Source organism: Pseudomonas sp. AN3A02, assembly GCF_011765255.1.
Taxonomy (GTDB): Bacteria; Pseudomonadota; Gammaproteobacteria; order Pseudomonadales; family Pseudomonadaceae; genus Aquipseudomonas.
Window position 1 is genome coordinate 1 of the sequence record NZ_JAARNI010000016.1, and the last position, 109,345, is coordinate 109,345.

At 58.5% G+C, this 109,345-nt stretch carries 114 protein-coding genes, 4 tRNA genes and 1 rRNA gene; 74 read left to right on the forward strand and 45 right to left on the reverse strand.

The window, feature by feature from the left end:
* The 50 genes from rrf to bfr form a co-directional block, all read left to right on the forward strand.
* Positions 1-108 (forward strand): 5S ribosomal RNA (gene rrf, locus HBJ59_RS30125); the annotation flags it as partial.
* Between the two features lie 168 nt (positions 109-276).
* On the forward strand, positions 277-1,236 hold the full coding sequence (gene birA, locus HBJ59_RS30130; protein ID WP_167665677.1) for a bifunctional biotin--[acetyl-CoA-carboxylase] ligase/biotin operon repressor BirA: 960 nt from the start codon (positions 277-279) through the stop codon (positions 1,234-1,236).
* Positions 1,226-1,975, forward strand: coding sequence for a pantothenate kinase (locus HBJ59_RS30135; RefSeq protein ID WP_076016473.1), 750 nt, complete (start codon positions 1,226-1,228; stop codon positions 1,973-1,975). The genes birA and HBJ59_RS30135 overlap by 11 nt, the downstream gene beginning before the upstream one ends.
* 7 nt (positions 1,976-1,982) lie before the next feature.
* On the forward strand, positions 1,983-2,429 hold the full coding sequence (locus HBJ59_RS30140; protein WP_076016472.1) for a hypothetical protein: 447 nt from the start codon (positions 1,983-1,985) through the stop codon (positions 2,427-2,429).
* A 143-nt stretch (positions 2,430-2,572) separates the two neighbouring features.
* Positions 2,573-2,657: transfer RNA gene (locus tag HBJ59_RS30145), tRNA-Tyr, on the forward strand.
* 23 nt (positions 2,658-2,680) lie between these two features.
* Positions 2,681-2,754: transfer RNA gene (locus tag HBJ59_RS30150), tRNA-Gly, on the forward strand.
* Positions 2,755-2,780: 26 nt separating this feature from the next.
* Positions 2,781-2,856 (forward strand) — tRNA-Thr (locus HBJ59_RS30155).
* A 163-nt stretch (positions 2,857-3,019) separates the two neighbouring features.
* Positions 3,020-3,095: transfer RNA gene (locus HBJ59_RS30160), tRNA-Trp, on the forward strand.
* Between the two features lie 45 nt (positions 3,096-3,140).
* Positions 3,141-3,509, forward strand: coding sequence for a preprotein translocase subunit SecE (secE, locus tag HBJ59_RS30165; RefSeq protein WP_076016471.1), 369 nt, complete (start codon positions 3,141-3,143; stop codon positions 3,507-3,509).
* 9 nt (positions 3,510-3,518) lie between these two features.
* Positions 3,519-4,052, forward strand: coding sequence for a transcription termination/antitermination protein NusG (gene nusG / locus HBJ59_RS30170; RefSeq protein WP_003176436.1), 534 nt, complete (start codon positions 3,519-3,521; stop codon positions 4,050-4,052).
* Between the two features lie 117 nt (positions 4,053-4,169).
* Positions 4,170-4,601 carry a 50S ribosomal protein L11 gene (gene rplK / locus HBJ59_RS30175; RefSeq protein ID WP_003210097.1) on the forward strand — a complete coding sequence of 144 codons (432 nt, stop codon included), beginning with the start codon at positions 4,170-4,172 and terminating at the stop codon, positions 4,599-4,601.
* The gene (rplA, locus tag HBJ59_RS30180; protein ID WP_003176434.1) at positions 4,601-5,296 is read left to right on the forward strand and encodes a 50S ribosomal protein L1; all 696 of its coding nucleotides are present in this window, start codon (positions 4,601-4,603) and stop codon (positions 5,294-5,296) included. The genes rplK and rplA overlap by 1 nt, the downstream gene beginning before the upstream one ends.
* Positions 5,297-5,494: 198 nt before the next feature.
* Positions 5,495-5,995 carry a 50S ribosomal protein L10 gene (gene rplJ, locus HBJ59_RS30185; protein ID WP_076016470.1) on the forward strand — a complete coding sequence of 167 codons (501 nt, stop codon included), beginning with the start codon at positions 5,495-5,497 and terminating at the stop codon, positions 5,993-5,995.
* A 78-nt stretch (positions 5,996-6,073) separates the two neighbouring features.
* A complete protein-coding gene (gene rplL / locus HBJ59_RS30190) occupies positions 6,074-6,439 on the forward strand; it encodes a 50S ribosomal protein L7/L12 (RefSeq protein ID WP_076016469.1) in 366 nt (121 codons plus the stop codon).
* A 220-nt stretch (positions 6,440-6,659) separates the two neighbouring features.
* Positions 6,660-10,733 (forward strand): DNA-directed RNA polymerase subunit beta, encoded by a 4,074-nt coding sequence (gene rpoB / locus HBJ59_RS30195; protein WP_076016468.1) that lies wholly within the window; start codon positions 6,660-6,662, stop codon positions 10,731-10,733.
* A 64-nt stretch (positions 10,734-10,797) separates the two neighbouring features.
* On the forward strand, positions 10,798-14,997 hold the full coding sequence (gene rpoC / locus HBJ59_RS30200; protein WP_076016467.1) for a DNA-directed RNA polymerase subunit beta': 4,200 nt from the start codon (positions 10,798-10,800) through the stop codon (positions 14,995-14,997).
* Positions 14,998-15,213: 216 nt separating this feature from the next.
* Positions 15,214-15,585, forward strand: a complete 372-nt coding sequence (gene rpsL / locus HBJ59_RS30205; RefSeq protein WP_002555494.1) for a 30S ribosomal protein S12 — start codon at positions 15,214-15,216, stop codon at positions 15,583-15,585.
* Between the two features lie 118 nt (positions 15,586-15,703).
* Entirely contained in the window at positions 15,704-16,174 is a 471-nt protein-coding gene (rpsG, locus tag HBJ59_RS30210) for a 30S ribosomal protein S7 (protein WP_002555493.1), read from the forward strand.
* Between the two features lie 30 nt (positions 16,175-16,204).
* On the forward strand, positions 16,205-18,310 hold the full coding sequence (gene fusA, locus HBJ59_RS30215) for an elongation factor G (protein WP_076016466.1): 2,106 nt from the start codon (positions 16,205-16,207) through the stop codon (positions 18,308-18,310).
* Positions 18,311-18,340: 30 nt separating this feature from the next.
* Positions 18,341-19,534: an elongation factor Tu gene (gene tuf / locus HBJ59_RS30220; RefSeq protein ID WP_048724879.1), complete on the forward strand. Its 1,194-nt coding sequence runs from the start codon at positions 18,341-18,343 to the stop codon at positions 19,532-19,534.
* A 141-nt stretch (positions 19,535-19,675) separates the two neighbouring features.
* A complete protein-coding gene (rpsJ, locus tag HBJ59_RS30225; protein ID WP_003210084.1) occupies positions 19,676-19,987 on the forward strand; it encodes a 30S ribosomal protein S10 in 312 nt (103 codons plus the stop codon).
* Between the two features lie 81 nt (positions 19,988-20,068).
* Positions 20,069-20,704 carry a 50S ribosomal protein L3 gene (gene rplC / locus HBJ59_RS30230; RefSeq protein WP_003194649.1) on the forward strand — a complete coding sequence of 212 codons (636 nt, stop codon included), beginning with the start codon at positions 20,069-20,071 and terminating at the stop codon, positions 20,702-20,704.
* 12 nt (positions 20,705-20,716) lie between these two features.
* Positions 20,717-21,319 carry a 50S ribosomal protein L4 gene (gene rplD / locus HBJ59_RS30235; RefSeq protein WP_003210082.1) on the forward strand — a complete coding sequence of 201 codons (603 nt, stop codon included), beginning with the start codon at positions 20,717-20,719 and terminating at the stop codon, positions 21,317-21,319.
* A complete protein-coding gene (rplW, locus tag HBJ59_RS30240; RefSeq protein ID WP_002555488.1) occupies positions 21,316-21,615 on the forward strand; it encodes a 50S ribosomal protein L23 in 300 nt (99 codons plus the stop codon). The genes rplD and rplW overlap by 4 nt, the downstream gene beginning before the upstream one ends.
* A gap of 14 nt (positions 21,616-21,629) precedes the next feature.
* Positions 21,630-22,454, forward strand: coding sequence for a 50S ribosomal protein L2 (gene rplB, locus HBJ59_RS30245; protein WP_032884535.1), 825 nt, complete (start codon positions 21,630-21,632; stop codon positions 22,452-22,454).
* A 16-nt stretch (positions 22,455-22,470) separates the two neighbouring features.
* Complete coding sequence (gene rpsS / locus HBJ59_RS30250) at positions 22,471-22,746, forward strand: 30S ribosomal protein S19 (protein WP_003232420.1); 276 nt, start codon at positions 22,471-22,473, stop codon at positions 22,744-22,746.
* 13 nt (positions 22,747-22,759) lie between these two features.
* Positions 22,760-23,092, forward strand: a complete 333-nt coding sequence (gene rplV, locus HBJ59_RS30255) for a 50S ribosomal protein L22 (RefSeq protein ID WP_003210077.1) — start codon at positions 22,760-22,762, stop codon at positions 23,090-23,092.
* Between the two features lie 13 nt (positions 23,093-23,105).
* Positions 23,106-23,792 carry a 30S ribosomal protein S3 gene (rpsC, locus tag HBJ59_RS30260; protein ID WP_003176422.1) on the forward strand — a complete coding sequence of 229 codons (687 nt, stop codon included), beginning with the start codon at positions 23,106-23,108 and terminating at the stop codon, positions 23,790-23,792.
* Positions 23,793-23,804: 12 nt separating this feature from the next.
* Positions 23,805-24,218, forward strand: a complete 414-nt coding sequence (gene rplP / locus HBJ59_RS30265; RefSeq protein ID WP_045057467.1) for a 50S ribosomal protein L16 — start codon at positions 23,805-23,807, stop codon at positions 24,216-24,218.
* Positions 24,218-24,409: a 50S ribosomal protein L29 gene (rpmC, locus tag HBJ59_RS30270; RefSeq protein WP_008030901.1), complete on the forward strand. Its 192-nt coding sequence runs from the start codon at positions 24,218-24,220 to the stop codon at positions 24,407-24,409. The genes rplP and rpmC overlap by 1 nt, the downstream gene beginning before the upstream one ends.
* Positions 24,410-24,411: 2 nt before the next feature.
* The gene (gene rpsQ / locus HBJ59_RS30275; protein WP_003176419.1) at positions 24,412-24,678 is read left to right on the forward strand and encodes a 30S ribosomal protein S17; all 267 of its coding nucleotides are present in this window, start codon (positions 24,412-24,414) and stop codon (positions 24,676-24,678) included.
* Between the two features lie 23 nt (positions 24,679-24,701).
* Positions 24,702-25,070, forward strand: coding sequence for a 50S ribosomal protein L14 (rplN, locus tag HBJ59_RS30280; protein ID WP_002555479.1), 369 nt, complete (start codon positions 24,702-24,704; stop codon positions 25,068-25,070).
* Positions 25,071-25,081: 11 nt separating this feature from the next.
* Positions 25,082-25,396: a 50S ribosomal protein L24 gene (gene rplX / locus HBJ59_RS30285; protein ID WP_003176416.1), complete on the forward strand. Its 315-nt coding sequence runs from the start codon at positions 25,082-25,084 to the stop codon at positions 25,394-25,396.
* Positions 25,397-25,416: 20 nt separating this feature from the next.
* Positions 25,417-25,956: a 50S ribosomal protein L5 gene (gene rplE, locus HBJ59_RS30290; protein ID WP_003176415.1), complete on the forward strand. Its 540-nt coding sequence runs from the start codon at positions 25,417-25,419 to the stop codon at positions 25,954-25,956.
* A 13-nt stretch (positions 25,957-25,969) separates the two neighbouring features.
* Positions 25,970-26,275 carry a 30S ribosomal protein S14 gene (gene rpsN, locus HBJ59_RS30295; RefSeq protein ID WP_003176414.1) on the forward strand — a complete coding sequence of 102 codons (306 nt, stop codon included), beginning with the start codon at positions 25,970-25,972 and terminating at the stop codon, positions 26,273-26,275.
* A gap of 208 nt (positions 26,276-26,483) precedes the next feature.
* Positions 26,484-26,876 carry a 30S ribosomal protein S8 gene (gene rpsH / locus HBJ59_RS30300; protein ID WP_003186040.1) on the forward strand — a complete coding sequence of 131 codons (393 nt, stop codon included), beginning with the start codon at positions 26,484-26,486 and terminating at the stop codon, positions 26,874-26,876.
* Positions 26,877-26,888: 12 nt separating this feature from the next.
* Positions 26,889-27,422 (forward strand): 50S ribosomal protein L6, encoded by a 534-nt coding sequence (gene rplF, locus HBJ59_RS30305; RefSeq protein ID WP_003176412.1) that lies wholly within the window; start codon positions 26,889-26,891, stop codon positions 27,420-27,422.
* 10 nt (positions 27,423-27,432) lie between these two features.
* On the forward strand, positions 27,433-27,783 hold the full coding sequence (gene rplR, locus HBJ59_RS30310; protein ID WP_003186037.1) for a 50S ribosomal protein L18: 351 nt from the start codon (positions 27,433-27,435) through the stop codon (positions 27,781-27,783).
* A gap of 3 nt (positions 27,784-27,786) precedes the next feature.
* Positions 27,787-28,287, forward strand: a complete 501-nt coding sequence (gene rpsE / locus HBJ59_RS30315; RefSeq protein ID WP_003186035.1) for a 30S ribosomal protein S5 — start codon at positions 27,787-27,789, stop codon at positions 28,285-28,287.
* A gap of 2 nt (positions 28,288-28,289) precedes the next feature.
* Positions 28,290-28,466, forward strand: coding sequence for a 50S ribosomal protein L30 (gene rpmD, locus HBJ59_RS30320; protein ID WP_003186033.1), 177 nt, complete (start codon positions 28,290-28,292; stop codon positions 28,464-28,466).
* Positions 28,467-28,470: 4 nt separating this feature from the next.
* Positions 28,471-28,908 carry a 50S ribosomal protein L15 gene (gene rplO, locus HBJ59_RS30325; protein WP_003210066.1) on the forward strand — a complete coding sequence of 146 codons (438 nt, stop codon included), beginning with the start codon at positions 28,471-28,473 and terminating at the stop codon, positions 28,906-28,908.
* Positions 28,909-30,237, forward strand: a complete 1,329-nt coding sequence (gene secY / locus HBJ59_RS30330; RefSeq protein WP_167665678.1) for a preprotein translocase subunit SecY — start codon at positions 28,909-28,911, stop codon at positions 30,235-30,237.
* A gap of 27 nt (positions 30,238-30,264) precedes the next feature.
* Complete coding sequence (gene rpmJ / locus HBJ59_RS30335; protein ID WP_002555468.1) at positions 30,265-30,381, forward strand: 50S ribosomal protein L36; 117 nt, start codon at positions 30,265-30,267, stop codon at positions 30,379-30,381.
* Between the two features lie 129 nt (positions 30,382-30,510).
* The gene (gene rpsM / locus HBJ59_RS30340) at positions 30,511-30,867 is read left to right on the forward strand and encodes a 30S ribosomal protein S13 (RefSeq protein WP_003210063.1); all 357 of its coding nucleotides are present in this window, start codon (positions 30,511-30,513) and stop codon (positions 30,865-30,867) included.
* A 30-nt stretch (positions 30,868-30,897) separates the two neighbouring features.
* The gene (gene rpsK, locus HBJ59_RS30345) at positions 30,898-31,287 is read left to right on the forward strand and encodes a 30S ribosomal protein S11 (protein WP_002555466.1); all 390 of its coding nucleotides are present in this window, start codon (positions 30,898-30,900) and stop codon (positions 31,285-31,287) included.
* An 18-nt stretch (positions 31,288-31,305) separates the two neighbouring features.
* Positions 31,306-31,926, forward strand: coding sequence for a 30S ribosomal protein S4 (rpsD, locus tag HBJ59_RS30350; protein WP_003210056.1), 621 nt, complete (start codon positions 31,306-31,308; stop codon positions 31,924-31,926).
* Positions 31,927-31,948: 22 nt separating this feature from the next.
* A complete protein-coding gene (gene rpoA, locus HBJ59_RS30355) occupies positions 31,949-32,950 on the forward strand; it encodes a DNA-directed RNA polymerase subunit alpha (protein WP_003176403.1) in 1,002 nt (333 codons plus the stop codon).
* A 41-nt stretch (positions 32,951-32,991) separates the two neighbouring features.
* Entirely contained in the window at positions 32,992-33,378 is a 387-nt protein-coding gene (rplQ, locus tag HBJ59_RS30360) for a 50S ribosomal protein L17 (RefSeq protein ID WP_003210053.1), read from the forward strand.
* 249 nt (positions 33,379-33,627) lie between these two features.
* Positions 33,628-35,076: a catalase gene (locus HBJ59_RS30365; protein WP_167665679.1), complete on the forward strand. Its 1,449-nt coding sequence runs from the start codon at positions 33,628-33,630 to the stop codon at positions 35,074-35,076.
* A 155-nt stretch (positions 35,077-35,231) separates the two neighbouring features.
* Complete coding sequence (bfr, locus tag HBJ59_RS30370; RefSeq protein WP_003210048.1) at positions 35,232-35,696, forward strand: bacterioferritin; 465 nt, start codon at positions 35,232-35,234, stop codon at positions 35,694-35,696.
* 68 nt (positions 35,697-35,764) lie between these two features.
* On the opposite strand, the gene uvrA is transcribed toward bfr, so the two are convergent.
* Positions 35,765-38,599, reverse strand: coding sequence for an excinuclease ABC subunit UvrA (uvrA, locus tag HBJ59_RS30375; RefSeq protein ID WP_010174605.1), 2,835 nt, complete (start codon positions 38,597-38,599; stop codon positions 35,765-35,767).
* A gap of 178 nt (positions 38,600-38,777) precedes the next feature.
* Here uvrA and HBJ59_RS30380 point away from each other — a divergent pair, with 178 nt between their 5' ends.
* Both HBJ59_RS30380 and HBJ59_RS30385 read left to right on the forward strand, forming a co-directional pair.
* A complete protein-coding gene (locus HBJ59_RS30380) occupies positions 38,778-40,172 on the forward strand; it encodes an MFS transporter (RefSeq protein ID WP_003210044.1) in 1,395 nt (464 codons plus the stop codon).
* A 9-nt stretch (positions 40,173-40,181) separates the two neighbouring features.
* Positions 40,182-40,700, forward strand: coding sequence for a single-stranded DNA-binding protein (locus tag HBJ59_RS30385; RefSeq protein ID WP_003210042.1), 519 nt, complete (start codon positions 40,182-40,184; stop codon positions 40,698-40,700).
* A 90-nt stretch (positions 40,701-40,790) separates the two neighbouring features.
* On the opposite strand, the gene HBJ59_RS30390 is transcribed toward HBJ59_RS30385, so the two are convergent.
* Positions 40,791-41,699 carry a LysR family transcriptional regulator gene (locus tag HBJ59_RS30390; RefSeq protein ID WP_173860399.1) on the reverse strand — a complete coding sequence of 303 codons (909 nt, stop codon included), beginning with the start codon at positions 41,697-41,699 and terminating at the stop codon, positions 40,791-40,793.
* A gap of 103 nt (positions 41,700-41,802) precedes the next feature.
* On the opposite strand from HBJ59_RS30390, the gene tam reads away from it, so the two are divergent.
* Positions 41,803-42,564, forward strand: a complete 762-nt coding sequence (gene tam, locus HBJ59_RS30395; protein ID WP_167665680.1) for a trans-aconitate 2-methyltransferase — start codon at positions 41,803-41,805, stop codon at positions 42,562-42,564.
* Between the two features lie 12 nt (positions 42,565-42,576).
* On the opposite strand, the gene HBJ59_RS30400 is transcribed toward tam, so the two are convergent.
* Positions 42,577-43,128, reverse strand: a complete 552-nt coding sequence (locus HBJ59_RS30400) for a cysteine hydrolase family protein (RefSeq protein WP_076016462.1) — start codon at positions 43,126-43,128, stop codon at positions 42,577-42,579.
* Between the two features lie 95 nt (positions 43,129-43,223).
* Here HBJ59_RS30400 and HBJ59_RS30405 point away from each other — a divergent pair, with 95 nt between their 5' ends.
* The 3 genes from HBJ59_RS30405 to HBJ59_RS30415 all read left to right on the forward strand — a co-directional run bounded on the left by HBJ59_RS30405 (position 43,224) and on the right by HBJ59_RS30415 (position 46,228).
* Entirely contained in the window at positions 43,224-44,204 is a 981-nt protein-coding gene (locus HBJ59_RS30405) for a GlxA family transcriptional regulator (RefSeq protein ID WP_167665681.1), read from the forward strand.
* Positions 44,205-44,376: 172 nt separating this feature from the next.
* A complete protein-coding gene (locus tag HBJ59_RS30410) occupies positions 44,377-45,486 on the forward strand; it encodes a DUF3182 family protein (RefSeq protein WP_167665682.1) in 1,110 nt (369 codons plus the stop codon).
* Complete coding sequence (locus tag HBJ59_RS30415) at positions 45,476-46,228, forward strand: S9 family peptidase (RefSeq protein ID WP_003210032.1); 753 nt, start codon at positions 45,476-45,478, stop codon at positions 46,226-46,228. Before HBJ59_RS30410 ends, HBJ59_RS30415 begins: the two co-directional genes overlap by 11 nt.
* On the opposite strand, the gene HBJ59_RS30420 is transcribed toward HBJ59_RS30415, so the two are convergent.
* From HBJ59_RS30420 to HBJ59_RS30440, 5 genes are all read right to left on the reverse strand, one after another.
* The gene (locus HBJ59_RS30420; RefSeq protein ID WP_167665683.1) at positions 46,215-47,195 is read right to left on the reverse strand and encodes a lysylphosphatidylglycerol synthase domain-containing protein; all 981 of its coding nucleotides are present in this window, start codon (positions 47,193-47,195) and stop codon (positions 46,215-46,217) included. The genes HBJ59_RS30415 and HBJ59_RS30420 overlap by 14 nt on opposite strands.
* Positions 47,173-48,471, reverse strand: a complete 1,299-nt coding sequence (gene clsB, locus HBJ59_RS30425; protein ID WP_167665684.1) for a cardiolipin synthase ClsB — start codon at positions 48,469-48,471, stop codon at positions 47,173-47,175. The genes HBJ59_RS30420 and clsB overlap by 23 nt, the downstream gene beginning before the upstream one ends.
* A complete protein-coding gene (locus HBJ59_RS30430; protein ID WP_167665685.1) occupies positions 48,468-49,244 on the reverse strand; it encodes an endonuclease/exonuclease/phosphatase family protein in 777 nt (258 codons plus the stop codon). Before HBJ59_RS30430 ends, clsB begins: the two co-directional genes overlap by 4 nt.
* A complete protein-coding gene (locus HBJ59_RS30435) occupies positions 49,241-50,167 on the reverse strand; it encodes a DUF72 domain-containing protein (RefSeq protein ID WP_167665686.1) in 927 nt (308 codons plus the stop codon). Before HBJ59_RS30435 ends, HBJ59_RS30430 begins: the two co-directional genes overlap by 4 nt.
* 213 nt (positions 50,168-50,380) lie before the next feature.
* The gene (locus tag HBJ59_RS30440; protein WP_167665687.1) at positions 50,381-51,583 is read right to left on the reverse strand and encodes an MFS transporter; all 1,203 of its coding nucleotides are present in this window, start codon (positions 51,581-51,583) and stop codon (positions 50,381-50,383) included.
* A gap of 177 nt (positions 51,584-51,760) precedes the next feature.
* Between HBJ59_RS30440 and HBJ59_RS30445 the strand changes: the two genes are divergently transcribed.
* Positions 51,761-53,875: a mechanosensitive ion channel family protein gene (locus HBJ59_RS30445; protein WP_167665688.1), complete on the forward strand. Its 2,115-nt coding sequence runs from the start codon at positions 51,761-51,763 to the stop codon at positions 53,873-53,875.
* Between the two features lie 131 nt (positions 53,876-54,006).
* Here HBJ59_RS30445 and HBJ59_RS30450 read toward each other — a convergent pair whose 3' ends face one another.
* Positions 54,007-58,287: a DEAD/DEAH box helicase gene (locus tag HBJ59_RS30450; RefSeq protein WP_167665689.1), complete on the reverse strand. Its 4,281-nt coding sequence runs from the start codon at positions 58,285-58,287 to the stop codon at positions 54,007-54,009.
* 369 nt (positions 58,288-58,656) lie between these two features.
* Here HBJ59_RS30450 and HBJ59_RS30455 point away from each other — a divergent pair, with 369 nt between their 5' ends.
* From HBJ59_RS30455 to HBJ59_RS30470, 4 genes are all read left to right on the forward strand, one after another.
* Positions 58,657-59,547, forward strand: a complete 891-nt coding sequence (locus HBJ59_RS30455) for a sugar nucleotide-binding protein (RefSeq protein WP_008436463.1) — start codon at positions 58,657-58,659, stop codon at positions 59,545-59,547.
* Positions 59,548-59,790: 243 nt separating this feature from the next.
* Complete coding sequence (locus HBJ59_RS30460; RefSeq protein ID WP_167665690.1) at positions 59,791-60,915, forward strand: ATP-binding protein; 1,125 nt, start codon at positions 59,791-59,793, stop codon at positions 60,913-60,915.
* A gap of 90 nt (positions 60,916-61,005) precedes the next feature.
* Complete coding sequence (locus HBJ59_RS30465) at positions 61,006-62,466, forward strand: ATPase domain-containing protein (protein WP_167665691.1); 1,461 nt, start codon at positions 61,006-61,008, stop codon at positions 62,464-62,466.
* Between the two features lie 6 nt (positions 62,467-62,472).
* Positions 62,473-62,835 carry a response regulator gene (locus HBJ59_RS30470; protein ID WP_063026844.1) on the forward strand — a complete coding sequence of 121 codons (363 nt, stop codon included), beginning with the start codon at positions 62,473-62,475 and terminating at the stop codon, positions 62,833-62,835.
* A 98-nt stretch (positions 62,836-62,933) separates the two neighbouring features.
* Here HBJ59_RS30470 and HBJ59_RS30475 read toward each other — a convergent pair whose 3' ends face one another.
* The 5 genes from HBJ59_RS30475 to HBJ59_RS30495 form a co-directional block, all read right to left on the reverse strand.
* On the reverse strand, positions 62,934-63,632 hold the full coding sequence (locus HBJ59_RS30475) for an OmpW family protein (protein ID WP_167665692.1): 699 nt from the start codon (positions 63,630-63,632) through the stop codon (positions 62,934-62,936).
* Positions 63,633-63,728: 96 nt separating this feature from the next.
* Positions 63,729-64,250, reverse strand: a complete 522-nt coding sequence (locus tag HBJ59_RS30480; protein ID WP_076016449.1) for a DUF3299 domain-containing protein — start codon at positions 64,248-64,250, stop codon at positions 63,729-63,731.
* An 11-nt stretch (positions 64,251-64,261) separates the two neighbouring features.
* The gene (locus tag HBJ59_RS30485; RefSeq protein ID WP_167665693.1) at positions 64,262-65,527 is read right to left on the reverse strand and encodes an ABC transporter permease; all 1,266 of its coding nucleotides are present in this window, start codon (positions 65,525-65,527) and stop codon (positions 64,262-64,264) included.
* A gap of 1 nt (position 65,528) precedes the next feature.
* A complete protein-coding gene (locus tag HBJ59_RS30490; protein WP_167665694.1) occupies positions 65,529-66,239 on the reverse strand; it encodes an ABC transporter ATP-binding protein in 711 nt (236 codons plus the stop codon).
* 124 nt (positions 66,240-66,363) lie between these two features.
* Complete coding sequence (locus HBJ59_RS30495; protein ID WP_167665695.1) at positions 66,364-66,981, reverse strand: DUF2796 domain-containing protein; 618 nt, start codon at positions 66,979-66,981, stop codon at positions 66,364-66,366.
* Between the two features lie 136 nt (positions 66,982-67,117).
* On the opposite strand from HBJ59_RS30495, the gene HBJ59_RS30500 reads away from it, so the two are divergent.
* Positions 67,118-67,465: a hypothetical protein gene (locus HBJ59_RS30500; RefSeq protein WP_167665696.1), complete on the forward strand. Its 348-nt coding sequence runs from the start codon at positions 67,118-67,120 to the stop codon at positions 67,463-67,465.
* Positions 67,466-67,468: 3 nt separating this feature from the next.
* On the opposite strand, the gene trxA is transcribed toward HBJ59_RS30500, so the two are convergent.
* The 3 genes from trxA to HBJ59_RS30515 are packed head-to-tail and all read right to left on the reverse strand — an operon-like array spanning position 67,469 to position 69,510.
* Positions 67,469-68,341: a thioredoxin gene (gene trxA, locus HBJ59_RS30505; RefSeq protein ID WP_076016446.1), complete on the reverse strand. Its 873-nt coding sequence runs from the start codon at positions 68,339-68,341 to the stop codon at positions 67,469-67,471.
* A gap of 33 nt (positions 68,342-68,374) precedes the next feature.
* Complete coding sequence (locus HBJ59_RS30510) at positions 68,375-69,055, reverse strand: methyltransferase (RefSeq protein WP_167665697.1); 681 nt, start codon at positions 69,053-69,055, stop codon at positions 68,375-68,377.
* Entirely contained in the window at positions 69,052-69,510 is a 459-nt protein-coding gene (locus HBJ59_RS30515; protein WP_076016662.1) for a YbaY family lipoprotein, read from the reverse strand. Before HBJ59_RS30515 ends, HBJ59_RS30510 begins: the two co-directional genes overlap by 4 nt.
* 139 nt (positions 69,511-69,649) lie before the next feature.
* Between HBJ59_RS30515 and nrdR the strand changes: the two genes are divergently transcribed.
* The 10 genes from nrdR (at position 69,650) to HBJ59_RS30565 (ending at position 77,065) form a co-directional block, all read left to right on the forward strand.
* On the forward strand, positions 69,650-70,120 hold the full coding sequence (nrdR, locus tag HBJ59_RS30520) for a transcriptional regulator NrdR (RefSeq protein WP_003209990.1): 471 nt from the start codon (positions 69,650-69,652) through the stop codon (positions 70,118-70,120).
* On the forward strand, positions 70,117-71,253 hold the full coding sequence (gene ribD / locus HBJ59_RS30525; protein WP_076016663.1) for a bifunctional diaminohydroxyphosphoribosylaminopyrimidine deaminase/5-amino-6-(5-phosphoribosylamino)uracil reductase RibD: 1,137 nt from the start codon (positions 70,117-70,119) through the stop codon (positions 71,251-71,253). The genes nrdR and ribD overlap by 4 nt, the downstream gene beginning before the upstream one ends.
* A gap of 34 nt (positions 71,254-71,287) precedes the next feature.
* On the forward strand, positions 71,288-71,965 hold the full coding sequence (locus tag HBJ59_RS30530) for a riboflavin synthase (protein WP_003209988.1): 678 nt from the start codon (positions 71,288-71,290) through the stop codon (positions 71,963-71,965).
* A gap of 16 nt (positions 71,966-71,981) precedes the next feature.
* Entirely contained in the window at positions 71,982-73,073 is a 1,092-nt protein-coding gene (ribBA, locus tag HBJ59_RS30535) for a bifunctional 3,4-dihydroxy-2-butanone-4-phosphate synthase/GTP cyclohydrolase II (RefSeq protein WP_076016664.1), read from the forward strand.
* 90 nt (positions 73,074-73,163) lie between these two features.
* Positions 73,164-73,640 (forward strand): 6,7-dimethyl-8-ribityllumazine synthase, encoded by a 477-nt coding sequence (ribE, locus tag HBJ59_RS30540; RefSeq protein ID WP_003209986.1) that lies wholly within the window; start codon positions 73,164-73,166, stop codon positions 73,638-73,640.
* Entirely contained in the window at positions 73,637-74,137 is a 501-nt protein-coding gene (gene nusB / locus HBJ59_RS30545; RefSeq protein ID WP_076016665.1) for a transcription antitermination factor NusB, read from the forward strand. Before ribE ends, nusB begins: the two co-directional genes overlap by 4 nt.
* Before the next feature lie 18 nt (positions 74,138-74,155).
* Positions 74,156-75,109, forward strand: a complete 954-nt coding sequence (thiL, locus tag HBJ59_RS30550) for a thiamine-phosphate kinase (RefSeq protein WP_167665698.1) — start codon at positions 74,156-74,158, stop codon at positions 75,107-75,109.
* 128 nt (positions 75,110-75,237) lie between these two features.
* Positions 75,238-75,855 carry a GTP cyclohydrolase II gene (gene ribA, locus HBJ59_RS30555; protein WP_076016667.1) on the forward strand — a complete coding sequence of 206 codons (618 nt, stop codon included), beginning with the start codon at positions 75,238-75,240 and terminating at the stop codon, positions 75,853-75,855.
* Entirely contained in the window at positions 75,852-76,271 is a 420-nt protein-coding gene (locus tag HBJ59_RS30560) for a nuclear FMR1 interacting 1 family protein (RefSeq protein WP_076016668.1), read from the forward strand. The genes ribA and HBJ59_RS30560 overlap by 4 nt, the downstream gene beginning before the upstream one ends.
* Positions 76,271-77,065 (forward strand): cobalamin-binding protein, encoded by a 795-nt coding sequence (locus tag HBJ59_RS30565; RefSeq protein ID WP_167665699.1) that lies wholly within the window; start codon positions 76,271-76,273, stop codon positions 77,063-77,065. The genes HBJ59_RS30560 and HBJ59_RS30565 overlap by 1 nt, the downstream gene beginning before the upstream one ends.
* Here HBJ59_RS30565 and HBJ59_RS30570 read toward each other — a convergent pair.
* The 10 genes from HBJ59_RS30570 to HBJ59_RS30615 form a co-directional block, all read right to left on the reverse strand.
* On the reverse strand, positions 77,062-78,957 hold the full coding sequence (locus tag HBJ59_RS30570) for a TonB-dependent receptor domain-containing protein (protein ID WP_167665700.1): 1,896 nt from the start codon (positions 78,955-78,957) through the stop codon (positions 77,062-77,064). The genes HBJ59_RS30565 and HBJ59_RS30570 overlap by 4 nt on opposite strands.
* A 142-nt stretch (positions 78,958-79,099) precedes the next feature.
* Complete coding sequence (gene dxs, locus HBJ59_RS30575; protein WP_167665701.1) at positions 79,100-80,998, reverse strand: 1-deoxy-D-xylulose-5-phosphate synthase; 1,899 nt, start codon at positions 80,996-80,998, stop codon at positions 79,100-79,102.
* Between the two features lie 110 nt (positions 80,999-81,108).
* A complete protein-coding gene (gene ispA, locus HBJ59_RS30580) occupies positions 81,109-81,996 on the reverse strand; it encodes a (2E,6E)-farnesyl diphosphate synthase (RefSeq protein ID WP_167665702.1) in 888 nt (295 codons plus the stop codon).
* The gene (locus tag HBJ59_RS30585) at positions 81,993-82,235 is read right to left on the reverse strand and encodes an exodeoxyribonuclease VII small subunit (protein WP_003209964.1); all 243 of its coding nucleotides are present in this window, start codon (positions 82,233-82,235) and stop codon (positions 81,993-81,995) included. Before HBJ59_RS30585 ends, ispA begins: the two co-directional genes overlap by 4 nt.
* Positions 82,236-82,323: 88 nt before the next feature.
* Positions 82,324-83,463: a Fic family protein gene (locus HBJ59_RS30590; protein WP_167665703.1), complete on the reverse strand. Its 1,140-nt coding sequence runs from the start codon at positions 83,461-83,463 to the stop codon at positions 82,324-82,326.
* A gap of 103 nt (positions 83,464-83,566) precedes the next feature.
* Positions 83,567-83,734 (reverse strand): hypothetical protein, encoded by a 168-nt coding sequence (locus tag HBJ59_RS30595; protein ID WP_167665704.1) that lies wholly within the window; start codon positions 83,732-83,734, stop codon positions 83,567-83,569.
* 268 nt (positions 83,735-84,002) lie between these two features.
* On the reverse strand, positions 84,003-84,335 hold the full coding sequence (locus tag HBJ59_RS30600; protein ID WP_167665705.1) for a hypothetical protein: 333 nt from the start codon (positions 84,333-84,335) through the stop codon (positions 84,003-84,005).
* Between the two features lie 234 nt (positions 84,336-84,569).
* Complete coding sequence (locus HBJ59_RS30605) at positions 84,570-85,205, reverse strand: hypothetical protein (protein ID WP_167665706.1); 636 nt, start codon at positions 85,203-85,205, stop codon at positions 84,570-84,572.
* A gap of 3 nt (positions 85,206-85,208) precedes the next feature.
* Positions 85,209-89,801, reverse strand: a complete 4,593-nt coding sequence (locus HBJ59_RS30610; RefSeq protein ID WP_167665707.1) for an RHS repeat-associated core domain-containing protein — start codon at positions 89,799-89,801, stop codon at positions 85,209-85,211.
* A gap of 205 nt (positions 89,802-90,006) precedes the next feature.
* Positions 90,007-90,879: a WYL domain-containing protein gene (locus HBJ59_RS30615; protein ID WP_076014121.1), complete on the reverse strand. Its 873-nt coding sequence runs from the start codon at positions 90,877-90,879 to the stop codon at positions 90,007-90,009.
* Positions 90,880-91,001: 122 nt separating this feature from the next.
* On the opposite strand from HBJ59_RS30615, the gene HBJ59_RS30620 reads away from it, so the two are divergent.
* Positions 91,002-91,235 carry a hypothetical protein gene (locus HBJ59_RS30620; protein ID WP_102369980.1) on the forward strand — a complete coding sequence of 78 codons (234 nt, stop codon included), beginning with the start codon at positions 91,002-91,004 and terminating at the stop codon, positions 91,233-91,235.
* Between the two features lie 52 nt (positions 91,236-91,287).
* On the opposite strand, the gene HBJ59_RS30625 is transcribed toward HBJ59_RS30620, so the two are convergent.
* The 8 genes from HBJ59_RS30625 to HBJ59_RS30660 form a co-directional block, all read right to left on the reverse strand.
* Positions 91,288-92,184, reverse strand: a complete 897-nt coding sequence (locus HBJ59_RS30625; protein ID WP_076014119.1) for a hypothetical protein — start codon at positions 92,182-92,184, stop codon at positions 91,288-91,290.
* Positions 92,184-92,924, reverse strand: a complete 741-nt coding sequence (locus HBJ59_RS30630; protein ID WP_076014118.1) for a DUF3944 domain-containing protein — start codon at positions 92,922-92,924, stop codon at positions 92,184-92,186. The genes HBJ59_RS30625 and HBJ59_RS30630 overlap by 1 nt, the downstream gene beginning before the upstream one ends.
* A 44-nt stretch (positions 92,925-92,968) precedes the next feature.
* Positions 92,969-93,613, reverse strand: coding sequence for an OmpA family protein (locus HBJ59_RS30635; protein ID WP_167665708.1), 645 nt, complete (start codon positions 93,611-93,613; stop codon positions 92,969-92,971).
* 10 nt (positions 93,614-93,623) lie between these two features.
* Positions 93,624-95,576 carry a hypothetical protein gene (locus HBJ59_RS30640; protein ID WP_167665709.1) on the reverse strand — a complete coding sequence of 651 codons (1,953 nt, stop codon included), beginning with the start codon at positions 95,574-95,576 and terminating at the stop codon, positions 93,624-93,626.
* Entirely contained in the window at positions 95,573-96,823 is a 1,251-nt protein-coding gene (locus HBJ59_RS30645; RefSeq protein WP_167665710.1) for a hypothetical protein, read from the reverse strand. The genes HBJ59_RS30640 and HBJ59_RS30645 overlap by 4 nt, the downstream gene beginning before the upstream one ends.
* 19 nt (positions 96,824-96,842) lie before the next feature.
* Entirely contained in the window at positions 96,843-97,787 is a 945-nt protein-coding gene (locus HBJ59_RS30650) for an ATP-binding protein (RefSeq protein WP_167665711.1), read from the reverse strand.
* A 200-nt stretch (positions 97,788-97,987) separates the two neighbouring features.
* Positions 97,988-98,344 (reverse strand): MerR family transcriptional regulator, encoded by a 357-nt coding sequence (locus HBJ59_RS30655; protein ID WP_167665712.1) that lies wholly within the window; start codon positions 98,342-98,344, stop codon positions 97,988-97,990.
* Positions 98,283-98,927, reverse strand: a complete 645-nt coding sequence (locus HBJ59_RS30660; protein WP_076014112.1) for an NAD(P)H-dependent oxidoreductase — start codon at positions 98,925-98,927, stop codon at positions 98,283-98,285. Before HBJ59_RS30660 ends, HBJ59_RS30655 begins: the two co-directional genes overlap by 62 nt.
* 402 nt (positions 98,928-99,329) lie before the next feature.
* Here HBJ59_RS30660 and HBJ59_RS30665 point away from each other — a divergent pair, with 402 nt between their 5' ends.
* Positions 99,330-99,641, forward strand: a complete 312-nt coding sequence (locus HBJ59_RS30665; RefSeq protein WP_017476274.1) for a DUF6124 family protein — start codon at positions 99,330-99,332, stop codon at positions 99,639-99,641.
* 123 nt (positions 99,642-99,764) lie between these two features.
* On the opposite strand, the gene fic is transcribed toward HBJ59_RS30665, so the two are convergent.
* The 10 genes from fic to HBJ59_RS31780 form a co-directional block, all read right to left on the reverse strand.
* Positions 99,765-100,886 (reverse strand): protein adenylyltransferase Fic, encoded by a 1,122-nt coding sequence (gene fic / locus HBJ59_RS30670; protein ID WP_167665713.1) that lies wholly within the window; start codon positions 100,884-100,886, stop codon positions 99,765-99,767.
* A gap of 506 nt (positions 100,887-101,392) precedes the next feature.
* Entirely contained in the window at positions 101,393-102,169 is a 777-nt protein-coding gene (locus HBJ59_RS30675; RefSeq protein WP_076014109.1) for an XRE family transcriptional regulator, read from the reverse strand.
* A gap of 214 nt (positions 102,170-102,383) precedes the next feature.
* Positions 102,384-102,911, reverse strand: a complete 528-nt coding sequence (gene ppa, locus HBJ59_RS30680; protein WP_003176323.1) for an inorganic diphosphatase — start codon at positions 102,909-102,911, stop codon at positions 102,384-102,386.
* 93 nt (positions 102,912-103,004) lie between these two features.
* Positions 103,005-103,835: a zinc-dependent peptidase gene (locus HBJ59_RS30685; RefSeq protein ID WP_167665714.1), complete on the reverse strand. Its 831-nt coding sequence runs from the start codon at positions 103,833-103,835 to the stop codon at positions 103,005-103,007.
* A 6-nt stretch (positions 103,836-103,841) separates the two neighbouring features.
* Positions 103,842-104,498, reverse strand: a complete 657-nt coding sequence (locus tag HBJ59_RS30690; RefSeq protein WP_076014107.1) for a DedA family protein — start codon at positions 104,496-104,498, stop codon at positions 103,842-103,844.
* Between the two features lie 240 nt (positions 104,499-104,738).
* A complete protein-coding gene (locus HBJ59_RS30695) occupies positions 104,739-105,197 on the reverse strand; it encodes an N-acetyltransferase (protein ID WP_167665715.1) in 459 nt (152 codons plus the stop codon).
* A 92-nt stretch (positions 105,198-105,289) separates the two neighbouring features.
* Complete coding sequence (gene eutC / locus HBJ59_RS30700) at positions 105,290-106,138, reverse strand: ethanolamine ammonia-lyase subunit EutC (protein WP_076014105.1); 849 nt, start codon at positions 106,136-106,138, stop codon at positions 105,290-105,292.
* Positions 106,135-107,529, reverse strand: a complete 1,395-nt coding sequence (locus HBJ59_RS30705) for an ethanolamine ammonia-lyase subunit EutB (RefSeq protein WP_167665716.1) — start codon at positions 107,527-107,529, stop codon at positions 106,135-106,137. The genes eutC and HBJ59_RS30705 overlap by 4 nt, the downstream gene beginning before the upstream one ends.
* Before the next feature lie 64 nt (positions 107,530-107,593).
* On the reverse strand, positions 107,594-109,042 hold the full coding sequence (gene eat, locus HBJ59_RS30710) for an ethanolamine permease (protein ID WP_167665717.1): 1,449 nt from the start codon (positions 109,040-109,042) through the stop codon (positions 107,594-107,596).
* A 205-nt stretch (positions 109,043-109,247) separates the two neighbouring features.
* Positions 109,248-109,345 (reverse strand): hypothetical protein (locus HBJ59_RS31780; RefSeq protein WP_231492973.1); only part of this gene is annotated, 98 nt, incomplete at its 5' end.

Sequence of the window (109,345 nt, forward strand, 5' to 3'; positions counted from 1 at the left end):
CCATAGAGCATTGGAACCACCTGATCCCATCCCGAACTCAGCAGTGAAACGATGCATCGCCGATGGTAGTGTGGGGTTTCCCCATGTGAGAGTAGGTCATCGTCAAGATTAAATTCCGAAACCCCTGATTGCTAACGCAATCAGGGGTTTTGTTTTGGGCGGTCGGAAAGTATGACGAGCGCCCTTCAAGCATCATCAATGCTAAAGTCCGGCCATTTCTATGCAATGAGCCTATGCATGGCTATCATGCGTGCCTCATTGTGAGGCGGGACTTGCATGCTGACGTTGTTGAAACTTCTAAAAGATGGTCGATTCCACTCCGGAGAAGCGCTTGGTGCTGCCTTGGGCATTAGTCGCAGCGCTGTATGGAAGCAGCTTAAGCATCTCGAGGCGGAATTGAATCTACCTATCCATAAAGTTCGCGGTAGGGGATATCAATTGGCGACCCCCCTGGTTTTGCTGAGTGCTGATGAAATTGCTCGGCATGTGCCGGTTCCCGCATGGCCTGTTCATATATCAGACTCCATTGACTCTACCAATGCCGAAGCGTTGCGTCTTATCGAGGCTGGCCGCACTGCGCCGTTTCTCGTGCTTTCAGAGCAGCAAACTGCCGGCAGGGGACGGCGAGGGCGAAAATGGGTCAGTCCTTTCGCTCAAAACGTGTATTACAGCCTCGTGTTACGGATCGATGGCGGCATGCGTCAGCTGGAGGGCCTAAGCCTCGTAGTCGGGCTGGCAGTTATGCAGGCGCTGCGCGATGCGGGTGTTCGCAATGCTGGATTGAAGTGGCCAAATGACGTTTTGGTGGGGCAGAAAAAGATCGCCGGGATTCTCCTGGAACTGATTGGGGATCCCGCCGACGTTTGTCATGTCGTCCTCGGTATCGGCATTAATGTGAATATGCAGAAAGCGGATGAGGTCGATCAGCAATGGACCTCCATGCAGTTGGAGGCCGGCAGCGCTGTCGATCGTAACTACTTGGTAGCGCGTCTTGGCGTGCAACTGCAGGCTTATCTTGATCGCCACCAGGCGTCCGGCTTTTCCGCGATCCAGGGTGAGTGGGAGCAGAACCATTTATGGCAAGGTCGGCCAGTCTCGCTCATCGCGGGTGTGAATAAGATTGATGGAGTGGTATTGGGAATCGACGGGCAAGGTGCGTTACGGTTGAGCGTGGACGGTGTCGAAAAAGTATATAGCGGCGGTGAGCTAAGCCTGAGGTTGCGTGATGATTCTTGAGCTCGACTGTGGGAATAGCTTTATCAAATGGCGTGTGCTTGAGTCGGATAAGGCTCGGATCTTTGCAGAGGGCGTCGTTGGTTCAGATGCCTCGTTGATCGACAGTCTGCTCGCTCTCACGGGGCTCGCGCTAAGGGACTGTCGGCTGGTGAGTGTCCGCGCCCTGGATGAGACGAATCAGCTGGTGGCTACCTTGGTGGAGGCGTTTGGCGTGAAAGTCCTCTGTGCTGCTTCGGCAAGGCAGATGGGCGGAGTCTGGAACGGATACGAAGACTTTGAGCGCCTTGGATTGGACCGCTGGCTCGCCATGCTGGGTGGTTTTCAGCTGGCCTCGGGCGCGTGCCTGGTGCTCGATTTTGGCACCGCGGCAACAGCTGACTTCATTGCTGCGGACGGTGAGCATCTCGGAGGCTTTATTTGTCCCGGTATGCCGCTGATGCGTAACCAGTTGCGAACCCATACCCGCAAAATACGCTACGACGATATTGCCGCTGAGCGCGCCCTTGAGGCCTTGTCTCCAGGGCGTACAACCGTAGAGGCAGTAGAGCGCGGCTGTACGCTCATGCTGAGAGGTTTTGTGCTGACGCAGTTGGAATTGGCTCGAAGCTATTGGGGCGCCGATTTCACCGTCTTCCTTACCGGTGGTGATGCTGAATTGGTGGCTGACGCAGTGCCTCACGGGAGGCTTGTTCCTGATCTGGTTTTTGTTGGCTTGGCGATGGCGTGCCCTTTGTCCTGAGGTTTTTATGCGTTGGCTGTTTCTGCTTTTGCTGGTCCTCAATGTCTTCTATTACATCTGGCATCAGCAGGAAGCGCCTCTACGGGCTAAAGATGTCACGCCTTTGGCGCTCTATCGTGGCTCTCAGCAAGATATCCGGTTGTTAAGCGAGTCAGCCGATGCGATGGTGCGGCGAGACAGGGTAAAAGCGCCTGAAGCGCAGCCTGCATGCCTGTACATCGGCGGCCTGGCCGATCTGAAAGAGGCTCAGTCCGTCGAGCAGCGCCTCACAAGCCTGGATATCAAGGTCAAATTGCAATCTCTGAACTTGTCTGATGCTCCGGGGTACTGGCTGCGAGTAGCCCCTGAAAGCAGGCGCTTGGCCGATGATCTGCCCTTTGAAAACCTTGCTAATGAATTCAATGAGTTAAAACATAAAATAATGCCGTGCGAAGGCATTGCAACCTTCGAATAGTTTGCATAGAATGGCGCCCGCTTCGCAGTGAAGACCTCTTGGGTCGACAAGGTGAAGCGAAGGTCAACGCAGCTAACCTCATATTTTTTAATGAGAAAGTGGTTGACAGAAGGCTGGCATGATGTAGAATGCCGGCTCGCTTAGGAGGGGTTCCCGAGCGGCCAAAGGGATCAGACTGTAAATCTGACGTCTACGACTTCGAAGGTTCGAATCCTTCCCCCTCCACCATTTTAGCGTGAGCTGCAAGCTCCGCGGGTATAGTTTAGTGGTAGAACCTCAGCCTTCCAAGCTGATGATGCGGGTTCGATTCCCGCTACCCGCTCCAAGTTTGCAGGTTGTGCAAGTTGTTTCGCTCTTGTAGCTCAGTTGGTAGAGCACACCCTTGGTAAGGGTGAGGTCAGCGGTTCAAATCCGCTCAAGAGCTCCATATAACAAGGCAGATATGAAAATATCTGCCTTTGTTTTAACAGCTACCTCTGATTGATTCTGCGCTCTCTCGTGATTTTGTTTGGGTAGGTTCCAGGTTCGCAGGGGTTTGTTGTTGTAAAGTCTTTTTCAGATCGGCATAATTGTCGGCCTGATTTTGTTTTAGGTCAGTAGCTCAATTGGCAGAGCGACGGTCTCCAAAACCGTAGGTTGGGGGTTCGATTCCCTCCTGACCTGCCAGATTCACTTGGTGTGTCTGGCTTTCTTTTCACAGGATCTTCATAGATGACTCCTAAGGCTGAAGCTCAAGGCTCTCGCTTCGATCTGCTCAAGTGGCTTGTAGTAGTCGCTGTTGTGGTGGTAGGCGTTGTTGGCAACCAGTACTACTCTGCGTCGCCGATCCTGTACCGTGTACTCGCATTGCTCGCCCTTGCTGCTGTCGCTGCCTTTGTTGGCCTGCAGACTGCAAAAGGCAAGTCGTTTGCGGTCCTGGTAAAGGAAGCTCGTACCGAGATCCGTAAAGTCGTTTGGCCGACTCGCCAAGAAACCACGCAGACCACGTTGATTGTGGTAGCTGTTGTTCTGGTTATGGCGTTGCTGTTGTGGGGGCTTGATTCCCTGCTCGGCTGGCTTGTTTCCTTGATTGTTGGCTAAGGGTGTCCCGTGGCTAAGCGTTGGTACGTTGTGCATGCTTACTCGGGTTACGAGAAGCATGTCATGCGCTCTTTGCTAGAGCGCGTAAAGCTGGCAGGCATGGAAGATGGCTTCGGCGAAATTCTGGTTCCCACTGAAGAAGTGGTTGAAATGCGTAATGGCCAGAAACGCAAAAGCGAGCGCAAGTTCTTCCCTGGCTACGTGCTGGTTCAAATGGACATGAATGAGGGTACTTGGCACTTGGTCAAGGACACTCCTCGCGTCATGGGTTTCATCGGCGGTACTGCTGATAAGCCTGCTCCGATCACCGACAAAGAGGCGGAAGCAATTCTGCGTCGTGTTGCTGATGGTAGCGACAAGCCCAAGCCGAAGACGTTGTTCGAGCCGGGTGAGGTTGTTCGTGTCACAGATGGTCCGTTTGCAGATTTTAACGGTACTGTCGAAGAAGTTAACTACGAAAAGAGCCGGATCCAAGTGGCAGTGCTCATTTTCGGTCGCTCTACTCCGGTAGAGCTAGAGTTCAGCCAGGTCGAAAAAGTCTAGCTGAGCAAGCATCCCAACCCCGCAGCCTTAGGCTGTGGGGTTTTGTCGTCACTGGGATAAACGCGCAAGTAACCGGGGAGCCTTTCGAGGCGTTCGAACCCGTAATTGGAGTGCCTCATGGCCAAGAAGATTACCGCTTACATCAAGCTGCAAGTGAAGGCCGCTCAGGCCAACCCAAGCCCACCTGTTGGTCCAGCTTTGGGTCAGCACGGCGTGAACATCATGGAATTCTGCAAGGCCTTCAACGCCCGTACTCAGGGTATTGAGCCAGGTCTGCCGACTCCAGTGATCATCACTGTATACAGCGACCGTAGCTTCACCTTCGAAACCAAGTCGACCCCGGCTTCGGTTCTGTTGAAGAAGGCTGCTGGTCTGACTAGCGGTTCCGCTCGTCCTAACACCGTTAAGGTTGGCACCGTGACCCGTGCTCAGCTGGAAGAAATCGCGAAAACCAAAAACGCGGATCTGACTGCAGCTGATATGGATGCAGCCGTGCGTACCATCGCCGGTTCTGCTCGTAGCATGGGCCTTAACGTGGAGGGTGTGTAATGGCTAAGCTGACCAAGCGCCAAAAGGCTATCGCCGGCAAAATCGAAGCGGGCAAGTCCTACAACTTTGTAGACGCTGCTGCTCTGCTGACCGAGCTGTCGACTGTCAAGTTCAGCGAGTCTGTTGACGTTGCTGTAAACCTGGGCGTTGACCCACGTAAATCCGACCAGGTCGTTCGTAGCGCTACTGTGCTGCCACACGGTACTGGCAAGACTGTACGTGTTGCTGTCTTCACCCAAGGCCCAGCAGCTGAAGCTGCTCTGGCCGCCGGCGCCGATCGCGTTGGCATGGACGACCTGGCTGCCGAAATGAAAGGCGGCGACCTGAACTATGACGTCGTAATTGCTTCCCCGGATGCAATGCGCGTTGTAGGTCAGTTGGGTCAGATCCTCGGTCCACGTGGTCTGATGCCTAACCCTAAAGTCGGCACCGTAACTCCAGACGTAGCTACCGCGGTTAAAAACGCCAAGGCTGGTCAGGTTCGTTATCGCACCGACAAAAACGGCATCATTCACACCTCCGTTGGCAAAGTCGGCTTTGATGCCGTCAAGCTGAAGGAAAACGTTGAAGCTCTGATCGCTGATCTGAAGCGTATCAAGCCAGCTTCCTCGAAAGGTATCTACGTCAAGCGCGTTACCCTGAGCACCACTATGGGCCCAGGTCTGGTCATCGACCAAGGCTCGCTGGACGTATAAGACACAAATTGGCGCAAGTAATTGCGCCAATTGAAAGATTGGGGTCCCTGCCTGGCGGGGGCTATCCAAGACCGTAGGCGACGCAAGTCTTAAACCACAAGCCTACGCAGATGGTGCTCCCGGTTCCTTACCGAATCAGACACCAAAACGACATCCGGCCTAGGCCAGATGAAACGGTAACAAGCAGGAGTTAAACCCGTGGCAATTAATCTCGAAGACAAGAAGGCCATCGTCGCTGAAGTCAACGAGGCTGCCAAAGCTGCTCTGTCCGCTGTCGTGGCTGATGCCCGTGGTGTGACAGTAAGCGCTATGACCGGACTCCGTAAAGAGGCTCGTGAAGCTGGCGTATACGTACGTGTTGTACGTAACACCCTGCTCAAGCGCGCTGTTGCTGGCACTGAATACAGTGTCCTCAACGACGTGTTCACCGGCCCGACCCTGATTGCGTTCTCCACAGATCATCCAGGCGCTGCTGCCCGTTTGTTCAAGGAATTCGCCAAGGGTCAGGACAAGTTCGAGATCAAGGCAGCTGCGTTCGAGGGCAAGTTCCTCGCAGCTAACCAAATCGACGTACTGGCAACACTGCCGACCCGTAACGAAGCTATTTCTCAGCTGATGAGCGTGATTCAAGGCGCTACCAGCAAGTTGGCTCGTACTCTGGCCGCAGTTCGCGAGCAAAAAGAAGCTGCCGCAGCCTAAGGCTGAGCAACTCCTCTCGCGTATTTTTGTTTATTTCGATGGCCGCGTAGGCCGTCCCCCAATTCAGGAATTACAGCAATGTCTATCTCCCAAGACGATATCCTCAACGCCGTAGCTGAAATGTCGGTTCTGCAGGTTGTTGAGCTGATCAAAGCTTTCGAAGAAAAATTCGGTGTTTCCGCTGCCGCTGCTTCCGCTGGCCCAGCTGCTGCTGCAGTTGTTGCTGAAGAGCAAACCGAATTCAACGTCATGCTGCTGGAAGCTGGCGAGAAGAAAGTAAACGTGATCAAGGCAGTACGTGAACTGACCGGTCTGGGCCTGAAAGAAGCCAAGGCAGTAGTTGACGGCGCCCCTGCCCAGGTTCTGGAAGCAGTGTCGAAAGACGCAGCTGACAAAGCTAAAGCAACGCTGGAAGAAGCAGGCGCTAAAGTCGAGCTGAAGTAAGCATCGACCTTGCGTCTCCAGCCCAAGCGTTAAGCTGAAGGCTGATGGCTGGTGGCTCTTGCCACCGGCCTTTTTCCGTTATTGGCAATCGACTCGGTCGTCGCCTCTAACGCGCTGTAACCACCCGATGCGGTGGCGCAAACCATGGGGTTTGCAAGATTTTCTGGCTGCTCCCGTCGGGAGGGGCCAAACAAGCAGGTGACCAAGCTGGGGAACGCTGATGGCTTACTCATATACTGAGAAAAAACGTATCCGCAAGGACTTTAGCAAGTTGCCGGACGTCATGGATGTCCCGTACCTTCTGGCTATCCAGCTGGATTCGTATCGTGAATTCTTGCAGGCGGGAGCGACCAAAGATCAGTTCCGCGACGTGGGCCTGCATGCGGCCTTCAAATCCGTTTTCCCGATCATCAGCTACTCCGGCAATGCTGCGCTGGAGTACGTCGGTTATCGCCTGGGCGAACCGGCATTTGATGTCAAAGAATGCGTGTTGCGCGGTGTTACGTACGCCGTACCTTTGCGGGTAAAAGTCCGTCTGATCATCTTCGACAAAGAGTCGTCGAACAAAGCGATCAAGGACATCAAAGAGCAAGAAGTCTACATGGGTGAAATCCCCCTGATGACTGAGAACGGTACCTTCGTTATCAACGGTACCGAGCGTGTTATCGTTTCCCAGCTGCACCGTTCCCCGGGCGTGTTCTTCGACCACGACCGCGGCAAGACGCACAGCTCCGGCAAGCTCCTGTACTCCGCGCGGATCATTCCGTACCGTGGTTCGTGGTTGGACTTCGAGTTCGACCCGAAAGACTGCGTGTTCGTGCGTATCGACCGTCGTCGCAAGCTGCCGGCCTCGGTACTGCTGCGCGCGCTCGGCTATACCACTGAGCAAGTGCTGGATGCCTTCTATACCACTAACGTATTCCATGTGAGCGGTGAAACCCTCAGCCTGGAACTGGTGCCTCAGCGCCTGCGTGGTGAGATTGCCGTTCTGGACATCCAGGACGAAAAAGGCAAGGTCATCGTTGAAGCTGGCCGCCGTATTACCGCGCGCCACATCAACCAGATCGAAAAAGCCGGTATCAAGACGCTGGAAGTGCCTCTGGACTACGTCCTGGGTCGCACCACCGCCAAGGTCATCGTGCACCCGGCCACCGGCGAAATCCTGGCTGAATGCAACACCGAGCTGAACACCGAGATCCTGGGCAAGATCGCCAAGTCTCAGGTTGTTCGCATCGAGACCCTGTACACCAACGACATCGACTGCGGTCCGTTCGTCTCTGACACCCTGAAGATCGACTCCACCAGCAACCAATTGGAAGCGCTGGTCGAGATCTATCGCATGATGCGTCCTGGCGAGCCACCAACCAAAGACGCTGCCGAAACCCTGTTCAACAACCTGTTCTTCAGCCCTGAGCGCTATGACCTGTCTGCGGTCGGCCGGATGAAGTTCAACCGTCGTATCGGTCGTACCGAGATCGAAGGTTCGGGCGTGTTGTGCAAGGAAGACATCGTCGCGGTACTGAAGACCCTGGTCGACATCCGTAACGGTAAAGGCATCGTCGATGACATCGACCACCTGGGTAACCGTCGTGTTCGCTGCGTAGGCGAAATGGCTGAGAACCAGTTCCGCGTTGGCCTGGTACGTGTTGAGCGTGCGGTCAAAGAGCGTCTGTCGATGGCAGAAAGCGAAGGCCTGATGCCGCAAGACCTGATCAACGCCAAGCCAGTGGCTGCGGCGGTGAAAGAGTTCTTCGGTTCCAGCCAGCTCTCGCAGTTCATGGACCAGAACAACCCGCTCTCCGAGATCACCCACAAGCGCCGTGTTTCCGCACTGGGCCCGGGCGGTCTGACTCGTGAGCGTGCAGGCTTTGAAGTTCGTGACGTACACCCGACTCACTATGGTCGTGTATGCCCGATTGAAACGCCGGAAGGTCCGAACATCGGCCTGATCAACTCCCTGGCTGCTTATGCGCGCACCAACCAGTACGGCTTCCTTGAGAGCCCGTACCGTGTGGTGAAAGACGCACTGGTCACCGACGAGATCGTGTTCCTGTCCGCCATCGAAGAAGCTGATCACGTGATCGCTCAGGCTTCGGCCACGATGAACGACAAGAAAATGCTGATCGACGAGCTGGTAGCTGTTCGTCACTTGAACGAGTTCACCGTCAAGGCGCCGGAAGACGTCACCTTGATGGACGTTTCGCCGAAGCAGGTAGTTTCGGTTGCAGCGTCGCTGATCCCGTTCCTGGAACACGATGACGCCAACCGTGCGTTGATGGGTTCCAACATGCAGCGTCAAGCTGTACCCACCCTGCGTGCTGACAAGCCGCTGGTAGGTACCGGCATGGAGCGTAACGTAGCCCGTGACTCCGGAGTTTGCGTCGTGGCTCGTCGTGGCGGCGTGATCGACTCCGTTGATGCCAGCCGTATCGTGGTTCGTGTTGCCGATGACGAAGTTGAAACTGGCGAAGCCGGTGTCGACATCTACAACCTGACCAAATACACCCGCTCCAACCAGAACACCTGCATCAACCAGCGTCCGCTGGTAAGCAAGGGTGATCGGGTTCAGCGCAGCGACATCATGGCAGACGGTCCGTCCACCGATATGGGTGAGCTGGCACTGGGTCAGAACATGCGCATCGCGTTCATGGCCTGGAACGGTTACAACTTCGAAGACTCCATCTGCCTGTCCGAGCGTGTGGTTCAGGAAGATCGCTTCACCACGATCCACATTCAGGAACTGACCTGTGTGGCACGTGACACCAAGCTTGGGCCAGAGGAAATCACTGCAGACATCCCGAACGTGGGTGAAGCTGCACTGAACAAGCTGGACGAAGCCGGTATCGTTTACGTAGGTGCTGAAGTTGGCGCAGGCGACATCCTGGTAGGTAAGGTCACTCCGAAAGGCGAGACCCAACTGACTCCGGAAGAGAAACTGTTGCGTGCCATCTTCGGTGAAAAAGCCAGCGACGTTAAAGACACTTCCCTGCGCGTACCTACCGGTACCAAGGGCACTGTCATCGACGTACAGGTCTTCACCCGTGACGGCGTTGAGCGTGATGCTCGTGCACTGTCCATCGAGAAGACCCAACTCGACGAGATCCGCAAGGACCTGAACGAAGAGTTCCGTATCGTTGAAGGCGCGACTTTCGAACGTCTGCGTTCCGCCCTGGTAGGCCACAAGGCTGAAGGCGGCGCAGGTCTGAAGAAAGGTCAGGACATCACCGACGAAGTTCTCGACGGTCTTGAGCACGGCCAGTGGTTCAAACTGCGCATGGCTGAAGATGCTCTGAACGAGCAGCTCGAGAAGGCTCAGGCCTACATCGTTGATCGCCGCCGTCTGCTGGACGACAAGTTCGAAGACAAGAAGCGCAAACTGCAGCAGGGCGATGACCTGGCTCCAGGCGTGCTGAAAATCGTCAAGGTTTACCTGGCAATCCGTCGCCGCATCCAGCCGGGCGACAAGATGGCCGGTCGTCACGGTAACAAAGGTGTGGTCTCTGTGATCATGCCGGTTGAAGACATGCCGCACGATGCCAATGGCACCCCGGTCGACGTCGTCCTCAACCCGTTGGGCGTACCTTCGCGTATGAACGTTGGTCAGATCCTTGAAACCCACCTGGGCCTCGCGGCCAAAGGTCTGGGCGAGAAGATCAACCGTATGATCGAAGAGCAGCGCAAGGTTGCTGACCTGCGTAAGTTCCTGCACGAGATCTACAACGAGATCGGCGGTCGTAACGAAGAGCTGGACACCTTCACCGACCAGGAAATCCTGGATCTGGCGAAGAACCTGCGTGGTGGCGTTCCAATGGCTACTCCGGTGTTCGACGGTGCCAAGGAAAGCGAAATCAAGGCCATGCTGAAACTGGCAGACCTGCCAGAAAGCGGCCAGATGCAGCTGTTCGACGGCCGTACCGGCAACAAGTTTGAGCGCCCGGTTACTGTTGGCTACATGTACATGCTGAAGCTGAACCACTTGGTAGACGACAAGATGCACGCTCGTTCTACCGGTTCGTACAGCCTGGTTACCCAGCAGCCGCTGGGTGGTAAGGCTCAGTTCGGTGGTCAGCGTTTCGGGGAGATGGAGGTCTGGGCACTGGAAGCATACGGTGCTGCTTACACTCTGCAAGAAATGCTCACAGTGAAGTCGGACGATGTGAACGGTCGGACCAAGATGTACAAAAACATCGTGGACGGCGATCACCGTATGGAGCCGGGCATGCCCGAGTCTTTCAACGTGTTGATCAAAGAAATTCGTTCCCTCGGCATCGATATCGATCTGGAAACCGAATAACACGTGACGCGAATCGAGAGCGGGGCTGCTTAGCCCGCTCTCTGCTCCGCCAGGAGGAAAGGCCTTGAAAGACCTACTGAATTTGCTGAAAAACCAGGGTCAAGTCGAAGAGTTCGACGCCATCCGTATTGGATTGGCCTCGCCTGAGATGATCCGTTCGTGGTCGTTCGGTGAAGTTAAAAAGCCGGAAACCATTAACTACCGTACGTTCAAACCAGAACGTGACGGCCTGTTCTGCGCCAAGATCTTTGGCCCGGTAAAGGATTACGAGTGCCTGTGCGGTAAGTACAAGCGCTTGAAGCACCGTGGTGTGATCTGCGAGAAGTGCGGCGTTGAAGTTGCACTGGCCAAGGTTCGTCGTGAGCGCATGGCGCACATCGAACTGGCTTCGCCGGTTGCCCATATCTGGTTCCTGAAATCGCTGCCGTCCCGTATCGGCTTGCTGATGGACATGACCCTGCGTGATATCGAACGCGTTCTCTACTTCGAGAGCTACGTCGTTATCGATCCAGGCATGACCACCCTTGAAAAGGGTCAGCTGCTGAATGACGAGCAGTACTTCGAAGCGCTGGAAGAGTTCGGCGACGATTTCGATGCTCGCATGGGTGCCGAAGCCGTCCGCGAACTGCTGCACGCTATCGACCTGGAACACGAGATTGGCCGTCTGCGTGAAGAGATTCCGCAAACCAACTCCGAAACCAAGATCAAGAAACTGTCCAAGCGTCTGAAGTTGATGGAAGCCTTCCAGGGTTCCGGCAACTTGCCAGAGTGGATGGTGCTGACCGTTCTGCCGGTTCTGCCGCCAGACCTGCGTCCGCTGGTACCGTTGGATGGCGGTCGCTTCGCGACTTCCGACCTCAACGATCTGTACCGTCGCGTGATCAACCGTAACAACCGCTTGAAGCGTCTGCTCGATCTGTCCGCTCCGGACATCATCGTGCGCAACGAAAAGCGTATGTTGCAAGAAGCTGTCGATGCCTTGCTCGACAACGGTCGTCGTGGCCGCGCTATCACCGGTTCGAACAAGCGTCCTCTGAAATCCTTGGCTGACATGATCAAGGGTAAGCAAGGTCGTTTCCGTCAGAACTTGCTCGGTAAGCGTGTTGACTACTCCGGTCGTTCGGTAATTACCGTAGGCCCGACCCTGCGTCTGCACCAGTGCGGTCTGCCGAAGAAGATGGCTCTCGAGCTGTTCAAGCCGTTCATTTTCGGCAAGCTGGAAATGCGTGGTCTCGCGACCACCATCAAAGCCGCCAAGAAAATGGTCGAGCGCGAACTGCCAGAGGTTTGGGACGTTCTTGCTGAAGTGATCCGTGAACACCCGGTTCTCCTCAACCGTGCACCGACCCTTCACCGTCTGGGTATCCAGGCGTTTGAACCCGTACTGATCGAAGGTAAGGCTATCCAGCTGCACCCTCTGGTCTGTGCTGCGTACAACGCCGACTTCGACGGCGACCAAATGGCCGTGCACGTACCGCTGACGCTGGAAGCCCAGTTGGAAGCGCGTGCGTTGATGATGTCGACCAACAACATTCTGTCGCCAGCCAACGGTGAGCCAATCATCGTTCCGTCGCAGGACGTTGTATTGGGTCTGTACTACATGACTCGTGAAGCGATCAACGCCAAGGGCGAAGGTCGTGTGTTCGCGGATCTGCAGGAAGTTGACCGTGTGTTCCGTGCCGGCGAAGCCGCACTGCACGCCAAGGTTAAAGTCCGCATCCACGAAACCATCAACGATCGTGACGGTGGCAGCGTCAAGAACACCCGTATCGTCGACACCACTGTCGGCCGTGCGCTGTTGTTCCAGGTTGTTCCACCTGGCCTGTCGTACGACGTGGTCAACCAGCCAATGAAGAAAAAGGCGATCTCCAAGCTGATCAACCAGTGCTACCGCGTGGTTGGTTTGAAAGAGACCGTTATCTTCGCTGACCAGTTGATGTACACCGGTTTTGCTTATTCGACCATTTCCGGCGTTTCCATCGGTGTTAACGACTTCGTTATCCCGGACGAGAAAGCCGCCATCATCGGTGCTGCTACCGATGAAGTGAAAGAGATCGAAAGCCAGTACGCCTCCGGCCTGGTAACCCAAGGCGAGAAGTACAACAAAGTGATCGACCTTTGGTCCAAGGCCAACGACGAAGTGTCGAAGGCGATGATGTCGAACCTCTCGAAAGAGCGCGTTATCGACCGTCATGGCGTAGAAGTCGATCAAGAGTCGTTCAACTCGATGTACATGATGGCCGACTCGGGCGCACGGGGTTCTGCTGCGCAGATCCGTCAGCTCGCCGGTATGCGTGGCCTGATGGCCAAGCCGGACGGTTCCATCATCGAAACGCCGATTACTGCGAACTTCCGTGAAGGTTTGAGCGTACTTCAGTACTTCATCTCGACTCACGGTGCTCGTAAAGGTCTGGCGGATACCGCGTTGAAAACCGCTAACTCCGGTTACCTGACTCGTCGTCTGGTAGACGTTGCGCAAGACTTGGTTGTGACTGAAGTTGACTGCGGTACCGAACACGGTCTGCTGATGACTCCGCACATTGAAGGCGGCGACGTTGTAGAGCCGTTGGGTGAGCGCGTACTGGGTCGAGTAATCGCCCGTGACGTATTCAAGCCAGGTACCGAGGAAATCATCGTTCCTGCCGGCACTCTGGTAGATGAGAAGTGGGTCGAGTTCATCGAACTCAACAGCATCGACGAAGTGATTGTTCGCTCGCCGATCAGCTGCGAAACCCGCTACGGCATTTGCGCCAAGTGCTACGGCCGTGACTTGGCTCGTGGTCACCAGGTGAACATCGGTGAAGCGGTCGGCGTTATCGCTGCCCAGTCCATCGGTGAGCCGGGTACCCAGCTGACTATGCGTACGTTCCACATCGGTGGTGCGGCAAGCCGGACCTCCGCAGCTGATAGCGTTCAGGTGAAGAATGGCGGTACCGTCCGTCTGCACAACCTGAAGCACGTTGAGCGAGTGGATGGCCACCTGGTTGCTGTGTCCCGTTCCGGTGAGCTGGCAATCGCTGATGACTACGGTCGTGAGCGCGAGCGTTACAAGCTGCCGTACGGTGCTGTGATTTCGGTTAAAGAAGGTGACAAGGTCGACGCTGGCGCAATCGTGGCCAAGTGGGATCCGCACACTCACCCAATCGTTACCGAAATGAAAGGTACCGTGACCTACGTGGGCATGGAAGAAGGCATCACGATCAAGCGTCAGACTGACGAATTGACCGGTATGACCAACATTGAAGTACTCGACGCCAAAGACCGTCCAGCTGCAGGCAAAGATATCCGTCCTGCTGTGAAGATGGTTGATGACAACGGCAAGGATCTGTTGCTGCCAGGCACTGACGTTATCGCTCAGTACTTCCTGCCAGCCAACGCCTTGGTCGGTGTTGCGGATGGTGCGAAGATCGCGATCGGTGATGTTATCGCTCGTATCCCGCAAGAAACTTCGAAGACCCGTGACATCACCGGTGGTCTGCCGCGTGTTGCCGACTTGTTCGAAGCTCGTCGTCCGAAAGAAGCGTCGATTCTGGCTGAAGTCAGCGGCACCATCGCGTTCGGTAAAGAGACCAAGGGCAAGCGCCGTCTGGTCATTACCCCGAACGACGGTAGCGATCCGTACGAAGAGCTGATTCCGAAGTGGCGTCACCTGAACGTCTTCGAAGGCGAACAGGTAAACCGCGGCGAAGTTATCTCCGACGGCCCGAGCGATCCACACGACATCCTGCGTCTGCTGGGTGTGAGTGCGCTGGCCAAGTACATCGTTAACGAGATCCAGGACGTTTATCGTCTGCAAGGCGTGAAGATCAACGATAAGCACATCGAGACCATCCTGCGTCAGATGCTGCGTAAAGTTGAAATCGCTGAATCCGGCGATTCGAGTTTCATCAAGGGCGACCAGATGGAACTGACTCACGTACTGGTAGAGAACGAGCGTCTGGCTGGCGACGAGAAATTCGTTTCCAAGTTCACTCGTGTGTTGCTGGGTATCACCAAGGCGTCGTTGTCCACTGAGTCGTTCATCTCGGCGGCCTCCTTCCAGGAGACCACTCGTGTACTGACCGAAGCAGCGGTAACCGGCAAGCGCGACTACCTGCGCGGCCTGAAAGAAAACGTGGTTGTGGGTCGACTGATCCCGGCCGGTACCGGCTTGGCCTACCACAGCGAGCGTAAGCGCCGCCGTGAACTCGACAAGCCGCTGCGCGTAAGCGCCAGTGAAGTGGAAGCTGCACTGACCGAAGCGCTGAACTCAAGCGGTAACTGAGTTCTGCGGTAAATAAGACCGGGCCCTGGCAGCCCCGTTCGTCGGATCGAGACAGAATTGTCCCGGTTCGATGGAGGGGGAGGTCGGGGCCTTGCCTTGACTGGGGGCAAGATCCTCTTTAGACTCTTGTACCCCTAAATTTGGCGGGAATTCGTTCCTGCCATTTTGCTTTTCTTGCAAGACAATAGCGTCGCAAGACAACAGTGGAGCTAGTAGATGGCAACTATCAACCAGCTGGTACGTCAGCCGCGTAAGCGTATCGTCGAGAAATCCGACGTGCCTGCGCTGCAGAACTGCCCGCAACGTCGTGGCGTATGCACTCGCGTGTATACCACTACGCCGAAAAAACCTAACTCGGCACTGCGTAAAGTATGCCGTGTGCGTCTGACCAACGGTTTCGAGGTTTCCTCGTACATCGGTGGTGAAGGCCACAACCTGCAAGAGCACAGCGTGGTACTGATCCGCGGCGGTCGTGTAAAAGACTTGCCAGGTGTTCGTTACCACACCGTACGCGGCTCCTTGGATACTTCCGGCGTTAAAGGTCGTAACCAGGGTCGTTCGAAGTACGGTACCAAGAAGCCTAAGTAGTAGCGGCTTTTTGTAAAACTGAATCATCTTATTTTCTGAGTCGATAAGAGTAAGGTCGGAGGCGTCCCGAAAGGGCACTAATTCCGAGCGAACCTGAAGACCGTTTGAGGGCTTATCCATGCCAAGAAGACGCGTAGCAGCCAAGCGCGAAGTGCTTGACGATCCAAAATACGGAAGCCAAATTCTGGCCAAGTTCATGAACCACGTGATGGAAAGCGGCAAGAAAGCCGTTGCCGAGCGTATCGTTTATGGCGCGCTGGAGAAGGTTAAAGAACGCAAGAACAGCGACCCCCTGGAAATCTTCGAGAAAGCTCTCGACGCCATCGCTCCGCTGGTCGAAGTGAAGTCGCGCCGTGTAGGCGGTGCTACTTACCAGGTTCCGGTTGAAGTTCGCCCGTCCCGTCGTAACGCTTTGGCAATGCGCTGGTTGGTAGACTTCGCCCGTAAGCGCGGCGAGAAGTCTATGGCCCTGCGTTTGGCTGGCGAACTGTTGGACGCTGCTGAAGGTAAAGGTGCTGCTGTTAAGAAGCGTGAAGACGTGCACCGTATGGCTGAAGCCAACAAAGCTTTCTCGCACTACCGCTTCTAATTCTAGCTTCACTAATTTTGCGAGGGCTTTATGGCTCGTACTACTCCGATTAGTCGCTACCGTAACATCGGTATCGTCGCTCACGTGGATGCTGGTAAAACCACCACCACCGAGCGCGTCCTTTTTTACACCGGCAAAAGTCACAAGATGGGCGAGGTGCATGACGGCGCCGCGACCACAGACTGGATGGTTCAGGAGCAGGAGCGTGGTATTACCATTACTTCTGCTGCTATTACCGCCTTCTGGAAAGGTTCCGAGAAGCAGTACAAAGATGAGCACCGCTTCAACGTAATCGATACCCCGGGCCACGTAGACTTCACCATTGAAGTTGAGCGTTCCCTGCGCGTACTCGACGGCGCTGTCGTTGTGTTCTGCGGCACCTCGGGTGTTGAGCCTCAGTCGGAAACCGTATGGCGTCAAGCCAACAAATACGGCGTTCCACGTCTTGTTTACGTAAACAAGATGGACCGTGCTGGTGCGAACTTCCTGCGCGTGATCGGTCAGATCAAGCAGCGTCTGGGTCACACCCCGGTACCAATCCAGTTGGCTATCGGTTCCGAAGACAACTTCCAGGGCCAGATCGATCTGGTGACCATGGAAGCTGTTTACTGGAACGACGCTGACAAAGGTATGGTTCCTGTTCGCAAGCCTATCCCTGCTGAACTGCAGGAATTGGCTGACGAGTGGCGCAACAACATGGTTGAAGCTGCGGCCGAAGCCAACGAAGAACTGATGAACAAGTACCTCGAAGGTGAAGAACTCACCAACGCGGAAATCAAGGCCGCTCTGCGTCAGCGTACTATCGCTGGTGAGATCGTCTTGGCTGTTTGCGGTTCCTCGTTCAAGAACAAGGGCGTTCCCCTGGTTCTCGATGCTGTGATCGACTACCTGCCGGCCCCAGTGGATATTCCTGCCATCAAGGGTACTGACCCGGATGACGAGACTATCGAGCTGGAGCGTCATGCAGACGACGCAGAACCGTTCTCCGCTCTGGCATTTAAAATTGCCACTGACCCATTCGTGGGTACCTTGACCTTCGTCCGCGTTTACTCGGGCGTGTTGAACTCCGGCGACGGCGTGATCAACTCGGTTAAAGGCAAGAAAGAGCGCGTGGGTCGTATGGTGCAAATGCACGCAAACGCCCGCGAAGAGATCAAGGAAGTACGCGCTGGTGACATCGCGGCCTTGATCGGCATGAAGGACGTCACCACTGGTGAAACCTTGTGCAACGCTGACAAGCCAATCATCCTGGTTCGCATGGACTTCCCGGAGCCGGTTATTTCGGTTGCCGTTGAGCCTAAGACCAAGGATGACCAGGAAAAAATGGGTATCGCTCTGGGCAAGCTCGCTCAGGAAGATCCATCTTTCCGCGTCAAGACTGATGAAGAGACTGGTCAAACGATCATCTCCGGCATGGGCGAGCTTCACCTGGACATCCTGGTTGACCGGATGCGCCGTGAGTTCAACGTCGAAGCCAACATCGGTAAGCCTCAGGTTTCCTATCGTGAGCGCATCACGAAGAACTGTGAAATCGAAGGCAAATTCGTTCGTCAATCCGGCGGTCGTGGCCAGTTCGGCCATTGCTGGATCCGTTTTGCACCTGCTGATGAAGGTCAGGAAGGTCTGCAATTCGTGAACGAAGTAGTGGGCGGTGTTGTTCCTAAGGAATACATCCCGGCTATCCAGAAGGGTATCGAAGAGCAGATGAAGAACGGTGTTGTTGCCGGCTATCCGCTCATCGGCCTGAAGGCGACCGTTTTTGACGGTTCTTACCACGACGTCGACTCCAACGAGATGGCGTTTAAGGTGGCTGCTTCCATGGCTACCAAGCAACTGGCCCAGAAGGGCGGTGGTGAGTTGCTTGAGCCAATCATGGCAGTAGAAGTCGTTACGCCTGAAGACTACATGGGTGACGTGATGGGCGACCTTAACCGTCGTCGCGGCATGATCTTGGGTATGGAAGATACGGTTTCCGGCAAAGTGATTCGTGCCGAGGTTCCGTTGGGCGAGATGTTCGGTTATGCGACCGACGTTCGTTCCATGTCTCAGGGTCGCGCAAGCTACTCTATGGAATTCAAAAAATACAACACAGCTCCGGCGCACATCGCTGAAACTGTATCCAAAAAACAAGGCTGATTCAGTCCTTTAGGCAAGGAGTTAATTGTCGTGGCTAAAGAAAAATTTGATCGTTCCCTACCGCACGTCAACGTTGGCACCATCGGTCACGTTGACCACGGTAAAACTACGCTGACTGCTGCTCTGACTCGTGTTTGCTCCGAAATTTTCGGTTCGGCTATCGTTGACTTCGACAAGATCGACAGCGCGCCAGAAGAAAAAGCTCGTGGTATCACCATCAACACTGCTCACGTTGAATACAACTCGCTGATCCGTCACTACGCTCACGTTGACTGCCCAGGTCACGCTGACTATGTGAAGAACATGATCACCGGTGCTGCCCAAATGGACGGCGCGATCCTGGTTTGTTCGGCCGCTGATGGTCCGATGCCACAAACCCGTGAGCACATCCTGCTGTCCCGTCAGGTTGGCGTTCCGTACATCGTGGTTTACCTGAACAAGGCTGACCTGGTAGACGACGCTGAGCTGCTGGAACTGGTTGAGATGGAAGTGCGCGATCTGCTGAGCACTTACGACTTCCCAGGCGACGACACTCCGATCATCATCGGTTCTGCTCGTATGGCTCTGGAAGGCAAAGACGACAACGAAATGGGCACCACTTCCGTACGGAAACTGGTTGAGACTCTGGACAGCTACATCCCAGACCCAGTACGTGTTATCGACAAGCCGTTCCTGATGCCAATCGAAGACGTATTCTCGATCTCGGGTCGCGGTACTGTTGTGACTGGTCGTATCGAGCGCGGTATCGTTAAGGTTCAAGATCCACTGGAAATCGTTGGTCTGCGTGACACTACCGTCACCACCTGCACCGGTGTTGAAATGTTCCGTAAACTGCTCGACGAAGGTCGTGCAGGCGAGAACTGCGGCGTTCTGCTGCGTGGTACCAAGCGTGACGACGTTGAGCGTGGCCAGGTTCTGGTTAAGCCAGGCTCGGTTAAGCCACACACTACCTTCGAAGCTGAAGTGTACGTGTTGAGCAAAGAAGAAGGCGGTCGTCACACTCCGTTCTTCAAAGGCTACCGTCCACAGTTCTACTTCCGGACCACTGACGTGACCGGTAACTGCGAACTGCCGGAAGGCGTTGAAATGGTAATGCCAGGCGACAACATCAAAATGGTTGTCACCCTGATCAAAACCATCGCAATGGAAGATGGTCTGCGTTTCGCTATCCGTGAAGGCGGTCGTACCGTCGGCGCTGGCGTCGTAGCCAAAATCATCGCTTAATAAGTGATGACTTGAAAAAGCCCCCGCTCAGCGGGGGCTTTTTTATTGAGTTGACACCCATATGGGGCGTCTATAGAATTGCGCCTCCTTTTAACGGGCGTGTTGCGCTCGCTGGGAATAGCAGCCGGAGTCTGAAATCCAATGGCAAATCAGCAAATTCGTATCAGGTTGAAGGCTTTTGACCACAAACTGATCGACCAATCCACCCAGGAAATCGTGGAAACCGCGAAACGTACTGGTGCTCAAGTGCGTGGTCCAATTCCACTGCCTACCCGTAAAGAACGGTTCACCGTTCTGGTCTCCCCGCACGTCAACAAAGACGCGCGTGACCAGTACGAGATCCGTACTCATAAGCGCGTGCTGGACATCGTCCTGCCAACGGATAAAACCGTTGATGCACTTATGAAGCTTGATCTGGCGGCCGGTGTGGAAGTACAGATCAGCCTCGGCTAAGACTTGGGTCTTAGTCGTGTAACGCTCTGAAATGGGCGGCCATAGCGGGTGAAAGCCCCGTACACTCATGAGGTTTACAACATGACTATTGGTGTAGTCGGTCGTAAATGCGGTATGACCCGTATTTTCACCGAAGAAGGTGTCTCCATTCCGGTTACGGTCATTGAGATCGAGCCGAATCGCGTCACCCAGTTTAAAACTGAAGAAACCGATGGCTATCGTGCAGTGCAAGTCACTGTCGGCGAGCGTCGTGCTTCGCGTGTGACTGCTGCTCAAGCAGGTCACTTCGCTAAAGCAAACGTTGCAGCTGGTCGTACTGTTATGGAGTTCCGTCTTGAAGACGGCGACTACCAGGCTGGCGATCTGATCAACGCTGAAATCTTCGCCGCTGGTCAACTGGTTGATGTAACCGGTCAGTCCAAGGGTAAAGGCTTCCAGGGTACGATCAAGCGTTGGAATTTCCGTGGCCAAGACAACACTCACGGTAACTCCGTTTCCCACCGCGTCCCGGGCTCTATTGGCCAGTGCCAGACTCCTGGTCGTGTATTCAAGGGCAAAAAAATGTCCGGTCATATGGGCGCTGAGCGCGTGACCGTGCAGTCCCTCGAAGTAGTGCGCGTCGACGCTGAACGCAATCTGTTGTTGGTCAAGGGTGCTGTTCCTGGCGCTACTGGCGGCAACCTGGTTGTACGTCCAGCGGCCAAGGCTCGCGGTTAAGGGGAAGCTGACATGCAATTAAATGTAAATGACGCTCAAGCGATCGAAGTTTCCGAACTGACATTTGGCGGCGAATTCAACGAGACGCTGGTTCACCAAGCAGTCGTGGCCTACATGGCCGGCGGCCGTCAAGGTAGCAAGCAGCAAAAGACCCGTTCCGACGTTCGTGGTGGCGGTAAGCGCCCTTGGCGTCAGAAAGGTACTGGCCGCGCTCGTGCCGGTACTATCCGTAGCCCAATCTGGCGTGGCGGCGGTACCACTTTCGCAGCACGTCCACAGGATCACACCCAGAAGCTCAACAAGAAGATGTATCGCGCAGCACTGCGCTCCATCCTTGCTGAACTCGTGCGTACTGATCGTCTGGTCGTGGTTCAGGACTTCGCTGTTGAAGCGCCGAAAACCAAAGATCTGCTGAACAAGCTGAACGGCATGGGCCTGACTGACGTCCTGATCGTGTCTGAAGCTGTTGATCAGAACCTGTACCTGGCTGCTCGCAACCTGCCACACGTTGATGTACGTGACGTGCAAGGTTCCGATCCAGTTAGTCTGATCGCATACGACAAGGTGTTGATCACCGTGTCGGCCGTGAAGAAATTCGAGGAGCTGCTGGGATGAACCAGGAACGCGTATTTAAAGTTCTGCTTGGCCCGCACGTTTCCGAAAAGGCTACGGTTCTGGCTGACAAGAAAGGCCAGTTCGTTTTCAAGGTTGCAACTGACGCAACCAAGCTGGAAATCAAGAAGGCCGTCGAAAGCCTGTTCAGCGTGAAAGTAGAGCGTGTTACTACCCTGAATGTTCTGGGTAAGAGCAAGCGCACTGCTCGCGGTCTGGGCAAGCGTAATGACTGGAAGAAGGCAGTTATCTCCCTTCAGCCAGGCCAAGATCTCGATTTCAGCAGCAGTGCTGAGTAAGGAAGGGGTGCATCATGGCAATCGTTAAATGCAAACCGACTTCCCCTGGCCGCCGTTTTGTGGTCAAGGTGGTCAACCAGGAGCTGCATAAAGGCGCTCCTCACGCACCGCTGCTCGAGAAGAAATCGAAGACTGGTGGTCGTAACAACAATGGTCGCATTACCACTCGTCACATCGGTGGTGGCCATAAGCAGCATTATCGTCTGGTCGACTTCCGTCGCAACGACAAAGATGGCATCACTGCCACTGTCGAGCGTATCGAATACGATCCAAACCGTACTGCTCACATCGCTCTGCTGCTGTACGCAGATGGCGAGCGTCGCTACATCATCGCCCCTAAAGGCGTGAGTGCTGGTGACCAGCTGATCGCAGGTGCTTTGGCGCCGATCAAGCCGGGCAACGCTCTGCAACTGCGCAACATTCCAGTTGGTAGCACCGTACACGGCATCGAATTGAAGCCGGGTAAAGGCGCGCAAATCGCTCGTTCCGCTGGTGCTTCGGCTCAGCTGATCGCTCGTGAAGGTGTCTACGTGACCCTGCGTCTGCGCTCTGGTGAAATGCGTAAAGTACTGGCTGAGTGCCGTGCGACCCTGGGCGAAGTCTCGAACTCCGAGCACAGCCTGCGTTCGTTGGGTAAAGCTGGTGCCAAACGCTGGCGTGGCGTTCGCCCAACCGTTCGTGGTGTTGCCATGAACCCGGTTGACCACCCACACGGTGGTGGTGAAGGTCGTACCTCTGGTGGTCGTCATCCGGTATCGCCATGGGGCTTCCCGACTAAGGGCGCGAAGACTCGTGGTAATAAGCGTACCGACAAAATGATCGTCCGTCGTCGCAAGTAAATAGAGGGATACGACAGTGCCACGTTCTCTGAAAAAAGGTCCTTTTATTGATCTTCACCTACTGAAGAAGATCGAAGTGGCGGCGGAAAAGAACGATCGCAAACCGGTGAAAACCTGGTCGCGTCGTTCGATGATCCTGCCACAAATGGTCGGTTTGACCATTGCAGTGCATAACGGTCGCCTACATGTTCCAGTTCTCGTGAACGAAGACATGGTCGGCCACAAACTAGGCGAGTTTGCCGGTACCCGCACATATCGTGGGCACGTGGCAGACAAGAAAGCCAAGCGTTAAGGGGTAAGGAATGATGGAAGTAGCCGCTAAGTTGTCGGGCGCTCGAATCTCCGCCCAGAAAGCCCGCTTGGTCGCCGACCAGATCCGCGGGAAGAAGGTGGGCGAAGCGCTCAACCTGTTGGCTTTCAGCAGTAAGAAAGCCGCCGAGATCATCAAGAAAGTGCTGGAGTCGGCCGTAGCCAACGCCGAGCACAACGAAGGCGCAGACGTTGATGACCTTAAGGTCAGCACCGTTTTCGTCAACGAAGGGCGTTCGCTGAAGCGCATCATGCCTCGTGCCAAAGGCCGAGCTGATCGCATCGTCAAGCGGTCTTGCCATATCACTGTCAAGGTTGCTGACAAGTAACGGAGTCGAAGAGATGGGTCAGAAAGTACATCCCATTGGCATTCGCCTGGGAATCGTCAAGGAGCACACCTCCGTCTGGTACGCAGACGGTCGGACTTATGCGGACTATTTGTTCGCTGATCTGAAGGTGCGTGAGTATCTCCAAGACAAACTAAAAAGCGCGTCCGTGAGCCGTATCGATATCCATCGTCCTGCTCAAACTGCACGTATCACCATCCACACCGCTCGTCCAGGTATCGTTATCGGGAAGAAAGGTGAAGATGTTGAGAAACTGCGTCAGGACCTGACCAAGCAAATGGGTGTGCCTGTGCACATCAATATCGAAGAGATCCGCAAGCCGGAGCTCGACGGTATGCTGGTTGCGCAGAGCGTAGCTCAGCAGCTGGAGCGTCGCGTAATGTTCCGTCGCGCTATGAAGCGCGCTGTACAGAACGCCATGCGCATTGGTGCCAAAGGCATCAAAATCCAAGTGAGCGGTCGTCTCGGCGGTGCTGAAATCGCACGTACTGAATGGTATCGCGAAGGTCGTGTGCCACTGCACACCCTGCGTGCCGACATCGACTATGCCAACTACGAAGCTCACACCACTTACGGTGTGATCGGTGTAAAGGTTTGGATCTTCAAAGGCGAAGTAATTGGTGGTCGCCAAGAAGAACTGAAACCACAAGCACCAGCGCCTCGTAAAAAAGCTGCTAAGTAAGGGGTACGCCAAATGTTGCAACCAAAGCGTACGAAGTTCCGCAAGCAGATGACAGGCCACAACCGTGGTCTGGCTCAGCGCGGTAGCAAAGTCAGCTTCGGCGAATATGCGCTGAAGTCTGTAGCTCGTGGTCGTCTCACCGCTCGTCAGATCGAGTCAGCGCGTCGTGCACTGACCCGTCACGTTAAACGTGGCGGCAAGATCTGGATCCGTGTATTCCCGGACAAGCCTATTTCCAAAAAGCCCCTCGAAGTTCGTATGGGTAAAGGTAAGGGTAGTGTGGAGTACTGGGTTGCCCAGATTCAGCCAGGTAAAGTCCTGTATGAAATCGAGGGTGTAACTGAAGAGCTGGCGCGTGAGGCTTTTGCCCTGGCTGCTGCAAAGCTGCCGCTCGCCACCGCCTTTGTTAAACGGACGGTGATGTGATGAAAGCGAATGAACTTCGTGAAAAAGACGCGCCGCAGCTTAACGAGCAACTGCTCGGCCTGCTGCGCGACCAGTTCAATCTGCGTATGCAGAAAGCAACTGGCCAGTTGGGGCAGTCTCACCTGCTCCGGCAAGTTAAGCGTGACATCGCTCGCGTGAAGACTGTGCTCAAACAGCAGGCAGGTAAGTAATCATGGCTGAAGCCGAAAAAACCGTCCGTACGCTGACTGGCCGTGTTGTCAGCGACAAAATGGACAAGACCATCACCGTTCTGATCGAGCGTCGCGTAAAGCACCCGATCTACGGTAAATACGTTAAGCGTTCGACTAAGCTGCACGCGCACGACGAAACCAATCAGTGCCACATCGGCGACAAAGTCACTATTCGTGAAACTCGTCCGCTGGCCAAGACTAAGTCTTGGGCACTGGTTGATGTTCTCGAACGCGCTGTGGAAGTCTAAGGACTAGGGGTCGGAGAAATTATATGATTCAGACTCAATCCATGCTCGATGTGGCCGATAACAGCGGCGCACGCCGCGTTATGTGCATCAAGGTGCTGGGTGGCTCCCATCGTCGTTACGCTGGTATCGGTGACATCATCAAAGTTACCGTGAAGGAAGCAATTCCTCGCGGTAAAGTGAAAAAAGGCCAAGTGATGACTGCTGTTGTAGTCCGCACTCGTCACGGCGTACGTCGTGCTGATGGCTCTATTATCCGCTTTGATGGCAACGCTGCTGTTCTTCTGAACAACAAGCAAGAGCCGATCGGCACCCGTATCTTTGGGCCAGTGACCCGTGAACTTCGTACTGAGAAGTTCATGAAGATCGTCTCGCTCGCCCCAGAAGTGCTGTAAGGAGATCCGACATGCAAAAGATTCGTCGTGACGACGAGATCATCGTGATCGCCGGCAAAGACAAAGGTAAGCGCGGTAAGGTGCTTAAGGTTCTCGCCAATAACCGTCTGGTTATCGGTGGTCTGAACCTGGTCAAGCGTCATACCAAGCCTAACCCGATGTCGGGCGTACAAGGCGGTATCGTCGAAAAAGAAGCTCCACTGGACGCTTCTAACGTCGCCATTTTCAACGGCGAAACCAACAAGGCTGATCGCGTTGGTTTCAAAGTAGAAGACGGCAAGAAAATTCGTGTCTTCAAGTCGACCCAAAAAGCGGTTGATGCTTGAACACTGCTAGGTAGAAGACCATGGCACGACTAAAAGAGATTTACTGGAAGGAAATCGCACCGAAGCTTAAGGAAGAACTTAAGCTTTCGAACGTGATGGAAGTTCCACGCGTTACAAAAATTACCCTGAACATGGGTCTGGGCGAAGCGGTCGGTGACAAAAAAGTCATCGAACATGCTGTTGCCGACCTGGAAAAGATCACCGGTCAGAAAGTCGTTGTGACTTACGCTCGGAAATCCATCGCTGGCTTTAAAGTCCGTGAAGGTTGGCCGATCGGCGTCAAAGTGACTCTGCGCCGTGAGCGTATGTACGAATTCCTGGATCGTCTGCTGTCGATCTCCCTGCCTCGGGTCCGCGACTTCCGCGGCCTGAATGCCAAGTCCTTCGATGGTCGTGGTAACTACAGCATGGGCGTTAAAGAGCAGATCATCTTCCCGGAAATCGACTACGACAAGATCGATGCTCTCCGCGGTCTGGACATCACCCTGACCACCACTGCCAAGAACGATGATGAAGGCCGCGCTCTACTGCGTGCGTTCAAATTCCCGTTCCGCAACTGATTGGAGTAGGACCATGGCCAAGATGAGCATGAAAAACCGCGAGCTGAAACGTCAGCTCACGGTTGCCAAGTACGCCAAGAAGCGTGCAGCACTGAAAGCAATCATCGTTGATCTGAACGCAAGTCCAGAAGCACGTTGGGAAGCTACAGTTGCTCTGCAGAAGCAGCCACGTGACGCAAGCGCTTCGCGCATGCGTAACCGCTGCCGCCTGACCGGTCGTCCACACGGCGTTTACCGCAAGTTCGGCCTCGGCCGTAACAAACTGCGTGAAGCGGCAATGCGTGGTGACGTACCAGGTCTGGTTAAAGCCAGCTGGTAAGTACTTTCGAAGTCTCGGCGGTCAGGATCGCAAGATACTGACCGCCGGTGGCCTAGAATCTGGAACAAGCCCCTTTTGGGGCTTGTTTCATTTCCGGAGTGTGTCTAAAATACGCGGCTCGCCTGAGCCCGTGTGTTTTGTGCTCGGAGATTCTCGGCGACACGTAATGGCCGCAAGGCTAATTTTTTTGTATTAGGAGCGTCTAGCCATGAGTATGCAGGACCCGTTAGCGGACATGCTAACTCGTATCCGTAATGCCCAGATGGCTGAAAAGTCCGTCGTAAGCATGCCATCTTCCACGTTGAAGGTTGCTGTTGCCAAAGTCCTGAAAGACGAAGGCTACATTGCGGGTTATCAGATCAGCAGCGAAATCAAACCACTGCTGTCCATCGAGCTGAAGTACTTCGAAGGCCGTCCGGTCATCGAAGAAGTGAAGCGCGTTAGCCGTCCAGGCCTGCGTCAGTACAAGTCCGTCGATGATCTGCCAAAAGTTCGTGGCGGTCTCGGTGTGTCTATCGTCTCCACCAACAAAGGTGTGATGACGGATCGTGCTGCGCGCGCTGCCGGTGTCGGCGGCGAAGTTCTTTGCACTGTGTTCTAAGGGGGGATAAGCATGTCACGCGTCGCTAAGAACCCCGTTAAGCTGCCAGCCGGTGTCGAAGTAAAATTCGCAGGCCAACAGCTTTCGGTGAAGGGTGCCAAGGGCACTCTGGAACTGAACATCCATTCGTCCGTTGAGATCGTTGAAGAAGCTGGTGAGCTGCGTTTCGCTGCTCGCAATGGCGATCAACAAACTCGCGCAATGGCCGGTACCACTCGTGCGTTGGTAAACAACATGGTCCAAGGCGTAAGCCAAGGCTTCGAGCGTAAGCTCCAGCTGGTCGGTGTTGGTTACAAAGCGCAAGCAAAAGGCACGGTTTTGAACCTGGCCCTTGGCTTCTCGCACCCAGTGGATTACGAACTGCCGGAAGGCATCACCGCTGAGACCCCAAGCCAAACCGATATCCTGATCAAGGGTATTGATAAGCAGCTGGTAGGTCAGGTGGCCGCTGAGATCCGCGACTTCCGTCCACCAGAGCCGTACAAAGGCAAAGGTGTGCGCTACGCGGACGAAGTCGTCCGTCGTAAAGAAGCCAAGAAGAAGTAGGGCATAGCAAATGACCGACAAAAAAGTTACTCGACTGCGTCGCGCTCGCAAAGCACGCCTGAAAATGCACGAACTCGAAGTCGTGCGTCTCTGCGTGTTCCGCTCGTCGCAGCACATCTACGCCCAGGTCATCTCGGCCGACGGCAACAAAGTCCTGGCAAGCGCCTCGACTTTGGATAAAGAACTGCGTGATGGTGCCACTGGCAACATCGACGCGGCCACTAAGGTTGGCCAGCTGGTCGCTACGCGTGCTAAGGCCGCTGGCGTCTCGCAAGTGGCTTTCGACCGCTCTGGCTTCAAGTACCACGGCCGCGTGAAAGCGCTGGCTGATGCTGCTCGTGAAGCTGGGCTGGAGTTCTAAGTTATGTCAAATAACGACCAAAAGCGCGACGAAGGCTACATTGAGAAGCTGGTTCAAGTTAACCGCGTAGCCAAAACCGTTAAAGGCGGCCGTATCTTCACTTTCACGGCGTTGACCGTGGTTGGTGATGGTAAAGGGCGCGTTGGCTTCGGCCGTGGCAAGTCACGTGAAGTGCCTGCTGCGATCCAGAAGGCAATGGAAGCTGCTCGTCGCAACATGATCCAAGTTGATCTGAACGGCACCACGCTGCAGTACGCAATGAAGTCCGCTCACGGCGCTTCGAAGGTGTACATGCAGCCTGCTTCTGAAGGTACCGGTATCATCGCTGGCGGCGCTATGCGTGCTGTCCTCGAAGTTGCTGGCGTTCAGAACGTTCTGGCCAAGTGCTACGGCTCGACTAACCCGGTAAACGTGGTTCACGCCACTTTCAAAGGTTTGAAGGCTATGCAGTCTCCTGAATCCATTGCCGCCAAGCGTGGCAAAAGCGTCAAGGAGATCTTCTGATCATGGCTACCGTTAAAGTAACGCTGATCAAAAGCATGACCGGCCGCATCCCTAACCACAAATTGTGCGTTAAGGGTTTGGGTCTGCGTCGCATCGGTCACACTGTAGAAGTACTTGATACTCCCGAGAATCGCGGGATGATCAACAAGGCTTACTACATGCTGCGTGTCGAGGGTTAATTCGATGAAACTCAATGATCTGAGTCCAGCGCCGGGTTCCCGTCGCGAAAAGCATCGTCCGGGCCGTGGTATCGGTAGTGGTTTGGGCAAGACCGGTGGCCGTGGCCACAAAGGTCAGTCCTCCCGCTCCGGTGGCACCATCGCTCCAGGCTTTGAAGGCGGTCAACAGCCGCTGCATCGTCGCCTGCCGAAGTTCGGTTTCGTTTCCCTGAAAGCCATGGATCGCGCAGAAGTGCGTTTGTCCGAGTTGGCCAAAGTGGAAGGCGATATCGTTACCGTGCAGACCCTGAAAGATGCCAACGTGATCAACGTCAACGTACAGCGTGTGAAAATCATGCTGTCCGGTGAAGTGACTCGCGCTGTCACTATCGGCAAGGGAATCGGCGCCACCAAAGGTGCGCGTTCGGCTATCGAAGCAGCTGGCGGCAAGTTCGAGGAATAAATGGCTAAGCAAGGTGCTCTCTCAGCGCTCGGCAAAGGCGGTATGTCTGAACTTTGGGCTCGTCTGCGTTTTCTGTTCCTGGCGATTATCGTCTACCGAATAGGCGCACACATCCCGGTTCCAGGTATCAACCCGGACCGACTCGCAGACCTGTTTCGACAGAATGAGGGGACCATTCTTAGCTTGTTCAACATGTTTTCCGGCGGCGCGCTGGAACGGATGAGCATATTTGCACTGGGGATCATGCCGTACATCTCGGCATCGATCATCATGCAGCTGATGACCGCCGTTAGCCCGCAGCTGGAGCAGTTGAAGAAGGAAGGTGAAGCTGGCCGTCGCAAGATAAGCCAGTACACCCGCTACGGCACTGTGCTCCTCGCCCTGGTCCAAGCTATCGGCATGTCCGTTGGCTTGGCCGGGCAGGGTGTTGCGTTCACTGGTGACTTTGGCTTCCATTTCGTCGCGGTATCCACTTTTGTGGCTGGTGCGATGTTCATGATGTGGCTGGGTGAGCAGATTACTGAGCGTGGTGTTGGTAACGGTATCTCGATGTTGATTTTCGCAGGTATCGTTGCCGGTCTTCCGAGAGCGATTGGGCAGTCTTTCGAGTCTGCACGTCAGGGTGATATCAATATCTTCGCCCTGGTTGCCATCGGTTTGTTGGCAGTAGCGATTATCGGTTTTGTGGTGTTCATTGAGCGTGGCCAGCGTCGTATTGCTGTTCACTACGCCAAGCGTCAGCAGGGCCGCAAGGTCTTTGCCGCGCAGACCAGCCACTTGCCGCTGAAAGTGAACATGGCCGGGGTTATTCCCGCCATTTTCGCGAGCAGCATTTTGCTGTTTCCGGCTTCGTTGGGTGCCTGGTTCGGTCAGTCTGAAGGTATGGGCTGGTTGCAGGACATCTCGCAGTCGATCGCTCCTGGTCAGCCGTTGAATATTCTGCTGTTTAGTGCAGGGATTATTTTCTTCTGCTTCTTCTATACGGCGTTGATGTTCAATCCGAAAGACGTAGCGGAAAACCTGAAGAAGTCCGGTGCCTTTATTCCGGGTATTCGTCCAGGTGAGCAGTCTGCGCGCTACATTGATGGCGTTCTGACTCGCTTGACCATGTTCGGTGCTCTATATATGACGGCCGTGTGCTTGTTGCCCCAGTTCCTGGTGGTTGCAGCAAACGTTCCGTTCTACCTTGGCGGGACCTCGTTGCTGATCGTCGTCGTGGTTGTGATGGACTTCATGTCCCAAGTACAATCGCACCTCGTTTCGCACCAGTACGAATCCCTGATGAAGAAAGCCAACCTGAAGGGTTACGGCAGCGGCATGTTGCGCTGAGTACCCATAAGGTTCGAGGAGTTGGTGATGAAAGTTCGTGCATCGGTGAAAAAGCTGTGCCGTAACTGCAAAATTATTCGCCGCGAAGGTGTTGTTCGAGTAATTTGCAGCGCGGAACCGCGTCACAAACAGCGCCAAGGCTGAGTGTGATCCGCTTGAAGCCCGGCAGCTAGTGCGCTGCCGGGTTGATTATTTGTTATTACAGCGATATTATCTCGCGCCCTATTTCTTGGCTTCCGGGGCGTAGGTAGCTGTCAATTGGAGTCCCACTGAATGGCCCGTATTGCAGGCGTTAACATTCCAGATAACAAGCACACTGTTATCTCGCTGACCTACATCTATGGTGTTGGTCGCACTACTGCGCAGAAAATTTGCGCAGACACTGGGGTAAACCCAGCCGCAAAGATCAAAGATCTGAGCGACGAGCAGATTGAGCTGTTGCGTGGCGAAGTGGCGAAGTTCACCACTGAAGGTGACCTGCGTCGCGAAATCAACATGAAAATCAAGCGTTTGATGGACCTCGGTTGCTACCGTGGTCTGCGTCATCGTCGTGGTCTTCCAGTACGCGGTCAGCGTACCAAGACTAACGCGCGTACCCGTAAAGGTCCGCGTAAGCCGATCCGCAAGTAATCGCCCACGCGAATCGACAGGAAATTAATCATGGCAAAACCTGCTGCTCGTCCTCGTAAAAAAGTTAAAAAGACAGTGGTTGATGGCATCGCCCACATCCATGCATCTTTTAACAACACAATCGTGACCATCACCGACCGTCAAGGTAACGCGCTTTCTTGGGCTACCTCCGGTGGTTCGGGTTTCCGCGGTTCCCGCAAGTCCACCCCGTTTGCTGCTCAAGTAGCTGCTGAACGTGCTGGTCAAGCTGCGCTGGAATATGGCCTGAAAAACCTCGACGTCAACGTCAAAGGTCCAGGTCCAGGTCGTGAGTCTGCTGTCCGTGCATTGAACGGCTGTGGCTATAAGATCGCCAGCATCACCGACGTGACGCCAATCCCGCACAACGGGTGCCGTCCGCCGAAGAAGCGCCGCGTGTAATCCAGGAGATTGTAAAGAATGGCTCGTTACATTGGTCCAAAATGCAAACTCGCTCGTCGTGAAGGCACCGATCTCTTTCTGAAGAGCGGCGTGCGCGCGATCGAATCGAAGTGCAACATTGAAGCAGCACCTGGTATCCACGGCCAACGCCGCGGTCGCCAGTCCGATTACGGCACCCAACTGCGTGAAAAGCAGAAGGTCCGTCGTATCTACGGCGTTCTCGAGCGTCAGTTCAGCGGCTACTACAAAGAAGCTGCTGGCAAGAAAGGTGCAACCGGTGAAAACCTGCTGCAACTGCTCGAATGCCGTCTGGACAACGTTGTATACCGTATGGGCTTTGGTTCGACTCGTGCCGAATCCCGTCAGCTGGTATCGCACAAATCCGTCAGCGTAAACGGCCAAACCGTTAACGTCCCGTCGTACCAGGTTCGTGCTGGTGACGTGGTCGCGATTCGCGAGAAAGCAAAAAATCAACTTCGCATTGTCCAAGCTCTCGATCTGTGTGCCCAACGTGGCCGCGTAGAATGGGTAGAAGTAGACACTGAGAAGAAGTCGGGCGTTTTCAAGAACGTTCCTGCTCGCAGTGATCTGTCCGCCGACATCAACGAAAGCCTGATTGTCGAGCTCTACTCCAAGTAAGGGCTAGAAAATAGGTGCATCCATGCAGATTTCGGTAAATGAGTTCCTGACACCCCGTCACATTGATGTGCAGGTTGTCAGTCCAACCCGCGCCAAGATCACTCTCGAGCCTCTCGAGCGTGGTTTTGGCCACACCCTGGGCAACGCGCTGCGCCGCATCCTGTTGTCCTCAATGCCCGGCTGTGCAGTAGTCGAGGCCGAGATTGACGGTGTGCTCCACGAGTACAGCGCCATCGAAGGTGTACAGGAAGACGTAATTGAAATCCTGTTGAACCTTAAAGGTCTGGCTATCAAGCTGCACGGCCGTGACGAAGTTACGCTGACCTTGTCGAAGAAGGGTTCGGGGGTGGTTACCGCTGCCGATATTCAGCTGGATCATGATGTCGAGATCGTTAATCCCGATCACGTAATCGCTAACCTGGCGTCTAACGGCGCCCTGAACATGAAGCTCACCGTAGCTCGTGGTCGTGGTTATGAACCGGCCGACTCGCGTCAGAGCGATGAAGACGAAAGCCGCAGCATTGGTCGCTTGCAGCTCGACTCTTCGTTCAGCCCGGTTCGCCGTATCGCATACGTGGTGGAAAACGCCCGTGTCGAGCAGCGTACTAACCTGGACAAGCTGGTTATTGATCTGGAAACCAACGGTACTCTGGATCCTGAAGAGGCTATCCGCCGCGCTGCAACCATTCTGCAACAGCAGTTGGCTGCGTTCGTCGACCTCAAAGGTGACAGCGAACCAGTGGTAATCGAGCAGGAAGACGAGATCGATCCGATCCTGCTTCGCCCGGTTGACGATCTGGAACTGACTGTACGTTCGGCTAACTGCCTTAAGGCGGAAAACATTTACTACATCGGCGATCTGATTCAGCGCACCGAAGTAGAACTGTTGAAGACTCCGAACCTGGGCAAGAAATCCTTGACTGAAATCAAGGACGTTCTGGCCTCCCGCGGTCTGTCCCTCGGCATGCGCCTCGACAACTGGCCGCCTGCAAGTCTTAAGAAGGACGACAAGGCGACTGCCTGATCGTCGTAATCACCGAACGTGAGTTTGGTAAGGAATGAACCATGCGTCATCGTAAAAGTGGTCGTCACCTGAGCCGTACCAGCTCGCACCGTAAGGCTATGTTCCAGAACATGGCGGTGTCGCTGTTCGAGCACGAGCTGATCAAAACTACACTGCCGAAAGCTAAAGAACTGCGTCGCGTTGCTGAGCCGCTGATTACTTTGGCCAAGACAGACAGCCTGGCTAACCGCCGTTTGGCTTTCGACCGTACTCGTTCGAAAGCTATCGTTGGTAAGCTCTTCAACGACCTGGGCAAGCGTTACGCTACCCGTGAGGGTGGCTACCTGCGCATCCTCAAGTGCGGTTTCCGCGCTGGTGACAACGCGCCTATGGCGTACGTTGAGCTGATCGATCGTCCAGTTGGCGGTGAAGCTGTATCCGCTGAGTAAGACGTCAGTCTGTAACGAAGAACCGGGCCTAGTGCCCGGTTTTTTGTGCGCGGTAGAAAACTGGAATTAACTCGAGCGAATAGGTATTTGGCGTATTAAACTGCTTTTTGCTATCCGTACGGATGGTTGGTTAGTTAATTTCTATCGATGCTCATGATTTAATGAATTTGATGGCGTCATCTTCCTGGTCAATACTCCTCCCAAGCCGATTAGCCGGCAGTTCCAAGACTGACCTGAGGAAGATTGAGCATGAGCCAGAATAAAACCCTTACTACCGCCAGCGGCGCCCCCGTTGCCGATAACCAGAATTCCCGTTCGGCCGGCCCACGCGGCCCATTGCTGCTCGACGATTTTCATCTGATCGAGAAGCTCGCGCACTTCAACCGTGAAAACATTCCTGAGCGCCGCGTACACGCTAAAGGCTCGGGTGCTTACGGTACCTTCACCGTCACCCAAGACATCACTCAGTACACCAGCGCCAAGCTGTTCGAGTCTGTGGGTAAGCAAACGCCGACCTTCCTGCGCTTTTCCACGGTAGGTGGCGAGCGCGGTTCGGCTGATACTGAGCGCGACCCACGTGGTTTCGCCTTGAAGTTCTACACCGAAGAAGGCAACTGGGACATCGTTGGCAACAACACCCCGGTGTTCTTCATCCGTGATCCGCTGAAATTCCCGGACTTCATTCACACCCAAAAGCGCCTACCGCAAAGCAACCTGAAAAGTGCGCAGATGATGTGGGACTTCTGGTCGCACTCCCCTGAGGCGCTGCACCAGGTCACCATCCTGTTTTCGGACCGTGGGATCCCTGATGGCTACCGTCACATGCATGGCTTCGGCAGCCACACCTACAGCCTGATCAACGCCAATGGCGAGCGTCACTGGGTGAAGTGGCACTACAAGACCAAGCAAGGTATCAAGAACCTGGCACCGGCTGAGGCTGCACGCCTGGCGGGTACCGACCCTGATTACGCCCAGCGTGATCTGTTCGGCGCTATCGAGCGCGGTGATTTCCCGAAATGGCGCGTCTGCATCCAGATCATGACGGAAGCCCAGGCGAACGCTCACTACGAGAACCCGTTCGACGTGACCAAGACCTGGTCGCAGAAAGAGTTCCCGCTGATCGAAGTCGGCGAGCTGGAGTTGAACCGTAACCCGCTGAACTACTTCGCTGAAGTTGAGCAAGCGGCTTTCGGTCCAAGCAACATGGTCCCGGGTGTTGGCTTGTCCCCAGACCGCATGCTGCAAGGCCGTGTGTTCGCTTACGCTGATGCCCACCGCTACCGTGTAGGTACCAACCACCAGCACCTGCCGGTGAACGCGCCACGTAGCCCGGTCAATAGCTACCAGCGCGACGGTTCGATGGCATTCGGCGCCAATGGCGGTGCGGCTCCTAACTACGAGCCAAACAGCTATGCCGATGCACCGAAGCAGGCCCCTCAATATGCGGAGCCGTCTTTGGCCCTGAGCGGCGCGGCTGATCGTTACGATCACCGCGAAGACACCGATTACTACAGCCACGCCGGTGCGCTGTTCCGCCTGATGAATGATGAGCAGAAAGCCCTGCTGATCAACAATATCGCCGGCGCCATGGCGGGTGTTTCCAGCGATGTGGTGCAGCGCCAGTTGCAATACTTCTTCAAGGCCGATCCGGCTTATGGAGAAGGGATCGCATCTGCACTGGGTGTATCGCTTAACTAACTCTAAACGATAAGCAGAACCGCCCTCATTTGGGCGGTTTTTGCGTTATTTCAGCTACTTTTCACCGGAAATCTTCACTTTTCTGCCGTTGGTCCCGTGACCTCCGGGTCATCATGGTTCAAACTACAGACTTTCAAGCAGGGAGATGTAGGGCGATGCAAGGTCACCCCGACGTAATCGATTACCTCAACACGTTGCTGACGGGCGAACTGGCAGCTCGTGACCAATATTTCATTCACTCGCGTATGTACGAAGACTGGGGCTTTACCGAGCTCTACGAGCGTATCAACCATGAAATGGAAGAAGAGGCGCAGCACGCCGACGCGCTGATGCGCCGTATCCTGATGCTCGAAGGCACGCCGCGTATGCGTCCCGACGACCTGGACACCGGCACCACGGTGCCAGAGATGCTCGCCAGCGACCTGCGCCTTGAGTACAAGGTCCGTGCCGCGCTCTGTAAGGGCATCGAGCTCTGCGAGCAGCACAACGACTACGTCACGCGGGAAATCCTGCGGGTGCAGTTGAACGACACCGAAGAAGATCACACCTACTGGCTGGAAAAGCAGTTGGGCCTGATCAAGTTGATTGGCCTGGAGAACTATCTGCAATCGCAGTTCTGATTTCTCCGGCTACAAAAAAGCCCCTGTCACTGTGTAAGTGACAGGGGCTTTTTCGTGGGCCTGAACAATCAGTCCTTGTCGCGGGCCAGCAGCGGCTTGAGATAGAAGCCGGTGTGAGACTGCTTCATCTCCGACACTTGCTCCGGTGTGCCGACCGCAATGATCTGCCCACCTTTGGAGCCGCCTTCCGGCCCCAGGTCCACCAGCCAGTCGGCGGTCTTGATCACATCCAGGTTGTGCTCGATCACCACCACCGTATTGCCGTGGTCACGCAAGCGATGCAGCACATCCAGCAGTTGCTGAATATCCGCGAAGTGCAAACCAGTGGTCGGCTCATCGAGGATATACAGGGTCTTGCCGGTATCACGCTTGGACAGCTCGCGGGACAGCTTGACCCGCTGCGCTTCACCACCCGACAGCGTGGTCGCCGACTGCCCGAGCTTGATGTACGACAGGCCGACATCCATCAGCGTCTGCAGCTTGCGCGCCAGAGCCGGTACCGCGTCAAAGAACACCCGGGCTTCCTCGATCGTCATCTCGAGGGTTTCGTGGATGCTCTTGCCCTTGTACTTGATCTCCAGGGTTTCGCGGTTGTAGCGCTTGCTCTTGCACACGTCGCACGGCACGTAGATGTCCGGCAGGAAGTGCATCTCAACCTTGATCAAGCCATCGCCCTGGCACGCCTCACAGCGCCCGCCCTTGACGTTGAACGAGAACCGGCCAGGCCCGTAACCGCGGGAGCGGGATTCCGGCACACCGGCGAACAGCTCGCGAATCGGTGTGAACAACCCGGTGTAGGTCGCCGGGTTGGAACGCGGTGTGCGGCCAATCGGGCTTTGGTCGATATCGACCACCTTATCCAGGTGCTCCAGACCCTTGATGCTGTCATGAGCGGCGGCTTCAAGAGTCGTCGCGCCGTTCAGTGCAGTGGCGCTCAGTGGAAACAGCGTGTTGTTGATCAGTGTCGACTTGCCTGAACCGGATACACCGGTCACGCAGGTCAGCAGTCCCAATGGGATTTCCAGATCGACATTGCGCAAGTTGTTGCCACGCGCGCCTTTGAGGTGCAGTGCCATCTTCTTGTTGCGCGGCGTACGCTTGGCCGGCACGGCGATCTTCACACGGCCCGACAAGTATTTGCCGGTCAGCGAGTCAGGATGCGCCATCACTTCTGCCGGCGTGCCCTCGGCGACAATATGCCCACCGTGCACACCCGCGCCCGGGCCGATGTCGACCACATAGTCGGCCAGGCGAATCGCATCTTCGTCGTGCTCAACCACGATCACCGTGTTGCCGATGTCCCGCAGGTGCTTCAGCGTACCCAGCAGGCGATCGTTGTCCCGTTGATGCAAACCAATCGATGGCTCATCGAGGATGTACAACACACCCACCAGACCGGCGCCAATCTGGCTGGCCAAGCGAATCCGCTGGGCTTCACCACCGGAGAGCGTATCCGCACTGCGGTCCAGCGACAGATAGTCCAGCCCAACGTTAACCAGGAACTGCAGCCGCTCACGAATCTCCTTGAGGATCTTGTCGGCAATCTCCCCGCGGCGGCCCGTCAGCTTCAGCGTGCCGAAGTATTCGCAGGCATCGCCAATCGGCAGGTTGGTCACCGCCGGCAGTGTCTTCTCGCCGACCCACACGTGCCGCGCTTCACGGCGCAGGCGCGTGCCACGGCAATCCGGGCACGGCTGGGTGCTGAGGAACTTGGCCAGTTCTTCGCGCACGCTGGCGGATTCGGTCTCGCGGTAGCGCCGCTCCAGGTTCGGCACGATGCCTTCGAACGGGTGGGAGCGTTTGACGATATCGCCACGGTCGTTCAAGTACTTGAAGTCGACGTTCTGCGAACCGCTGCCATGCAGGATGAATTTCTGATGTTCGGCCGTCAGTTCGTTGAAGGGTACTTCGAGGCTGAACTTATAGTGCGAGGCCAGCGAACCCAGCATCTGGAAGTAATAGACATTACGCCTGTCCCAGCCGCGTATCGCACCTTCCGCCAGTGTGAGGTCACCATTGACCAGGCGCTTGATGTCGAAGAATTGCTTAACCCCCAAGCCATCACAGGTCGGGCAGGCGCCAGCCGGATTGTTGAAGGAAAACAGCTTCGGCTCCAGCTCGCTGATGGCATGGCCGCAGATCGGGCAGGCGAAACGCGCGGAGAAGATGATTTCTTCCCCTGGCTCGTCGTCCATTGGCGCTACCAGGGCGATACCGTCCGCCAGCTTCAGTGCGGTCTCGAAGGATTCCGCCAGACGCTGCTGCAAATCGGCACGCACCTTGAAGCGGTCGACCACTACATCAATCGAGTGCTTCTTCTGCTTATCCAGCTTCGGCGCTTCGTCCAGCTCATAGAGCTTGCCGTTGATCCGGGCGCGGACAAAACCTTGCGCACGCAGCTCTTCGAAGACGGAAAGATGTTCACCCTTACGCTCGCGAATCACCGGCGCCAGCAGCATCAGCTTGGCGCCTTCCGGCTGGGCCAGCACCAGGTCGACCATCTGGCTGACGGTCTGGGCTTCCAGGGGAATGTCGTGGTCCGGGCAACGAGGAATACCCACGCGGGCATACAGCAGACGCAGGTAGTCGTAGATTTCGGTGATGGTGCCCACGGTGGAGCGCGGGTTATGGGACGTGGATTTCTGTTCGATGGAAATCGCGGGCGACAGGCCTTCAATGGTGTCGACGTCGGGCTTTTCCATCATCGACAGGAACTGGCGGGCATAAGCCGACAGGGATTCCACGTAGCGGCGCTGGCCTTCGGCGTACAGCGTGTCAAACGCCAGGGACGACTTGCCGGACCCGGACAAGCCGGTGATGACGATCAGTTTGTCCCGTGGCAGGGTCAGGTCGATGTTCTTCAGGTTGTGGGTTCGAGCCCCACGAATCAGGATCTTGTCCAAGATGGCCTCGCACGGCGGGCGTAAATAATGCAGGAGTATACGGCTAAAGACTGGATGAATATACACTGTCAAAGTGCCGGGTGCAGCCTTACATGAAAGCTGCGCGGCAAAGCGCCGCATATACCCTCTCAATCGATGGGACTGGTAGAATCGCCGCCGGTTCACACGAGGTTTATCCATGCACGATCCCCACAGCGAACGCATGAGTGGCAGCGAGACCCGCGCAGCAAGCGGTCTGGCCCTGGTGTTCGCATTCCGTATGCTTGGCATGTTTATGGTGTTGCCGGTGCTGGCGACCTATGGAATGGATCTCGCAGGAGCGACCCCGGCCCTGATCGGCCTGGCGATTGGCGCCTATGGCCTGACCCAGGCGCTGTTTCAGATTCCGTTTGGCGTCATTTCCGACCGCATCGGCCGCCGGCCGGTGATCTACCTGGGCTTGATCGTATTCGCCCTGGGCAGTGTGCTCGCCGCCAATGCCGACTCGATCTGGGGCGTGATCGCCGGACGCGTCCTGCAAGGCGCGGGCGCGATTTCCGCCGCCGTCATGGCGCTGCTCTCCGATCTGACCCGCGAACAACACCGCACCAAGGCCATGGCCATGATCGGCATGACCATTGGTCTTTCGTTCGCCGTGGCGATGGTGGTCGGCCCGCTGCTGACCCGCGCGTTCGGCTTGCACGGCCTGTTCCTGGCTACCGGTGGCATGGCACTGTTCGGCATCGTGATCGTCGCCTTTATGGTGCCGCATTCCACCGGCCCGCTGCAGCACCGTGAATCGGGCGTAGCGAAACAAGCGCTGTTGCCCACCCTCAAGCACCCGGACCTGCTGCGCCTGGATTTGGGTATCTTCGTATTACACGCGATGCTGATGTGCAGCTTCGTCGCCTTGCCCCTGGCCCTGGTGCAAAAAGCCGGGCTGCCCAAGGAGCAGCACTGGTGGGTCTACCTCACCGCGCTGCTGATTTCGTTCTTCGCCATGATCCCGTTCATCATCTACGGCGAGAAGAAACGCAAAATGAAACGAGTTCTGCTTGGCGCCGTCGCGACATTGATGCTCACTGAGCTATTCTTCTGGCAGTTCGGCGACAGCCTGCGGGCGCTGGTGATCGGCACGGTGGTGTTCTTCACTGCGTTCAACCTGCTGGAGGCTTCATTGCCTTCGCTGATCAGTAAGGTTTCACCGGCCGGCGGCAAAGGCACGGCGATGGGCGTGTATTCCACCAGCCAGTTCCTCGGTTCTGCACTGGGCGGGATCATGGGCGGCTGGATGTTCCAGCATGGCGGTTTGTCGGTTGTGTTCCTGGGATGCGCAGGTCTGGCTGCCCTCTGGCTAGCCTTTGCTGTTACCATGCGCGAACCTCCCTATGTGACGAGCCTGCGCTTGCCGTTATCGCCCGAAGCGATCCGCGAAGCCGGTCTGGTCGAGCGCCTTAAGGCTGTTGTTGGGGTTACGGATGCTGTGGTTGTCACTGAAGAAGCCGCCATCTACATCAAATTGGACACCGAATTATTGGATCGCGCGACGCTCGAGCAACTGGTCAACCCAGTGCCGACAGCGCGCCCAGCCTAGGAGAACGTTATGGCCCGTGGGGTTAACAAAGTCATATTGGTCGGTACATGCGGCCAGGATCCCGAAGTTCGCTACTTGCCGAACGGTAACGCCGTGACCAACCTGAGTCTGGCGACCAGCGAGCAGTGGACCGACAAGCAAACCGGCCAGAAGGTCGAGAAAACCGAATGGCACCGTGTGTCGATGTTCGGCAAGGTTGCAGAGATCGCCGGTGAATACCTGCGCAAAGGTTCGCAGGTCTACATCGAAGGCAAACTGCAAACCCGCGAGTGGGAAAAAGACGGCATCAAGCGTTACACCACTGAAATCGTGGTCGACATGCAAGGCACCATGCAACTGCTGGGCGGCCGTCCACAGGGCGACCAACAAGGCCAGGGCGGCATGTCCAACTCGGCACCGCGTCCACAGCAGCAGTCGCGTCCGCAGCCAACCCAGCAGCCACAGCGTGAGTCGCGTCCAGCGCCACAGCAGGCCGCTCCTCAGCCGGCAGCCGACTTCGACAGCTTTGATGACGATATTCCGTTCTAAGGTCGCTTGAGACCCGAACTGTCGCGTAACACCTGAAAACCCCCGATGGCCTTTGCCTCGGGGGTTTTTCATTTCGTGGCTGGCAACCGGCTACTCATCGGTAGATGCGGCGCTCACCACCAACTCCCGGAACCGCTCCAGCACCGACGACGTATCGCCCACCCGCGTAGCCAGGTGCAATGGCGCTACCAGGCTCCGACATTCCGAAAGCTCCCGATAAACAATCCCGTCACCCCGCAACCGCTGCATGGACGCGGGCACAATCGATACCCCAAGCCCCGCAGCCACCAGGCTCAACGTTGCCGTCATGCGTGGCGCCTCTTGCACAACCTGCGGGCTGAAACCCGCCTCGCGACACGCCACCAGAATCGCGTCATACAGCCCAAGCCCCACCCGGCGCCGATACAACACAAACGCCTCGGTGGCCAATGCCGCCAACGGCAGCGGCATCGACGGATCGATAGCCAGCGGATGATCAGTGGGCAGCGCCAACAACATCGGCTCCACCAGAATTGGTTCATCCTGCAACGCCTGCGTCCCGCTTAGCGGCGAGCGGATAAATGCCGCGTCGAGCTTTTCATGGAGCAGCGCGTCCAGCAGTTCACCAGTGCCAGCTTCTTCCAAAACAACAGAAACACCGACAAAGGTTTCCCGAAACAGGCGCAACACGCTGGGCACAAATGGATGCAAGGCGGCAGAGCTGGTGAAGCCAATGGCCAAGCGTCCACGTTCACCACGGGCAGCGCGGCGCACGATGTCGGCCACACCATCGACACTGGCCAAGATATGTCGCGCCTCTTCCAGCAAGGCCAAACCCGCAGTGGTCGGGCGCACGCCCCGTGGCAGGCGCTCCATCAACACCACGCCCAACTCGGCTTCCAGACTTTGCAGCAATCGCGTCAATGGTGGTTGCTGCATGCCCAGCCGTTCTGCTGCACGGGTGATATAGCCTTCTTCGGCAATCGCGACGAAGGCCTTGAGCTGCCTGAGCTCCAGCATAGGAATACTTTTCAGGTATGGGAGATGCTCAATCCTGGCATTTGTTCTCATGGATCACAAGATTTAGGCTGTCGTCACTCCTCACAGAAGAAGGAACGCCGCAATGACCTGGTCAGCCAAGCAATACTCGATGTTCGAACAGCAGCGCACCCGTCCCGTCCGGGATCTGGTAGCGGCCATCCCTGAGGGTGACGTGCGCAGCGCCGTCGACCTGGGATGCGGCCCGGGCAATTCCACTGAGGTGTTGGCCGAGCGTTTTTCACAGGCATTGGTCACCGGCATGGACAGCTCCGATGACATGCTGGTCGACGCCCGTAAGCGCCTGCCCGCGTTGAATTTCGAATTGGCTGATATCGGCGCCTGGAACCCGGCGCTGAAATTCGACGTCATCCTTGCCAATGCATCGCTGCAATGGCTGCCCGACCATGCCACGCTGTATCCGCACCTGGTAAACCAGTTGACGCCAGGCGGCACCCTGGCGGTGCAGACGCCCGACAACCTCGATGAACCGGCCCACAAGCTGGCGCGGGAAGTGGCGGCGGACGGCCCATGGGCTGAAAAGATCGGCGCGGTGAAACACAACGAGCGCCATACCGCGAGCTACTACTTTGAGCTGTTGAGCAAACACTGCTCCACGGTAGATGTATGGCGCACCACTTACCACCATCCGCTGGCCGGTTCTGCTGCGGTGGTGGAGTGGTTCAAGGGGTCGGCGTTGCGCCCATTTCTGGCGCCCCTGACTGAATCAGAAAAGAGCGCCTTCCTCGATGAATACCTGGCGCGGATCACCAAGGCTTATCCAGCGTTGGCCGATGGCACGGTGTTGCTGCCATTCCCGCGCTTGTTCATCATTGCTACCCGGTAAGAGCGGGGGCGATCAATCGGCGGACAAGAACTGTTCCGCCGACACCACGCTCGCATAAGCAAACCCTAACGACGACATAAACGCCGCATGCACCTGGGCTGCCGGAACAGTGGTGCCATTGAATTCCAGGTCCCGCGTCGCGCAGGCATCGTGGATAACGGTCACACTGTAGCCCAGGTCCGACGCGGCGCGCACCACGCCGTCGATGCACATATGGCTCATGCTGCCCACCACCACCAGTTCGGTGATGCTGCGTTGTTCCAGCAGCGCCCGCAGGTTGGTTTCGCGGAACGCATTGACGAAATGCTTGAGCACCACCGGCTCGTCGGCCTGGTTCAATACTTTGGGGTGCAGATGCGCACCTTCCGAACCCGGGGTGAAGAAGGGTGCATCGTCGGAGGTGAATTCGTGACGTACATGAATCACCGCATCGCCGGCCTGGCGAAACGCCTGGAGCACTTGTTGTGCCTTGTCCGCCGCTGCGTCCACTCCGTCAAGCGGCCACTTGCCCTGGGGGAAGTAGTCGTTCTGGATATCGATTAGGATGAGTGCTTGCTTGGCCATGTTGGTTTCCTTGTGAGGGTTGATGCGTCCAGTATCCTGGCTGGCGCGGCGCCTGGGGATTGGCCGCACCGACAATAACAGAGGGAAAACTGACAATGGCGATCGTCGAGCTCGGCGTGCTGATCTACAGCGGTGCGCAAATGGCCGCCGTGCATGGCTTGACCGACCTCTTCGCGGTCGCCAACCGGATTGCGGCCGAGCATCAGTCCGAGCAACTGCCGTCTCTGCGCATCAGTCATTGGCAGGCCGAAAAAGGCCATGCGCCGACCCGTGTATTCGACAGCCAGCCCGGCTCCGGTCAGGCACTGACAGCCTTGCTGATTCCGCCCTCCATTGCCGGCTTTTCCGAGGGCCAGGCGTCCGCCGAATTGCTGGATTGGCTGCGCCAGCAACACCGCACCGGGACCATTCTGGGCGGGGTGTGCGTGGGATCGATCCTGATGGCGGAAAGCGGCCTGTTGGACGGGCGCAGCGCCACCACGCACTGGACGTCGGCCAAATCCTTCGCCGCCCGTTATCCGGCGATTCGCCTGGAAGCCGACAAACCCATCGTCGACGACGGCGACCTGATCACCACCGCCGGCCTCATGGCCTGGTCCGAACTGGGCCTGCGCCTGGTGGACCGTTTGCTCGGCCCGAGCATCGCTGCCAGCACTGCGCGTTTCCTGGTGATCGAACACAGCGACAGCGCCAGTGAATGCGGGAGTAACTTTGCGCCGATCCTCGCTCATGGCGACAGCGCGATTCTCAAGGTGCAGCATTGGCTGCAGGCCAGCGGTGCGGTGGATGTTTCGTTGGTCACTATGGCGCAGGAGGCGGGCCTTGAGGAACGCACGTTCTTGCGACGGTTTCGCGCCGCTACCGGCTTGAAACCCACCGAATACTGCCAACACTTGCGGGTCGGCAAGGCACGGCAGATGCTCGAATTTACCAACGGCACCATTGACCACATTGCCTGGACCGTGGGTTACCAGGACCCCGGTGCCTTCCGCGCCATCTTCAAGAAAATCACCGGACTGGCGCCAAGCGACTACCGCAACCGTTTTGGCGTGACACCCACCAAGACCCCAGCCTGAAATCGTGCAGAACGCCGCGACACCTTGAGCACTTCGTGCAGAATAAAGCAGGCCAAGTGCTATCGCTTTTCCCGCAACCGTTTGATTCCCCGGGCGTTTAAACAAACGCCGCCTTGGCTTGATCCCTGCTACCGTTTCCCTACACACATGGCAGCACAGCCAAGGGGGACGCATGACCCCGACAAATCGCAAAAAAATTGTGGTGGCGCATTCAATCCGTCCGCAAGCGCCCTTGCACGAGGTGGAAACCAACCGCGCCCTGGCCCGTTGGCTGGCGCACGTCCTCGGGCTCAAATATGGCGGCAGCTATAACCCTGAGCTGCACAGTGGGCGCGACCTCTATCTATTACCTACCCAGACGCTGGTTGGCGCGGCGCAGGCGCGGCAATTGGGTGTCAAAGGACCTGAGGATTTGTGGGGCGGCTATGTCGATCACGATTTCATCTGCACCAAGGCCATCAGCCACGGCTTGTTGAACAAAAACGCGGTTGCCCCCGAAGGTTGGTCGCCACTGTTCTCCGAGCGCATCCGCAACGTCGTGCTGGATGGCTTGAGCGTGCACTCCCTGGAAGATGCACGACCGGCAGCGACCCATTTGCTCTACACCGGCCCGATCCGCCTCAAGCCCGTTCATGCCTGCGCCGGTCGCGGCCAGGAAGTGATCCGCAGTCTGGATGAATTCGACGCCATTCTCGCGCGCCCCGACGCGGCGCAATTGTTCAGCGAAGGCGTGGTGCTGGAGCAGGACCTGAGTGACGTGGTCACCCACAGTGTGGGCCAAAGCTTTATCGGCGATCACGTCATCAGCTACTGCGGTGATCAATACCTGACCCGGGACGGGCAGGGCGAAGAGGTTTATGGTGGTTCTAACCTGTTGGTGGTCCAGGGCTACTACGAAGACCTGCTCAAGCTCGACCTGCCAGATGACGTGCGCCTGGCTATCGAACAGGCACAAGTCTTCGATAACGCGGCGGATGAGGCGTATCCCGGGTTCTATGCCTCGCGGCGCAATTACGACATCGCCCAGGGCCTGGACAACGACGGCCAGCGCCGCAGTGGCGTGCTCGAGCAATCCTGGCGCATGGGCGGGGCGAGCAGCGCGGAAGTCGCGGCGCTGCAAAGCTTCGTCAACAACCCCGGGCTGCGGGCAATTTACGTCTCGTCGGTAGAAACCTACGTCGACCAGCCGCTGCCCGCTGACGCGATCGAGGTGTACCGGGGCCCGGCAGAAAACAGCGACTTTCTTCTCAAGTACGTAACGGTCAAATCTTATGACGGCTAGAAGCGAAACCATTGCCATTGATATCGACGACGAACAGATGAGCGGGACCTTCCTCAGTCCCAAATCGAAAGTCCCGGGGGTGTTGTTTGTCCACGGCTGGGGCGGCAGCCAGGAGCGTGACTTGGAGCGCGCCAAAGGCATCGCCGGACTCGGTTGTGTATGCCTCACATTCGACCTTCGCGGCCACGCCGGCAACGGCATTCCGTTATCCCGCGTTACCCGGGAAGACAACCTGCGGGACCTGCTCGCAGCCTATGACCGCCTGCTGTCACACCCGGCCATCGACACCTCGGCGGTGGCGGTGGTCGGCACCAGCTACGGCGGTTATTTGGCCGCCATCCTTACCTCGCTGCGCCCCGTGCGCTGGCTGGCGCTGCGGGTGCCGGCGTTGTACCGCGACCAGGAATGGCTCAAGCCCAAGCGCGACCTCGACAAGGCCGACTTGATGGATTATCGCGGGACCTTTGTGCACGCCGAAACCAATCGCGCGCTGCATGCCTGTGCGGCGTTCACCGGTGATGTGCTGATCGTTGAATCCGAAACGGATGACCATGTGCCCCACGCCACCATCATGAGCTACCGCGCCGCCTGCCAGCAGACGCACTCGCTGACCCACCGGATTATCGACGGTGCGGACCACTCCCTGAGCGACCCGGTGTCCCAGCAGGCCTACACCTCGATCCTGGTGGACTGGATCACCGAGATGGTGGTGGGCGAACGCTTGAGCATCATCCAGTCGTAGGCGTCTTCTTCACCCGCAGCGCCTTGGCCTTGGCTTCCACCGCCAGGTACATCACCAAGGCGACCAGCAGCGGCAGGATGAAGTAGATCGCGCGGTAGGCGATCAACCCCGCGAGCAGGCTGCCGCGGGACGCTTCGTGCTGCAGCAAGGCAATGAACACTGCCTCCAGCACACCAAGCCCCGCCGGGATGTGTGTGACCACTCCGGCAATGCTGCTGATCAGCAACACCCCAAGCACTACCGGATAATCCAGTTGCTTGGGCAGCAGCGTGAAGATCACCGCCGCCATCAGCGACCAGTTCAGCGCACCGAGTGCCAGCTGCAGCACTGCCATGCGCAGCGACGGCAGGCTGATTTCAATCCCGCGCACCGACCATGCGCGCTTTTTCGACAAGCGACAGGCCAGCAGATAACCCAGGCTCACCAGTACCAGCAACACACCGACGCCTTGCAGCGCGCCGCTGCTAAGCTTCCACCCCGGCGGCAATGTCACCAGCCCGCTGCTGAATACCGCGCCGGCAATCGCCATGTAGCCAAACCAATTGGTGGCCAGGCTCAAGCCGAGAATTTTTGCGATATTCCCGCTGCTCACCCCCAGCCGTGAATACAACCGATAGCGCATGGCGATGCCTCCGACCCAGGCGCTCAGGTTGAGGTTGAAGGCGTAGCTGATGATGCCCACCGGCAGGATCTGCTTCCAGCGCAAAGGCTGGCGGATGTAGGTGCGGCCGATCAGGTCAAAGCACGAATACACCACGAAGCTGCACGCGGTCAGCGCGCCGGCGATGAGCAAGGTGCGCAGCTTGAAATTCCCCAAGGTGTCGAACACTTCGCTCCAGTCGATACGCCGGGCGAGCAGGGTGAACAACACAATCAACACCAGGAAAAACACCACCGTCAGCGGTTTTTTCCAGCGTTTAAAAAAGCCGGGTTGAGCGCTTTCTTCAGCGGTGCGAACTTGGGTCATGATCCGGGCGCTCCTCATGGACGAAGGGTTTCAACCTCGGCTTGTGTGCCGGCAGCCAGCCGGTCCACGATGGAAAATGCCGCAGCACATGGAACACTACGAAGCCCACGGTCACTCGCCAGAACCAGCCACGAGGCGTGCGGTTTTCCGGCATGGTCTTGCAGTGGTTCTGACTCAAATATTCCAGGCGCTCGAACAGTTGCTGATTGAAGCCACGATCACGAATCAGCACATTGGCCTCAAGGTTCAGCGACAGGCTCAGCGGGTCGAGATTGCTCGAACCCACCGTGCTCCATTGCTCATCCACCAACGCCACCTTGCCGTGCAGCGGGCGCTGGCAGTACTCGTGGATCACCACGCCTTCCTTGAGCAAATAGTCATAGAGCATGCGCGCGGCCAGTTTGGCCAGCAGCACATCCGGCTGGCCCTGCATGATCAATTGCACCTGCACGCCGCGCCGCGCGGCATTACGGATTTCCCGCAGCAGGCGGTAGCCGGGGAAGAAGTAAGCGTTGGCAATCACCACGCGCCGTTCGGCCTGGCGTAGGGCGTGCAGGTAGGCTTCTTCGATGTCGGAACGGTGTTGCAGGTTGTCCCGGTAAATCAGCCGCACCAACCCATCGCCGTCACCCGCGGCCCATGGCGATGGCCGTTGCTCACGCCGCCAGCCACGGCGTTTGCGCACGCGCCGGCCACTTTGGGCGAGGGCGAAATGATGCAGGTCGGCGACTGCCGGGCCATTGACCTGCACCGCATAATCCTGCTTGGCCTCGGGGCCGAAATCCCCCAGGTGATCCGCAGAAAAATTGATCCCGCCGATAAACGCCACGCTGGCATCTACCACCACAATCTTGCGGTGCAGGCGGCGAAACCAATTGGTGCGAAAGCCCAGTGTCTTGCTCGCCGGGTCGAACATCTGCACGGTCACGCCGGCCTGGCTCAATTCGCTGAGAAACCCCGGTGTCAGCTCGCCACAACCAAAGCCATCGAGGCTGGCGACGACCTTTACGCCACGCTGCGCCGCCTCGATCAAAATGCCTTTCAGCTCGTGGCCGACCTTGTCTTCAAACAAGATAAAGGTCTCCAGCAGGATCTCCCGCTGAGCCTGGCGCATCGCCTCGAACACCTTGGGAAAGTAGGCCTCGCCGTTCTCCAGCAATTCAATCTGGTTGCCGCTCTGCCAGCCATAATCCAGGTCCCGGGCGACGGCATCGTCCGGCGGTTGGTCGGTCGCGATATGTTCTACCGCGACCTTTTCCAGCGGTGCGCTGTTCATAACTCGATCTCCACCGACAGCGGCGCATGGTCCGACAAATGCGACCACGGGCGGCTGGTCAGGACTTGTGGCTGATGCACCTTGAGGTTGCGCACATAAATGCGGTCCAGCGGCAGCAGCGGCAGGCGAGCGGGGAACGTGCGGGCCGGCTTGCCGTGGGTTTCGATAAACACTTCCCGCAGCCCGCAGTGGGCGAGATCGGCCCGCTGGCGCCAGTCATTGAAGTCACCGGCGACAATCACCGGCGCGTCGGTGGGAATCTCGGCGATCCGCTGTGCGATCAGGCTCAGTTGCTGCTGGCGATGCACTTCCCGCAGGCCCAGGTGCACGCAAATGGCATGCACCTCCTGCACGTTGCCCGGCAAACGCAGCACGCAATGCAGCAGCCCGCGGCTTTCGTGGCCGCTCTGGGAAATGTCGAGGTTGTCGTAGCGGATGATCTGGAATTTCGACAGCAACGCGTTGCCGTGGTCGCCATGGGGATACACCGCATTGCGACCGTAGGCATATTGCGGCCAGATGCTGTCGGCGAGGAACTCGTACTGCGGCATGCTCGGCCAGTTGCTGTAGCGCTGGGGATGGCGCTCGTGGGTGCCGTGGATTTCCTGGAGGAACACCACGTCGGCGGCCACACTGCGAATCGCCTCCCGCAGCTCGGGCAAGATGAAGCGCCGGTTGAGCGCGGTGAAGCCCTTGTGGGTATTGACCGTCAGCACCCTGAAGCGGGTGATGGTTTCGGTGGGCGTGGTCGGCATCAGCTCCGGATGGGTCATGGCAACACTCCCGCGTCCGGCAACGTGCCGGGTTCGGTGGCCAATGCCTGGTCCAGGCCAAAACGCTGGAGCAATTGGCGCGCGTCGAAGGGCGCGCGCACCTTGATGTCGTTATCGAAATAGCAAAACACCTCGCGTTGCTTGCGGGCGCGGGGTTTGTGTTTCGGGTCGATCAACTGTGCATCGGTGGGCTGTTTGCCGTGGCTCCAGCGTTCGATGCGATCTCCCCAGCGCTTGAGCGCTTCGGGTGTATAGCCGCTGGCATACAACTCTTTGTCCCCATGCAGGCGCAGGTAGACGAAGTTCGCCGTGACGTCCTCAAGATAGGGCCACTTGCCGGCCGTGTCCGCCACCACCAGAGCCACGCCATACTTGTCGAGCATTTCGACAAACTCCGGCACGGCAAAACTCTTATGGCGAATCTCCACTGCATGTCGCAGCGGCTTTTTACCGTGGGCCTGCATGCTCGCCTTGCCGTTCAAACGCGGCTCATGCTCGCGGGCGAGGGCGGCGGCCTGCTGGGTAGTGGCGGGTAATTCGGCGAGGAAGGCTTCAAACAATGGCGGGTCGAATTTGAAACTGGGTGGGAACTGCCAGAGGATCGGCCCGAGTTTTTCCTTGAGTTCCAGTACACCGGAGGCGAAGAAATTCGCCATCGGCTTGTGTGCCTCCCGCAACCGCAGGATATGCGTGATGTAGCGCGGCGCCTTGACGCTGAACATGAAGCCTTCAGGCGTGTCGCCATACCACTCGGCATAGCGCTTGGGGGTTTGCAGCGCGTAGAACGAGCCGTTGATCTCGATGCTGTTGACCGCCCGTGAGGCAAACTGCAGCTCGCGCTTCTGGGTCAGGCCCTCGGGGTAGAAATCCCCCCGCCAGGGCGTGTAGCGCCAGCCGGAAATGCCGATATGAATCGCGGCCATGATGACTCCCGTGGGTTAACTGTGTGGTGACCTCCGTTTTAGGGTGACTGTGATGATCGGGAGAAAGTTTCGACGGTCCTACAGACGGCACTTATCAAAATGTGGGAGCGGGCTTGCTCGCGAAGACGGTGGGTCAGTCGATATCTCTGTTGACTGACACACCGCTTTCGCGAGCAAGCCCGCTCCCACATTGGGTTCTTTATCGCTGCGGGATCAGTGCCCGCCAACCACTCGGTTTGAGCTCTCGGCATACACCGGCCCCAACCGGTCAAGGCGACCACTCCAGGCGGTCAGCGCCAAAGCCACTAACACCACCGAACCGCCAATCCACGCGGTGTGGATCAAGCCCATGTGGGCGACGATCAAACCACCGGCCCACGCACCACCGGCAATCCCCAGGTTAAACGCCGCGATGTTCAGCCCCGAGGCCACGTCCACCGCATTTGGCGTGTGATGTTCCGCCTGGCGCACCACATACACCTGCAAGCCCGGCACGTTGCCGAAAGCCACCGCGCCCCACACCAGCACAGTGGCCAGGGCCAGCCATGGGTTGCTTGCGGTCATCGTCAATACAAACAACACAGCAGCGAGCAGGGCAAAGATGATTTTCAGGGCGCTGATCGGGCCGCGTTTGTCCGCCAGTTTGCCGCCCCAGATGTTACCGACGGCCACCGAGATACCGTACACCAGCAGCACCAGGCTGACGGTACCGGCGCTGAACCCGGAGATGTCCTGAAGGATCGGCGCCAGGTAGGTGAACGCGATGAACGAGCCGCCGTAACCCACCGCCGTCATGGCGTACACCAGCAGCAGCCGTGGTTGTTTCAACACTTGCAGTTGCTGCAACAGCGACGCGGGTTTGCTGTGGGCGATGTTTTTCGGCACGTAGAGCAGGCTGCCGATAAACGCGATCAGACCCAGGGCCGAGACGGCGAGGAAGGTTTCACGCCAGCCGAAGTGCTGGCCGATAAATGTCCCCAGCGGTACACCGGTCACCAACGCGACGGTCAGGCCGGTAAACATGATGGCAATCGCACTGGCGGCTTTTTCCTTGGGCACCAGGCTGGTGGCGATGGTCGAGCCAATCGAGAAGAACACCCCGTGGGCCAGGCCGGTGACGATCCGCGCCAGTACCAGGGATTCATAGCTCGGCGCTTGCCAGGCCAGCAAGTTGCCGAGGGTGAACAGCACCATCAGCGACAACAGCAGCAATTTGCGCGGCACTTTGCCGGTCAGGGCGGTGAGCACCGGCGCGCCGATGGCCACGCCCAGGGCGTAGAGGCTGACCAGCAGGCCGGCGGACGGCAGGCTGACGCCAAGGTCGGCGCCGATGGTGGGTAACAGGCCAACGATGACGAACTCGGTCGTCCCGATGGCAAAAGCGCTGAGGGTCAGCGCGAGCAAGGCAATGGGCATGGCTGCAACTCCGGTGGGTTTCAATCAGGAGCGCAGTCTCGGGTTTTGGCTTGTGCGGAAAAAGACAGGTATTGGCATTTGATATTTGCCTGGAACGCACGGATCGACGTGCTGGGGGAACGATCCGGCCCCAAACCCGTCAGTTCCTTACAGACCCCTCTGAAGGAGCCCGGTGTTTTGTTGAATTTCAAGACTGTGCTACTGCTCGGCACGCTGCTGTTTTGCGGCAGTGGCGCGCTGCAAGCGGCCACCGCCCCCGCGGCTCCAGCGCCTGCCGCCCCGGCCACGCCAGAACTGTTGGTGGAAGGTGGCCTGCTCGGCGCCATCAGTTCCAGCATCGATAATGTGCAGGACAAACTCGACCTCAACCAGAACCTGGTCGACGCCTGGCGCCTGCGGGCCGATCGGGCGGCGGATGAAGTGGACAAGCTGGTCAACCAGCCGTCCGAGCGCTCCTCATGGAGCGTGGCCGGGGATTTCCTGTTGTTGTCCGGGGTGTGGATCGGCGCCTTCGCCGTGCTGACCCTGCTCGGGCGGGTTATCGTCAAGCGCCTGAGCCTGCAGCGACATATCGCACCGCGCCAGCGCCTTCAGGCGTTGCTCGGCTACTTGATTCCCTACACGATTCCGGCCTTGATCTGTTTGCCACTGACGCTTTACGTCAGCCATTTCCTGCCCACGTCAGTGGGCCGTGCGCTGGCACTGTGTTTTGCCTACGCCACCAGCAGCGGTATTTTTTCCACCTCGATGCTGCTGTGCGTGATCGTCATGTTCAACGTCGGCCACAAGCGCCCGGCGGTGCAGATTATTCGTGACTACTGCCCCAAGCCGCTGTTCCTGATCGGCTTCCTTGCGGCCCTTAGCGATGCGCTGACCAGCCCGCAGATCGCCCGCCAATTGGGCGGCAATATCACCGCCAGCGTGGCGATTTTCACCGGGCTGTTTGCCTCGGTGATTTTCGGCATGCTGGTGATTCGCCTGCGTCGTCCGGTGGCGCATTTGATCCGCAACCGGCCCCTGGCCCAGCGCTTGAAACACCCGGCGGTGCAGCAAACCCTGCGAGTGTTTTCCGGACTGTGGTATTGGCCGATTCTGTTGATGGTGCTGGTGTCGGCGATCAACCTGATCGGCGCCGGCGACGACAGCCAGAAAGCCCTGCGCTGTGCGCTGTTCACCACGATCCTGCTGATCGGCACGGTGTTCCTCAGCACGGTGTTGCAGCACCTGTTCCAGTCCCGCAGCACGGTGGCGGTCCAGCGCAGCAGTGCCTACAAGGAGCGTTTCCTCAGCCTGCTGCACGCGCTGTTGCGCATCGTGATGGCCATCGCCTTTATCGAAATCCTCGGTCGTATCTGGGGCGTTTCGCTGTTTGAGTTTGCCCAGCGCAATTCCGTGGGCCGGGCCATCAGTGATTCCCTGAGCAGCATCGGGTTGATCCTGCTGGTGACCTGGCTGTTCTGGGTGGTGCTCGACACCGCAATCCAAGAAGCGCTGAAACCACCGGTCAACAAACGCTCCAGCCGCCAGCCCAGCACGCGCGTGAAAACCATCCTGCCGCTGCTGCGCAACGCGGTGAAAATCATCCTGGTGGTGATCTGCGCGATCACCACCATGGCGAACCTGGGGATCAATGTCGCACCGCTGCTGGCGGGTGCCGGGGTGGTGGGTTTGGCCATTGGTTTTGGCTCCCAGCAACTGGTGCAGGATGTGATCACCGGGCTGTTCATCATCATCGAAGACACGCTGTCGATCGGCGACTGGGTGGTGCTCGACTCCGGCCACGCCGGTACCGTCGAGGGGCTGACCATCCGCACCCTGCGCCTGCGGGACGGCAAGGGGTTTGTGCATTCGGTGCCGTTCGGGCAGATCAAGGCCGTCACCAACCAGTCGCGGCAATTCGCCTACGCGTTCTTCTCGGTGCAGTTCACCTACGACACCGACGTTGACAAGGCCGTGGAGTTGATCCGCGAGGCGGGGCAGTCGATCCGCGACGACGTGTTCCTCAAATACAACCTGCAAGGGCCGCTGGAGATATTTGGCGTCGACAAGATGGACCTCAACGGCGTGGTGCTGACGGCGCAATTCCGTACGGTGTCGGGCGGGCAATATGCGGTGAGTCGCGCGTTTAACCAGCGGTTGAAAAAGCTTGTGGATAACTGCGCGTTCGTTCACTTCGCGCAAACTTATCCACAGCAGGTGATGGTGCCGCAGCGGGTCGGGCAGCAGGTGGATGAGCAGGGAGAGGAAGTGCCTTCGTCGGTGGTGCTGACGGAGCAGCCAAGAACCCAATAGGTTTGGGGTGGGGCTACAGGCCTCTTCGCGAGCAAGCCCGCTCCCACATTCGACCGCATTCCAAGGGTGGAACCGGATCGAATGTGGGAGCGGGCTTGCTCGCGAAGGCGTCATGACGGGCGCTACACCAGTCAGCGCCTGATCAGCTTCTCCCGCACCAACCCTGCCGCCTGCGCATCCAACTCCAGCAACACCTGCTGTTTGCCAGCAATCTCCACCGCCGCCGGCAATCCATCCCGATACACCAGCCGATTACCGCTCAACGCCGGCACCTTGCTACCCGGCAGCATCGTGCCCACCAGGTTCAGCGGGTCCGCGCCGCATACCGCAATCAAGCTGCCATCGTGAGGCCGCCGCCGAACTTCCCGCAGCAAGGGAATCGCTTCCGGCAACGCAAACTGTTCCCCCGCCAAACCACTCACAAACCGCCCACCACGAATCTCGCCCCGGGCTTCCAGCCGGTGGAAGGTGCGCAGCAATTCCCGCCAACTGGGCAGCCAGTCCGCCTCGCGCTCCAGCAGGCGCCAGAACACCACGCCGTATCGCCGCAGTAAGGTCATCGCCACATGCTCCAGCGTCTCGGCCGAGTGAGCCCCCGGACGTGTGCCATCCGCCACCGGCGCGCGCCGTACCAGGGCCCAACGTCCGGCATCGTCCATCCCGCCGACAAACGCGCCACGCCCGCGCCGACTGCTGCGGGCCTGGCGTTTGCTCGCGGGCGTGGTCAGGGCGCGCAGGCCGGCGAAGCTGTCGGCGTTCGCCAGCCCCGCGCCCACCAATTCCTGCAAGGCGGTTTCCAGTTCGCTGCGCAGCAGATGCGCTTCGTGGATCAATTCATCGAAAAACAGCGCGCCGTTTTCCCGCAGTGCCTGATGGACTTTCTGTGCCTTGGGCGACAGCTCGGCGCTGTCGGGCGCGTCGGTCAATCCACTCCACAAAGGCACCTGGCTGCGGGGCAACAGCACCACCGGCGTGCTACGCAAGGCCGTCGCGCCAGCCTTGTTGCTCAGGCGTGTCCACACCACCTTGCCGCTGCGGCACAAATCGTCCAGCCAGTGGGGCGCGTAATCCTTGATCCGCGCACTGAGCAAATCGCTGTCCCAAGCCGATGTTGCTGCGGCATACCCTTCGAACTGCGCGACGATCTGTGGCAACACCGCGCTGCCCTGGCCCCGGGTGCCGTCCGACAGGTGCTGCCAGTCGAACAGAAACCGCATGAAATCCTGCAACGCCACCGGCTCGATTTCCCGGCGCAGGCGCTTGACCGTGTAGCGGTGAATACGCGCCAGCAGGTGGCGTTCGCACCATTGTTCGTCGCTGGCGCCGGGGCTGAAACGGCCGCGCAGTACGTAGCCTTCGCTTTCCAGCCGTGCGAGGGCCTGCGACACGTCGGCTACCGGCAAGGCCAGGGGCGCGGCGATCTCGATCAACGTCAACGGGCCGAAGCCACTCAGGCGCGCCCGCAGCAGCTCGACCAGCGCTTCGTCGAAGGTCCAGGGTTCATCGAAACCGCGCAGCAGCGGCAGGTCATTCGGGTAAATCGCCTTTAAGCAACTCAAACGCTCCACCGCCACCCACACGGCTTGCCCGGCATGGATCTGCAAATGGTTGGCGCGCCCACTCTTGGCCAGGGCGTGCAGCCATTCGGCCCACTGCGGCGTGACCTCGGATTCGGCGATGCACGCCAAACTCATCAACGCTTCATGCATCTCATCCAGGCCATTAGGTGCCGGCCAGGCTTCCTCGCACACACCGGCAATGGCCTCGGCGTCCAGCGCGCCGAGGTCGTCGGTGCTTTGCGGGTCGCTCCAGCGGCGGTTGAGCACGGCCTGGGTGCGGCGCTCTTCAAGGGGGGCGTCATCGAGAAAGGTGTAGGGGCGCGCGCTGAGAATCTCCGCCGCCAAGGGTGACGGCGCCGGCAGGTCGCGGCTGATCAGGCGGATCTCACCGCGCTCCATCCGCCGCAGCAGGGCCAGCCAGCCTTCGCTGTCCATGGCTTCGTGCAGGCAGTCGTCGAGGGTTTGCTCCACCAGCGGATGCTCAGGCACTTCCCGCTCGCCGGCGAGGTTTTCCAGGCAGGCGATCTGGTCCGGGAACACACTGGCGATCAGGTCTTCACTCTTCATGCGCTGGATCTGCGGCGCCACCTTGCGCCCGCCGGTATAACGCGGCAATGCCAAGGCCACCCCGGCATTCCAGCGCCAGCGCACGCCGAACAGCGGTGCATCCAGCACCGCCTGAATCAGGATGTGCTCGGCGGTGTTGCTGTTCAGGTAGCGCCACACCTCATCCAGCTCAAAGCTGTGACTGGTGGACAGCGACAACACGATCGCATCCTCGCTGGCGGCGGCTTGCAGTTCGAAGTTGAAGGTGCGGCAAAACCGCTTGCGCAATGCCAGGCCCCAGGCGCGGTTGATGCGACTGCCGAACGGCGTGTGGATGATCAATTGGGTGCCGCCGGACTCGTCAAAAAACCGCTCCATGATCAACGTGTCCTGGGACGGCAGCGCGCTCAACGCCAGCCGCGCCCGCGCCAGGTAATCCACCAGTTGTTCGGCGCTGGCCAGGTTCAAACCGAGGGTGCCGGTGAGCCAGTCGAGCGCCGGTTGCAGGTTGCCCGGCATGGCGGCCAGCAATTCGTCCAGTTGCCCATGCAAGCGCGCCACGGCAAACGACAACTCGGCACTGCGCCCCGGTGCTTCGCCGAGCCAGAACGGAATGGTCGGCGGCTGGCCGTGGGCATCCTCGACCCGCACCTTGCCGGCTTCTACCCGCAGGATGCGGTAGGACGTATTGCCCAACTGGAAGATATCCCCGGCGATGCTTTCCACCGCGAAGTCTTCGTTGACGCTGCCGATGTTCAGGCTTTGCGGCTCCAGCAGCACGCTGTAGTCGGCGTTGTCGGGGATGGTGCCGCCGCTGGTCACGGCGGTGAGCTTGGCGCCACGCCGGCCGCGCAGGGTTCGGGTGATGGCGTCGCGGTGCAGGTAGGCGCTGCGGATGCCTTGGCGGCCGTTATAGCCCTCGGCGAGCATCTGCAGCAGTGCTTGATAGTGACGTTCATCCAGCTCGGCGTAGGGCGAGGCGCGGTGGATCAGCGTGAGCAGGGCCTGTTCCTGCCATTCCTGGCAGCTGACTTCGGCGATGATCTGCTGGGCCAGCACATCCAGCGGCGCGACCGGGATCAGCAAGGTGTCCAACTCGCCCCGGCGCACGCAGTCGAGGAGGGCGGCGCATTCGATCAGGTCGTCACGGGTGGTGGCGAACAACCGGCCCTTGGGCGTGCCGCCAACCTGATGCCCGGAGCGTCCGACCCGTTGCAGAAAACCGTTGATCGAGCCGGGCGAGCCGATCTGGCACACCAAATCAACATCGCCAATATCAATCCCCAGCTCCAGAGAGGCGGTGGCGATCAACACTTGCAGCTCGCCGGCCTTGAGCCGTTGTTCGGCGTCCAGGCGCAGTTCCTTGGCGAGGCTGCCGTGGTGGGCGGCGACGGCGGTTTTGCCGAGGCGCTCGCTCAAGTGCCGCGCCAGGCGTTCGGCCAAGCGCCGGGTGTTGACGAAAATCAGCGTGGTGCGGTGTTGTTTGGCCAGTTCGGCGAGGCGGTCGTAGACCAGATCCCACACGTCGTTGGCCATGACCGCCGACAGCGGCACCGGCGGTACTTCGATATCCAGGTCCCGTGGGCGCGCGTGGCCGATGTCGACGATCTCGCAGGGCCGGCCGGTGCCCACCAGAAAGCGCGATACGGCCTCGATGGGCTTTTGCGTGGCGGACAGGCCGATGCGGGTCAGCGATTCGCTGCACAAACCCTGCAGGCGCTCCAGTGTCAGGGCCAGGTGACTGCCGCGCTTGCTGGCGGCGATGGCGTGGATTTCGTCGACGATCACCGTGCGGATGCTGGCGAGCATCTGCCGGCCGGAATCCGAGCCCAGCAGCACGTAGAGCGATTCCGGGGTGGTGACCAGGATATGTGGCGGGTGCTTGCGCATCAGGGCGCGGTCTTTCTGCGGGGTGTCGCCGGTACGCACGGCGGTGCGGATCGCCAGCGGCGGCAGGCCCAGTCGTTGCAAGTGGTCGGTGATGCCGGCCAGCGGGTTTTGCAGGTTGATCTGGATATCGTTGGACAATGCCTTGAGCGGCGAGACGTAGACCACCAGCGTCTGGTCTGGCAGTTGGCCGCCATTGGCCAGGCCTTGGTGCACAAGGTCGTCCAGCACGGCGAGAAACGCGGTCAGGGTCTTGCCCGAGCCGGTGGGCGCGGCAATCAGCGTCGAGCGGCGCTGACGGATCAGCGGCCACGCCTGGGCCTGGGCGGTGGTCACCGACGGGAATGTACTGCGGAACCAGGCGCTGACGGCGGGGTGGAAACCGTTCAAGACCGTGTCCGTTGATTCAGGAAGGTTCATACCCCAATTTATGCGGCCAGCCCCGGCAACTTGCAACCCCGGCACGTATTCCTGTGGCGAGGGAGCTTGTTGTGTGAGGGAGCTTGTTGTGGCGAGGGAGCTTGCTCCCGCTGGGCTGCGTAGCGGCTTCAAAAAAGCGGGAGCGCTGCGCACTCCAGCGGGAGCAAGCTCCCTCGCCACTGCAAGCTCCCTCGCCACAAAAGGCTCTCTCTAGCTAATGCACCCAGGCGGCAATGGGCGGCGCACTTTGTAAGTGACGGTTGCGCTACAAACACGCAAAATGCAACGATTCTGGCAAATGCCAACGGCATGGCTCACAAGCCTGTCGATAATAACCATCGTTCCAAACAGACCGGGCCTGCTCAATCTATGCGAATGCGCCTTATGTTACTGGGCGGCGGGAATGCCCTCGGGCAGGCGCTGATTCGCCTCGGTGCGGAGGAAGACATCGGTTTCCTCGCCCCGCGTCCGCCCCAAGACGGCTGGGATGCCGCGAGCCTCACGCAACTGCTCGACGACACCCGTCCCGATGCCTTGATCAATCTCGCCTATTACTTCGACTGGTTTCAGGCGGAGACGGTCAGCGAAACGCGTCTGGCTGCCCAGGAATATGCGATCGAGCGCCTGGCGGAACTGTGCCAGCACCACAGCATCACTTTGCTGCAACCGTCCAGCTACCGGGTGTTCGATGGCTCCCGCGCCACCGCCTACAGTGAAAAAGACGAACCCGTGCCCTTGGGCCTGCGGGGTCAGGCGTTGTGGCGCATCGAGCAGAGCGTACGCGCCACCTGCCCACAGCACGTGCTGTTGCGTTTCGGCTGGCTGCTGGATGACAGCGTCGACGGCACACTCGGGCGCTTCCTGGCCCGGGCCGAAAAACCTGACGAACTGCTGATGGCCGACGACCGCCGGGGCAACCCGACGCCGGTAGACGATGCTGCGCGGGTGATCATTTCGGTGCTCAAGCAACTCGATTGCGCCGCGCCGTTGTGGGGCACTTATCACTACGCCGGCCACGAAGCGACCACCCCGCTGGCGCTCGGGCAGGCGATCCTGACCGAAGCGCGCAACTTCCACCCGCTGGCCGTGGAAGCCCCGACCGCCCAGGCCCACGCCGCCCGTCCGGATGCCGCCGATGAACCGCAACACGCGGTGCTGGCCTGCAAGAAAATCCTCCACACCTTCGGCATCAAGCCACGGGCATGGCGGGCCGGGTTGCCGGCGTTGCTCGACCGGTTCTACCGACACGGTCAAACATAAAAAAAGGCGCCTGTAACCGGCGCCTTTTTTGTGGCGGAGTCCGGACGGATTCAGTTGATGCATGTTGGCCAGGGGGGTGCGCCACGGCATACGAAAAATTTGAAACCTTTGGTGCGCGCGGTCATCCATCCCAATAGAGATTGATTGTGCTTACGGCTCGTTCAGCAAAAGCAAAAGTCTGGATTCAGAAGAAGACTTCGCCCATCCAGCCATGGGCAGCCTAAAAGAGGAGCCCTACCCACCATGGCAACAAATTCTCCGGTGAATGGCTCGCCGCCGCCTCATGATGATGTGTATGAGGAGGAGCACGAACTGCAGTTCGCTTTGAGTACCGCCGGGCTTGGTATATGGCGCCTGGATTTGGCGACGGGTGAGCTGAAGACCTCGGCCACTTGCCGCCTCAACTTCGGGATCGAACCACAGATACCGTTCAGTTATGAACACATGCAGCGCTCGGTGCACTCCGAAGACAGCAACCGAGTGGCTGAAGCCTGGGATCGCTCGATCGCGCAACGTTGCGATTACGACGTTCACTACCGCGTCATCACGCCACGCGGTGAAACTCGCTGGCTGCACGTGTGCGCGAGACCCCGTTATGCCGATGATGGTCTACCCGTCGCGATGGCGGGCACCGTTCGGGATGTTACCCAAGAGAAGTTACTTCAGTCGCAGAAGATGGAAGCGCTGGGGCGGATAACTGGCCGAGTGGCTCATGACTTTAACAATCTGCTGACGGTGATCCGTTCTTCAGCGGATCTTTTGAAGCGTCCTTCAGTATCAGAAGAGCGGCGGCTGCGCCTGGTGGAAGCCATTTCCGAGGTTGTGGTCCGTGGTTCTCACTTCACCAGCCAATTGCTGTCCTTCGCTCGCAGGCAAGCCCTGCATCCCGCACCGCTGGATGTCAATTCAGGCACGTTGGCCATGGCCGATACGATTGCTTTACGGGTTGGGACAGGCATCAACGTACGCATCGAACCCACAGCAGTACCCTGCGTTGTTGACGTTGACGCAGGACAGTTTGAAGCCGCCATTCTCAATATGGTCATGAACGCCCGAGACGCCATGATGGATAAGGGAGAGATGGTCATCCGTGTTGAGTCGATGGACCTTATCCCCGCGTCCAATGGTTATCCCCTTATCAAGGGGCGCTTCGTTGCCGTGTCCATCACAGACAACGGCTCGGGTATCGCTCCGGTCAGCCTCGATAGAATCTTCGAGCCATTTTTCTCTACCAAAGGCAAAGGCCAGGGAAACGGGCTGGGGCTCAGTCAGGTATTTGGTTTTGCCAAACAGTCGGGGGGAGAGATCAGGGTAGAGAGTTGTCTGGGTCTGGGAAGTACGTTCACGCTTTATTTGCCCCGCCCTTGAACTGGATGAGCGGATAGCCCGATTGCGCAAATGGAGTTAGCATCGTAAACCTTCGGCTTAAGGGCCTGTTGTTCACATCAGGGTTGCATTGTGGAAAAGCTAAATCGCCTTCAAAGCGGAATAGAAGGGCTGGATGCTCTGCTCAAGGGCGGGCTAGTCGCAGGTGCCTCCTACATTATCCAGGGGCGCCCAGGATCGGGTAAAACCATCCTCGCCAATCAACTGGGATTTAATCATGCGCGCAACGGGGGCCGTGTCCTGGTCGCCACGTTGCTGGCTGAGTCCCACGACCGTTTATTTCAATTCCTCTCGACCCTGAACTTCTTTGATGTTTCCCGGGTGGGAGCCGAAATTCAGTTCGTCAGTGCGTTTGACACCCTTGAGAACGACGGTCTCGATGAAGTGGTCAAGCTGCTTCGGCGTGAGATCAGTCGTCAGAAGGCCACCGTGTTAGTGGTCGACGGCTTGCTCAATGCACGCTCCAAGGCTGACTCGCCCATCGACACCAAGAAATTCATTTCCGAGCTGCAAGGCCACGCCGCGTTCGCCGGTTGTACGGTGCTGTTTCTCACCAGCTCCCGGTTGGACGACGGCAGTCCTGAGCACACCATGGTTGATGGTGTGATTGAAATGGGTGAGGAGCTTCACGGCAGCCGTTCGGTGCGCCGTATTCAACTACGCAAGACTCGAGGCAGTGGTGCACTGACCGGATTGCACGAGTGTGAAATTACCGACGATGGCCTGGTGGTTTATCCGCGGTTGGAAAGCCTCTACAGCCGTCCATCGTTTCCTGATAGTGCCGATCTGACGCGTATCAACAGCGGCATCGGTTCGCTGGACGCCATAATCGGCGGTGGCCTGCACAGTTCTTCCGTTACGCTCGTCATGGGGCCTTCGGGCGTCGGGAAAACCACATTGGGGCTCAAGTTCCTCGCTGAGTCGACAGTGGAAGCGCCGGGCCTGCATTTCGGTTTTTATGAAAGCCCGCAGCGGTTACGCCTCAAAGGCCTATCGCTGGGTATTGATATTAAAGGGATGGAAGAAAGTGGTGCGCTGAGTATTGCCTGGCAACCCACTACAGAAGGCCTGCTCGATGGTCTCGGCGCACGGCTGCTGAAAGTGGTTGAAGAAAAGGGCATCAAGCGCCTGTTCATCGACAGCTTGAGCGGCATGACCCGACTGTCGACGAACCCGGCACGTATCACCGATTTTTACGGTGCCCTGATGAGCGAGCTCCGTGCCCGTGGCGTAACGGTGTTTGCCTCATGGGAGATGCGTGACGTTTTTGGTTCGGCGGTCAGTTCTCCAACCCCGGACCTGTCCAGTATTGTCGATAACCTGCTGCTGATGCGTTTCTTCGAGATTCAATCTGAACTAAGAAGAATGCTTTCGATTCTTAAGGTACGAGACAGCTTCTACGATCCTTCGCTTCTTGAAGTGGTAATCCATGAAAACGGCGTTGACCTGAAGAAGGCATCAAGAAATGCGTTGGCTGTCCCTAATGATTCTTCGCTGCCGGGCTCAACGTCCAAAGTCTCTGATTCGGGTTGAACTGACATGACCACCATCCTGGTCGTCGACGACGAGTATTTGATCGCTGACATTCTCGGCTATGCGCTGGAGGATGAGGGGTACATGGTCGTAAAAGCGAGCAATGGCCAGAAAGGACTCGAGGTCCTGGAGCGCGAGCGGCCAGCGTTGATCATCACCGACTTCATGATGCCGGTCATGGATGGCCAGGAGTTTGCCGAAGCTGTCCGCGCGCTACCGGCAGTCAATCACTTGCCCATCATCCTGATCAGCGGAGCCCAGGCACATATTGGTATGGAGCGGTCGGACTTGTTCAATGCGGTGTTGAAAAAGCCGTTCAACATTGACTTGGTCATCGCTGAAGTTCGCCAACTCCTGGCTGAAGCCTGATTCGCAGCACACGGGCGTGTGCCTGGCCTCTGATTGGCGCTTGCCTCCATGGGAAGCCTCATAAAAAAGGCCCTGTATAACAGGGCCTTGGGTAGAACCTAGAACTTGTAGCCAATACCGACCATGTACACCATCGGGTCAACATCCACATTGACCTTGGCGCGAGTGCCCTGGCCCAGCGCGTTGTTATCCACAGTGGCCTTGGTGCTGATGTCGATATAGCGCGCCTGGGCGTTGATCATCCACTTGTCGTTGATCATGTAGTCCGCACCGATCTGCGCGGCCCAACCCCAGGAATTTTCCGCCTTGAAGTTGCTGAAACCGGCTTCCTGGGCGCGACCGCCGACGTGTTCGTCGTAGATCCAGGTGTAGTTGATACCGGCGCCGATGTACGGTTGGAATACCGACTTGCTGTCCAGCGGGTAGTACACGACGCTCAGGGTCGGCGGCAGGTGTTTCAGCGAGCCGAGCTTGCCGTTGGCAGCGCCCAGGGCGGTGTTCTTGATCTTCACATCGTGTTCGAACGGCGTGGCCGCCAGCAGTTCGATGCCCCAGTGGCTGGTGAACATGTAGGCGAAGTTCAAGCCCAGTTGAGTGTCGCTGCTCATGGTCGCCTTACCGCCCAGGTTGGTCCCGGCCAGCGGGCCCTGGTCAACCTTGACACTGCTGCTGTCCGCTTTCGGGTTGACGGTGATGGCACCGGCGCGAATCAGGATGTCGCCCGCTTCGTGAGCGTGGGCAACGGGGGCAGCGAGGGCGAGCGCGACAAGCGACGCGCCGAGCAGGGACTTGTTCATGGGAGCTCCAGAGGATGTATTAAAAGAGATACATCCAATGGTAAAGATCGTTCAGGCTGGGCTTTTGACTCAGCTCAATGAAACGGTGATAACGCGCTACTCCTGCAATTCGTACACGTAGATCTTGTCGGCATCCATCTGGTAGCCGGCGTCGGCCAGTTCGCTGCTCGACGGTTTGACCTGCATCTGGCCTTCGATCCAGTACGGCTGATACAACTCGTCGAGCTTCACACCGACTTCGCTTTTGACATGCACGATCTGGTTCGACGGCGGTGGCGGTACATGGATGCACGCGCCGAAATACGGCACCAGCAGGAACTCCGTAGTGCGACCTTCTTCGCTGACTTCAAGCGGCACGATATAACCCGGCAGGCGGATGTGCTTACCGTCCAGGCTTTGTACGACTGGCGCGTTGGGCAGGTCCTGCTTGGCGGCCGGCGCAGACTCCACCGACAACGCATCAGCCATGCCCGACAAGTTGTGCAGTGGTTTCATGTTGGGGATTTCCGGCGGTGCGTCCGGCGGGATCATCTCCTGCCAGGCCAGGTCCCTGGGCTGGTCTTCGGCCCAAGCGGGCAGGGCCACCAGCAGTAACAGCGCGAACACGACGCGACGCATCAACAGCTTCCTCATAAACGTATCGACAGGCCGTCGGCCAACGATTGGCGGTAGGCGCGCCAGGCCGGCACGCTGCCCATCAGCAGGGCTGCGACGAGAATACCGCCGAGCAGGGTCCATTCATATTCGCTCGGCAGCGACAGCGGCAGGTCCAGGCCGTAATTGGCCTGCAAATACCCGCGCGACGCGGCGATGCACACATACAGCAGCCCAACGCCGGCGATCACGCCGGACAACGCCAGGGCGAAAGCTTCGAATATCAGCAAGGTCGCGATATGCCAGGGCCGTGCGCCCACCGAACGCAGGATCGCCATTTCCCGGCGGCGCTCGTTGAGGCTGGTGAGGATCGCGGTGAGCATGCCGATCAAGCCAGTCAGCACCACGAACAGCGAGATCACGAACAGCGCTTTTTCAGCGGTGCCCATCATGCTCCACAGCTCTTGCAGGGCCACGCCCGGCAGGATTGCCAGCATTGGCTCGCCACGGAATTCGTTGATCTCCCGTTGCAGGGCGAAGGTGGAGATCTTGTTGTTCAAACCGAGCATGAACGCGGTGATGGCTTGGGGCGTCAGGTCCATGTTGCGGGCCTGGTCGGCGCTGATCCGGCCTTTGCCCTGGGCGGGCACGCCGTTGTGCCAGTCGATGTGAATCGCTTCCATGCCACCGAGGCTGATATGCAGCGTGCGGTCCACCGGGGTGCCGGTGCGCTTGAGGATGCCGACCACGGTGAACGGCTTGTCATCGTGCTTGACCAGGCTGACCACCGCCACGCCGTGGGCCAGCACCAGCTTGTCGCCAAGCTTGTAATGCAGGGCATCGGCCACTTCGGCGCCGAGCACCACTTCGAACGGGTCGGTGGCGAAGGCGCGACCGCTGTCGAGTTCGAGGTTCTGCCGACGGCCGTATTGATAGTGTTCGAAATAGGATTCGTTGGTGCCCATCACGCGGTAGCCGCGGTGGGAGTCGCCGAGGGAAATCGGGATTGCCCATTTCACCTGCGGGTTGGCGGCGAAGTGCTCGTAGCTGTCCCAGCGAATATTGTTGGTGGCGTTGCCGATGCGGAACACCGAATACAGCAGCAAATTCACCGAGCCGGAACGCGCGCCGACGATCAGGTCGGTGCCGCTGATGGTGCTGGCGAAGCTGGCGCGGGCTTCGGTGCGTACCCGTTCAACCGCCAGCAACAGGCACACCGAAAGGGCGATGGCGAAGGCGGTGAGGATTGCGGTAAAGCGGCGGTTAGCCAGGCTGGCCATGGCTAGTCGAAACAAATACATCTCAAACCTCTGCGGGCGTGGCGGCGCGATTGAGTTCGGCCAGCGACAGGTTGCGGTCGAACAGCGGCGCCAGGCTCTGGTCATGGCTGACGAACAACAGGCTGGCGCCTGCTTCGCGGCATTCGGCGAACAACAACTGAATGAAGGCTTCCCGGGCGTCGTAGTCCAGGGCTGAAGTCGGTTCGTCGGCGATCACCAGTTCCGGCTGGCCGATCAACGCGCGGGCGGCAGCCACCCGCTGTTGCTGGCCAATGGACAGCGAGTCGGCGCGGCGTTCCAGCAGGTTCTTGTCTTTCAGGCCCAAGTGGGCGAGCAAAGTCGCGGCGGCCTGGTCGACGCTGCCATGGCGCTGGGTTGCCCGCTGCGCCCGCAGCTTGGAGAAGTGGCAGGGCAGTTCGACGTTCTCGCGCACCGAGAGAAACGGCAGCAGGTTGAACTGCTGGAAAATGTAGCCGGTGTGGTCGACGCGGAAGCGGTCGCGGGCGCCGGCCGAGAGTTCGGTCAGCTCCTGGCCCAGCAGGCGAATGCTGCCGCGACTGGGCTTTTGCACACCGCCCAGCAGGCCCAGCAGGGTGGTCTTGCCACTGCCGCTGGGGCCCTTGAGGAACAGGGTTTCCCCCGGCTCCAGGCGAAACGTCGGGATGTCCAGCAGCTGTGGGTGACCCGGCCAGTTGAAGGCCAGGTCAGACAGTTCGATAAGTGCTTGGGTCATGGTGACAGGCTCTTCTGTGGGAGCGGGCTTGCTCGCGATGGACGTCAACGATGACGCGGGCATCAGGTTGAACGCGGCGCTCTCGAGTTTTTCGCGAGCAAGCTCGCTCCTACAGGGGTTCGTTTCAGAATTTGAGGGTGGCTGCTGTGGCCGTCGCTTCCACGCCCTGCTGGCCGCTAGGGCCAATGAGTTGTACCTGAATTTTCTGGGTGGCGGGGAAGGTCTTGAACACCTGGGTCAGGTCGAGGTTGCTCAGCGCGGTCGGCGTGGCGCAGGTGAACTGGTAGTGGGCGTGGATTTCGCTGTGGTCGTGGTGGTGCTCGTGAGCGGCGGCGCCTTTGCCATCGGTGGCGTGGTCGTCATCGTCCTCATCATGGTCGGCTTCAGGCTTGTCGCCGAACAGCGGGCTGTTCAGTTCCTGGGTGCTGATCACGCAACCGGCGGCCTTGGGCAGGCTGAACAGCACCAAAGGTTGCTCCAGTTGCTTGCGGGCGGCGGCGACCTTGGCTTTGTCGGTCGGCGTGGTAGCCAGGTGTTCAAAACCCACCAGGTTCATCGCCGGGCTGTCCAGTTCCAGCTCCAGGGCCTGGCCATCGAGCACTGCGTTGAGGCGGCCGACACCGTGTTCGTGGGCACCCAGGCTGCCGTGCTCGTGATCATGATCATGGTCCTGCTCGTCGGCAGCCTGGGCGATGGCCAGTGGCAACAGGGCAAACGGCAAAGCGAGCAGCAAACGGCGCATGGTGGAACTCCCGAACAAAGATGAAAGTTTTGTTATGTGATCTTATAACAATTTTTGCGAGGAGTTTGACCGTCTGCTTGGCGTAGCGCAAGACGCGTGGGAGCATGCTCGTCAGAAAAGTGCGGGAGTAAGTGCGATGTTGAGAATTCGTGGAATCGTCGGCGACCTGCCGGTGGACTTGACCCTGGAGCTGGACGACGGCGACTGGGCCCGGCTGGGCGCGCAGTTGCAGGCCAGCAAACCACCGAGTGCCGAGCCCGTGGTGGCGCCGGCCCCGGGTAACCTGGACGAGAGCCTGTGGCAGGCCGCCCAGGATTTGCTGCGCAAGGCTGGGCAACTCAATGGTCTGGAATTGCTTGATCAACTGGAGGGCTTGGCCGGCAGCGCCTCGGCGGGCAAGCGCCTGCTGGTGCGCCTGCGCCATAGCGCCAAGGTCAAGGTGGCCAGCGGCGGGGATACGCCGCTGTACAGCTGGATCGAGTAAGGCTTAATACAGCGCGGCGAACAGCTTGCGGCGGTAAACGGTGACCAGCGGATGATCGTTGCCGAGCAATTCGAACACCTGCAACAGCGTCTTGTGGGGCAGGCCCTCGCTGTAGCTGCGGTTGCGGGTGAACAGCTTGAGCAAGCCATCCAGCGCGGCCTCGTATTGCTGGCGCGCCAGTTGCTGCACGGCCAGTTGATACACCGCCTCGTCATCCTGAGGGTTTTGCGCCAGGCGGGCCTTGAGATCCGCGGCGTCCGGCAGGTCGGCGGCCTGGCGCAGGAAAGTAATCTGCGCCTTGGCGCCGGCCAGTGCCGCCTTGTGATCATCGCTCTTGACCGCGTCGAGCACGGTTTGCGCTTCGCCCAGCTCACCACGTTCGGCCAGGCAGCGGGCGTACAGGATCAGCGCGGCGGCGTTGGTGTTGTCTTCGCCGAGCAAGGTCACCAGCACGGCCTCGGCCTCGGTAATGCGGCCTTCGGCAAACAGTGCCTGGGCATGCTCCAGCGGATCGGCAGCAGCCGGCGGCGGCATTTGCACATGTGGCTCCAGCATCGCGCGCACGGCGGATTCGGGCTGCGCACCGGCAAACCCGTCCACCGGCTGGCCATCCTTGAACAGCACCACGGTGGGCAGGCTGCGAATGCCAAAGCGCGAGACCACGTCCGGCTCGGCATCGCAATCGACCTTGGCCAGCAGCAACTCACCCTGATAACTCTCGGCAATCTGCGCGAGCATCGGCATCAACGCCTTGCACGGCGCGCACCACTCGGCCCAGAAATCCACCAGCACGGGTTTTTCGAAGGAATTCTGGATCACTGCCTGGTCGAACGTGGCGGTGGTGGCGTCGAAGATGTACGGCGTGGGCTCACTCATGGGGTATCTCGAATAAAGCAGGGGATGGGGCAACTATAAGGGTTGGTGGGGTTGGCTGAAAGCGCGCTGCGAATGGTACAGGCTCACCTTGCGAAACTCCCAGGGCTCGGCCAGGTCGGGCAGTGTCAGGGCATCGAGGATGTCCAGGCGTTGATACTCCGGGTGCTGGAAGTCCCGCACCCGGGAATCGGCGACCAGCGCTTCTCGGCCTCGAGTCAGGAATTCATCCAGCAGCGGCAGGTTTGCCCGGTCGTACAGCACATCGGCGACCAGGATCAGGTCAAACCGGTCGGCCTCGGCGAAGAAGTCTGCGGAGTAACCCAGCATCACGCCATTGAGTTCCGCATTCGCCCGGCAGGCTGCCAATGCCAGTGGGTCAAGGTCGCACGCCACCACTTCCAGCGCTCCAGCCTTTACTGCGGCAATCCCGGCGACGCCCGAGCCTGCGCCGAAATCCAGCACCCGCTTGCCCGCGACCCACTCGGGATTAGCCGCCAGATACCGGGCCAGCGCCAAACCGCTGGCCCAGCAGAAACTCCAGTAAGGCGGCTCATGCAGGATGCGTCGGGTTTCTTCTGGGCTGAAAGCGCGGTCCATGTTGTCGGCGTCCAGCAGCCACAACGACAACTCGGTGCCCGGCAGCGGGCAGGGCACCAGTTGGGCGTCGCCGATCAGTTCGCTGAGGGCGCGTTGCAGGTCCAGCGGTGGCGTCATGGTGCAGTGACGAGTTGCAGCGGCCCTGTGGTCTGGGTGATCGCCTGGGTGATGCGCACCGGCGGCAGGTGCAGGATCAACTGGCCGGACTGGCTGGCGCGACCGCGCAGTTCAACGCGGGCACCCACCGGGAAAGCTTCAGGGTTGAAGCGCAGGCGGAAGGCCAACGGCTTGTTATTGCCGATCAGCACGCTGCTGGCGAGCAGTTGTTGCGGGCGCGAGCGGTCGTCGATCACCAGCAGCGCCAGTTCGACTTCCGCGCCAGCGGGTACGCCGTTCAATTGGCCGCTGACTTCACGCTGGTAGGCGGGCAGCGGGCCGAGGTCTTCTTCCACACCCGGGATTTTTTTCTCTTGTTGAGGGGCGGCAACGGGTGCCGCCGGTTTTGGGGCATGGCTGCTGCAGGCGACCAGAAAACCGAGCAACGTGAGCAAAACAAGTGGTCGTAACTGCATGTACGGCTCCAGAAAGGACAAAATCCGTGGCTTAAAAAATATGAAACATAATAGTCAGCCTATATACCGTAAAGGCTATGGCTTGTCTTGCCACAGGGATGCGCTACCATGGCCCTCCCATTTTTTGTTGCCTGCCACCATGCACTGTCCCTTCTGCGGTGCCAACGACACCAAGGTCATTGACTCGCGTCTGGTCGCCGAGGGCGAACAGGTGCGTCGCCGGCGTGAATGCCTGGCCTCTGGCTGCGGTGAACGTTTCACCACCTTCGAAACCGCCGAACTGGTATTGCCACGTCTGATCAAGACCGACGGCAGTCGCCAGCCTTTCGACGAAGAAAAACTGCGCGCCGGAATGCAGCGCGCCCTGGAAAAACGCCCGGTGAGTGTCGAGCGGCTGGAAGCGGCGCTGGTGCATATCAAGCACAAGCTGCGCGCCACTGGCGAGCGCGAAGTCAAATCCCTGGTAGTTGGAGAATTGGTGATGGGCGAGCTGCAAAAGCTCGACGAAGTCGCCTATATCCGTTTCGCCTCGGTGTATCGACGCTTCCAGGACCTCAACGAGTTCCGCGAAGAGATCGACCGCCTGGCCCGTGAGCCGGTAAAAGAATGAACCCACCTTCGGCAGAACAAGCGGTACTCGACGCTCATTACATGGCCCGTGCCCTGGAATTGGCGCGCAAGGGTCTGTACACCACCCACCCCAACCCACGGGTTGGCTGCGTGATCGTGCGTGACGGGCAGATTGTCGGCGAAGGCTGGCACGTGCGCACCGGCGAACCCCATGCGGAAGTCCATGCTCTGCGGGCGGCGGGCGACAAGGCCCGGGGCGCCACGGCCTACGTGACCCTTGAGCCGTGCAGCCACCACGGGCATACGCCACCGTGCGCCGATGCTCTGGTGAATGCCGGTTTGGCCCGTGTTGTCGCGGCGATGCAGGACCCGAACCCGGAAGTCGCCGGGCGTGGCATGCGTCGGTTGGCCCAGGCCGGGATCGAGACGTACAGCGGCTTGCTGGAAAACGAAGCGCGGGCGCTTAACCCGGGCTTTCTCAAGCGCATGGAGCATGGCCTGCCGTTTGTGCGGGTCAAGTTGGCCATGAGCCTGGACGGTCGCACTGCCATGGCCAATGGCGAAAGCCAGTGGATCACCGGCCCGGCCGCCCGTGCCGCCGTGCAACGCCTGCGGGCCCAGGCCAGTGTGGTGCTGACCGGCGCCGACACGGTGCTGGCCGATGGCGCTCGCCTGACGGTGCGCGCTGCCGAGCTGGGCCTGGATGAAGAAACCACCGCCCTGGCAATGTCCCGTCCGCCGCTGCGCGTATTGATCGACGGTCGCCTGCGGGTGCCGCTGAACGCGCCGTTCTTCAAGGCCGGCCCGGCGTTGGTCATCACTTGCGTGACCCCGGACAACCAGTACCCCACCGGCCCCGAGTGCCTGGTGGTGCCGGGTGTCGACGGCCAGGTCGACCTGCGTTCCGCGCTTGTGGCCCTGGCGGCCCGTGGCGTCAACGAAGTGCTGGTGGAAGCCGGCCCAAGCCTGGCTGGCGCCTTCGCCCAGCAAGGCCTGGTGGACGAGTACGTGATATTCGTCGCCGGCAAGTTCCTCGGCTCCGCTGCCCGGCCTTTGTTGGACTGGCCGCTTGAGAAACTGGCCGACGCCCCCCAACTCAAGATCACTGAAATGCGCGCTGTGGGCGACGACTGGCGAGTCACTGCCATCCCTCTGCCATCAGCGAGCGTATAATTCCCGGCCTGCGCCACGTCTTCAGGAGAACGGCATGTTCACCGGCATCATCGAATCCATCGGCAGCATCCGTGCAATGACCCCAAAAGGCGGCGACGTACGCCTGCTGGTTGAAACCGGCAAGCTCGACCTGAGCGACGTCAAACTGGGCGACAGCATCGCCGTCAGTGGTGTGTGCCTGACCGTCATCGAATTGCCTGGCAACGGCTTTGCCGCCGATGTCAGCCGGGAAACCCTGGACTGCACCGCGATGAACGATCTCAAGAGCGGCAGCCCGGTGAACCTGGAAAAAGCCCTGACCCCGACCACCCGCCTCGGTGGGCACCTGGTCAGCGGTCACGTCGACGGTGTCGGCGAAGTCGTCGCCCGCAGCGAAAACGCGCGTGCCGTGGAGTTCCGCATCCGCGCGCCCAAAGAGCTGGCCAAGTACATCGCCCACAAAGGCTCGATTACCGTCGACGGCACCAGCCTGACCGTGAACGCCGTGAATGGCGCCGAATTTGAACTGACCATCATTCCCCACACCCTGAGCGAAACCATCATGGCGTCGTACCAGCCGGGTCGCCGGGTGAACCTGGAAGTCGACTTGCTTGCCCGTTACCTGGAGCGCCTTCTGTTGGGCGACAAGGCCGCAGAGTCTGACTCTCTTCAAGGGCCCGCCGGGAACATCACTGAAAGTTTTTTAGCCGCTAACGGCTACCTTAAATCCTGACCCAAGGGGGTGCCGCGTGGCGCTCAACAGCATCGAAGAACTGGTTGAAGACATCCGCCAAGGCAAGATGGTCATCCTCATGGATGACGAAGACCGCGAGAACGAAGGCGACCTGATCATGGCCGCCGAGTTGTGCCAGCCGGAACACATCAACTTCATGGCCAAGCACGCCCGTGGCCTGATCTGCATGCCAATGAGCCGCGAGCGCTGCGAGCTGCTGAAGCTGCCATTGATGGCGCCGCGCAATGGTTCGGGGTTTGGCACCAAGTTCACCGTGTCCATCGAAGCGACTACCGGTGTGACCACCGGCATCTCCGCTGCTGACCGCGCCCGCACCGTACAAGCCGCTGCCGCGAAAGACGCCAAGGCCGAAGATATCGTCAGCCCTGGCCACATCTTTCCGCTGATGGCCCAACCGGGTGGCACGCTGGCTCGCGCCGGCCACACCGAAGCCGCCTGCGACCTGGCGCGCATGGCCGGTTTCGAGCCGAGCGGTGTGATCTGCGAAGTGATGAACGACGACGGCACCATGTCCCGTCGCGCCGAGCTGGAAGAATTTGCAGCGGTGCACAACATCAAGATCGGCACCATTGCCGACCTGATTCACTACCGGATGATCCACGAACGTACCGTTCAGCGGATTGCCGAGCAGCCGCTGGACAGCGAACTGGGCCAGTTCAACCTGGTGACCTATCGTGATTCCGTGGAAGGCGACGTGCACATGGCCCTGACCCTGGGCACCATCTGCGCTGAAGAGCCGACCCTGGTGCGGGTGCACAACATGGACCCGCTGCGCGACCTGTTGATGGTCAAGCAACCGGGGCGCTGGAGCCTGCGGGCCGCGATGTCTGCGGTGTCCGCGGCTGGCAGCGGCGTGGTATTGCTGCTCGGTAACCCGGTGGATGGCGACGTGTTGCTGGCGCATATCCGCGAAACCGCCGACCACGTGCCGGTGAAAAAACCAACCACCTACAGCATCGTAGGTGCCGGTTCGCAGATCCTGCGGGACCTGGGCGTACGCAAAATGCGCCTGATGAGTGCGCCAATGAAATTTAATGCCATATCCGGTTTCGACCTGGAAGTAGTAGAATACGTGCCCTCCGAATAAAGGCCGGCGTTGTTTACCCCTTGTTCGCGGTTCAAATATCACTGAGGGGCGCGCACTAAGCGCGTCCCGGCTCTTTAAGAGATTTGTCGAATGACCCTGAAGACCATCGAAGGTACCTTCATCGCCCCCAAAGGCCGCTATGCCCTGGTGGTTGGCCGCTTCAACAGCTTCGTGGTTGAAAGCCTGGTAAGCGGCGCTGTGGATGCCCTGGTTCGCCACGGTGTGAGCGAAAGCGATATCACCATTATCCGCGCTCCCGGCGCCTTCGAAATTCCACTGGTTGCGCAGAAAGTTGCACAACAGGGTGAATACGCGGCGATCATCGCCCTGGGCGCGGTCATTCGTGGCGGTACTCCGCACTTCGAATACGTGGCTGGCGAATGCACCAAGGGCCTGGCTCAGGTGTCCATGGAGTTCGGCGTGCCGGTCGCCTTTGGCGTGCTGACCGTTGATTCCATCGAGCAAGCCATCGAACGTTCCGGCACCAAGGCCGGTAATAAAGGTGCCGAAGCTGCCCTGTCCGCCCTGGAAATGGTCAGCCTGTTGGCACAGTTGGAGGCCAAGTGATTAGCGACGACAGCGATCAGTTCAACCCCCAGGACCCGCGCCCAGCAGACGCCGGCAAGCCCTCGAAGAGCGAAAAGCGTCGTGCGGCCCGTCAGCTCGCGACCCAGGCGCTGTACCAGCGCCACATGGCTAAAACCTCTCTGAACGAAATCGAAGCGCAATTTCGCGTCGACAACGATTTCAGCGCGGCCGATGCCAGCTATTTCCACGACATCCTCCACGGCGTTCCGGCTAACCTGGCGGAGATCGACGCTGCATTGTCGCCGTGCCTGGACCTGGCGATCGAAGAGCTGGACCCGGTTGAACTGGCCGTACTGCGCCTGTCCACCTGGGAACTGCTCAAGCGCGTCGACGTACCGTACCGCGTAGTGATCAACGAAGGGATCGAACTGGCGAAAGTCTACGGTTCCACCGACGGTCACAAGTTCGTCAACGGCGTGCTCGACAAGCTGGCCCCGCGCCTGCGTGAAGCCGAAGTGAAGGCGTACAAGCGCTAACTGGCGCTTGCTGACGCAATGGGCGAGTTTGAGCTGATCCGCAACTATTTCGCCGCCGCGCCTTGTGCGCAGGGCGGCGAAGGCATTGCACTGGGGATTGGCGACGACTGCGCCTTGCTGGCGGTTCCTCCCGGGGAGCAGCTGGCGATTTCCACTGATACTTTGGTGGCCGGCGTGCACTTTGCCGACCCCTGCGATCCGTTTCTGCTCGGCCAGCGCTCGCTGGCCGTGGCAGTCAGCGATCTGGCAGCCATGGGCGCCAATCCCCTCGCGTTTACCCTTGCCCTGACCACCCCGACGGTTGATGCCGATTGGCTGCAACGCTATGCCCAGGGTTTGAACGCCATGGCGCAGGGTTGCGGCGTGGTTCTGGTGGGTGGTGATACCACCCGTGGGCCGCTGAGCCTGACCCTGACGGTGTTCGGGCGGGTGCCAGCGGGCCAGGCCTTGACCCGCAGCGGCGCGCGGCCCGGCGACTTGCTGTGTGTTGGCGGTGAGTTGGGTAACGCGGCAGGCGCATTGCCGCTGGTACTGGGGCAGCGCACGGCAGAGGCTGCGATCGCCGAGCCGCTGCTGGCCCAGTACTGGTCGCCGCAACCGCAGTTGGCGCTGGGTTTGGCGTTGCGGGGCAAGGCCACGTCTGCCATGGATATTTCCGACGGCCTTCTGGCTGATTGCGGGCATATCGCCAAGGCGTCGGCTGTCAGCTTGTTGATCGAGCAGCAAAAGTTGCCGTTGTCGGCGGCCTTGCTGGCGTTCGTTGGCGACGCGGATGCCCGGGTGGCCGCGTTGAGCGGCGGTGACGACTACGTGCTGGCGTTCACCTTGCCGCCAGCCGAACTGGCACCGTTGCTGGCGTCGGGTGTGCCGGTGCATGTGATCGGCCGGGTCGAGGCGGGGCAGGGCGTTACCCTGCTGGACGCGGTTGGCCAGGACATCACACCCGCCATTCGTGGCTATCAACATTTCTGAAAGGCATAGAACCAAGCTGAAGGCCAATCGAACCTATTGATCTTTATCAGCGACAATTCAGCTTAAGCGTCTGTAGGAACCTGCTGTTACAATCTATCCCCTGTGAAATCAGAAATCAGGAGCACACGGTGCCCGTCGTTTTCGTTGCCGCTTCCAAGCTGCCAACCCCTTTTGCCACGTTCACCATGAATGGTTTTCTTGAAGAAGCCACCGGGCGCGAACACGTTGTTCTGAGTCTCGGTGATGTGGCCGACGGTGCGCCGGTTCTCGGCCGTTTGCACTCTGAATGCCTGACCGGCGACGCCCTGTTCAGTCAACGCTGTGACTGCGGCTCGCAACTGGAAGCCGCGTTGCAGGCCATCGCCCGCGAAGGCCGTGGTGTGTTGCTGTACTTGCGTCAGGAAGGCCGTGGCATTGGCCTGCTGAACAAGATCCGCGCCTACGAGCTGCAAGATGGCGGCGCCGACACCGTTGAAGCCAACGAGCGCCTGGGTTTTGCAGCCGATCAGCGTGATTACGCGATCTGCCTGCCGATGCTCGAGCACCTGGGCGTCAAGTCCCTGCGCCTGATGACCAACAACCCGCGCAAGGTCAAAGCCTTGACCGACATGGGCATCACCGTCGCCGAGCGCGTGCCGCTGCACACCGGCCACAACCCGCACAACAAGCTGTACCTGGCCACCAAGGCCAGCAAGCTCGACCACATGATGGGCAACGAGCACCAAGGCGAGGCCGACCGGGCGTGACGCGCGGCCAGGTCAAGCGGCGACTGTCGTTTAACTGGTGGCAATACCTGGCGTTGGCGCTGGTGCCGTTGTTTGTGGTCAACCTGGTGTTTGGCAAGGCCGATCCCTTGCTGCCGGTGCTGGCGATGCCGTTTTTTATCGCCGGCGTGGCCTCGATGTTTGTCAGCCTGCGTTACTTTCATGGCTATAAGCACGCGCTGATCGCCACGGGCAAAGCCCTCGATACCCCTGAAGAACCGGCTGCCTGGATCACCCTCGCGGCCCGTCGTCGTGTGGCGTTGCTGGTGGCTGCATTGCCGGCCTGGGTTGGCGCGCTGGCAGTGTTTGTCGGGCTGGAAGCGGTGCCGCTGTTTCTGCTGGCGCTGTCGACCCTGGTGCTGTTCTACCTCTATCGCATTCCGCGTCAGTTGGGTTGATGCGCGCCTGGCTGGCGGTGTTGCTGCTGGTCGTCGCGGCTCAGGCTGCGGCGGTCGAGCGGGTTGTCAGCCTTGCTCCTTCCTTGTCTGAAATCGTCGTTGAGCTGGGCGCTGCTGATTTGCTGGTGGGCGTGCTGGACGGCGGCGAGCGGCCACAGGCCTTGGCGAACGTGCCTTCGGTAGGAAACTACGGGCAGTTGGACATGGAGCGGCTGCTCAGCCTCAAGCCGGACCTGATCCTGCTCTGGCCGGGCAGCGTCGGCCCGGCCCAGCGTGAGCAGCTCCAACGCCTGAACATCCCGGTGTTTGTCGCCGAACCCCACAGCCTCGAACAACTCACCTCGCAAGTTGAAACCATTGCCCGGCAACTGGGGCGGGCTGATGCCGGCCGGCAATTGGCCGCGCAGTTGCGCCAGCGCTTGGCCGAGTTGCGCTTGCGCTATCACCGAGCCGGGCCTTTACGGGTGTTTTATCAGGTGTGGAACCAGCCGCTGTACACCGTTGGCGGCGGGCAGATCATCAGCGACGCGCTGGGTGTGTGCGGGGCGCGCAATGTGTTTGATGACCTCAAGCTGCCGGCGCCGCAGGTCAGCATTGAGTCGGTGTTGCAGCGCAATCCCGAGGTGATTCTGGCGGGCGATCAAGCGCAGCTTGATGCGTGGAAGGCCTGGCCACAGGTGGCGGCGGTGGCGAACGGGCATTTGCTGGTAGTGCCCGACAAGGGCCTGGAACGACCCAGCGGGCAGATGCTGGAAGCGGTGGCGCGGTTGTGTGAGGTCATTGCGCCGCGTTAGAGATCCGGTGTCCAGGTCACCCCGAACATCAACGCCCGGCCTTCTTCCCGATAGCCATATTGCTGGCCCTGATACTGATACAGCGCCCGGCTGTATTCTTTGTTCAGCAGGTTATCGAGCTTCATCTCCAGCCTGATCTCACGATTTACCGCCCAACTTCCCCGCAGAGCGAGCAAGCCATAGCCGCCCATGGGTTGCTGGTTCGCCGCATCGTCGTAGCTGCTGCTCACCGCTTGCCAGCTGGCGCCGACGCCGAGCTGATCGAATTGACGATCCAGGTCCAGGCTCAAGGTGCGCTTGGCTCGACGCGCCAGTGTGCGCCCGGTGTCGCGGTCTCGTGGGTCGATCAGCGCAATGCCGAGGCTGCTTTGCCAGCCGAACAGCTCTTGCTTGAGCGCCGCCTCGAAGCCGTTGATGCGCGCGGAGCTGACGTTTTGCGGGCCGTTGCTGGCGAACACGATCGCGTCCTGAATATCGGTGCGGTACAGCGATGCTTCGAGCCGGCTGGTATCGCTGAGCTGGCTGCGCCACTGCACTTCGTAGCTTTTCGAGGTTTCGGGCTTGAGGTTCGGGTTGCTGTTTTTAAAGCCGAATTCGTCCGGGTAGTAAAGATCGTTGAACGTCGGTGCCCGGAAGCCTTCGCTGTAGCTCAGCAACAGATCATTGTCCGGGTTAAGCGGTAGGGTGAAGGTGCCACTCCAACTGTTGTGGCCGCCGAACTGTTGGTTCTGGTCGCGGCGCAGGCCCAGTTCTGTGGAGAAAGACTGCGCCTGGAAACGGTGCTGGATAAACGCGGCGCGGTTCCAGCGACTGTCTTCGGCGAACGCGGTGCTGCTGTTGACCCGGTCCTCGTACCAGTCGCCGCCCAGGATCAGGCTGTTCTGCTCATTGAGGGTCAGGTCGTTTTGCCAGTTCAGCGAGTTGCGGTAGGTGTTGAACACGCTGCGTTCGGTGCTGAGCTTGTCCCGGGTTTCTTCGCGGTTCTCGCTGTGGCCCGCTTCCAGCCGGGACTTCCACGTTTCATTGATGCGCGCGTCGACATAGCTGCTGACGCTGCTCACGGTGAAGTTGGAATAGGGCTTTTGCTGGAAGCTTTGGAAGGTGGTCGTATCGAAGCGACCGAACGGATTGTCGAATTCGCTTTTGCCGCGGTTATCCAGCACGTTCACCCCGACTTCGAGGTCATCGTTGAACGCATGGCTCAGGCTGAAACTGGTGGACTGGTTACGATAGGCGTCATGGTCGCGGTCGCTGGGGTACGAGGCATACGTGCGATTGATCCCGGCGGTGTCATCCAGGCTGGCGCCGAGGTTGAAGCGGGTTTGCTTGTCACCGCCGGACAGGCCCAGGCTGCGTTCCCACGTCTGGTTGCTGCCAAATCCCACATGCAGGCGGGGTTGCAGACCGGACTCGTTGCCGCGTCGGGTAAAGATCTGAATCACCCCGCCAATCGCATCACTGCCGTAGATCACCGAACGCGAACCGCGCAGGACTTCCACCCGTTCGATCTGCTGGATGTTCAGGTGCTGCAGGTTGCTGTCGCCGGAAGTCGAGTTGCCGATGCGCTGCCCGTCGACCAACACCAGGCTCTGGGCCGACTTGGTGCCACGAATGTAAACGCTCGCCAGGCTGCCACGGCCACCGGCTTGTGAAACCTGTACGCCGGGCACGCGGCTCAGCAGGTCGGTCACGCTGGTGGGTTGCAGGCGGTCGATGTCGTCGCGGGTGAAGACGGTGTTGGCGGCGCTGCTGTCGTTACGCGCCTGCACCTGGCGGTTGGCGCTGATCACCACGTCGGGCAGCTTGAGGGCTTCGTCGCGTTCGAAGCTGTCGGCGAGCAGGTCGGTGGCTGGCAATAACAGAAGGGGCAGGGCAAAGCGAAGGCGGTTCATGGGCTGTCCGTAGCATTTGAAGTTGGCATAAAACAAATGTGGGAGCGGGCTTGCTCGCGAAGGCGCCGTATCAGTCAATACATCTGTTGACTGACCCACCGCTTTCGCGAGCAAGCCCGCTCCCACATTTTTAATCGCGTTTCTACAGACCCAGCAAAGTCATGCGCTGACGAACCGAAGCTTCAATCCCCGCTTCATCCAGCCCGCACTCGGCCAGCATCTGCGCCGGTTTGGCATGCTCGACATACACATCCGGCAAGCCCAGATGCAGCACCGACTTGAGGATGTTCTCCCGCGCCAGGAACTCACTGACCGCCGCACCGGCGCCGCCCATGATGGCGTTTTCTTCGAGGGTCACCAGCAGCTCATGGCTACCGGCGATCTCGCGTACCAGTGCCTCATCCAGTGGTTTGACGAAACGCATATCCACCACCGTGGCGTCGATCTTCTCGGCCACTTTCAAGGCTTCAGCCAATTGCACGCCGAACACCAGCAAGGCAACGTTGCTGCCTTGGCGACGGACGATGCCCTTGCCGATCTCGATAGGTTCAAGGTCTTTCTCGATCACCGCATTCGGGCCATTGCCCCGCGGGTAACGCACCGCTGCCGGGCCGTTGTACAGGTGGCCGGTGCTGAGCATCTTGCGCAGTTCGTTCTCGTCGCTCGGGGTCATCACCAGCATGCCGGGGATGCAGCGCAGGTACGACAGGTCGAAACTGCCGGCGTGGGTCGGGCCGTCTTCGCCTACCAAACCGGCACGGTCGATGGCGAACAACACGTCGAGGTTCTGCACCGCGACGTCATGAATCAGTTGGTCATAACCACGTTGCAGGAACGTGGAGTAGATCGCTACCACCGGCTTGGCGCCTTCACAGGCCATGCCGGCGGCGAAGGTCACCGCGTGTTGCTCAGCGATCGCTACGTCGAAATAGCGCAGCGGGAACTGCTCGCTGAACGCTACCAGGTCGGAGCCTTCCTTCATCGCCGGGGTGATACCCACCAGGCGCGGATCGGCGGCGGCCATGTCGCACAGCCATTCGCCAAACACGCCGGAGTACTTCGGCCCGCTGGCTTTCTTGGGCGCTGCAGCCGGTGCGTTCAACGGTTCAAGCTTGGTGATCGCGTGGTAACCAATCGGGTCGACTTCCGCCGGGGCGAAGCCTTTGCCTTTTTTGGTGACGATGTGCAGGAACTGCGGGCCTTTCAGGTCACGCATGTTGCGCAGGGTCGCGATCAAAGTTGGCAGGTCGTGGCCGTCGATCGGGCCAATGTAGTTCCAGCCCAGCTCTTCGAACAGGGTGCCGGGAACCAGCATGCCCTTGGCATATTCTTCGGTACGACGGGCAATTTCCCACGCGCCGGGCAGACGCGAGAGCACCTTCTTGCTGCCTTCACGCATGCTGGCGTAAGTGCGGCTGGAGAGGATTTTTGCCAGGTAATTCGACAGGCCGCCGACATTGCGCGAGATCGACATGTCGTTGTCGTTGAGGATAACCAGCATGTTGGCGTTCACTTCCGGCGCATGGTTCAGCGCCTCGAAGGCCATGCCGGCGGTCAACGCGCCATCACCGATCACCGCAATCGCCTTGCGATCGCTGTTCTGCAGGCGGGCGGCAATCGCCATGCCCAGCGCTGCACTGATCGAGGTGCTGGAGTGGCCGACGCCAAAGGTGTCGTACTCGCTCTCGGAGCGGCGCGGGAAGGCCGCGATGCCGTCCTTCTGGCGCAGGCTGGCCATGCGCTCGCGGCGTCCGGTGAGGATCTTGTGTGGATAGGCCTGATGACCCACGTCCCACACCAGCCGGTCGTCCGGGGTGTCGAACACGTAATGCAGCGCAATGGTCAGCTCGATGACGCCCAGGCCAGCACCGAAATGCCCACCGGTCTGGCCGACCGTATAGAGCAATTCCAGGCGCAACTCATCGGCCAGGGTTTCCAGCTCGGCTTCACCCAGGCGGCGCAGACCGGCTGGCGTGTTGGCACGGTCCAGCAGGGGCGTGGCCGGGCGCTTGCGGGGAATCTCTTGGAACGTCGTGGGCATCAGGCGAATCGTTATAGGTATAGAAGAGGCGGCAGTTTACCTCAAGCATCGCAAACTGCCCACGCAGAGCGCCGAACTTGGCTGATATGCGGTGGAAAAGGCCGCAGCTGTCAGTGGCGGCGTTCGACGATATACCGCGCCAGGTCACGCAGTGGCTCGGCAGCCGCGTCGAAAGGTCGCAGGGCATCCAGCGCCTGGTCCCGCAGCTCCAGGGCGTAAGCCTTGGCGGCTTCCAGGCCGAGCAGCGAAGGATAAGTCGGCTTGTCCCGTGCGATATCGGCACCCTGGCGTTTGCCGAGGGTTGCGGTATCACTTTCAACGTCGAGAATATCGTCCTGCACCTGGAACGCCAGGCCGATGGCCCGCGCGTAGGTTTGCAGCGCCGCCAGTTGAGCAGCGTCGGCACGGCCACTGGCGAGGGCGCCAAGGTGCACGGCGGCTTCGATCAGCGCGCCGGTCTTGTGACGGTGCATGTATTCCAAAGCGTGCTGATCGAGCTTGAGGCCGACCGAACCCAGGTCAATCGCCTGGCCGCCGACCATCCCGGCCGGGCCCGCCGCCAATGCCAGCGCGGTGACCATACGCAGGCGGATCTCGGCGTTGACGCTGCTCAGACGCGGGTCCAGCAGGGCGCTGAACGCCAGGCTTTGCAGACCGTCACCGGCGAGAATTGCGCAGGCTTCATCGAAAGCTTTATGGGTAGTGGGCTGGCCGCGACGCAGATCGTCGTCGTCCATCGCCGGCAAATCGTCGTGTACCAGGGAATAGGCGTGGATCAACTCCACCGCACAGGCGGCGCCATTGGCTTCTTCCGGTTGCGCGCCGAGTGCTTCGCAGGCCGCATAGGCGAGCAACGGACGAACGCGCTTGCCGCCATTCATCACGCTGTAGCGCATGGCCTCATACAGGCGGTTCAGCTCAGGGCTGGGTGCAATAAACAGCGGTTCCAGCGCAGCATTGACCCGGGCCTGGCTGCCGGCCTGATAAGCGTCGATCATTCAGGCTGTTCCGCATCGAAAGGTTCTTCGGCCAGCTCCCCGTCGCGTTCCAGCAACACCTGGACCTTCTGCTCCGCCTGCGCCAAGGCGCTCTGGCAGTCGCGGGTCAGGCCGATGCCTTGCTCAAACGCCGTCAGCGAGTCTTCCAGCGACAACTCGCCGTTCTCCATCCGCTCGACCAGGGTTTGCAGGTCTGCGAGGGATTGTTCGAAATCGAGTGCAACTTTTTTGCGGGCCATGGCGGCTATTCCGGTAGACGGTAAACCGGCGCGACACTAGCAGACATGGGGGATTGGGGCAAATGAGTGGGGGAATTTGCCTTGTAAATCAATCGCCTTGGGTGTTGATTTGATAGCGGGTGCTGCGGCCGCCGCCAGGTAGCCGAACCAGGCAGTTTTTTTCCAGAAGATCGGCCAGATGTCGGGTCGCCGTGGCCTTGGACACTTTGGCCACTGCCTGATACAGAGCCGCGCTGATCCCGTGCTCAAAGCCCTTTTCGCCACCGTCGAGGAGGCGATTCAAGACTTTGGTCTGCTCGGCACTGAGTGCGTGGCCCCGATGCCGTTGCCAGAAGCGGCTTTTGCCCAGCACCCGGTCAATCCGCGCCATGGCCTGTTGCAGGCTAAGAAGCAGTGTTTGCAGGAACCACTCAAGCCAATCGGTGACATCCAGCGTGGCCTTTTGACTGGTTTCCAGTGCGCGGTAATAGCCCGCCCGGTCTTCAAGGATACTCGCCGACATGGCGTAGAAGCGGATCGCTTGGTTCTCGGCTTGGGCAAGCGCGAGGTCAGTAATAGCCCGCGTCAGACGACCGTTACCATCATCGAAGGGGTGCAGGGTGACGAACCAGAAATGCGCCAGGCCTGCACGCAGCAATGGGTCAAGGGCCGCATGATTCCGGCTGGCTTCAAACCATTCGATGAAATCGTCCAGCGACTGATCTAGCCCTTGGCGGGGTGGGGCCTCGAAATGCACAGTGGGTCGGTCCAGTCGTCCCGACACGACTTGCATGGGCTCATCGCCCCTTAAGGTTCCTACGTTCAACCCGTGCGTGGAAAGACGGGTTTCCTCGGTGGGAAACAACCATCGATGCCAGTTGAATAGACGGGTGAGGGTAAACGGTTGAGCAAACTGTTGCGTGGCGTCCAGCATCAAGTCAGCCAGGCCCTCGCTACGTCGGCTCACGGAACCATCTTGCAATTGCTCCAGGCCCAGGCGTCGGGCCAAAGAGGAACGTACCGAGCCCACATTCAGTTGCTCACCCTCGATTGCCGAGGAGGTCAGAATGTTTTGCAGCAACGCATCCAGTTCGTTTTCTGAACTCTGTGCCTGGCTGACCGAACCCAGCATGCCCAGCAACTTTCCTTGCGCCTGCGTGCACTCTCGCAACAACGCTGCAAGGCGCTCTGGTTGCCAGTGAAAGTGCGGCCAGTCGGGTTGTTGCCAGATCCAGTATGGGTGATCCATGTAGGTATGCTCGGTGTGTGAGCCGAATAGAAGGCTTATTCGGCTCATTTGGTGAGCCGATTGTGTGAGCTATTCGGCTCACTGTCCAGTCAACTGCGAACGATCAAGATGCGATGGGTGAGGGCAAATCCTGGTCACCGCTGATGCTACGCACGCGGTTGCGCCGGGAGTGGTCGATGGTTAGGTTATTGGCGATGCGATAGAGAAAAGCGCGAACGTCGCCGATCTTCGCGACTTCGCTGTTGATCTGGTGGATGAAGGCGTCATGCATAGTCGTTGGCGATTTCGCGGCAGTTTACTCTGCGGGTGAAGTAGGCCAGGAGTTCACTGCGGTGACGGCGGTGGAGCGGGCCGAGGTTGCGGTTGCGAGGGGAGTCGGGCATGGCAGGGCGGCATTTGTGGGGGAATGGTTGAGGTGGGGGATGGTAGAGCGATGAGATTTTCCGCAAAAAAGGATGAGTAGCCTGAGCAGATGTTGTGAAAGGAGCATGCTTACTATTGGTCGCTGTGCAGAGCGTTGGTAATTGGGTGTGGGGGTGTCAGAAAAAGAAGAATATGCCTGTATTATTTTCCAGCGCTGTATTGGTGAGTTTTATTAGTTTTTTTAATAGGTCAGGGTTCTCGGGGATTGCCGCGATCATTAGGATTTCGAGCATGTTCGTCAGTTCGGTAACACTCTGTATACTTTCATCTTCATAGTCGTCTATTAGTTTTCCGAGTTTTGAATTTATGTTTTCAATGATTCCTGATTTAGTTGGTTGTTGGTATTCGTCTTCGCTCAGGTTCAGTTGTTCTAGTTTGTTCTCAGGGCAAACGTCCAAGTCTAGAAATTTCAAGGCCTCTTGGGTCAAAGGTACAGTTATCAGCTTCATTAAAGCGGTTCCTTTTTGAAGTATTTCTTTTCAGTATGCTTCCAGCGCAAAAGGCTTGTTTGCATAAAAAAACTACCCATGTCGCGCAAGCAAGTAAGTATGAACTCAATTCCCGATAATATTTTCAGTGCTTTCATTTCAGTTGGAATTATATCTTTGTTCTGCTCTAGCGTGGTTGTTTGCTTTTATGGGTTTTATGTTTTGGTGAACGTTTCTGGTTGATGGGGCTTACAGCTATGAAGAGCTCTGCATATACTCGTAAATGCCGCTTCTTGTTATTTCTTTTATTTCTATCTCATTAACTTTAGATAGAATGAGGTTTTTATGGTTTGAGTGGCATATTAACTGAATGGCCCCGTAAGTCTCTCCGTCAAAGAAACGGGCAGATAAAATTGAACGGTCGGCTAATATCAGTCTGAAGTCATTTGTGGTTGATATGTAATCAAGAGCGCTTAATCTTTTCCAGAGAGCAGCTGTTTTATTGTTTTGTGTCATAAGCTGTACTACGCTCCTAGTGCCGCCCAGAGTTGAGGGATCTATTTCCGTAGCGGGTGTGTTGAGGTGCCTTATGTACGAATATACTTCCGTTATTTCATTTTTTTTAAAGACGTCTTCAGGTCCGGCATTTTTTGCGAATTCTTTTAATGCTAGATACTCCTGGGTCTTGCTGTAAGGCTTTATTCCATGAGTACCCCATTGAACTACTGCTGGCCAAATCTCCTTTAGTGACAGCTCAAGCGAACACCAAGATGGCCATGCGTCTATGAGATCGTGATTGAGTAAGGTGACTGTTAGGAAGTCCTTGTCGTCGCTGTGGATAACCTGATCCCAAGGAAAGATACCGTCCTCACATGTAAATACTGTTTCCATTGATCATCTCTTGAAGTAAGTGTGTGAGTCGTCACCAATGGCTAGAGGTACTTTTAGCCCTTCTATGGTAACTTTAGTATTGAAGTGTGGTCCATGATTCCCTGTTACATGACCTAAGGAGTGCTCGCGAATTTCGATTGTCCGATTCTTCAATTCAAAAATATATACCCTTCCTTGTATGTAACGATCCTGATCTGTAATTGTCTCTCGATACACAGTTGTAGGACGCTGATTTTTTTGAATTCCTGCAATTTTTTTTGCCCTCCTGAATGCCCCATTTCTTGAGAGCTTACTATCGGATCCTTTAGGCGGCTCTACGTCGCCTTCGTTTACCTTGGCTTTGCTCGTGGGATCTTCAGCGCGGTGCGTCGGCTTACATCCATCCCCGCCCGGACAGTTATTCAACCCCAACGGATCCACCCACCCCGTCGGGTTGGGCACGTACTGGTATCCGTTCAGGCCGCCCGCCAGCTTCACCGGATCGGGCGTCAGGTAGCGGCCAATGTCCGGATTGTAGTAGCGATGGAGGTTGTAGTGCAGCCCGCTTTCGGGGTCGAAGTATTGGCCTTGGAAGCGCAGCGGGTTTGTAACGGTGTTGACGTCGAGCTTGGCGATTTGGCCGTAGGCGCGGTAGTGGGCGGACCAGACGATTTCGCCGTCGGGCGCGGTGAGTTCCTGTGGGGTGCCGAGGTGGTCGAGTTGGTAGTGGAAGGGTTTTGATTCTTCCGGACCGTAGCCTTTCAGCAGCGCTAACGGGCGGAAGCTGTTGGGTTCGTAGAGGTAGCTTTGGTGGTGATCGGCGCTGTGTTCGGCGATCAGCGTGTCGCCTTGCCAGAAAAATTCGGTGGTCTGGCCATTTAGGGTTTTGGCGATACGGCGGCCAAACGGGTCGTAGCGGTAGCTGGCCTGTGTGCCGTCCGGTTGGGTGACGGCGATCAATCGGTGTTGGCAGTCGTAGCGGTATTCGGTGAGCAACTGCTGGGCACGGCCCCGACGCTCGCGTAGGAGGTTGCCGAAGGCGTCGTAGTCGTAATGACGGTCGCCTTGCATTAACAGGCGGTTGCCTTTCACGGTGCTGGGGCCAACGCGGTCTTGCATCAGCAGGTTGCCCGCCGGGTCATGGACGAAGCGTTCCTGCAGGTCTTGCGCGTGGTTGGCGCGTGTCAGGCGGTCGAGTGGGTCGTAGTGGTAGTCGTGCTGGCCTTTGCGGGTGTCGAGGATGCGGGTCAGGTTGCCGCGTTTGTCGTAGTCGTATTGGCGGCGCTGGTGGCGTTGTTCTTGTTGGGTGATGGCGTGGGCGTGCAGGCGGCCCTGGTCGTCGTAGTGGTAGTGGCTGAGGAGTTGGCCTTGCTGGCGCTGGTGTTCACGGCCGGATTTGAACAGGTGCGAGGTGAGCAGGTTGCCGTTGAGTTCGATGGTGGCAAGGTCGCCGCCTTTGTCGTGGTGAAAGGCCAGGCGGTTGTTGTCGGGCAGGCGCAGGTAGTTGAGTTGCCCGCATTCGTCGTAGCGGTAGCGCAGCGTCCCCCAGCCCTGGTGCTCGGCAGTGAGGCGGTTTTGCAGGTCGTATTCGTAGTGAAGCGGCCAATTACCGTCGTCGACGCTGAGGAGATTGCCGAGGCGGTCGTAGGTGTAATCAACCGTGCTGCGGTCGGGCAGGGTTTTTCTTACGAGGCGCCCGGCAGCATCGCGCGCATAACCGGTAACCAGCTGACTGCCGTCATCGCCGTATTCGGTCTTTTCCAGCAGGTGCCCGGCAAGGTCATAACCGTAGGCAGTACGCCGGCCATCAAACCCGATTTCCTGCTGGATCAGGCCATTGGCGTGATAGTCGAGCCGATAGGTTTCCCCAGCCTCGTTTTCAATCTCGGTGAGTAACAGCCGGACATTGTCGTAGCGGTAGTTGAGCTGCGTGCCGTCCGGATTAATCCGACGGCTGATCAGGTGCAGACCATCGGCATACTCATAGCGCGTAACCCGACCCAGCTCGTCGCGCTCGGCAGTGATTTTTCCGTACGGGTTGTAGCTGAATTCGCGAGTGCCACCGCCCGGCTGAATCACCTTCAGCAAGCGACCCACGGCGTCCCACTGATACTGGGTCAGCGCGCCATGCTCATCCTCGCAAGCCACCTGTCGCCCCAGGTCGTCATAGCGATAACGCCGCATTCCACCATTCGCCAGCTTCTCTTCGGTGAGCTGGCCACGCTCATTCCAGATCAGCCGCTGGCTGCTGTTATCCGGATACCAGACGCCGGTGAGCTTTCCGTGTTGGGTGTAGGTGTATTCGGTGTAGTTACCGTCCGGATCAGTCTTACGGGTGATATCGCCTTGATCGTTACGCTGGTATTTCCACACCGCGTCACCACGGCGTACAACCCGTACGAACCCGTTGTCATGCTCGTAGGACGTGGGTGCATCGTCACCGGGAAACAGCGCAATCAACCGACCGGCTTCGTCGTACTGATAAGCCGTCACCGCTCCCAGCGGGTCCTGCTCGACCGTCAGGCGGCCTTTTTCATCGTAGGATTTGAAGTGCTGCGCGCCGTCCGGATCGATCCGCTGCACCAGCCGTGCGCGCTGGTCGTGGACGTAGACTTCCTGGCTGCCATCGGCGTTGTGCACGGTGACAGTGCCGTTGTCGTCCCACACATACCGCGTGTCCATCTGGGAAAAACTGGCCCAGTGGCGGACACACCTTGCAGCCTTGCCAGACCGTTCCCACTCCCAGAAGAAACTTGCCCCACCGGCCAGTTCCCGCTCCAGGATCACCTGTTGATCGTCGTACCGATAACGTTCGTTTTCGCCGACAGCGTTGGTCGCTTCGATCAACCGCCAGGCATCGTCGTACTTGTAGGCAACAACGTTCTGCTCGGTTATCCAGCCAAGTTCCCGCTGCACCTGATAGTCGACCGCGACGATATGCCCGCGGTCATACCGCAGCAGCAATCCCTGACCAACTTGGTTATCGATCCGCTGAATCCGCCCGGAATAGTCGCGGGAAATGCGCAACCGGTTGTCATACGCATCGCTGATCGACGTCAGCACACCGTCGCGGAAGTGATAGAAAAGCGAGGCCTGAGCCAGTACCAACTCATCAGGCAAAGCGCCCAGATAAATCGCTGCTTCCGCCAGGCTATTGGTGATGGCTGGCCGCGCAGCAGAGGGCAGGGGGAAGGTGGTGCTGCGGTTTTCGTGATCGGTCCATACCACCGATTCGCCACTAACCACCAACCGCTGCGCCAGCGAATTACTCCAGCCAAACCCCAACCCGCAATCCACTTCCACTGCACTGCTGCGATACAACCGCGTCCAGGCAAACGGCAGCACACCTTCCAACGAGCCGTCTGTGAGGGTCAGCAGCTCCTCCCCTGTAACCATCGAAACCGGGCAGCCATTGGTTGCGGTCTTATCTGCGGGAGCGGCCGCGTCACCGCCGGGGTTCTTCGCAGAGGAGGGAACGTCATCGACATGCGCTTTCTCGCGAACCGCCGTGTTCTGACGCGGCCCCCAGCGCATCTGCACGCCACCCTTTTTCAAACCCTCAACAGCGCCCCGAACCGCCACGGCCTTATAGCGATTCGCTGCCCCAATAAAGCTCTGAAGAACTCCGAAAATACCCTTCACAAACTCAATGGCTGCCTCAACAATCCGAGCGCCATACCTGAGCGCACGTGAACTCAGATAAGCGATGCCCGCCGCCGGCAAAACAACCGTCAGCAACGCAGCCACCAACAAGTCGATCAGCAGCGACACCACAAACCCGGCCACCGCCTGGGCGGTACTCCCGGCAACTTCACTGGGCGGCAACGCCGACAGCCAAATCATCGCCGTGCGCAACATCAGGTACAGCGCCGCCTCATCACTGGCCAGCAGCATCGCCTGTTCCATAACCTTTGGCGCAGTGCGAGCCATCTCCATCAATTCGCTGGCTTTCGCCCCCAGGCTTTCAAACAGCTGGCCGGGATCCTTGAAGATCTCCTGCACCTGCTTGATGGCGTCCCACACCCCGGTGATCGCCGCCCAACTTCCCGCCAGCACGCCATTGCCAATCGCACTCGAAGTGGACCTTTCCCAATGCGGCCGGAAACCACTCCATTGCTTGCGCAGCCAACTTTCCAGGTCAGCAGTCAAACCGTCGTAAGACGAAAACAGCGCCTCGACCTGCTCCTGCGAAACCCCACCCTGCACCCGCACCCGGTAACGCTTGCCAGCCACGCAGTGGTGAAAACCTTTCCCCTGTTCATCGAGCATGACCACGGTTGAACTGCCGTCATCCAGCCCAATCACCTCAACCGGAATACCTCCCAGCGGCACGTCATACACCGACTCGAACTTGCTCTCGATCTCCAGTACGCCACCCACCTCACAGCGCACCACCGTCGAGAAGTTGTCATCGGCCTTGCTCACCGACTTGCTCGAATCCCCCACCCGAATGATTCGGTCCATTCCCAGCAACGACGGCAAATCCGCTGCATGGCTGACCTTGTCCAGCGCCTGCGAATACCAGGCACCCACCTGCTGGCGATACACCGCCAGGCTCCGATGGAAGCCATCCAGTTCGTGTTCGATATGGGCAATGTGGGACGAAGAAGCAGTCATCCATGACGTCTCTGCAAAGAGGAGGCGTCGGAGTCTGCAACAGCAAACTAGGGCCTGGACGAGTGGTCCGGAAAATCAGATTGGGCTTACGGGGAGGGAGATTTTTTCCGTGTCGAGCCGCTGCCCGGCACTACGTAAAACGGCGATTCAGCTTATTGATTACCGCGTTCTCCCCAGCATTGCGCCGGGGAGGAGCCGGTGTCGATCAATCGTACAGCCACGGCTTCAGCTCTTGCAGGTTCTTCACCACGATCTGCTGGGCTTCGGGTTTAGGGTCCAGGTTCTTCGGATCGATCTGATAACGCTGCAGGACATATTTCACCAGCGCCTGGCGACTAGGGATTACCAACTGCCCGTCGACCATGCCGAAGTCCGTCTCGATGATCGCCCGCTGGGTCGGCGACAATCGCTGGTCGGGTGCTATCACCAGGTCCACTGCGGTCTCCCAGACCGTGTCCTCGTCGATCAGGTTTTCCGACTTGTCCAGCAACTCCGGCTCGCCCCTCAGGCGGCTGAGCACAAAGTCACGGTACTTACGGTTCTTCTCGCAGTAAGCCCGCACATGCCAGCGCATACCCGTGTACACCAGGGTATGAGGCGCAATCAGGCGAATCTCCGGCTCCGGGTTGGCCAGGGAAACGTACTCGGTTTCCAGGCGCAGCCCCTCGCGGCAGGCCTTGAGCAGTGGGCGCAAAATCTGTGGCCGAATGCTGCGGTCAGGCACTTCCAACACCTTGGTATGGGCATAAGCCAACGCCAGCCCTTCAATGTGCGGCGCTCGTTCATTGTTCTGGTACAGCAGGTGCAAATAGGCGCTGGCGCTGTCGTCGATGAACCTTGGCTTGAACAGTTTGCTCGGGACATAGCCCTTGAGCTGCTTGTCATATGTCAAGTTTCGGGGCGCATGCTCGTTGATGTACGTGTTGATGTCCTTCGACGCCTGCTGCCGGCTGATGCCGAAGCTTTGGATCAAGTGCCCCGTGGTCAGGCGCCCTTCCCACCAGGCGACTGTCTCGATCAAGCGATAGCGAAGTGCCAGGTCCCAACGTACTTGCTCAATGGATTGCTTGCGTTTCATGACCCCTCCCATGTGTGCCATTACTTTACCTGTATCTGTCCACAGTATGGACCTGTAATCAAAGGCTACATATCGTGTGGCTGTCTTCGGGATTGCCCGAAGCTAAAAAAAGGAAAAAGGACATGGGTATGTCGGAGTTGATTTCGACAGGTGCGTTGGTGTTGATCGGTGTGATTCTGCTGGTGTTGTTGATGCAGTACCTGCGGCTTCGGGAGATCTGGAAGTTTGTGATGGGCTGTCGCACCGCGACACGCTGGGCGAAGATCCGGGAGATGGAGAATCGTGAGTTAAAGCGGGCGTTGCGGGCGGAAAGGGCGCGGGTGGCCGAGCTGCGAGGAAGGCTTGAGGTCACGTGAGGCTATGTATACCCCAATCGCTTGCGGGCAAGCGATTGGGGTTGGAGCCACATTAAGCAGCCTGGAGCACCGCCATGCGACCGTTGGGCAGCGACAGTAACAACCGGTTTTCTTCCGAGTCGATCAGCTGTTTGGCTCGGTGTTCGATGCGGTGGAAGGTTTCAGCTTTATCGCCGATGCTGCCGCGGACCAGTTGGCGATGTTGGTCATTGAGGAAGCCTTTATAGAGCCCAATAGCGCCTTGATAGCGCTCGGAACCATCCTCCAGAATTTGTTGTGCCAACTGCGGTTTGCCGACGCGAGCGGCCAGCAGGTACTCGGTGTGCATGCCCAGCGGCATGATTTCCAGCATCATGTGAGCGAAGTTAACCACCAGCTCATAGTGCTTGTTGGTCAGCTCGTTGCTGTTGTGCGCAAGGTTCAGAATGTTATCGATGAACGACAATGCGTGGTTGCGCTTGGCGGCTGCCGTGGCCAGAAGCGGGTAGGCCACTTCCTTGATTTCATGGGCCAGGCTGCGGTCTTTCAGCAGCGTACGGGCGACCTCTATGGCGCCGATGTAGTCGGTGACCTTGTCCATGTAGTAGATGATGTTTTGCGAGTGCAGGTCTTTGGATATTTCGTCGACAGTGCTCTGGATCTTATCGAGCTTGGCGGCCAGGTATTTGGTCTGGATGATCAGGGCGCCGAGGATCACGCACGTCGAGGCAGCCGCAGCCAGGACCGTGGTCATTTGTGCGGCTTTGATCGCCTCTTCAGCAGACTTGATCAGCGTCTCCTTGAACGGCAAGTGCTGGATGATGCCGGTCTCGCCGCTGCCTGCTTTCCAGTAGGCCACGCCGTCATGGATGACGGCTTTGCCCTGTGCCAGCGCATCCAGCAGTTTTTTGGAGAAGGCGGACTCATCGAGCACCCAGATTTTTTGCAGCAGGTCGGCGGCAGCTTGCATTAGAAACGGTCCTCTTTTTCGTATTTTCGGCGCATGTAGGCGATCTGGATAACCGCCGGAATCGTGACTCGGTAGGCGGCGCCGCTGAACATCGGAATGGTAATGGCCAACGCCGCTACCGGCCCTGCGAAAGCGGCCACGGCGCGCCCGCCTATCAACGCAGCGGCGCCGCCTGCGCCCATGGCGGCAGCGCTACCGAAGAACTGGCGCGCGGAGGTCGCGAGCCACGCCGACCACTCGAACGAGCCTTTACCGCCTGAGCTGATCGCCTTGATGATGGCCACTATCGGCATCGAATCAATGGCGTCTGGCAGGTTCATCGATTCCATGGCCTTGTGTTTTTCAGCATCGGACATGCTGTCCCAGGACTGTGCGACCAGCCGTTCGATCAGCGTGTTTTCGATGTCATAGGCCGACGCTTTACTGTCGTATTTGGCTTTTGCCTTGTCGCAGACGTCGCTGAGCATTTCCCGGTACAAAACACCCTGGCGGCGGAACAGGTTGACGATGGAGTCACCGGCAAAATGCTGCAGCTCACCGGCGACCAACTTCCAGCATTGGCGCCATTGGTTCGGCTGTCCCTCAAGCTGTTTGAATTGCGGGTCGTCGGCAATCTCGCTGGCCACGCGTTTTTCGCCGTCGTCATCGAACATCAGGTACTTGGCCAGTTGGCGGATGTCGTCCTCTGTGCAGTACTGGAGAAACGCCAGGTCATCATCCGGTCGGTAGGTGATACCCATTGCTGTAATCCTTTGTCTGTAGTGAAAAGTGGGGTGAAGCCTGCCTAGCGATCTTCCTGAATCACCCAGCGCACTTCGATACGCCGTTGTTGTGCGTCCTCGGGGGCGATGCCGGGAATGGGCTGGGAGTCGCCGTAGCCGGCCACCACCACGCGTTTTGCGCTGGCCGTGTCGAGGTCGCCGATGATCAACTTGCGGGCCTCTCGGGCGCGTGCGGCGGACAGAGTGAAGTTGTCGTCGTATACCGTGCAAAACGCCTCGAAGTTGGTCACTGGGCGTGATACGGGCAAGTTGTCGGTATGGCCTTCGATATACACTTTTCCGCTGCTGAAGGTGGCCAGGAAGTCAGCGATACGCGCCTCGATACTGGCGAACGCCAGTTTGGCCTGATCAGTGACACAGGCGCTGCCGCGGCCGAAAATACCGTCCCGCAAGGTCATCTTCTGCGCGTTGATGTCCAGCACAACCAACCCGTCGTTATCACTGGTTTCCAGCGAGGCCTTGAGTTGGCTGAGAATCGCGCCAACCTTTTCGCGTTGTGAGGTGCTGCTTTTTTCCATCTCCTGCTTGTGCTTGAGGTCGGAGTAGGTCTTTTGCAGCACCGACATCACCAGTAGCAACATGACCACGGCCATGACTCCGGCCATCAGGTCAGCGATGGACACCCATTCATTTGGTTTGTCTTTCATGGGGAAACCTTCACGCCTCTACGGCACTGAAACTCGAGGGCTTGAGGCGCGGGGCGGGGTTTTCAAGCCGCTCTACAATCCGTTGCAGCGGGGCCTGCAGTTGGCCAATCGCGTGTAACTGTCGCTCGTCGTCGGCAGCCGACTTGAGTGCGAGCAGGTGCTCGTCCAGGCGCTGCAGGCTATGCCCGATCATCTCGACCCGGCCTGCGACGGTATCCATTACCGGTTGCAAGGGGCTGGCGTGTTGGAGCTTTTGCAGTTCAGCGACGAGTTCCTCGATTGCGACGGCGCTGCGGGCGGCTTTTTCAGTGACGTCCTGGAATTTAGAATTGACGGCGATCATGCCCCGACTGCTTTCCGACACGGCCTTGAGCCCAGAGACAATGCGTTCACGCAGGTCCCCGACCAGGTCGGTCATGCTCCCAATATTTATGTTCAGGTTTTCGCTGGTCCCCAGGAATTCGATTTGGGCATTCTTCTGGATTGCCATCGAGTCTTCGTTTGACTTCTGTATCTTGTCCATCGTCTGGCCGACGCTACTGGACAGGTTGGTGACAGCTGTTGAAATACCGCCGGTGGCGTTGGCCATGGTCGCGGACATAGTGGCCATATTGTCTGTGAAGCTGTCTCCCATCTGGCCGATGGTACTGCCCAAGTCTTGCTTGATACTGCCCAGTACATCGGCAACACCATCCTTGAAACCACCGATAGCCGACTGCAGTTCCTTGGCTGACAGGCCCACATCGCTGGCAGCACCGGCCATCTGCGTGGCCGCCTCGGAAATCGCTGCCAGGTTGCTGATATTGGCCTCCATATGCTCCAGACTTTTTTGCGCGGCATGGGCGGCCTTGAGCTGTTGCTTCTGCCCTTCGTTGTTCTGTTGCTGAGTGCTGGCGGTGTCGCGCAAAGCCTCCAGCGCTTGCTCGGCGTGGGTGTTGAGGTTCTGAACTTCGGGCAGCAGGGCTTGCTGCAGATCCTGAACTGCGGAGTGGGTCGCGCTCGCCGTGATGCCGTGTTGCTGCAGATGCGTGACGGTTTCCAGCAGGGCATCGCGTGCCTGGTTATTGCTGGTGTTAAGCGTCTGCACCTCGGGCAACAGGGCTTGTTGCAGGTCCTGGATGGCCGAGTGGGTCGCACCCAGCGTGACGCCGTGTTGATGCAGGTGAGTCAGCGTCTCTTGCAGCGCATCACGAGCTTGGGCGTTGCTGGCGTTGAGGGCCTGCATCTCGGGCACCAGGGCCTGCTGCAATGTCTGGACAGCCTTGTGAGTGGCAACCTGGATGGCGCCAGAATGCTTGTTCAGTGTGCATTGGGTTTCAAGCAACGCGTGATTTGCTTGCCCTTGGCTGACCAGTGTCTGGTCAATCCTGCCCAAGGCCTCGATCAGTGCATATTGGGTTTGCTGGCGTTCCTGCTGTTGTGCCAGGCGGCTGAAGTCGAACGCGGCTTTCATCTTGCCGACACACCAACGCAGGCGTCGCTCCTCGTAGCCATTGCGGGCCGACCACGCCTTGAGCAGCAGGAAAGCCATGATGCCCCAGGTGGATGTTTTGAACTTGGTGCCCAAGCCTTCCATCATGTCCATCAGGTTGGCCATGGCATTGTCCATGCCGCCCCCGGCATTGGCTTCGAGCAGGATGGTCGAGGCCTTGTTCAGGGCGATACCCAAGCCGAGGAACGTACCGAGCAGCCCCAGGATCAGCAGGATGCCGGGCATGATGTCCGCGAGCTTTTCGCCTGGGCTGGCCACGGCAGCACTGATCTCATTGACCGAGCCGTGTTCCACGTCCAAGTCATCGACTTGACCGTTGCCGTTCCATCGCTTTTCCCAGGACTCGGAGGTAGCGCCACGCCATACGCCGATCAGCGTCGCGGCGATCAGGACCAGAAACAGGCCGCCAAAAAACAGCTGTATGGGGTCGTTTCCCGGGATCAGGAACGCGATGATTTCGTCGAACTTCACGCCACCACCTCGACCAGCCTGGCCGCTCGGGCGCGACTGGCTTCCTCAAAGATATTGGCGAAATCGATTATCAGGAACTGCTCGGACTCGCTGAGCTCCTCCCATTGCTTACCGTGCTGGGCACACTCGATGATGATCATCCCGGCTGCGCTGCTGTCTTCGAGCAGGTATTCCTTGTCGGCGAAATCCTCGGGATTTTTTTCCAGCATCTGCAGGAAACCTTCGGCGGCAAACACGTAGCTGCGCATTTCATTGGCGCGTTTGCGCTTGCTGTCCATCTGGGCTTTGAGGGCCGGCACCTTGGCCTGCAGGTCGGCCAGTATCGCGGCCTCTTCAGCATCCAGTTCAGACAGACGCTGGCCGATTTCCAGGCGGCGCAGCAGCACCTGATCCTTGGCGATGGCTTGGCTCTGGGCTTTCCATTCCTGCTCCATGGTGTCCAGGTTGCAGCCCCAGGCCATGATCATTTCTTCGAACACGAACGGGATCAACTTCTGCTGGAAGCGCGCGTAGATGACTTCGTCCAGGCGTTGGGTGTCGGCGTCGCTGATGCTCGGAGTTTTCTTCAGCAGCTCGGCGCCGATCTCCATCAGGAACAGGTCGTCGGCATTGATAACGTGGATGTCTTGCGCCAGCATCAGGCGTTTTTCGGTGTCCTTGAGCAATTTTTGCGCGGCACGCAAGCGCAGGTAGTGCTCAAAGTCCTCAATGTTGTTGTTTTCCATGACGTGAGTGATGCGCGTATTGAGCTGTGCATAGCTGGTAATCAGGCTGGCCAGGTCGATGGCCTTGGCGGCATCACCGCGCACCTCGCTGCGGGCCTCGCGGAAGGTTGCTTCGTGTTCTGCCGCGGTGGCCATTTCCTCTTTACTGAGGTTTATGTCGTGCAGGTCCTTGGCTCTCTGAATGACCCAGTGAATGGCGGCATCGAGTTTTTTCGCCATGGCGGTCTTGTCCCAGGCCACCAAGGCATCCAGCGCTTTGTCGAAGGCCGCGATGGCTCCGGCGACCCAAGGAAAGGCGGGCAACGCGGCCGAAGTCCATTGCACGGCGAGCTTCAGAGCCGGCTGTACGACCTTTTCAATAAAGGGCTTCACCTTCTGCCAGACGCTTTTGACTGTGCCGACAAACGTCTCAGCCTTTTCTGCCATCAAGCCGATAGCTTCTCTGGCTACTTCCTTAGTCTTTTCCCAGGCCGACGAGGCAGCTTTTTTGATGCCGCCCCACATTTTTGAAAGAATTCCCATGACGTTGCTCATTATTAAGTTATTGAAGGCCTAGCAGGCTTTTGGCACGGGCCACGTCCTGCTCGCTGTGTATTCGGGTGGGAGGCGGTGTTGCTACCTGGAGGTGACTGGTCAGGACTTCATCGATAGCCGCGTGCAAGTGCTCGGCGTGCAGGCACGGGGCCCCGCCGGTTTTCTCGGCGGCAAGAAACGACTTGGGCAGTGCCAGGCGCATGCACGTGCGGATTTCTCGGCCAGATAGCCCGTCGGAACGCAGACTGGCACTGTCGATCAACGCTCCGCGCGGCCCGGCCAGCGGAATCTGCGGCACCAGAAAGCGCTCCCAAAGCTGTTGCCGGGCGCCCAGGTCGGGCAAACAGAATTCGACGTGGTAACCGATCCTGCTGCGAAAGGCCTCGTCATAATTCTTGGCAAAATTAGTGGCAAACACCACGATGCCCTCGAAACGCTCCAGCTCGATCAGCAAGGTCGAGCGCATGGCATTGACCTCGTTGTCCACGCCCTGGGTGACGGACGACAAGCGCTTGCCGAGCAACGTGTCGGCTTCATCGAAGAACAGCAGCGCCCCGGTTTGCCGGGCCTGTTCGAAGGTCGCCTGAATGTTCTTGGCCGTATCGCCCATGAACTTGCTTTCCAGCTCGGCGATACCCAGTGCCATGAACGGCAGCCCAAGCTGACCGGCGAGTGCCTCGGCACATAAGGTCTTGCCGGTGCCGGGCGGGCCATAGAAGTTCAAGATGGCGGTCATGCCCATCGGGTCTACGGCAGCAAAGCCCCAGTCCTGGTAAATTTTCGTATGAAAGCGCAGGCGCGCCAGGCACTCGTCCAACTGCAGCCGGGTGCGCGCAGGCAGCACCACATCCCGCGAAAGGTTGAAACGCGCTTCGCGCAGAGGTGTTTGCAGCGCAGGGGGCGTCGCCTCCGATAAACGCCGGTGGGCGATCGAAGCGGGAAGATCAGTCATGGGAGAGCCTGGAGTGAGCGGGGGCCGTTAGGCAGATACAGCAGAGCCTTGGGCCAACAGAGCGGATCCTTCGCTGTGACATGGTAACTGCCTTGTACTGCCGGGCCTGGGAGGTGTTGTCAATTGGTTAGGAGCCTACTACAGGGGGTGGCTAGTTGCTACCACCCTTTAGGCGAAGGTCATTCACTGGCAACCGGACATTACTCAGGCTGACAGTGACCGGTCCAGTTCGCTTCAAACTTGACCAAGTCCGTATACACCCGTTGGAGAGTTTCAATCTGATGGGACAGTTGCTGTTTTTTGTCTGCAATCGCTTTATTTGCCTTATGCCAAGGCAGCTCATCGCCCTGCGCGTTATGCAGAATGCCCTGCAGTTCCTTGAGCTTGAAGCCCAGCTGCTGGGCGCACTTGATAAACATCAGAAGCTCAACGCTTTGTGCTGAATAGATCCGATAGCGGCCCTCCCGCTGCGGCGGCGGCAACAGGCCGATTGCCTCATAGTGACGAATCGCCTTGATCGTGGTGCCCGACAACTGAGCAGCTTTGCCGATGTACATGAAAAGTCCTTTTCCCTAAGAGAGTACTGGCCTGTTGTAGCCATCGGTCCCGTTGCTGTGGCGTGGAGCCGAGTACCGGTCCGAACAACAGCGTCTTGATCGGCTGGATGCCACAAAACTCCAGCGTCGTCTTGCGCATCTGGTGCAGCGCGGGCATGCGGTAGAACCACCTGTAATACCACGGCGGCGTGTCCAGGGTCACCAGCAAATGCGCGGTTCGGCCCTTCAGGAGTTTGTCGGGGAAGGCGTTGCCTTTGCGGTATTTGAAGGCGAAACCGGACAGGAAAATTCGGTCGATAAACCCCTTCATCAACGCCGGGATGCCACCCCACCAGATGGGAAAAACAAACGTCAGGTGATTGGCCCACAGGATGTCGGATTGGGCGCCGAGCAGGTCGGGTTCCAAGGGTTGGATCAGGCTGTAGCCATTGTGGAGGATCGGGTCGAAAGCCAGGTCGCCCAGGCGCAGGACGCGCACTTCGTGGCCGGCTGTTTTGGCGCTGGTGATGTAGGTGTCGGTGAGGGCGGAGCAGAAGCTGGTGCTGGAAGGGTGGCCGAGGATGACCAGGATGCGTTGGCTCATGGCGGTGGAGTCCTGAAAATTGGGGGTTCAGGGTGAGGTGTGACCTTAGGGGGAGAGTCAAGAAGTGGCAGTGATTGGGAATGGCCAGGAAGACTCATCCCTTTCATTTGCAGGACGTTTCCTAGAGAATTCCAAGCGCTTGCGCCAGCAAAATCCCGCGACTAGTCTGCGTTCCGTCACCGCATATTCGGTGATCGGGTTTAGTCGCCCGGACAACGCTAGGCGTACAGCGCCATCTCAAAGCCAGGTATTTATCGCCTGCACTTTATGGTGGCTGTGCGCAGGGCACCTTCGGGTGCGCCGGTGCCTAGCGGCCGGTCGACTAACCTGCGTACAGCTGCCACCTTCTGATCGTTTAGTCGCGAGAGGTTAGTGGTTCAACTCACTGCTAGGAGTTCTACCATGGTCAAAGTTACCCCCGATCCACCCGCATTCCATAAAGCCTTACTCCGCGACACTGATGCCTCACGCCGAGTGATTGATCGCTACCTCAAAGCGCCGGACGCGCAGCCTTCACCCACCCCGTTTACCGTTGATGACGAACTGAGTTTCGAAGATGCGCTGGCCCATGCTGCCGAGTTGCTGCATTGCGCCGTGGCGACCGCCCAGGCGTCGACCGAGCCGCTGAATGGCGCGCAGCGGGCAGTCATGCATTTGGTGGAGATGTCGAAGGTGGTGGTGGATAGGGCGTTGGATTGCTTGCAGCCGAGGTGAGGATCCTAAGCCGACACTGAGGTAACGACGCATTTGGTCAGCAACCTACTGACCAAATGCTGATCATCACGGCTCAGGGGCGCAGATCCCGGCAGACAATTGTCATCGAGTAAAGCTGTCCCCTCAGGCGTATGGCTTGAAGTCGTTATTGTCGCGACTGAGTAACTGCATCAGCTTGGGATGGATGAAGAGCTTTTCCTTGCCAACCTGAACCTCTTGCAGAACGCCGATGGCGACTAGCTCTTTGAGGTAACGGGAGGCTGCTTGACGCTGGGCAATCTGTTTGTCGACGACGTTGCTGATGCGGCAATAGGGCTGTTCGAAAATAACGTCCACCAGTTCGCGGGAATAGGTTTTCGGCAACTGCTCGCGAACGAACTGTGTGGTGTGTTCGGACAGGCTGCGGATGGCGGCAATTTTGGCACATGTCCAGCGTGCGGTTTCTTCTACTGCGCTAAGCATGTACAGCAACCAGGGTTCCCAGGCTTGTTCACGAGTGACATCAAGCAACAGGCGGTAGTAATCGGCTCGATGGGCAATGATGTAACGGCTAAGGTAGAGAATCGGTAGATTCAGCAGGCCTTCCTGGATCAGGTACAGGGTGTTGAGCACTCGCCCGGTACGGCCATTGCCGTCGGTGAATGGGTGAATGGCTTCGAATTGATAGTGACTAACCGCCATACGTACCAATGGATCCAGGTCGGTCTCGTTGTGCAGGAAGCGCTCCCAGTTGGCGAGCATGTCACGTAAGCGATCTTCGCCTTCCGGTGGGGTATAGATGATCTCGCCGGTTCGGTCGTTGGCTAGCTGGACTCCTGGCACCCGGCGTATATCCATGTTCACGCCTTTAAGCGTGCGGCAGATTTCGACTGCAGTACCGGTGGAGAGTGGGCGTTCGGCCAACGATTGATAACCCTTCTGCAGGGCTCTGCGGTAGCGCAGTGCTTCCTTGGTCGCTGGGTCGGCATGGCTATCTCCATTCTGAGCGTGCTGAAAGAGCAGGTCCGTGGTGGTGACGATACTTTCGATCTCCGAGCTATCCTTGGCCTCCAGCAATGGAATGGTGTTGATCAGCATTGTCTGGTTAGGGATCAGCTCAGCCGCTTGCTTCAATTCGGCCAGGGCTGTGCGGGCCTCAATGCAGCGTTTGAGCACTGCATGGGTTTCCAGAACAGTTGCCGGTGGCAAAGTGGGAAGCTGGTTGTAGGGCTTGTCAGCCTGCCAGGGAAGGTGGGATGCGGTCATGGATGGGGCTCGGTCTTTGACTTATCCGTCTAAAGGTAAGAGGGGCTCATCAGGGCGCCCTTTCGTGGCGTCAGTGTAAACATGTGTGCACTACGTGTCGCTATATTTTGATTTCTGCGACACGTCTTGACGTCATGTCGTTGGTAACGACAGGTATGCGAAACGTGTTCTTGGAGCGGGCTTTTAGCGACGTATCAGGCGAATGTCCTGAGGATGGAAAAGACGGCTTGCGTGCCTTGGAGCGGTTGGCGCGTTCTCAAATAGCTCGATGCTTGGCAGGTGTAGTGCATTTCTTCCAGGCATTAAAAAGCCGGCTTGTGGCCGGCTTCTCGGGGACTGGTTCAGCTTATTTTTGGTAAACCTCACCAGCCTTCAAATCGTTCACCCAAACTCGCGCCCGGGTGATAAGGGGCATCAGCGGGAACTCCTCCGCATCGCCAGGCAGGGCGGACCGGCTTCACGCCAACCCCCTACCAAATGTGCGGCGGATAATACCCACATTCGCCTCAATTTCCCAGCTTCGGATCCGATTTAGAGCCTTCGTAGCCCAATAAATGCTCATCCAGCGGCACTGGTGGTCGGCGGTTATTCAGTGTCGCCCACCAGAACACCCAACCCAGAATCTCAAAGTTCTGCTCGTGCCGCTGTTCGTAGGTCAAAAACTCGTCCGGATGCTCGGCGCTGTTGTGGCTGCGCATCCGCAGGCCGCCTCCGGGGCGGTTGTAGAGGTATTTGATGCGCAGCATTCCGTCGTGCTCTACCGCGTAGATTTCGCCGTCGATGATCTGTTTGCGGCCACAGTCGATCGCGAGGGTACTTCCGTCCTGGATGATGTCGATCATGCTGTTGCCAACCATGTAGGCACCGAGTGCCCGCTCCGGGTTTACGCCGATGGTTTCAAGGGCGTGCAGGGAGAGGCGGATGCTTTCGGTTGAGGTGAAGGTGGGATGGAGGGGAATCTCCACATCGATTTTTACCGGGCCAGAGACCGGGTGGGTGATGTAGTTGCCGCTGTTTTCGCGGGCAATACGGTGTGAGACGTCTAAATCGGTTCCTTCCAGTAGGTAGTTAGCGGGTGGATGTTTGGGGCCTTCGCCTGTACGCAGCCATCGGCTGGTGACGCACAACAGTTCTGCGAACTCGTTGAGCCGGCCCATGGGGACGCCGCGTTTGAACCAGTTGTTTACGTGCTGAGGCGTAACATTGCGGTTCTTGGCGAAGTCGGAAGCGGAAAGATGAACTTCCCGTAATAGCGCTCTTAAGCGATCACCTGATGTATTCATAAACGCAGAGTTTACTGGCCGTAAAAATAGATCAAATAAACCATGCGTTGAGTTGCCGTATGTAGGTGTTTCCTTATTGAGGGAGTGTTCTACCGGATAACTAAGCTAGTTAAACAGTAGCTGTAAATGTGTTTATTAAAATGCTCGGATGTTTATATTTTTCCCACAAAAAAAGCCCCGATTAATCGGGGCCTTTTTAAAACGAGTAGCGGTATCAGCCTTTGTAGGCAGCGACCGACTTCATGATCTCGGCGCGGGCGGCGTCTGCGTTGCCCCAACCGTCGATCTTCACCCATTTGCCTTTTTCGAGGTCTTTGTAGTTCTCGAAGAAGTGTTTGATCTGTTCCAGCAGCAGTGGCGGCAGATCGGTGTATTCCTTCACGTCGACATACAGCTGGGACAGCTTGTCGTGTGGCACTGCGATAACTTTGGCATCGCCGCCGCCATCGTCAGTCATGTTCAGGATGCCGACCGGGCGTGCGCGGATAACCGAGCCTGGGGTAACCGGGTAAGGGGTCACGACCAGCACGTCGAGGGGGTCACCGTCGTCTGCCAGGGTGTTAGGGATGAAACCGTAGTTGGCCGGGTAGAACATCGGGGTGGCCATGAAACGGTCAACGAACAGGCAGTCGCTGTCTTTGTCGATTTCGTATTTGATCGGCGCGTGGTTGGCCGGAATCTCGATGGCGACGTAGATGTCGTTCGGCAGGTCTTTGCCAGCCGGAATCTTGCTGTAGCTCATTGGGCGTTGCCCCCGTAGTTGGCCATGGAACATGGCCGGATTGGCCTAAAAGTGGCGGCGATTATAGGCATATTCTGACGCCGATGCCATGCGTCAGACGTCGTAGGACGCTTGGCGTTCAGTCTGATACCGCACGTCGCCGGCCTGCAGTTGGTGCAGGCGCGCCAGGGGATCCTGGCGGTAGAAGTGGCGCAGTTGTTCGTACACCTGTGGATAACTGCTGACCAGCAAATCCGGGGCACTGAAGAAATATTCGCTGGTAACGGCAAAGAACTCGGCCGGGTTTTCCGCGGCGTAGGGGTCGATGGCGGTCTCGGCGTCGGGATCGTGGTCGAGTTGGCGGTTGAGATCGTCAAAGGCGCTTTGCATGACGCTGGCCCATTCCTGCACGCGCATGTCGTGGTGCAACGGCGGCAGGCCGTTGGCGTCGCCGTTGAGCATGTCCAGCTTGTGGGCCAGTTCGTGGATCACCAGGTTGTAGCCTTCCCAGTTGCCGCTGGCCAGTACGCCGGGCCAGGCGAGGATCACCGGGCCTTGCTGCCAGGCTTCGCCGCTGTGCTCGCCGTCCCACTCGTGTTCCACGCCGCTGGCGTCGCGATGGCGCTGGGGGCTGAGGAAGTCGTCGGGATACAGCACGATCTCGTGGAAGCCCTGGTACCAGTCGAGGTCGCCGAGGTTCATCAGCGGCAGTTGTGCCTGGGCAGCGAGCAGCAGGCGTTGTTCCTGGTGCAGTTCGACGCCGGGCAGGGCGGTGAGGTGTTTTTCGGCGAGGAACACCACGCAGGCTTCCCGCAGCCACTGGTCTTGCTCAACGGTGATGCCGTCGAGGAAGGTCAAGTGGTGGCGCACCCGCTGCCACGTTTCATCGGCAATCGGGTGCTTGGCCAGCAGGCGCCGGCGACGCCAGGCGCTCAGGGACCACATCGCAGGTTACTGGGGCTTGGCTTCGGAAGAGCTGCGGCCAAAGCGGCTGCGGAACACGCCGATGATCATCGGTACCAGCGACAGCAGGATGATGAACACCACCAGCAGCGACAGGTTTTTCTTGATGAACGGTACGTTGCCGAAGAAGTAGCCCAGTGTCACCAGGCCGCCGACCCACAGGATGGTGCCGAACACGCTGAAACCGAAGAAGCGCGGGTAAGGCATTTTCGCGATGCCTGCGACGAACGGTGCGAATGTCCGCAGGATCGGCAGGAAGCGCGCCAGGGTCACGGTTTTGCCGCCGTGCTTGTCGTAGAAGTCGTGGGTTTTTTGCAGGTAGTCGCGGCGGAAGATTTTCGAGTTGGGGTTGCTGAACAAGCGTTCCCCGGCCGTTCGTCCGATCACGTAGTTGGTACTGTCACCCAGGATGGCCGCGAGCATCAGCAAACCGCCCAACAATACCGGGTCCATCCCACCGCCCGCGGCGATGGCGCCGGCAATAAACAGCAAGGAATCACCCGGCAGGAAGGGCATGACCACCAGGCCTGTTTCGCAAAAGATAACCAGGAACAGAATGGCGTATATCCACACTCCGTAGTTTCTCACCAGCATGTCGAGGTACACGTCGAGATGCAGGATAAGGTCGAGCGGGTTGAAATCCATGGATGGCACCTGTGTGAATGGCCTGGCTCAGCGGGCCTGTGCGGAGGCTTCGGGTAATAAGGGCTACAAGGTTGTGGCGTAATTCTTACGACCCTGAAAGGTCCGCATTATACGGATAGAGTCGTGAAAAGCGTGTTGGTTTTGTAGCGGGGGATGTCGCGACATCGATCTTATTCCAGGCACAGAGTCAGTGTGGGAGGGGCCTCCCACCACCGATGCATGAGCTTTGGTTAATAGATGTCAGTCATCGCTGATGGGCAGCACGTAGTTCTTGAACTCGGTGTCTTCCCGAAAACCGATGGACTCGTAGGTCTTCTGCGCCACCTGATTGTCGCTGCTGGTGGACACACGCAGGCGCACGGCGTGAGTTTCCTTGGCCATCTTCTTCGCGGTACGCATCAGGTTGTCGGCCACCAACTGCCGGCGTGCGTCTTCGGCGACGTAGATGTCGTTGAGGATCCACACGCGCTTGAGGGACAGCGATGAAAAGCTTGGATACAGCTGGCAGAAACCGAGCAGTTTCTTGTCGTCATCGTCGGCCAACGCCAGATAGATCACGGATTCCTTGCGGCGCAGTCGTTTTTCCAGAAAGGCGCGGCTCGAATCAGGGAAAGGCAGCGCACCGTAGAACTCACGGTATTTGACGAAAAGCGGGGTCAACAGGTCCAGGTGTTCCAGGGTCGCTTGAGTAATCCGCATGCCAGGCCTCAACTTCCAAATGGGGTATGACCACACAAGCGGCCGTGTTTCGATGCTGCCTAAAGCGGAGAAAAAGCGCAATCGTGCAAGGATCAGTCCTTCGGCGGGCTGAGCAGGAAGTTGCCTTTCATCAGGTCGGGATCATCCGACTCGAGGGTTTGTACCTGGGCTTCATCCTTGAGGTTGACCCCCGACAACTGCCGGCGGCAGGCCTCACGCATCAAGTACAGCAAGCGGTGAGCGGCCATGCCGTAGCTCAAGCCCTCCAGGCGCACATTGGAGATGCAGTTGCGGTAGGCGTCGGTGAGGCCGACCTTGGGGTTGTAGGTGAAATACAGGCCCAGGCTGTCCGGCGAGCTGAGCCCCGGCCGCTCGCCGATCAGAATCACCACCATTTTCGCCCCCAGCAACTGGCCGACTTCATCCGCCACTGCCACGCGGCCCTGTTCCACCAGAATCACTGGCGACAGCGACCAACCCTCTGCGTGGGTTTGTTCCTCCATGCGTGTAAGAAACGGCAGCGTATGTTTATGCACCGCCAGCGCCGACAAACCGTCGGCCACTACCACCGCCAGGTCCACGCCGCCCGGGTTGGCTTCGGCGTAGTCCCGCAGGGCCTGGGCCGATTCATCACTCAGGCGCCGCCCAAGGTCCGGGCGTTGCAGGTAGCTGTGACGGTCGACGGCGGCGCTGTGCAGCAACAGGCTGTCGCGGCCGCGTTCGGCCAGTTGGCTGCTGAGTCCTACATGGTCAAACGGCAGGTGTACGGCGTCCCGCGCCTGGGCGTGGGCGAACTGGAAATCCAGCTGCGCACCGGTAGGAATGCTGGTGCCGGTACGGCCCAGGGCAATTCGCGCCGGGGTCAGGCGTCGCAGTTCCAGCCACGGGTTGTCCACGTTGTTTTCCGGGGTGTCGATGTGCACAGGCGGTTCCTTCTTCATCCCAATTGCGCCAAGGCGTGGCGGAATGCCGGTGGCAGGCTGTTGCCGAAGTGCACCTTGCCGTCGGCTTGCGTGAAGATGCCCATTTTTGCCAGCCACTGTTCAAACTCCGGCGCTGGCTTTAAACCCAATGTTTGCCGGGCGTAGAGCGCGTCGTGGAACGAGGTGGTCTGGTAGTTGAGCATGATGTCGTCGGAGCCCGGGATGCCCATGATGAAGTTGATCCCGGCCACGCCCAGCAGCGTGAGCAGGGTGTCCATGTCGTCCTGATCGGCTTCGGCATGGTTGGTGTAGCAGATGTCGCAGCCCATCGGCACGCCCAGCAGCTTGCCGCAGAAGTGGTCTTCGAGGCCGGCGCGGATGATCTGCTTGCCGTTGTACAGGTACTCGGGGCCGATAAAACCGACCACGGTGTTCACCAAAAACGGCTTGAAATGCCGGGCCACCGCATAGGCGCGGGTTTCGCAGGTTTGCTGGTCGACGCCAAAGTGCGCATTGGCCGACAAGGCGCTGCCCTGGCCGGTTTCGAAATACATCAGGTTTTGCCCGAGGGTGCCGCGATTCAGGCTCAGGCCCGCGTCGTAGCCTTCCTGCAACACGCTCAGGCTGATGCCGAAACTGGCGTTGGCCGCCTCGGTGCCGGCGATCGACTGGAACACCAGGTCCAGCGGCACGCCACGGTTGATGGCTTCGATGGAGGTGGTGACGTGGGTCAGCACGCAGGCCTGGGTCGGGATTTCGTAGCGCTGGATGATCGCGTCGAGCATTTCCAGCATGGCGCAGATCGAGGCGATGCTGTCGGTGGCCGGGTTGATGCCGATCATGGCGTCGCCGTTACCGTAGAGCAGGCCGTCGAGAATGCTGGCGGCGATACCCGCCGGTTCATCGGTGGGGTGGTTGGGTTGCAGGCGGGTGGACAGGCGCCCGCGCAGGCCCATCGTGCCGCGAAACTGTGTGACGACGCGGATCTTCTGCGCCACCAGTACCAGGTCCTGCACACGCATGATCTTCGACACGGCGGCGGCCATTTCCGGTGTCAGCCCGGGCGCCAGGGCACGCAGGCTTTGTTCGTCGGCCGCGTCGCTGAGCAGCCAATCCCGCAGGCCACCGACGGTCAGGTGACTGACCACGGAAAACGCCTGTTTATCGTGGGTATCGATAATCAGCCGGGTGACTTCGTCGCTTTCGTACGGGATCAGCACTTCTTCAAGAAAGTGCTTCAGCGGAATATTGGCCAGGGCCATTTGCGCCGCGACCCGCTCACCGTCGTTCTGCGCGGCAACACCGGCGAGGAAATCCCCGGAGCGCGCCGGGCTGGCCTTGGCCATCAAGTCCTTGAGGCTGTCGAAGCGGTAGGTCAATGCACCGACCGCGTGGGAAAAGCTTGCCATACAGAGTCTCCTTTTCGGCGCGGGCAGAATGTGAGTAAAGCGCCCGCGCCGAGGTTTACGGCGTTTAGTGCAAGGCGGCCTCTGCGGCCTGGATCGCCGCAAATTCTTCTTCCGGCGTGCCTGCTACCAAGTGATGCCGACTGTAGAAAGCAAAGTAAGCAATTAATACTCCATAGATGATCGCGGCGCCAATCACCACGCGCGGATCCACCAGAAAGCCCGCCACAACAGCGATGCAGGCCAGTACCAGAGCGACGCCCGAGGTGAAGATGCCGCCCGGTGTGCGGTAAGGACGGTCCATTTTGGGGCGGCGGATGCGCAAGGTGATGTGTGCGGCCATCATCAGCACGTAGGAAATGGTCGCGCCGAACACGGCCACCAGGATCAGCAAATCACCCTGGCCGGTCAGCGACAGGCCAAACCCGATGATGCCGGGGATCACCAGGGCCAGGACCGGTGCCTTGCTTTTGTTGGTCTGCGACAGCTTGCGCGGCAGGTAGCCGGCGCGGGACAGGGCGAAGATCTGCCGAGAGTAGGCGTAGATGATCGAGAAAAAACTCGCGATCAGCCCGGCCAGGCCCACCAGATTGACGAAGTGGCCCATCCAGGTGGAACCGCCATAGGCTTTGGACAAGGCTTCTACCAGCGGATTGCCCGATGCCATCAGTGCATAGGCGCCAGCACCGCCGGGCGCGATGACCAGGATCAGCAGGGCGAAGCTGGTCAGCACCACAATGGCGCCGATCAGGCCGCGGGGCAGGTCGCGTTTCGGGTTCTTGGTTTCTTCGGCGGCCAGCGGCACGCCTTCGACCGCCAGGAAGAACCAGATTGCATAGGGAATCGCTGCCCACACGCCGACATACCCGAATGGCAGGAAGGTGCTGGCGCCCTTGGCCTCGGTCACCGGAATATCCAGCAGGTTGGCGATATTGAAGTGCGGCACCATCGCCACCAGGAACACGCCCAGGGCAATGGCCGCGACGGCGGTAATCACAAACATCAGCTTCAGCGCCTCACCCACCCCGAAGATGTGGATGCCGATAAAGATGATGTAGAACGCCAGGTAGATCATCCAGCCGCCAATGCCGAACAGCGACTCGCAATAGGCGCCGATAAACACTGCGATGGCGGCGGGGGCGATGGCGTATTCGATAAGGATCGCGGTGCCGGTGAGGAATCCGCCCCAGGGGCCGAACGCGCTGCGGGCAAAGCCGTAGCCGCCGCCGGCGGTAGGAATCATGGAAGACAGTTCGGCCAGGGAGAAACACATGCACAGGTACATGGTGGCCATCAGCAGTGTGGCGAGGAACATGCCGCCCCAGCCGCCCTGGGCCAGGCCGAAGTTCCAGCCGGCGTAGTCGCCGGAGATCACGTAGGCAACCCCGAGACCGACCAGGAGCACCCAGCCGGCAGCGCCTTTTTTCAGTTCCCGTTGTTGGAAGTATTCGTTGCCGACCTTTTCAAAGTCGACGGAAGACCCGGACGCCGGAGCGCCATTCGGTTCGCTAGGCATGATGGAATCCCTTTCTTATTGTTTTGTCCCGGCTTACTTAAGTAAGCCGAATGAGTAGCAAGGTCTTGTGAAGATCAAGTGTGGGAGCGGGCTTGCTCGCGAATGCGGTGGGTCAGTTCAAAATTCAGTCACTGATACACCGCATTCGCGAGCAAGCCCGCTCCCACATTTTTATTGCATTTCAAATGTGGGAGCGGGTTGTGAGTTAGAAGAAGCCCAGCGGATTGATGTCGTAGCTCACCAGCAGGTTTTTGGTCTGCTGATAGTGATCAAGCATCATCTTGTGAGTCTCACGGCCCACAC

What these genes read in the sequence shown, in the direction of transcription:
- birA (WP_167665677.1), top strand. Translation starts at nt 277, where the DNA reads ATGCTGACGTTGTTGAAACTTCTAAAAGATGGTCGATTCCACTCCGGA.
- HBJ59_RS30135 (WP_076016473.1), top strand. Translation starts at nt 1,226, where the DNA reads ATGATTCTTGAGCTCGACTGTGGGAATAGCTTTATCAAATGGCGTGTG.
- HBJ59_RS30140 (WP_076016472.1), top strand. Translation starts at nt 1,983, where the DNA reads ATGCGTTGGCTGTTTCTGCTTTTGCTGGTCCTCAATGTCTTCTATTAC.
- secE (WP_076016471.1), top strand. Translation starts at nt 3,141, where the DNA reads ATGACTCCTAAGGCTGAAGCTCAAGGCTCTCGCTTCGATCTGCTCAAG.
- rplK (WP_003210097.1), top strand. Translation starts at nt 4,170, where the DNA reads ATGGCCAAGAAGATTACCGCTTACATCAAGCTGCAAGTGAAGGCCGCT.
- rplA (WP_003176434.1), top strand. Translation starts at nt 4,601, where the DNA reads ATGGCTAAGCTGACCAAGCGCCAAAAGGCTATCGCCGGCAAAATCGAA.
- rplL (WP_076016469.1), top strand. Translation starts at nt 6,074, where the DNA reads ATGTCTATCTCCCAAGACGATATCCTCAACGCCGTAGCTGAAATGTCG.
- rpoB (WP_076016468.1), top strand. Translation starts at nt 6,660, where the DNA reads ATGGCTTACTCATATACTGAGAAAAAACGTATCCGCAAGGACTTTAGC.
- rpsL (WP_002555494.1), top strand. Translation starts at nt 15,214, where the DNA reads ATGGCAACTATCAACCAGCTGGTACGTCAGCCGCGTAAGCGTATCGTC.
- rpsG (WP_002555493.1), top strand. Translation starts at nt 15,704, where the DNA reads ATGCCAAGAAGACGCGTAGCAGCCAAGCGCGAAGTGCTTGACGATCCA.
- fusA (WP_076016466.1), top strand. Translation starts at nt 16,205, where the DNA reads ATGGCTCGTACTACTCCGATTAGTCGCTACCGTAACATCGGTATCGTC.
- rpsJ (WP_003210084.1), top strand. Translation starts at nt 19,676, where the DNA reads ATGGCAAATCAGCAAATTCGTATCAGGTTGAAGGCTTTTGACCACAAA.
- rplC (WP_003194649.1), top strand. Translation starts at nt 20,069, where the DNA reads ATGACTATTGGTGTAGTCGGTCGTAAATGCGGTATGACCCGTATTTTC.
- rplD (WP_003210082.1), top strand. Translation starts at nt 20,717, where the DNA reads ATGCAATTAAATGTAAATGACGCTCAAGCGATCGAAGTTTCCGAACTG.
- rplW (WP_002555488.1), top strand. Translation starts at nt 21,316, where the DNA reads ATGAACCAGGAACGCGTATTTAAAGTTCTGCTTGGCCCGCACGTTTCC.
- rplB (WP_032884535.1), top strand. Translation starts at nt 21,630, where the DNA reads ATGGCAATCGTTAAATGCAAACCGACTTCCCCTGGCCGCCGTTTTGTG.
- rplV (WP_003210077.1), top strand. Translation starts at nt 22,760, where the DNA reads ATGGAAGTAGCCGCTAAGTTGTCGGGCGCTCGAATCTCCGCCCAGAAA.
- rpsC (WP_003176422.1), top strand. Translation starts at nt 23,106, where the DNA reads ATGGGTCAGAAAGTACATCCCATTGGCATTCGCCTGGGAATCGTCAAG.
- rplP (WP_045057467.1), top strand. Translation starts at nt 23,805, where the DNA reads ATGTTGCAACCAAAGCGTACGAAGTTCCGCAAGCAGATGACAGGCCAC.
- rpmC (WP_008030901.1), top strand. Translation starts at nt 24,218, where the DNA reads ATGAAAGCGAATGAACTTCGTGAAAAAGACGCGCCGCAGCTTAACGAG.
- rpsQ (WP_003176419.1), top strand. Translation starts at nt 24,412, where the DNA reads ATGGCTGAAGCCGAAAAAACCGTCCGTACGCTGACTGGCCGTGTTGTC.
- rplN (WP_002555479.1), top strand. Translation starts at nt 24,702, where the DNA reads ATGATTCAGACTCAATCCATGCTCGATGTGGCCGATAACAGCGGCGCA.
- rplX (WP_003176416.1), top strand. Translation starts at nt 25,082, where the DNA reads ATGCAAAAGATTCGTCGTGACGACGAGATCATCGTGATCGCCGGCAAA.
- rplE (WP_003176415.1), top strand. Translation starts at nt 25,417, where the DNA reads ATGGCACGACTAAAAGAGATTTACTGGAAGGAAATCGCACCGAAGCTT.
- rpsN (WP_003176414.1), top strand. Translation starts at nt 25,970, where the DNA reads ATGGCCAAGATGAGCATGAAAAACCGCGAGCTGAAACGTCAGCTCACG.
- rpsH (WP_003186040.1), top strand. Translation starts at nt 26,484, where the DNA reads ATGAGTATGCAGGACCCGTTAGCGGACATGCTAACTCGTATCCGTAAT.
- rplF (WP_003176412.1), top strand. Translation starts at nt 26,889, where the DNA reads ATGTCACGCGTCGCTAAGAACCCCGTTAAGCTGCCAGCCGGTGTCGAA.
- rplR (WP_003186037.1), top strand. Translation starts at nt 27,433, where the DNA reads ATGACCGACAAAAAAGTTACTCGACTGCGTCGCGCTCGCAAAGCACGC.
- rpsE (WP_003186035.1), top strand. Translation starts at nt 27,787, where the DNA reads ATGTCAAATAACGACCAAAAGCGCGACGAAGGCTACATTGAGAAGCTG.
- rpmD (WP_003186033.1), top strand. Translation starts at nt 28,290, where the DNA reads ATGGCTACCGTTAAAGTAACGCTGATCAAAAGCATGACCGGCCGCATC.
- rplO (WP_003210066.1), top strand. Translation starts at nt 28,471, where the DNA reads ATGAAACTCAATGATCTGAGTCCAGCGCCGGGTTCCCGTCGCGAAAAG.
- secY (WP_167665678.1), top strand. Translation starts at nt 28,909, where the DNA reads ATGGCTAAGCAAGGTGCTCTCTCAGCGCTCGGCAAAGGCGGTATGTCT.
- rpmJ (WP_002555468.1), top strand. Translation starts at nt 30,265, where the DNA reads ATGAAAGTTCGTGCATCGGTGAAAAAGCTGTGCCGTAACTGCAAAATT.
- rpsM (WP_003210063.1), top strand. Translation starts at nt 30,511, where the DNA reads ATGGCCCGTATTGCAGGCGTTAACATTCCAGATAACAAGCACACTGTT.
- rpsK (WP_002555466.1), top strand. Translation starts at nt 30,898, where the DNA reads ATGGCAAAACCTGCTGCTCGTCCTCGTAAAAAAGTTAAAAAGACAGTG.
- rpsD (WP_003210056.1), top strand. Translation starts at nt 31,306, where the DNA reads ATGGCTCGTTACATTGGTCCAAAATGCAAACTCGCTCGTCGTGAAGGC.
- rpoA (WP_003176403.1), top strand. Translation starts at nt 31,949, where the DNA reads ATGCAGATTTCGGTAAATGAGTTCCTGACACCCCGTCACATTGATGTG.
- rplQ (WP_003210053.1), top strand. Translation starts at nt 32,992, where the DNA reads ATGCGTCATCGTAAAAGTGGTCGTCACCTGAGCCGTACCAGCTCGCAC.
- HBJ59_RS30365 (WP_167665679.1), top strand. Translation starts at nt 33,628, where the DNA reads ATGAGCCAGAATAAAACCCTTACTACCGCCAGCGGCGCCCCCGTTGCC.
- bfr (WP_003210048.1), top strand. Translation starts at nt 35,232, where the DNA reads ATGCAAGGTCACCCCGACGTAATCGATTACCTCAACACGTTGCTGACG.
- HBJ59_RS30380 (WP_003210044.1), top strand. Translation starts at nt 38,778, where the DNA reads ATGCACGATCCCCACAGCGAACGCATGAGTGGCAGCGAGACCCGCGCA.
- HBJ59_RS30385 (WP_003210042.1), top strand. Translation starts at nt 40,182, where the DNA reads ATGGCCCGTGGGGTTAACAAAGTCATATTGGTCGGTACATGCGGCCAG.
- HBJ59_RS30390 (WP_173860399.1), bottom strand. Translation starts at nt 41,699, where the DNA reads ATGCTGGAGCTCAGGCAGCTCAAGGCCTTCGTCGCGATTGCCGAAGAA.
- tam (WP_167665680.1), top strand. Translation starts at nt 41,803, where the DNA reads ATGACCTGGTCAGCCAAGCAATACTCGATGTTCGAACAGCAGCGCACC.
- HBJ59_RS30400 (WP_076016462.1), bottom strand. Translation starts at nt 43,128, where the DNA reads ATGGCCAAGCAAGCACTCATCCTAATCGATATCCAGAACGACTACTTC.
- HBJ59_RS30405 (WP_167665681.1), top strand. Translation starts at nt 43,224, where the DNA reads ATGGCGATCGTCGAGCTCGGCGTGCTGATCTACAGCGGTGCGCAAATG.
- HBJ59_RS30410 (WP_167665682.1), top strand. Translation starts at nt 44,377, where the DNA reads ATGACCCCGACAAATCGCAAAAAAATTGTGGTGGCGCATTCAATCCGT.
- HBJ59_RS30415 (WP_003210032.1), top strand. Translation starts at nt 45,476, where the DNA reads ATGACGGCTAGAAGCGAAACCATTGCCATTGATATCGACGACGAACAG.
- HBJ59_RS30420 (WP_167665683.1), bottom strand. Translation starts at nt 47,195, where the DNA reads ATGACCCAAGTTCGCACCGCTGAAGAAAGCGCTCAACCCGGCTTTTTT.
- clsB (WP_167665684.1), bottom strand. Translation starts at nt 48,471, where the DNA reads ATGAACAGCGCACCGCTGGAAAAGGTCGCGGTAGAACATATCGCGACC.
- HBJ59_RS30430 (WP_167665685.1), bottom strand. Translation starts at nt 49,244, where the DNA reads ATGACCCATCCGGAGCTGATGCCGACCACGCCCACCGAAACCATCACC.
- HBJ59_RS30435 (WP_167665686.1), bottom strand. Translation starts at nt 50,167, where the DNA reads ATGGCCGCGATTCATATCGGCATTTCCGGCTGGCGCTACACGCCCTGG.
- HBJ59_RS30440 (WP_167665687.1), bottom strand. Translation starts at nt 51,583, where the DNA reads ATGCCCATTGCCTTGCTCGCGCTGACCCTCAGCGCTTTTGCCATCGGG.
- HBJ59_RS30450 (WP_167665689.1), bottom strand. Translation starts at nt 58,287, where the DNA reads ATGAACCTTCCTGAATCAACGGACACGGTCTTGAACGGTTTCCACCCC.
- HBJ59_RS30455 (WP_008436463.1), top strand. Translation starts at nt 58,657, where the DNA reads ATGCGAATGCGCCTTATGTTACTGGGCGGCGGGAATGCCCTCGGGCAG.
- HBJ59_RS30460 (WP_167665690.1), top strand. Translation starts at nt 59,791, where the DNA reads ATGGCAACAAATTCTCCGGTGAATGGCTCGCCGCCGCCTCATGATGAT.
- HBJ59_RS30470 (WP_063026844.1), top strand. Translation starts at nt 62,473, where the DNA reads ATGACCACCATCCTGGTCGTCGACGACGAGTATTTGATCGCTGACATT.
- HBJ59_RS30475 (WP_167665692.1), bottom strand. Translation starts at nt 63,632, where the DNA reads ATGAACAAGTCCCTGCTCGGCGCGTCGCTTGTCGCGCTCGCCCTCGCT.
- HBJ59_RS30480 (WP_076016449.1), bottom strand. Translation starts at nt 64,250, where the DNA reads ATGCGTCGCGTCGTGTTCGCGCTGTTACTGCTGGTGGCCCTGCCCGCT.
- HBJ59_RS30485 (WP_167665693.1), bottom strand. Translation starts at nt 65,527, where the DNA reads ATGTATTTGTTTCGACTAGCCATGGCCAGCCTGGCTAACCGCCGCTTT.
- HBJ59_RS30490 (WP_167665694.1), bottom strand. Translation starts at nt 66,239, where the DNA reads ATGACCCAAGCACTTATCGAACTGTCTGACCTGGCCTTCAACTGGCCG.
- HBJ59_RS30495 (WP_167665695.1), bottom strand. Translation starts at nt 66,981, where the DNA reads ATGCGCCGTTTGCTGCTCGCTTTGCCGTTTGCCCTGTTGCCACTGGCC.
- HBJ59_RS30500 (WP_167665696.1), top strand. Translation starts at nt 67,118, where the DNA reads ATGTTGAGAATTCGTGGAATCGTCGGCGACCTGCCGGTGGACTTGACC.
- trxA (WP_076016446.1), bottom strand. Translation starts at nt 68,341, where the DNA reads ATGAGTGAGCCCACGCCGTACATCTTCGACGCCACCACCGCCACGTTC.
- HBJ59_RS30510 (WP_167665697.1), bottom strand. Translation starts at nt 69,055, where the DNA reads ATGACGCCACCGCTGGACCTGCAACGCGCCCTCAGCGAACTGATCGGC.
- HBJ59_RS30515 (WP_076016662.1), bottom strand. Translation starts at nt 69,510, where the DNA reads ATGCAGTTACGACCACTTGTTTTGCTCACGTTGCTCGGTTTTCTGGTC.
- nrdR (WP_003209990.1), top strand. Translation starts at nt 69,650, where the DNA reads ATGCACTGTCCCTTCTGCGGTGCCAACGACACCAAGGTCATTGACTCG.
- ribD (WP_076016663.1), top strand. Translation starts at nt 70,117, where the DNA reads ATGAACCCACCTTCGGCAGAACAAGCGGTACTCGACGCTCATTACATG.
- HBJ59_RS30530 (WP_003209988.1), top strand. Translation starts at nt 71,288, where the DNA reads ATGTTCACCGGCATCATCGAATCCATCGGCAGCATCCGTGCAATGACC.
- ribE (WP_003209986.1), top strand. Translation starts at nt 73,164, where the DNA reads ATGACCCTGAAGACCATCGAAGGTACCTTCATCGCCCCCAAAGGCCGC.
- thiL (WP_167665698.1), top strand. Translation starts at nt 74,156, where the DNA reads ATGGGCGAGTTTGAGCTGATCCGCAACTATTTCGCCGCCGCGCCTTGT.
- HBJ59_RS30565 (WP_167665699.1), top strand. Translation starts at nt 76,271, where the DNA reads ATGCGCGCCTGGCTGGCGGTGTTGCTGCTGGTCGTCGCGGCTCAGGCT.
- HBJ59_RS30570 (WP_167665700.1), bottom strand. Translation starts at nt 78,957, where the DNA reads ATGAACCGCCTTCGCTTTGCCCTGCCCCTTCTGTTATTGCCAGCCACC.
- dxs (WP_167665701.1), bottom strand. Translation starts at nt 80,998, where the DNA reads ATGCCCACGACGTTCCAAGAGATTCCCCGCAAGCGCCCGGCCACGCCC.
- ispA (WP_167665702.1), bottom strand. Translation starts at nt 81,996, where the DNA reads ATGATCGACGCTTATCAGGCCGGCAGCCAGGCCCGGGTCAATGCTGCG.
- HBJ59_RS30585 (WP_003209964.1), bottom strand. Translation starts at nt 82,235, where the DNA reads ATGGCCCGCAAAAAAGTTGCACTCGATTTCGAACAATCCCTCGCAGAC.
- HBJ59_RS30590 (WP_167665703.1), bottom strand. Translation starts at nt 83,463, where the DNA reads ATGGATCACCCATACTGGATCTGGCAACAACCCGACTGGCCGCACTTT.
- HBJ59_RS30595 (WP_167665704.1), bottom strand. Translation starts at nt 83,734, where the DNA reads ATGCATGACGCCTTCATCCACCAGATCAACAGCGAAGTCGCGAAGATC.
- HBJ59_RS30600 (WP_167665705.1), bottom strand. Translation starts at nt 84,335, where the DNA reads ATGAAGCTGATAACTGTACCTTTGACCCAAGAGGCCTTGAAATTTCTA.
- HBJ59_RS30605 (WP_167665706.1), bottom strand. Translation starts at nt 85,205, where the DNA reads ATGGAAACAGTATTTACATGTGAGGACGGTATCTTTCCTTGGGATCAG.
- HBJ59_RS30610 (WP_167665707.1), bottom strand. Translation starts at nt 89,801, where the DNA reads ATGACTGCTTCTTCGTCCCACATTGCCCATATCGAACACGAACTGGAT.
- HBJ59_RS30615 (WP_076014121.1), bottom strand. Translation starts at nt 90,879, where the DNA reads ATGAAACGCAAGCAATCCATTGAGCAAGTACGTTGGGACCTGGCACTT.
- HBJ59_RS30620 (WP_102369980.1), top strand. Translation starts at nt 91,002, where the DNA reads ATGGGTATGTCGGAGTTGATTTCGACAGGTGCGTTGGTGTTGATCGGT.
- HBJ59_RS30625 (WP_076014119.1), bottom strand. Translation starts at nt 92,184, where the DNA reads ATGCAAGCTGCCGCCGACCTGCTGCAAAAAATCTGGGTGCTCGATGAG.
- HBJ59_RS30630 (WP_076014118.1), bottom strand. Translation starts at nt 92,924, where the DNA reads ATGGGTATCACCTACCGACCGGATGATGACCTGGCGTTTCTCCAGTAC.
- HBJ59_RS30635 (WP_167665708.1), bottom strand. Translation starts at nt 93,613, where the DNA reads ATGAAAGACAAACCAAATGAATGGGTGTCCATCGCTGACCTGATGGCC.
- HBJ59_RS30645 (WP_167665710.1), bottom strand. Translation starts at nt 96,823, where the DNA reads ATGGGAATTCTTTCAAAAATGTGGGGCGGCATCAAAAAAGCTGCCTCG.
- HBJ59_RS30650 (WP_167665711.1), bottom strand. Translation starts at nt 97,787, where the DNA reads ATGACTGATCTTCCCGCTTCGATCGCCCACCGGCGTTTATCGGAGGCG.
- HBJ59_RS30655 (WP_167665712.1), bottom strand. Translation starts at nt 98,344, where the DNA reads ATGTACATCGGCAAAGCTGCTCAGTTGTCGGGCACCACGATCAAGGCG.
- HBJ59_RS30660 (WP_076014112.1), bottom strand. Translation starts at nt 98,927, where the DNA reads ATGAGCCAACGCATCCTGGTCATCCTCGGCCACCCTTCCAGCACCAGC.
- HBJ59_RS30665 (WP_017476274.1), top strand. Translation starts at nt 99,330, where the DNA reads ATGGTCAAAGTTACCCCCGATCCACCCGCATTCCATAAAGCCTTACTC.
- fic (WP_167665713.1), bottom strand. Translation starts at nt 100,886, where the DNA reads ATGACCGCATCCCACCTTCCCTGGCAGGCTGACAAGCCCTACAACCAG.
- HBJ59_RS30675 (WP_076014109.1), bottom strand. Translation starts at nt 102,169, where the DNA reads ATGAATACATCAGGTGATCGCTTAAGAGCGCTATTACGGGAAGTTCAT.
- ppa (WP_003176323.1), bottom strand. Translation starts at nt 102,911, where the DNA reads ATGAGCTACAGCAAGATTCCGGCTGGCAAAGACCTGCCGAACGACATC.
- HBJ59_RS30685 (WP_167665714.1), bottom strand. Translation starts at nt 103,835, where the DNA reads ATGTGGTCCCTGAGCGCCTGGCGTCGCCGGCGCCTGCTGGCCAAGCAC.
- HBJ59_RS30690 (WP_076014107.1), bottom strand. Translation starts at nt 104,498, where the DNA reads ATGGATTTCAACCCGCTCGACCTTATCCTGCATCTCGACGTGTACCTC.
- HBJ59_RS30695 (WP_167665715.1), bottom strand. Translation starts at nt 105,197, where the DNA reads ATGCGGATTACTCAAGCGACCCTGGAACACCTGGACCTGTTGACCCCG.
- eutC (WP_076014105.1), bottom strand. Translation starts at nt 106,138, where the DNA reads ATGAAGAAGGAACCGCCTGTGCACATCGACACCCCGGAAAACAACGTG.
- HBJ59_RS30705 (WP_167665716.1), bottom strand. Translation starts at nt 107,529, where the DNA reads ATGGCAAGCTTTTCCCACGCGGTCGGTGCATTGACCTACCGCTTCGAC.
- eat (WP_167665717.1), bottom strand. Translation starts at nt 109,042, where the DNA reads ATGCCTAGCGAACCGAATGGCGCTCCGGCGTCCGGGTCTTCCGTCGAC.